Raw genomic sequence first — 114,374 nt, forward strand, 5'->3', positions numbered from 1 at the left:
CGTCCTGGCCGCCGCCGTGGCGGCGCCCCGGCCGATCCCGGCCCCCAGGAACTCAACCCGTGGGGCCACCCTGTCGACAAGCTGCGCTACGCCGTCACCAGCTGGCAGCGCGTCACGCTGCTGGAACGCATGCACATGCGGCGATGAGCGCTTGCGCGAAGAGCAGACAGAACAGATGAGCGCTTGACGCAGACGCACGAAACTCCAGGCAGCGGTTCTCCGCTGCCTGGAGCTTTTTCGTGGGAAGAGTGTCAGCAGCCCCGGCTGTAGCCGAGCTTGGTGGTGCCGTAGGGGCCGATCGACAGCGTGATCCCGAAAATGCACGTCGAGAAGTTCAAGCTCTGGGTGAACCAGCTGTAGAGCGGTCTGATCCAGTTCGGAATCAACGCCAACGGTGTGAAGGTGAAGAACGTGGTGGGGCCGTCCTCACCCGGGCCGGGGCCGTGGAACCACCACCACTGCTCGGGAACGGCCGCGGCGCCCAGCGCCGGTGCGGCCATGATCTCGGAGAGCGTCGGCGCCGACGGGGCGGACACCGTGACGATATCGGCCTGCGCGGCGACTGCCGGCGTCAGGACCGCGGCCCCCGCAATCGCGCATGCGGCGGCGCCCACCTGAACCTTGGTACCGACGGTCGAGAAAACTGCGGCAACAGTTGACATCGTCCTGCCCCCCACTTCCCTTTGTTCGGAATGTGCTCGAAGACTGGCACGCCTGTTCGGGGGTGTCAAAAGCAGGATTGTGACCCGCGTACCACACCCGCGCCGTGGGCATAAACCCGGCTCTAGCTGCACAAACAGAGGTCCACTGGCTCAGCGCGGTGCCCGCTGGAAGGCCCGCATCAAGCTTTCAGAAGCCAAATGTTAATGCGGAGAAACCAACATTTGATCTGCCGGGCGAACGAAGCGAAAGGGATATCCCAGCAATGCGTGGGCAAACCCGGAGACCATCGGGGTGTCGCGGCGGCGAGCGGTCTGTTGATCCCCCGATAGAGTCGCCACCATGATCTGCGTGATTCAGCGATGACCCGCGTCGTTCTCGCCTCGGCGTCCCAAGGCCGGCTCGGCGTGCTGCGCCAGGCCGGCATCGACCCGGAGGTGATCGTCTCCGACGTCGACGAGGACGCGCTCCTCGCGTCGCTGGACCCCGATCTGCCGCCGGAGGCGGTGGTGGCCAAGCTCGCCAACGCCAAGGCGCTCAGCGTGGCCGCGAAGCTGCCCGAGGAGTTGATGGCCGACTGTGTGGTGATCGGCTGTGACTCGATGCTGTTTCTCGACGGCGTGCTGCGCGGCAAGCCCGGCTCGGCGGATGCGGCTCGCGCGCAATGGGAATCGATGGCCGGCTCGGCGGGGCATCTGCTCACCGGGCACGCGCTGTTGCGCATCGCCGGCGGCGTCATCACCCACACCGAGGGCGACACCGGCAGCACCAAGGTCCATTTCGGTGAGCCCACCGACGCAGAAGTGGCCGCCTATGTCGGCAGCGGTGAACCGCTTTATGTCGCAGGGGCTTTCACGCTCGACGGGCTCGGCGGCTGGTTCATCGACCGCATCGAGGGCGATCCGTCGAACGTGATCGGGATCAGCCTGCCGCTGGTGCACCGGCTGGTGCGCCGTACCGGACTGTCCGTCGCCGATCTCTGGCGGCGCTGACGGAACCGGGTCAGCAGCCTCGGCTGAAACCGACCGACAGCGTGCCGTAGGGCCCGATCCGCGCATTCAGGCCGAGGAAGCAGGCGGTGAAGTTGATGTTCGCGAACCACGAGAACAGCGGCTGCAGGAATCCCGGCACCAGGGCCAGCGGCGAGAACGACGCCACCGAGGTGTAGGCGGGGCCGTCATCCTTGGTGCGGCCGAACCAGATCCACGACCCCTGCTCGACGATGCCGACCGACGAGATCATCGGCGCCGTCACGATGTCCGACATCGCCGGCGCGGCGGGCACCGGCACCGTGATGTCGGCCTGTGCGGCCACCGCCGGCGTCAACACGGCCGCGGCAGCCACCGCGCACGCGGCGGTTCCCACCTGGAATCTGGTACCGGCGTTCGACAATTTCTCAGCGATAGCGGACATGGCCCCCACTTCCTCCCGTTTCAGTTAGCTGTCACGATCCCACCGGTTGGGCGCGAAGTCAATCACCCCGGTGGCCGCAATGTGGCGAAATGCCATGTAAACAGCCTGTTTTAACGGTGGCGACAATCCTTGCGGAGGTATGCGGGCCCCCTTCGCCGGAGCGAAATCTCCCGGTTGCTGCGTTTGCTGAGTCAGCAGCCGCCACCCGTTGCTCGCGATCACGGTGATGCGGCGCCGCCCACCGGCATCGCCAGAATCAGCGGCCGCCGCGCTCCGTGCCGGACGGCGCTAGGAGCAACCGCGGCTACCGGGCCGCTTCACGTACAGGATGACCCGCTTCGTCTTCTGCGAAATCGTTCTGCCCGCACTGGGATTCTGGGCGCACACTTCCCAGTTCTGCTGGTTGATCACGTCGCGGACGTCTTTACGGTTGACGAACCGCAGGTCGAGATCGGCGTTACCGGTGGCGGCGTGCAGCGTGCGGACCGCGCGCTGCAGCACCATGGTCCGCAGCTCCGGCATGATCAACGCCGCACTCGCAGCCGGCACCGGCGTGGGTGCGACGTCGCTGGCGGCCCCGGCCAGGGGCGCGGACACCCCCGTCGTGACACAGAACGTCAGCCCCGCGGCGGCGATCGGAACAGCAATCTTCTTCAGCAACATCGTTTTCCCTCGGTCGAGTTCCCAGCAAGCCTAATGACCGGCTCACAGGAAACTCCCAGCTTGAGGTAACGATTCGCTCACGATGCCTACCGCCCGGCGGAAAGCCGCACCGCGGCAGGCGCTTTGACGAAGCGCCGGAACTAGCAGCCCGAGAAACGCCGCGCCAACGCGAAGGTCACCGTCCGCGGCTTCTCGCCGACCTTCACCGTGCTGCCGGCCGACGGCGACTGCCCGCACACCACCCAGTTGGTGTAGTTGTAGATCACCTGGTTCAGGTCTCGGTTGTACAGGTTGAAGCGGACGTTCTGTTCGCCCGCGGTGGCGATCACGTCGTCGATGGCGCGCTGCAGGACCTCATTCCGGTAGGTGCCCATCTGCCACGTGTCCCCCACGGCGGGCGCCGCCCCCGCGGTCGGCGCACCGATGCCGATACCCGACGCAAACATCCCGGCCGCCACCGCTGCGACTGCCATGCTTCGCCGCTGCCTCCTGAACCCCTTCAGCTCCATGCCGAGAAGCTTAGAGGTGCCTGGAAGCTCAACCCAAAGCGTTAGGTAACGATTTGCTCACGCCGGTTCCGCAGCCCGGTGGCGCAACCCCTCGTTACGCGCCGCAGGCCTTCCCGCCGGGCCGCTCGACCAGCAGCGTCACCGACTTCGTCTTCTCCTTCGACAGCGCGCTGCCCGCCTTCGGCGACTCACCGCACACCACCCAGTCCTCCAGGTTGTAGACGGCCTCGTGATTGGGCGCCAGGGTCTTGAACATCAACGGCATGTTGTCGACGACGCCCTCAACGTCCTGTTCGGCGCGGTAAAGCACCTCGTCCTTCAGGTCCGGCATCACCCACGCCGCGTTCGGCTCCTTGTACTGGATCTGCGCGTCGTCGGCGTGCGCTGACGCCGGCCCGGCACCCGCGACGGCGCCCGCCGCAACGGCACACATCGTCACGGTCGTCGCCACGATCACTCTGTTCATCACGGTCCCTTGCTGCCAATCGTCTTTCGCCCCAAGAGATCCGACGCCCCTTTGCTGGGAGTCTCGTGGAGACTGCCTGATCAGGCTAAGGCCGGCGGCACGCCAACGGCCCGATCTCAAGCACACCGGCAGGATCTCCCCAGGAAGCACGCAGCCACCGACAGTGGTCTCTCAGGCGTCGCGCGCGCATTTCCCGGCCGTGACGCCGAACACGTCGAGTTGCCAAAAGTCCCGGAACCGGAAAGATGGCGAAGAACTGTCGATGCTTGCCGGGGGGCACACATGGTGACAAGGCTCGATCAATGGCGTCAATCGGAAATTCGACGCCGCCGCCGCGCGGAACGAGCAAACCATCGACTGGACATTCAGGGATTGCGCGCCGTCGCGGTCGTGGCCGTGTTCGCGCATCATCTGTGGGGCGCGCCCAGCGGCGGCTTCGTCGGTATCGACGTCTTCTTCGTCATCACCGGATTCTTCGTCACTGAGAGTTTGCTGCGAGCCGCCGCCGACGGCGGCGCCCCGCCGCTGCGCCGCTACTACTGGGACCGCCTGCGCCGCATCGTCCCGGCCGCCACCGTCGTGCTCGTCGCGACCCTCGCCGCCGTCGTGTACGTGCTGCCGCCGCCGGCGCTGCGCACCACCGGCATCGACGCGCTGTTCGCGTTCTTCTTCGTCGCCAACTGGCATTTCGTCGGCACCGACGTGCTGGCGGCGACCGACACCGCGTCACCGCTGTTGCACTACTGGCCGCTGTCGATCGAGGAGCAGTTCCTGCTGGTCTGGCCGCTCGTGATCGTCGGGATCACCGTGGTGGCCGTGCGCGGCGCCTGGAGCCACAACCGCTGGCTGGCGCGGATCGCCGCGGCCACCGGCCTGCTCGTCCTCGCGTCGTTCGCCTGGGCGGTGTACGCCACCTCGGCGTCGCCGGCCGCGGCGTACCTCGACACCGCCGCGCGCGCCTGGGAGCTCGGCGTCGGCGCGCTGCTGGCCACCGCGGTCGGCGCGTTCGCCCGCCTGCCCGACCCGGTCCGCCCGCTGCTGTCCTGGGCCGGCGTCGCGCTGATCGGCGCGAGCATGTTCGTCATCGACGGATCCGCCGGGTTCCCCGCGCCGTGGGCGCTGCTGCCGGTGGCCGGCACTGCGCTGGTGATCGCCGCCGGAGTGGGGCACGAGCCCGCGCTGCAGGGTGTCCTGCGCAACCGGGCCATCACCTACGTCGGCGACGTGTCCTATGCGCTGTATCTGACGCACTGGCCGGTGATCGTGCTGCTGGCCGCGATCATGGAACCCGACGCGTACTTCTACGTCAGCGTGCTGACGCTGGCGTTCGGCCTGGCGCTGGCGCTGCATCACCTGGTCGAGAACCCGCTGCGCCACGCCGGCGTGGCCGCGTGGCGGCAGGCCCGCGAGGACATGCGGCATGGCCTCTACCACGCCGAGCTGCGCACCAAGATCGCCGTCGTCGCCGCGCTGATCCTGTGCACGCTCAGCGTCATCAGCTACGCCATGCGCCCCGACGCGCTGCAGGACGCGCCGGCACTGACCGAGACGAGCAGCATCGGCCCGTAAGCCCATACCCTTGTGGCCATGGGCATGGATCAGCGCCCCGCTCAACGTCCTGATGACTCCGCGAACCGGCAGGCGCATAAAGCCCGGGTCGCGAGGGCACTTCACCAAGTGCTGCGCTCGGAGTCCGGGCTTCTGGCCCGACTGAAGGACGCGTGAACTTCGCTGCGGCTCCCGATCCCCAGCGACCATGGCTGCAATCTCGTCCTCAGCTTCGAAAACTGGACACGCTGTCGCCCAAAACCGCGCCCCACCTCCCCGGTAGGCTCGAAGGCGTGCCGCTACCCGCTGATCCCAGTCCTGCTCTGCAGTCCTACGCCCACCCGGAACGGCTCGTCACCGCCGACTGGCTGTCGGGCAATCTCGGCCGGCCGGGCCTGGCCATCGTCGAGTCCGACGAGGACGTGCTGCTCTACGACACCGGCCACATCCCCGGCGCGGTGAAGATCGACTGGCACACCGACCTCAACGATCCCCACGTGCGCGACTACATCACCGGCGAGCAGTTCGCCGAGCTGATGGACCGCAAGGGCATCTCCCGTGACGACACCGTGGTGATCTACGGCGACAAGAGCAACTGGTGGGCCGCCTACGCGCTGTGGGTGTTCACGCTGTTCGGCCACCCCGACGTCCGCCTGCTCGACGGCGGCCGCAACCTGTGGATCTCCGACGGCCGCGACACCACCCTCGACGTGCCGACCAAACAGACCGCCGGCTACCCCGTCGTCGAGCGCAACGACGCCCCGATCCGCGCCTTCAAGGAGGACGTGCTGACCGTCCTGGGCGAGCAGCCGCTGATCGACGTGCGCTCCCCGCAGGAGTACACCGGCGAACGCACCCACATGCCCGACTACCCCGAAGAGGGCGCGCTGCGCGGCGGCCACATCCCGACCGCGGTGTCCATCCCGTGGGCCAAGGCCGCACTCGACAACGGCAAGTTCCGCAGCCGTGCCGAACTCGAAGAGCTCTACGCCGACTTCCTCGATCCCGAGAACAAGACGGTGGTGTACTGCCGCATCGGCGAACGCTCCAGCCACACCTGGTTCGTGCTGACCCATCTGCTCGGCCTGTCCGGCGTGCGCAACTACGACGGCTCCTGGACCGAGTGGGGCAACGCGGTGCGGGTGCCTGTGGCCGTGGGTGACGAGCCCGGCCAGGCGCCGTAAGCGACCTAGCGAGAAACGATGAACCGATGAGTATGCCCCCCGCACTGGCCGAGGTGGTCTCCGACTTCAAAGAGGTTGAGGGACAAGACAAGTTGGCCCTGCTGCTGGAGTTCGCCGGTGAATTGCCGCCGCTTCCCGACGAGCTCGAAGAGGCGGCGATGGAACCGGTGCCCGAATGCCAGTCACCGCTGTTCCTGCACGTCGACGCCGCCGACCGCGACAACGTGCGACTGTTCTTCAGCGCGCCCGCCGAGGCCCCGACCACCCGCGGGTTCGCCGCGATCCTGGCCACCGGCCTGGACGGGCAGTCCGCCGACGACATCCTGGCCGTGCCCGACGACTTCTACAGCGAGCTCGGCCTGGCCAAGCTGATCAGCCCGCTGCGACTGCGCGGCATGTCGGCGATGCTGGCCCGCATCAAGAACCGGTTGAAGTAACACTCCCCTCCCACCGGCGCGATAGCTCAGTGACCGGGCGCGACAACAGCATTCCCCCTGGGAGTGCGCAGGGAGGGTGTAGGCAATGGCGAAAACCACCAGGGGGAGCGACCGCGCACGCAAGCTCGTCGCGTGGACGGCGGTGTTCGCCGCACCGGCCGCGCTCGTCGCGCTCTCCAGCGCCACCGCGTCGGCCAAGGAGATCGGCGTCGACCGCACCGTCACCAGCCGTCAAGCCGGATCCGTCTCCGGCGACGCCACTTTCGGTGAAGTCCGCGGCCCCGACGGCGGCATGCTCGCCCAGGGTGAGATCAAAGAGTCCATCAAGGCCGTCCCCGACCGGATGGGCGGCACCCGCGCCCGGCCGTTCAACCCGAACTGGAAGCCGGGCCCCGGCATGGGCAACTGGTGAACTGACCCGCCAGTCGTTCGACACGCAAGCAGATTTGATCTTCTGTTCACTATCCGTTTTGGCGCCCGCTAGGCTCTAGCAAACCGCTCACACCGTCTGGACCACGGACCGGGGTGAGCGGTTGTGGGATCCGAGCGGGGGGTTTCGTGGGGGCGATCAGACGCTGGTGGCAGCAGCCGGATCAATACGACTGGCTGTCGAGCTACATGCATGCCCGCGGCTTCACCCGCCCGGCCCAGACCCTGATGGCGATCGTCGCCGGCTCCGGCGCGCTCGTTCCGCTCAACGCGATCTGGGGTCCGGCGCCAACCAACCGCGCCTTCCTGATCACCCTCGGCGCGGTCGCGGGCGTGGTCGGACTCGGCTACGCGGCGCTCTGGCTCACCCGCTGGCCCACCCGCGGCCAGTCCATCGGTTTCGCGCTGTTCCTCTGTGCGTGCGTCGGGCTCGGCAGCTGGACCGCCGCCCAGCCTGAGATCGGCTTGATGGCGTGTGCGGCGCTCGCGGTGTCCGGCGGCTATCTGGCCTTCTTCCACTCAGCCCAGCTGGTGGCCGTCAATCTGTTCGTCGCGCTCAGCGTGGCGTCGATGCACGTGATGCATCTGGTCGCCGACGGCGAAGCGGTGCTGGCGCTGACGATGTTTTTCCTCGTCCTCGAACTCAACGCCGGTGTCCCGCTGGCGATCCAGATCATGGTGCACGCGCTGGGCCTCGACCTGATCCAGTCCGACCGTGATCCGCTGACCGGGCTGCTCAACCGTCGCTCGTTCGAACGCACCGTCGTCGCCGCGGTGCTCGACGGCAAGCGCAGCGGCAGCTACCTGGCCTTCGCGATGATCGACCTTGACCGGTTCAAAATGCTCAACGACACCCTCGGCCACAGCGCCGGCGATGACGCGCTCGTCGCCGTCGGCCGGGAACTGTGCGCGCACCTGCCGGATACGGCGATCGTCGGCCGCGTCGGCGGCGAGGAGTTCCTGGTCGCCGACATCATCTCCAGCCCCCTGGCCGACGCCCTCGGCGAACGGGCCCGCGAAGCCGTCACCGCCACGCCCTACGAGCTGACCGGCAGTGTCGGCACCGCCACCGTCGCGGTCGGCACCCTCGACACCGGCACCATCGTCGACTCGCTGCACTGGCTCACCGTCCAGGCCGACGTGGCGATGTACAGCGCCAAGCGCGCCGGCGGAAACCGCGTCCGCCACCACGGGGTGTCCCTCCGGTGTGATCAGGACAGCCCTAGGGAAGGGGCACAGCGAGGGCCCTGACCCGATGCGCCGACCGGTCGGCCGAACCTACTCGGCGGTAACCGGCACCGCTTGGCGGGGGCACGGCAGCGGCGCTTAAACTGCCCGATAGATTCTTAAAGACGTTTCTTAGAGATGGCCGTTTTCGGCCAACAGAACCACGCCATCAGGAGGCGCCAGTGGCCAGTCACGCCAGCTCGAAGATCTCCAAGGTGCTTGTCGCCAACCGCGGAGAGATTGCCGTCCGAGTCATCCGTGCAGCAAGAGACGCCGGACTGGCCAGCGTGGCCGTGTACGCCGAGCCCGACGCCGACGCCCCGCACGTGCGGCTGGCCGACGAGGCGTTCGCCCTGGGCGGGCAGACCTCGGCCGAGTCGTATCTGGTGTTCGAGAAGCTGCTCGACGCCGCCGCCAAGTCCGGCGCCAACGCCATCCACCCCGGCTACGGATTCCTGTCCGAGAACGCCGATTTCGCCCAGGCCGTGCTCGATGCCGGGCTGATCTGGATCGGGCCCAGCCCGCAGTCGATCCGCGACCTCGGCGACAAGGTCACCGCCCGCCACATCGCCGCCCGCGCCAACGCCCCGCTGGTGCCCGGCACCTCCGAACCGGTCAAGGACGCCGACGAGGTCGTCGCCTTCGCCAAGGAGTACGGCGTGCCGGTGGCCATCAAGGCCGCCTTCGGCGGCGGCGGGCGCGGCATGAAGGTCGCCCGCACCATCGAAGAGATCCCCGAGCTCTACGACTCGGCCGTCCGTGAGGCCGTCGCGGCGTTCGGCCGCGGCGAGTGCTTCGTCGAGCGCTACCTGGACAAGCCCCGCCACGTCGAGGCCCAGGTCATCGCCGACACCCACGGCAACGTCGTGGTCGCCGGCACCCGCGACTGCTCACTGCAGCGCCGCTTCCAGAAGCTCGTCGAAGAAGCCCCCGCGCCGTTCCTGACCGACGCCCAGCGCAAAGAGATCCACGAGTCGGCCAAGCGGATCTGCAAAGAGGCCGGCTACTACGGCGCGGGCACCGTCGAGTACCTGGTCGGCCAGGACGGGCTGATCTCCTTCCTCGAGGTCAACACCCGCCTGCAGGTCGAGCACCCGGTCACCGAGGAGACCTCCGGCATCGACCTGGTGCTGCAGCAGTTCAAGATCGCCAACGGCGAGGCCCTCGACATCACCGAGGACCCCACCCCGCGTGGGCACTCCATCGAGTTCCGCATCAACGGCGAGGACGCCGGCCGCGGCTTCCTGCCCGCCCCCGGCCCGGTCACCAAGTTCGTCGCCCCCACCGGTCCCGGTGTGCGCATGGACTCCGGTGTGGAGAGCGGCTCGGTCATCGGCGGCCAGTTCGACTCGATGCTGGCCAAGCTGATCGTCAGCGGCGCCACCCGCGAGGAGGCGCTGGCCCGCTCGCGGCGCGCCCTTGACGAGTTCACCGTCGAAGGCCTGGCGACGGTCATCCCGTTCCACCGCGCCGTGGTGTCCGACCCCGCGTTCATCGGCGACGGCACCAAGTTCGACGTCCACACCCGCTGGATCGAAACCGAGTGGAACAACACTGTCGAACCCTTCACCGGCGGCGACCCCATCGATGAAGAGGACACCATCCCGCGGCAGACCGTCGTCGTCGAGGTCGGTGGCCGCCGCCTCGAGGTGTCGCTGCCCGGCGATCTCGCGATCGGCAACGGCGGCGCCCCGGCGCACGGCGCGATCCGTAAGAAGCCCAAGCCGCGCAAGCGTGGCGGTGGCGGCAGCGCCGCGGCCTCGGGTGACGCCGTGACCGCCCCGATGCAGGGCACCGTGGTCAAGGTCGCCGTCGAGGAAGGTCAAACCGTGGCGGCCGGTGACCTGGTGGTGGTGCTGGAGGCCATGAAGATGGAGAACCCCGTCACCGCCCACAAGGACGGCGTGGTCACCGGGCTGTCCGTCGAGCCCGGCGCGGCCATCACCCAGGGCACCGTGATCGCGGAGCTCAAGAGCGCCGAATAGGTCTCACTTACTCGAAGAACGGGGCGCCATCGTCTGATGGCGCCCCGTTTTCAGGTTTTTGTGTCTTCACCGAAATTTGCTTGTTTTCACCAAAGAAACGCTGCGGTGACCCCGGTGGCGTTATGGTTTGCCCCAGAGTGGGTTCGTCGGGTTGCTGCACACAGGCAGTCAGGAGAGCCGAGGGGTGGGAACGGCCCCGCTGCCACGGCAGCGGGGCCGAGCCTCGTTTCGGGACCATGGCAAGCTGTCGGGGTGGAGCCCGTCGAGATCAATGCCGGCGCCTGGTACCTGCGGGCGCTACGCGCCGATGACCGCGTCGACGACCGTCCCGCCCTCGCCGAGCTCGGCGAGCGCCGCGCTGACTACGTGGAAACCCTTGCCTCACAATGGTCTTCGGAGACCCTCTACTCCTGGGCGGTGTGTGAGCCGACGACCGGCGAACTGCTGGCCGAGGTGACCCTGGACCCGTCCACCCGCGAGATCTCGACGCGGGCCCGGCCCGGCCAGGACGACGCCGCCCGCACCGGCGCGCAGGCCGTGGCGCGGTTCGCCGCGGCGATGCTGGGCTGAGACATACGCTGCCGGCGCTGGTCAACGCTGGGCCCAACCGTGTGTTAGCGCGTGTCGATGTCGCGCCCGCTGCCCAGATCGGCACAGTCAACGGCGACGGCGTCATCACGGCTGTTCAGGAACGGTCCGGCGCCGACATCACCGGACAGCGTGTCCAGCAGGGCGGGCCAGTGCCTGCGCGCGATCGCCACCGGATGACCCGGTCGTCGGTCGTAGCGTGCCCGCGCCAACCCCGACTCCTGCGCCGCCGCCAGCACCCTTCGCACCGCCTCCGCACCGACACCCGGGGTGTCGACGGTGGTCAGCACAACGAAATCCGTCGTGCCCGCGGCCCGCACTCCGGCCCGCACCGAGGCACTCAATCCGACGCCCCAATCCTCGGCGACGACCGCGCGCGCGGGCGCGGGGACCTCGACGACCGCGGCGCCCAGCACCACCACCACGTCGTCGCAGCCGCCGCCGGCCAGCGCGGCGACGCTCGCCCGCAGCCAGGCGCCACCGTCGGCCAATACCTTCGGCATCCCGAAGCGTGTGCCCGCGCCCGCGGCGAGCACCACACCGGTAACCGAAATATTCTGTGCCACAGCTATTTACGACCTACCCGTGATCGTCATCGACTGTTCATGCCCTGCCCGTGATCGTCTGTACGCAGTGACGACGTTCTGCTGAGGATTTGCTTAAAGCTGGCATATTCGGGGTCCAAGATCACCGGATGAGCGTATGGTTCAAAGCAGGTTGATTTCCCAGCCTTTGAAAAGGTCATCGTCACCACACGGGGCTCCCAGGCTCCGTGGAGGCTTTGAGAACTAGGGCCCCACTTTGGCGTGAACCACCGCACTCGTGCTCCTGATCGGAGGCCATCGTGCATCACGTCCCAGAACACTCCCCTAATGAGGGCCGCGATAGCTTCGTCTGCCATACGGCGCTCTTCGAAATCAGTTGGCCGGAACCGTCCACCGCCGTCGTCGCGGGACACGGTGAACTCGACGCCGCCAACGGCAACGAATTCGTCAACTACGCGCTGCGTCACTCCGACAAGACACACTGGCTGGTCGTCGACCTGTCCGAACTGACGTTCTTCTCCACCGCCGGATTCTCGGCGCTGCACACCCTCAACGTGCAGTGCGTCAGCGGCGACATCCGGTGGGCGCTGGTGCCCGGTAACGCGGTCAACCGGGTACTGCGCATCTGCGACCCGGATTCGGCGCTGCCGATCTGCGAGGACGTTCCCGCCGCGCTTACTGAGGTGCGAGAAGACCCACCGCAGTCACTCAAGCTGGTCGCGGAGCCGCGCTAGCGACTTCGCGAGCAGCCGCGAGACGTGCATCTGTGAGATGCCGACCCGCTCGGCGATCTGCGTCTGCGTCATCGACTCGAAGAACCGCAGGACCAGCACCGTGCGCTCGCGCTCCGGCAGCTGTGCCAGCAGTGGTCGCAGCGCCTCGCGGTTCTCGATCTGGTCCAGCGTCAGGTCCACGTCGCCGAGCGTGTCGGCGATCGCGGGGGCGTCCTCGTTGCCGCTGCCGCCGCTGTCGATCGACAGCGTGTTGTAGGAGCTGCCCGCGACCAGACCCTCGATGACCTCGTCGCGGTCCATCTCCAGCTCGGCGGCCAGCTCGGTGGCCGTCGGGGCGCGGCCCAGCCGCTGCGACAGCTCAGCCGTCGCGGCGCCCAGCCGCAGATGCAGCTCCTTGAGCCGGCGCGGCACCTTCACCGACCAGCTGTTGTCGCGGAAGTGGCGGCGGACCTCGCCCATGATGGTCGGCACTGCGAACGACACGAAGTCCGAGCCGGCGTTGACGTCGAACCGGATCACGGCGTTGACCAGCCCGACCCGGGCCACCTGGACAAGATCGTCACGCGGCTCACCGCGGCCGTCGAACCGGCGCGCGATGTGGTCGGCCAGCGGGAGGCAGCGCTCGACGATGCGGTCACGCTGCCGTTGGAACGTCTTCGAGCCCTCTTCGAGCTCGGCGAGCGCGCGGAACATCTCGGCAACGTCCGCGTATTCAGAGCTCGACCGTGACGACGAACCCTGGGACGACGACCGGGTCACTGCAACGAACTCGCTCGCCTCGTCGTCATGGAGATGCCGAATACCTCGCTGTCACCGGAGGGCTGGCCGTCGGAGAACGTCGTGACCTCGTCGGTCAGCGAGCTCAGCACATGCCAGCTGAAGCTGCCCGGCGCGAGGATGTCCGTGTTGTCACAGGTCGTCGACGCGTGCACGACCAGTGCGTCGGGCTGGGGATCGACCACGACCAACAATGTCGAGTCGGGCAGGGCCGACCGGATCAGCCGGGTACAGGCCTCGTCGACGGCGAGCCGAAGGTCGGCGACCGCGTCGAAATCGAGGTCCTCGAAGGTGCCGATGGCGGCCACCAACGTGCGCAGCACAGCCAGGTTCTCCAGGGTGGCGTTCACGCGCAGCTCTACCGACTGCGCGCCGCGACCCTGTCCATTGATGTGGCTCGCAACATCGGCCATCTGACCTCCCAGAAACTTGCCAGCGAGATTACCCCAGGCTGCGTCGCCGTTATTCATGGGCGCACCGCGGGGCCGTTACCAGCCTCCCCGTCCCGGGTAACCCGAAAACATGAATCAGCACACCAACCCGCTGCGCCGGATCCTGGTGGCAGCCGGCATCGCCCTGGCGGTTCTGATCCTGACGTGCGTGGCGATCTATGCCGGCGCTTTCCTGATACTGGCGCCGATGATGCAGTAAAGCCTGCGGTGGGGAGCTTCTCATGGTGCCGCTTCCATACCCCGCTGTCCGTGCAGGCCAAACCCCTTTGTCGTGCGGGGTTTTTACGGTTGTGGCGCGACGCCGTCACCGGCAAACCCGTTGCCGCTGAGAGCGGTTCGCTGGAATGCGCTGAGAACGCTCTGCTGACATGCCGGCGAGAGCGGTTGCTGAGATGCCGCTGAGAGGGTCCCGTGAGACGCCGGTCACTCGTTTAGCGCCAGAGGGCTTCGGGAAGCCAGGGGGTGGCTCAATGACGGGGCGCTCCCGCCCCAACTCATCCATCCAGCGGAAGGCAGCCATGACTGAGAAGAACAGTGGTCCCGAAGAAGGCATCAAGGGCGTCGTCGAGGACGTGAAGGGCAAGGCCAAGGAAACCATCGGCACCGTCACCGGCCGCGACGACATGGTTCGCGAAGGCAAGGCCCAGCAGGACAAGGCAGACGCGCAGCAGGAAGTCGCCAAGAAGGAGGCCGAGGCCGAGTCGGCCCGCGCCGGCGCCAAAGCCGCCGAGAAGCGCCAGGAAGCCAACCAGTAGACGTCCAGACGTTGCCCCGACGGGCCCGACCGGGAGACCGGTTGGGCCCGTTGCGTCGTTCGGCCCTTTTTCGTGATGCTGTCCGTCCGGTCCTGTGGTGGCCAATCGTCGGCCCGGGGAGTGGCACGCCGCACCCCTCTTGCCCCTCTGGCGGGCGCTTCGATCACGCGGACCCACGCCAGATCATAGCCCGTTCGGGTTAGGAAATCGTGCAGTTGCGTTCCCGCGCAACGACATTCCGCGCTCTTGCCGAGCTGGAGAACCGCCATCCGCCCTCAGGTTGAGCACCAAGAGGAAGGCCGAAGATCGCGCCCCCTAGGCGCACGCCGGCGGGCTTGAGCACCGCCGGCCCGGGAGCGGTTTAATCCACCTTGGACCGGGTAGTGCACACGGGTGACGTACTCAATCATCGGCCGCGACGCCGACACCGGCGAAATGGGCGTCGCCACCCAATCACAGGCGTTCGCCGTCGGCAACAGCGTGCCGTTCGCCATGCCCGGTCACGGTGTGATCGCCACCCAGTCGATGGCCGAGCCCATGTACGGCGACGTCGGCCTCGACCTGCTGCGCAGTGGGTTCACCGCCGAGGAGTCGTTGACCGCCCTGCGCAGCGTCGATCCGCATCCGGAGCGGCGGCAGGTCGCCATCCTGGCGGTGACAGGAGAAATGGCCGTCTACACCGGCGATGGCTGCGTCGCTGAGGCTGGCCACCTTGTGGGCGAGGAATGCGCCGCTCTGGCGAACATGGTCGTCTCGCCCGACGTGTGGGAGGCCATGCGGAAGTCTTTCGAGTCGCACCCGGAACCACTCACCCAGCGGCTGCTGCGCGCCTTGCACGCCGCGGAGGACGCCGGGGGCGACTTCCGGGGGCGTCGGTCGGCCGCGGTCATGGTGGTTCGCGCCCACACCACGGGGCGACCCTGGCACGACCGGGTGGTGGACCTGCGCGTCGACGACTCCACCGACCCGGTCACCGAGCTCGACCGCCTGACCACCAAGTGGGAGCGCTATCAGCGGGTAGTCGCCGCCTTCCAGCTAGCGCTGAACGGGGATCCGGACACGGCCGACCGACAACTGGAGGAACTGCGCCCACAGGACCCCGAACTCGAGCCCGACCAGGCGCTTTGGCGGGCGGTCGTCGCGGCCCTAGCCGGACGGGAGGATGCCGCGCGGGAGATAGTCGAGCACCTCGGTGCCACCGCACCGCAGTTCGTGGAGGCGGCCCGTCGCTTCGCACCCGCGGGGCTGCTCCCCCGGGATGTGGTGGAACGAATACTGCCGCAGGCGCCCTGACTGCGGCCCGGCCGACCGGCACGGGCCCCGACAGTCCCCGTCCGCCACGGCACCTCGGCGGTGCTGTCTGGTCAGAAGACGGCGCCTCGGACAGCTGGTGCAAAAGCCGTCCGACCCGCGCGGGACTTGCCCGACGCATAGCGGCAGATGCTCAGCTGGTGGGGCGCTGCCTCGTGGTGCCGGGATGCTCGGCGTACCAGAGCTCCTCGAGGCGGCGGACGCGGTGATGTTCGAACATCAGCCAGCCGGCTCCGACCAGGAAGCCGGTGCCGGCGATCCCGGCGAGCACCAGACCAGAATCGTGATGCGACGTGGCGAAGGCCGCCAACGACGCGACGAAACTGACGAGGGCGAGACCGATCACCACAAGGCCCGGCATGATCTTGTTGTCCTTCATCGACTCACCCGCGTGCGTCCGCGTGGTGCGTGCATGGTCGACTGGATCGTTGGGACCCTTCATCGGAGACTCCTTAGAACTGCCCCCTCAGTGTGCTACCGACCGGGCAGAGAAGGAAGACTCACGACGGCACTGAGCACCATCAAAGCCAGCAGCGACCACCCGGCGCCCTGCCACGCCCACCGAGCATGCCCGTGCCGGACGCGGAAGCTGCGGACCAGCGACCACAGTCCGCCGACGAGCAGGATGGCCGGCGCGCCCAGCGCGAGCATCGTGCGCTGCGGGGCGCCGCAGCCGGCCGCCTCCGCGAGCGACCCGGTGCATGTCCCGATCCACACCATCGCCGCGAAGAGGAACGTCGCGCCCGCGGCGGCGAAACCGAACCCGGCCCGGACGGCGTCGCGCACACCCGGTTCGGCATAGCTCGCGCCAGGCCGCAACTCCCGGGTGTGGTGGGACAGGTCCGTCATCGTGTCTTCTCCCGGTCGCGCAGTCGGTGATTTGCGGGGAGTTCCCGGGCGTCGACGTGGATAAACGCGAGCTGTCGGTGCTGCTGCCTACGATTCGGCCGTGACGAGGCTCAGGTGGAAGCTCTGTGCGGCCCTCGGTGTCGCCGCCGGGGCCACCGCCCACCTGGCCGGCGCAGACCTCGGCCTCAGCGCCGCGGTGGCATTGCTGGCTCCGGGGGTTGCCGTCGCCGCACCGCATTTCCTGCGCGCCGTGATCGTCGGGGCGGCCACCCCCACTGCGCGCGAACATCCCGTCGACGCGGACATGTCGGGCACCGAGTTCGAGGACTACATCGCACGGATCGCGCGCAGCTGCGGCGTGCCCGTGATCATGACGCCGCTGACCGGCGACTGGGGCGTCGACCTCATCGTCGGGCATCGGCCGAACCGGCTGGCCGTGCAGTGCAAACGCCAGTCACGACCCGTGGGCGCCGGAGCCGTGCAGGAGGTGGTCGCCGGGGCGCCCATGCAGGACTGCACGCAGACCATGGTCGTCACGAACCACCAATTCACGCCTGCGGCACGCAAACTCGCCGAACTTCACGGCTGCGAGCTGGTGGGCGGGGCGGACCTGCCGCGGCTGCGGTCGACGATCCGCCGGCTCACATCGACCTGAGCACCGCGCGCACCGCGTCGACCGCCGAGTCGAGCTCGGCCGTCGACACCGTCAACGCCGGCCGGAACCGCACGCTGTCCGCGCCGGAGCCGAGCATGATCACCCCGCACTCCCAGAGTCCGGCGATCAGCGCGTCGCGCTGCGCCGGGCTCGGCACGCTGAACGCGCACATCAACCCGCGGCCACGCACGTCGCGCACCAGCCCGGGAAATTCGAGTGCCAACCCGTCGAGCCGGCCGAGTAGATGGCGTCCGCTGTCGGCGGCACGCTCGAACAAGCCGTCGACCTCGATGACCTCCAGGATCCGGCGGGCGCGCACCATGTCGACCAGGTTGCCGCCCCACGTCGAATTGATCCGGGAGCTGGTGTGGAAGACGTTGGCGGGTACCTCGTCCACCCTGGTCCTGAACTGCTGCCCGTGTGCGCGGCCGCCCGCCATGATGCCGCACACCTGGGTCTTCTTGCCGAACGCGACCACATCGGGTTGAACACCCAATTGCTGGTAGGCCCAAGCGGTTCCGGTGATCCCGCACCCGGTCTGCACCTCGTCGAAAATCAGCAGCGCGTCGAACTCGTCGCACAGCTCCCGCATGGCGGCGAAAAACTGCGGCCGGAAGTGGCGGTCGCCGCCCTCTCCCTGGATCGGTTCGGCGATGAAACAGGCGATGTCGTGCGGGTGAGCCTCGAAGGCCGCGCGGGCCTGCCGCAGGGATTCGGCTTCCACCGAGTCCATGTCGGCACCTGGCCGCAGGTACGGGGCCTCGATGCGCGGCCAGTCGAACTTCGGGAACCGCGCCACCTTGTTCGGGTCGGTGTTGGTCAGCGACATCGTGTAACCGCTGCGCCCGTGGAAGGCGCCCGTCAGATGCAGCACCTTGGTGCCGAGTTCGGCGCTGCGGCCGTGCGCCTCGTTGTGGCGGCTCTTCCAGTCGAACGCGACCTTGAGCGCGTTCTCGACGGCGAGCGCGCCGCCGTCGACGAAGAACAGATGCGGCAGCTGCGGGTCACCCAGCACACGGGCGAACGTGTCGACGAAACGCGCCATCGGCACGCTGTAGACATCGGAGTTGCTGGGCTTGTTCAGTGCGGCGGCGGCGAGTTCGTCGCGGAAATCGTCGTCGCCGGCGAGCCCCGGATGGTTCATGCCCAGCGCCGAGGACGCGAAGAACGTGAACATGTCGAGATAGCCGCGGCCGGTGCGGGCGTCGACCAGGTGAGAACCGTTCGAACCGTCGAGATCGAGGACCAGGTCCAGTCCGTCGGCCAGAATGCTGCGCGCCAGCACCGCGTGCACGTCGGCAGGTGCGATGGCGGCGGCCCCTGACCGGACTGCAGCGCTGATCGACGGAAAAGTAGCGGTCATGGATCCACTTTAACGCATTTTTTACGGCACTGATGCCTTCTAGGGCGAATTTCATCGAAGTTGCAGCGGCCAGTCCGCTCGTGTCGGCAGGCGCTGCGTGTTTTCCGGGCCTAAAATCGGGCATCCGGCGCGACGATGCGTGCGGCGACTCGAAGCGCGGCCCGGATCGGCCGATGGTCGCGAGCGAAACTGGTCTTACGGTGGTGGTCGAGGTGGCTCAGTCCGCGCAGGCACGAAGCGCATCGATGCCGCGCGAGACGACAGGCCGACCGTCATGAATCTGCTCGGATCTTCACTCAAGCTGGCCCAAATCGCCGCCGGGACAGCACTTTTGGCCGGCGATGCCGCTCTCGGCGCCGGACGCGCCATCGCCGGCGTGGTCACCGATGCCGCGACAGGCGCAGCATCGACCGCCCACGCCGCAGCCGAGGCGGTCCAGGACGCGGCGGCCGGCGCGCCGGCGGCGCTGCAGACCGCCGTCGCGATCACGACCGAGGCGCTGGGCGGCCACCCCGTCAAACGCACCAGCCGGCTGAACTCGCACCACTGGATCGAGGTCTGCGGTCTGAGCGGTCCCGACGCCGACGCGATCGCCGCCGAGGTGCTCGCCGCCGTGACCGCCGTCGACGGGGTCAAGCACGCCGAAATCAACCGGTCGGTGGCGCGCGTCATCGTCACCACCGAGCCGGAAGGACCCGCCGAAGACCTGGCCGAGGTGGTGCTCGCCGCCGAACGTCGCGTCCGCACCGCACCCTGCGGTGAGCGGCACCGACCCCTCACCCTGCCCGGCGACGACGCGCTGCTGGCGGCACGGACCATCGGCGCGGTGGCCGCCGCCGTCGGCTTCGGCCTGTCCGTGACCGGCAGGGCGCTGCACGGGCCGAAAGTGTCGGAGCTGCTGTCGGTGGTTCCGACCATGGCCGCCAACGTTCCTCAGCTGCGCCGCCAGCTCGAACACCGGCTCGGGCGCGACAGCACCGACCTGCTGTTGAGCCTGATGGAAGCCGCGACGTCCGCACTGACCGCCTCACCGGCGTCCGCGGCCGCCGACGCCGCGACGCGCGCCTTGCTTGCCGCCGAGGCGTGGGATGCCCGCCTCGCGTGGCGCCGCCACGAGCCCCGACTGGCTGCTTATCCCCCCGACGGCGGCTTCCCCGATCGCGGCACCCTGGAGTGGAACTACGGCCCCGGCGAGCGCTACTCCGAGCGGATCGGCGAGGCCGGCATGGCCGCCGCGACGCTCATCGGGGCGGTCACCGGAAACCCCACGATCGCAGGCACTGCCGCGTTGGTGACCGCCGCCAAGCCGTCGCGAGCGGCGCGTGAAGCGTTCGGCTGCGCGATGACCCGCGGACTGACCGGCCGGCACGACGTCGTCGTCGTCCGCCCGCGAGCGCTGAGGCACCTGGACCGGCTCAACGCGATCGTCATCGACCCCCGCGTGCTCTATACCGACAAGCTCACCGTGACTCGCGTTGTCGGAGTGGCGAATTCGGGGCGAGCCCCGGCCTGGGAGGCGGTCCGGACGGCACTGGACACCGACGGCCTGGCGGCCGGCTGGCACAAGCTGTCCACCATCCCGGGAGCGGGGCGGGCGGGCAAGGCGCTGGTGAGCCCGGTGCGCGACCCCCTCGCCAGCGCCGTGGTCACCGAGGCGCGGCGCACCAAACCGCGGGTGGTGTCGGTCGCCGACGACGGGCTGCGCTCGCTGGCCCAAGGTTTCGATCGGCTCTATCCCGTCGACGGTTCGATCGACGAGGCGCTGGCCTCGGCGCTCGCCGAACTGAAAGCCGACGGCGCCACCGTCGCGCTGATCACCACGCCGGACATGGCGATGAACCAGGACGCCGACCTGACGATCGGGCTGGAACGTCCCGACTGGCGGCCGCCGTGGGGCGCCGACGTGTTCGTGCCGGACCTGCTGTCGGTCTGGCGCATCCTGCACTCGCTACCGACCGCGCGCGCCGTCACCGCCCGCGGTATCCGGTTATCGGTATCGGCCACCACGCTCGGCGCGCTGATGTTGATACCGAGCGTGCCGGGCAGCGGTCCGGAATCGGTGAACGTCGGCGTGGTGGGCGCGCTGTGGTCGGGGTTCACCGCGGGAAGCAAAGTGTTCAACGACCCGCCGCCCGAACCGGAGGTCGCGCACGACTGGCACGCCATGCCGGCCGACGAGGTGCAGCGACTGTTGCCCCGTCCACCCGACGAAATACCCGATGAGACAACAGGTTTGGCCGACCTCCTCGCGTTACGCGTGCTCGCGCGTGCCGGCTCCTGGGCATGGCACCTGACCCGCGATTTCGTCGGCGAGATGCGGACGGACCTCTCCGATCCCATCACGCCGCTGCTGGCCACCGGGGCGGTGGCCAGCGCCCTGCTCGGCTCCCCGCTGGATGCCGCGCTGGTCGGGGGCGTGCTGCTGGCCAACGCCGCGCTGTCGGCCGAACAGCAGCTGCACGCCGAGCGGATCCTGCGGCGGCTCATGGCCGTCGAGGAGCCGCTGGCCCGCCGGCGGACCGGTCCGCTCGATCAGCACGGCCACGAGAAGGTGTCGGCGCGCCGCCTGCGACCCGGCGACATCATCGAGGTCCACGCCGACGAGGTGGTCCCCGCCGATGCGCGGCTGATCGAGGCCACCAACGTCGAGGTCGACGAGTCGACGCTGACCGGCGAGTCGCTGCCGGTGCCCAAACAGACCGATCCCACGCCAGGAGCTGCACTGGCCGAGCGGGCCTGCATGCTCTACGCGGGCAGCACGCTGGTGGCCGGCACCGCGGTCGCGGTCGTTACCGCGGTGGGGTCCCGCACCGAGATGCGCCGCGCGCTGGCGATGGCTCCCGAGAAATCCCGGGAGATCGGCCTGCAGCGCCAACTGAGCCGGGTCACCAAGCGCGCCTTGCCGTTCAGCATGGGCGGCGGCACTCTGGTCGGGTTGCTCAGCGTGGCCCGCGGCACCCCGCTGCGCGAGGCCGTCAGCAGTGCGGTCGCGCTGGCGGTGGCCGCCGTCCCCGAAGGACTTCCGCTGGTGGCCACGCTGGCGCAACTGGCCTCGGCCCGTCGGCTCACCGGCAAGTCGGTGCTGGTGCGCAACGCGCAGTCGATCGAGGCGCTGGCCCGCCTGCAGGTGGTGTGCTTCGACAAGACCGGCACGCTCAGCGAGAACCGGCTGAGGGTCAAGGCCGTGTCCCCGGTCGACGGCTTCACCGAGGACCAGGTGCTCGACTCGGCCCTGAGCACGATCTTCGTCCAGCCCGGTCACCGTGCCCACCACGCCACCGACGACGCGATCCGCCGCGCCGTCCACGGCGAGGAGAACGCCGCGGACACCACCGCGATCAAGCGCGACGCGTTCCTGCCGTTCCAGGCCGGCCGGCCGTTTGCGGCCGCGATCGTCGGCCATCGCCTGACCATCAAGGGTGCACCGGAGGTACTCGCGTCGGCGCTGACCCGGGCCAACGGTCCGGTGGTGGCCGCCATCGACGACATGGCCGCCAAGGGACTGCGGGTGATCGCTGTGGCCGAGCGTCAGCTCACCCCGGAGCAGGCCGCCGCCGCGGCCGCCGACGCCGCCGCGTTCGAGGCGTTGTGCCGTTCGGAGCTGACGCCCATCGGCTTGCTCGGCCTGGCCGACACCCCCCGGGCCAGCGCCCGCCAGGTCCTTGAGGGGCTCACCGACCGGGGTATCGGGGTCCGTCTGATCACCGGCGACCATCCGGTGACCGCGATGGTGATCGCCGGCGAGCTCGGCCTCGACGTCACCGCCGAACAGGTGATGACCGGCACCGAATGGGAGCATCTGTCCGCGGACGAACGCGCCGACGCGGTCTGCTCGCGACTCGTGTACGCCCGCATGTCGCCCGAGCACAAGATCGACGTGGTGCAGACGCTGGAGCGCATCGGCATGGTGACGGCCATGGTCGGCGACGGCGCCAACGACGCCGCAGCCATCCGGGCGGCCAGCGTCGGGGTCGGCGTGGCCGCCCGCGGCAGCGATCCGGCGCGCACCGCCGCGGACGTGGTGCTGCTGGACGGCCGGATCGAGGCCCTGCTGCCGGCCCTCGATGAAGGTAAGCAGCTGTGGCGCCGCGTGCAGTCGGCGGTGTCACTGCTGCTGGGTGGCAACACCGGTGAGATCGCGTTCGCGCTCCTGACCAGCCTGCTGACCGGGCGATCGGCGCTCAACGCCCGACAGATGCTGCTGGTCAACATGCTGACCGACGCACTGCCGGCCGCGGCGCTGGCGGTGAGCCGGCAGACCGACACGACGGGACAGGTCGACCTGGACGAGGCGGCGATGTGGCGGGCCATCGGCGTGCGCGGTGCGGCCACGACGGCCGGCGCAGGCGCGGCCTGGATGATGGCGCGCGTGACGGGCACCCCCCAGCGCGCGTCGACCGTCGCGCTGATCGGGCTCGTATCGACGCAGCTGGCCCAGACTCTGGTCGACTCGCGCAGCCCGCTGGTAGTGGTGACCGCGCTGGGCTCGTTCATGACGCTGGCGGGAATCGTCAGTGTCCCAGTGGTCAGCCAGGCCTTCGGCTGCACGCCGGTGGGCCCGCTCGGCTGGGGTCAGGCGTTGTCGGCCACGGCGGTCGCCACGCTGTTGTCGGCGACCGCCCCGGGACTGCTCAGCCGGGCCACCGGCGCAGTGCGCGACCGCGTCGCCGCCATGGTGGACGACGAGCAGGCCGCACAGAGCGGGGCGGTCGCGAGGAAGACAGCGGCGGAAAAGGCGGCACCCGCCAAGAAGGCCGCGGTCACGAAGACGACCGCCAAAAAGACACCGGCCAGGAAGGCATCGGCGAAGAACACCGCGGTCACGAAGACGACCGGCAAGAAGGCCGCGGTCACGATGACGACCGGTGCACAGAAGACACCTGCGAAGAATCCGCCCGCCAGGAAGTCAGCCGTGAAGAAGGCAGGCGGCAGCCCTGCGTCGTGACGGGGCCGACCGGGCGCAGCCGTGCATTTTGGCCCTCACCGCGCCATTGCCAGTAATTAGTCCGGTATGTAGCGCCTACCACTGTAAAATTTCTGTAAGATGACCGTGCTGCGCGTCTTCACGTCGGCTGCGGTGCGGATCTTCTGCAGCAGGCCTTCCAGGGCCCGTGCCGACTCGACGTGAACCAGCAGCAGATAGTTGTCTTCGCCGGCCACCGAGTAACACGCCTCGATTTCGGGGATGTGCTCCAGCCGTGCGGGTGCATCATCGGGTTGAGAGGGATCGAGAGGGGTGATGGCGACGAACGCCGACAGCTTGCTGCCGACGGCCTCCGGGTCGATGCGCGCCGTGTATCCGGTGACGATCCCCCGCGACTCCAGTCGCCGCACCCTCGACTGCACTGCCGACACCGACAACCCCGCCGTCGCCGCCAGATGCGCCAGCGTCGCCCGACCGTCGGCGACCAGCTCGCGGGCCAGCACGCGATCGATCTCGTCGAGCGGCTGCACGTCTGCGGGATCGGTCATGGGCGCACTGTATCGGAGCGCCCATGAGTAGCGTCGAAACCTGGCAGTTGCGCGCGCAATTCGCGGCAGGACTCTCGCAGCTGCACGGCGCCGAGGCGCCCGCCGGCCACACGCTGGTCGAGGTCAGCGCTGCGGTGAACGCCGCCTACGTCACCGAGAATCCCGACGCCCAGCGGCTGGGCTCGCTGGAGCGGGTCACCGCCGAGCGACACGGCGCGATCCGCGTCGGTTCGGCGGCCGAGCTGGCACAGGTGGCCGACCGGTTCCCGGCGTTCGGCATGCATCCCGTCGGCTTCGACGATTTACGCGAAGCTGCCTCCCCGGTGCCCGTGGTGTCCACAGCGTTCCGTCCGATTGATCCGGATGAGCTCGCGCGCAACCTCTTTCGAGGGCACCACGTGCACCACCCCTACGACCTCTACGAGAAAGTCGCATCCTCATGACCACCGTTCTGACCTCCCCGCTGCCCACCGCCGACGCGCTGCGCGCCCGCGTCCAAGACGCACTGACCGCGGTCGGCGCGACCGTCGACCTGCGCCCGGCCGGCGCGGGAGGAATGCCCGCCGGCACTCCGATCTCCGGTGACGTGCTGTTCACGGTGCCGGCCGCGTCGGCATCCGATGCCGATGCCGCGATATCCGCTGCTGCCGACGCATTTTCGACGTGGCGGACGACCCCGGCGCCGGTGCGGGGGGCGCTGGTGGCCCGGCTCGGTCAGCTGCTCGTCGAACACAAGACCGATCTGGCCACGCTGGTGACCATCGAGGCCGGCAAGATCACCTCCGAGGCGCTCGGCGAAGTGCAAGAGATGATCGACATCTGCGAGTTCGCCGTCGGGCTGTCGCGGCAGCTCTACGGCCGCACCATCGCGTCCGAGCGCCCGGGACACCGGCTGATGGAGAACTGGCATCCGCTCGGCGTGGTCGGGGTCATCACCGCGTTCAACTTCCCCGTCGCGGTGTGGGCGTGGAACACCGCGGTGGCCCTGGTGTGCGGCGACACCGTGGTGTGGAAGCCGTCCGAGCTCACGCCGCTGACCGCGGTGGCGTGCCAGGCCCTGCTGGAGCGGGCCTGCGCGGACGTCGGGGCGCCCGCCGCGGTGGGACGTCTGCTGCTGGGCGAGCGTGAGATCGGCGAGACCTTGGTCGACGACCCGCGGGTGGCGCTGGTGTCGGCGACCGGCTCGGTGCGGATGGGCCGCGAGGTCGGTCCGCGGGTGGCGCAGCGGTTCGGCCGCGCGCTGCTCGAGCTGGGCGGCAACAACGCCGCGATCGTGACCCCCTCGGCCGATCTGGATCTGGCGGTGCGCGGCATCGTGTTCTCGGCCGCGGGCACCGCCGGTCAGCGGTGCACCACGCTGCGGCGGCTGATCGTGCACTCGTCGATCGCCGACGAGCTGGTGTCGCGGATTGTGGCGGCCTACCGGCAGCTTCCGGTCGGCGACCCGCTGGCCGACGGCACGCTGGTGGGGCCGCTGATCCACACGGCCTCCTACCGGGACATGGTCCTGGCGCTGCAGCAGGCCGAGGCCGAGGGTGGCGAAGTGATCGGCGGCGAGCGCGTCGACGCCGGGGACGAGGGCGCGTTCTACGTGACACCGGCGGTGGTGCGGATGCCCGCGCAGACGGCCGTGGTGCACCGGGAGACGTTCGCCCCGATCCTCTACGTGCTGACCTACGAAAGCCTCGACGAGGCCATCGCGCTGAACAATGCGGTGCCGCAGGGTCTTTCGTCGTCGATCTTTACGCTGGACATGCGGGAGGCCGAGCGCTTCCTGGCCGCCGACGGATCGGATTGCGGGATCGCCAACGTCAACATCGGCACGTCGGGCGCGGAGATCGGCGGCGCGTTCGGCGGTGAGAAGGAGACCGGTGGCGGTCGCGAGTCCGGCTCGGACGCGTGGAAGGCCTACATGCGGCGCGCGACCAACACCGTCAACTACTCGGCGGAGCTGCCACTGGCCCAAGGCGTGCACTTCGGCTAGCCCCCCCTACATACGCGCGAACGTGCGTGTCTGCGGCCGACACGCCGCCCCAGAGACGGACTTCACGCACGCTCGCGGCAGACTCGTGCCATGGACCTCCACGGCAAGACTGCGATCGTCACCGGCGGCGCCTCGGGTATCGGGGCGGCGATCGCGAGCGAACTCGCCCGAAACGGCGTCAGCGTCGTCGTCGGCGACCTCGACGAGGCGGGCGCGCACGCGACCGCGTCGGCGATCCGGGATGCCGGCGGTGCCGCCGTCGCGCTGCGCGCCGACGCGGCCGACGTCGTCGACATCGAAGGCCTGATCACGCTGGCCGCCCGCGAGTTCACGCCCGTCGACATCTACGTCGCCAATGCCGGCATCATCGGAAAGACCGGTCTGGGAACCGAATCCGACTGGGACGCGATCCTGGACGTCAATCTTCGCGCGCACATCCGCGCGGCCCGCCTCGTGGTACCGCACTGGCAGTCCCGCGGGTCGGGGCACTTCGTGTCGGTGGCGTCGGCCGCCGGTCTACTGACCCAGCTGGGTGCGGCGGGTTACGCGGTCAGCAAGCACGCCGCGGTGGGCTTCGCCGAATGGCTGGCGATCACCTACGGCGACGACGGCATCGGGGTCAGCTGCGTGTGCCCGCTCGGTGTGGAAACGCCGCTGCTGCAAGCCGTGCGCAGCACCGAAGATCCGGACGCGCGGCTGGGCGCGTCGTCGATCGAGCACTCGGCAGGGGTGATCAGCGCCGCCGACGTCGCGTCGGTGACGGTCGGGGCCGTCCGGGACGGCCGGTTCCTGGTGCTGCCGCACGCCGAGCTGCTGGAGATGTACCGACACAAGGGCGGTGACTACGACCGCTGGATCAGCGGGATGCGCCGCTACCAGCGGAGCCTGCGCGCGCTCTGAGCCTTGTGGCGGATCAGCGCCGCCGCAGCGTGAGGTGGAAATCCTTGGGTATCAACGTCAGTCGTTGCGCGACCTGTAGCCGGTAGCCCGGATCGGGGATCAGCTCGTAGCGGCGCAACAGCACCGCCAGCAGCAGCACCGCCTCGTGCAGCGCGAACTGCCGGCCGATGCATGACCGTGGCCCGGTGCCGAACGGCTTGTACAACCCCGCCGGCCGCGCTCTCACCTTGTCCGGCGCGAAGCGGTCGGGATCGAAGGCTTCGGGGTCGTCGCCCCACCGCGGATCCCGGTGCAATCCCATGGTCAGCGCAAGCACCCAGTCGCCCTTGCGCATCGGATGCACCCCGGCCAGCACGGTGTCCTCGCGAGCGGCCCGGTAATGGCCGGGCACCGTCGGCTGCAGCCGCAACGCCTCATCGAAAATGCGCCTCACGTGGCGTAGTTTGGCGATCAGCTCGAAAGCCGGGCGTTCATCGTCACCCCACACCTCGGCGATCTCGGCGCGCGCCCGTTCGGCGGCTTCGGGGTGCCGCGACAGGAAGTACAGCGCGAAAGACAGTGCTCCTGAGGTGGTTTCGTGGCCGGCGACCAGGAAGTTGATCAACTGGTACCGGACGTTGGCCGCGTCCAGATCTGACACCAGCATCAGTTCGAGCAGGTCGTCGTGGCGCCCGAGCCCGCCGCGCACGCGTTCGGCGATGATCTCGTCGGCGAGCGTGTGCATCTGCGCGGCGTGGTGGCGAACCACGCGCTCGACCCTGCGCGCGAAGACCCGCGGCAGGAATGTCGCACGCAACACCCCGAGCCGGTCCGATCCCTGCAGCCCGGCGACCATGTGCTCGACGAACGGATGCGCGTCCTCGGAGTCGAAGCAGCCGAAGGGATAACCGGCAGCGCAGCGCCCGATCGTCTCCAGCGTCACCCGCGTCGTATCGGCGGGGACGTCGATCGGCTCGCCGGTGCCGGCCCGCGCGTCCCACCGCGCCAGCAATTCGCCGGCGACATCGAACATCACGGCGTGATACCGGTGCATCGCCTGCCTGCTGAATGCCGGCATCAGCACGTCGTGCGCCTTCTGCCAGTTCGGTTCGTGGTTGTAGGCGGTGAACAGGCCGTCGCCGCCCATGATCCGCAGCGCCTCGATGTCGGGACCGACGTGCTTGCAGAACCGGCTCTCGTCGCTGAGCTCGACCACCGCCTCCGCGCCCGCCGCCACGACGTATCGTGCGCCCAGAAAACGGAACTCGAACACCGGACCGGTAATCTGCGAGGACGGCTGGGTGAGAATGTCCTCGCTGAAGCCGAGCACGTCGCCGAGAACCGGGACGCGCCGCGGCGGGTGTGGCAGCTTCGGAAACGACACCCGGTCACCAACGAGGGCCATGGGCCCCAGCCTCCGCCGCTATTTTACATGTGTCAAGTAGTATCGGGCCATGACTGAAGGTCGCCGCAGGCTCTCACCCGAGGATCGTCGCAACGAGTTGCTGGCCCTCGGAGCCGAGGTGTTCGGCCGACGGCCGTACGACGAGGTCCGCATCGACGAGATCGCCGAACGCGCCGGCGTCTCGCGCGCGCTGATGTACCACTACTTCCCGGACAAGCGTGCGTTCTTCGCCGCGGTCGTCCGCGCGGAGGGCGAACGGATGTTCCAGGCCACCAACACCCCTCCCCTGCCCGGTCAGTCGCTGTTCGCTCAGGTCCGCACCGGCGTGCTCGCCTATCTGCGCTACGACGAGGAGCACCCGCACCGGGCCTGGGCGGCATACACGGGAACAGGGCGGTCCGATCCGGTGCTGCGCGGCATCGAAAACGTCGACAACGATCGTCAGGCCGACCGGATCATGGACCGCGTCACCGAAGCCGCCGGCCCGGTCGACGCGAAGGTGGAGCGCGATCTGCGCGCGACCGTCTACGGCTGGCTGGCGTTCACGTTCGAGATGTGCCGGCAGCGCCTGCTGGACGCCTCACTGGATGCAGACCTGATCGCCGATCTCTGTGCCCACGGCCTGATGGACGCGGTGGGCCGGGTGCCGGGCATCCCGGCCGTGCTCGTCGAGTCCGTCGCGCCGCACCAGCGCTGAGGTCAGCCCTGACAGCGGTTGCGGAAATCCACCAGCGGCTGCCGGATGTTCCGCAGGTCGGCGGCCACCTGCGGATTGGCATCCATGTACGCGGTCACCGCGGCCTTCTTCTCCTCGCGCGGCTTGTCCTTGAGCGTGGTGAAGAAGTCGTTGACCGGCGGGTGGGTGAACAGGTAGGCCGACGTGGCGGCGCTGACGCCGGTCATGACACCGGCGAGGTCGGCCGCCGTGCAGTTGGGCGCCGCCGGCTGGGCGTGAGCGGTGGCCGACGACAGGACGACGCCGGCCGCGCCGAGCGCCGCGGCGGTCATCCGCCGCACAGAGATCTTTCGCACCCAGCGATCGTAGGCTGCTCAGCCGCCGCAGCGTTTGCGAAAGTCCACCATGGGCTGCCGGATTGCCTGCAGCTCCGCCCGTACCTGCGGGTTGGCGTCCATGTAGGTCTGCAGCGCCGCGCGACGCGCTTCCGGCGGCTGCCCCTTGAGGCTGGTGAAGAAGTCGTTGACGGGCGGATGGGTGTACAGGTACGCCGACGTCGCCGCCATCACCCCGGTCATCGTCCCCGCCAGGTCTGCCGAAGAGCAGGTCGGCGGAGCCGGTGGCGGCGGCTGTGCGGCGGCGGACGCGGCGGTACCGAGCACGGCGGCGCAGCCGATCGCGGCCAGCACGGGTGCCAGGAAATGAGATGCCATGCGCTTCTCCTCGGTTCTCATCGTCCGCCGCGTCCGCCGCCGCCGCCGGGGCGGCCCCCGCCGCCGCCCGGCCGTCCCGGGTTGCCGATATCCGGACGACCGGGTCGTCCGATATCGGGCGGACGAGGATTGACATCGATATCGGCATCGAAATCGACGTTCCACCACTCGGTACAGTCGTAGTAATCCAGATCGCACGGGTAGGGCACGTACGGGCCTTCGCCCGGGCCGGCCCCGGTGTTGGAGCCGCGCACCTCGCCCTGCGAACAGATGGTCGTGCCGCCGGCACTGGTGCAATCGGCAACCGCGGGCGGCGCGATGGCGATACCGGTGCAACACACCACCGGTGCGACGAGCAGGTAAACCAACCGCATCTTGCACACTCCCTGCGTTGGTTCGCGCACAGCCTCATTGGCTCACGGATCGCTGCGTCAGCGTAGGCAGTGGCAAGCGCCCGCGACATCCCCCACAACGGGTGAAACAGACTGCTGCTCTGAGGAATTACCCAAGTCAAATACCCGGGCTTCTCAGAAGTGCACGACGCGGTTCCCACCCTCCCGTTCGACCCGAGAGTCTCTGCGTATCTTGCCGATCCCGCACCGATAGACCCGCCGGTCACCGGTGTCGGCACGCCCCGCGTGTACCGCGGGATCCGTCGGCGCTTCCCCCGTATCGGGGGAAGACAGCACCGCGGACGCGCCCTACGCTGCGCCACAGAGGCGATCGGAGGCTGACCGCGATGGTGGACGAACAAAGCTGGACACGACCGGCGGCCATGGCGATCCCACCGGAGGGCTACCACGAGCTGGAGCGCGGCCGCTACGGTCCGGTATATCCGCGCACCCCCGCCTGCTACGGGTTCTCGATCATCGCGAAGGTCAAGGAGGGCCGCGAAGAAGCCGTGCGTGCCTACGGCAAACAGATCGAGGACGCGATCGCCGGTAGTCCCGACGTCCTGGCACCGTTACGGCTGCACTACCTACGCTGGGTGCTGTTCGACGTCGGATCCGGCCTGCACTTCCAGTACCAGGGCATCTTCGACACCGACTTCGACAAGTACACCGAGGACGCCGTCCGCCTGTTCAGCGCCACCGGGATCACCACGGTGTTCACGAATCTTGAAGGCTTCCCAGAAGATTGGCAGAGCAACCCCGAGGCGTTCATCACATTCGTCCGCGAACACCAGTACCCGAGCTTTCTCGAATACGGCGAGTACCCATATGTGACCGCAGACGAGATCAAGAAGGCGTTGCGCCTGAAGGCGGCCTTCTCCGACATGCTCGACCAGATGCAGTGATGAGAGCCCGCGCGAAGACCCGACTGCAGTGACTCTTGAGCTCGACGACATCCAGCACATCTTGCTGACCCGCACCCCCGCCATGACCGGGCGGTACGAGTTTCTGACGTTCGACCACCCGGCCGGCGGAAGGGCATGGCTCACCGAACTTCTCGACGTCGTCCAGTCGGCTGCTGACGTCACCGCCACCATGGACGGTTCACAGCGCTGGGTGACGCTCGCGTTCACCTGGACCGGGCTGCGCGCACTCGGGGTCCCCGAGGCGGGCCTGGCCACCTTTCCCGACGAGTTCCGTGAAGGCATGGCGGCGCGCGCCGACATCCTCGGTGACACCGGAGCCAACGCACCGGAGCACTGGGTGGGTGGACTGGCCGGGGACGACCTGCACGCCATCGCGATCCTGTTCGCCCGCGATGACGACGAACACGCCCGCTGCGTCGGTGAACACGATGCGCTGGTGTCCCGCTGCGACGGTGTCCGCACGCTGTCCTTCCTGGACCTCAACGCCCACCCGCCCTTCAACTATGCCCACGATCATTTCGGATTCCGCGACCGGCTGTCCCAGCCCGTCATCAAAGGCTCGGGTGAGGAGCCGACCCCGGGTTCGGGCGCGGCGCTCGAACCCGGCGAGTTCATCCTCGGCTATCCCGACGAAGACGGCCCCGTCGCCGGTGTGCCGCACCCGGAGGCCCTGTCGCGCAACGGGAGCTATCTGGCCTACCGCCGGTTGCAGGAGCATGTCGGGGCGTTCCGCGCATATCTCGCCGACAACGCTGCGACACCGGACGAACAAGAGCTACTGGCGGCGAAGTTCATGGGACGTTGGCGCAGTGGGGCTCCCTTGGTTCTCGCGCCAGACGCCGATGACCCCGATCTCGGCGCGGACCCGATGCGCAACAACGACTTCAACTACAAAGAGATGGACCCGTTCGGCTACGCGTGCCCGCTGGGCTCGCACGCTCGGCGGCTCAACCCGCGAGACACCGCGCACTACATGAACCGCCGCAGGATGATCCGCCGAGGGGCGACGTACGGGCCCGCACTGCCCGACGGGGCGCCCGAGGACGGCGTCGATCGCGGGATCGCCGCATTCATCATCTGCGCCAGCCTGGTGCGACAGTTCGAGTTCGCCCAGAACGTGTGGATCAACGACAGGACTTTCCACGAACTCGGCAATGAGCACGACCCTATCTGCGGCGCCCAGGACGGCACGCTCGACTTCACCGTCCCCAGACGTCCGATCCGCAAGGTCCACAAGGGTATTCCAGCGTTCACCACGCTTCGGGGCGGCGCCTACTTCTTCCTGCCCGGGCTCAACGCCCTGCGATACCTCGCCACGCTCGGCGGTTAGGAGTGTCGATGGCCACACGACCAGCCCGAACCTACAACCAGGACCACCTGCCACGGCCCCGCGACGGCCGGCGGCGGGTGAGCATCTACTGGACGTGGAGTTATCCCTGGGAATCGCAACGTGATCCGGCGGCAATGAGCAACCGCTTCTCGACCATGACCGAGGTTCGCAACGTCGCCTACCCCGCCTACGAGACCCCGGAGTTCGACGCGGCCCACTTCCTGCAGGGCATCGCCGGAACACTCGAGCTCTTCCACCGGTCCACGCTCACATTCCAGGATCTGGTAGGCGAGGTGACCGGACACCCGGTCGCCGTCTTCCAGCGCGTCGACCAGGCCGGCTACTACCAACCCCTCGACGAGCGGATCCTGGCCGACGCCGACACGCTGATGGTGTTCGGCCTCGACCACCTGAACTCCGAACTCGAAGCGGAACGCGACGAAGTGGAAGCGCTGCGCGAGTGGCTGCACCGTGAGGACACCTGCCTGCTACTCGCCCCGCATCACGATGTCGGCTTCACCGACGATCTCGGCCAGCGGCAGGTCGAGTACCTTCACCACGGGGACCGCCTAGTCCCGCGCCAGCAGCGGTTCAGCAGGTACACCCGCTCATTGATGCGCGCGCTGGGGGTGCCGGTGCACAACATCTGGGGACTGCGCCCTGCCGTGCTGAGCGGAACGCGAGACCCGGTACCGCTCAACGCCTATCACGAGTTCGACGAGCGTGGACTGCTGACCGATGTGCCGACGCTGAGCTTTCATCAGCACCTGCCGCACTACGAACTGACCGCACCGGAAGGCGCGACTCTGCGCGTCCTGGCCCGCCAGCCTATCGACCTGAACCGTCCCCATCCGTTCACCGACGCCGGCAATTCCGCGTTCAACGCGGTGATCTGGATGCCGCCGGACGGGGACCGCGCCGGTGACATCGTGCTGATCGACTCAACCCATTTCACCACGCTGTTCGGTGGAACACAGAGCCTGCAGAACCTGTGGCGGAACCTGGCGGTGATGACCTGTGACTGAGACGCCCTTTGATGCGGTGCTGCGCTACGTGTCTGCCTTCAACGACGCCGACGTCGATGCGATGGCAGCCGCCTGCTCCGAGACCATGCACATCCTCGACGGTATGCCTCCGCACGTGTGGCACGGACCCGCGGCGGCCCGCACCTGGTGGCGCGACGTGATGTCCGAAAGTGAACACAGCGGCGCGTCGGACTACCACATCGTCCTCGGCGAGCCTCGGCACCTCGACGTCAACGGTGCGTTCGGTTATGTGGTGGTGCCGGCCTCCATGACCTTCTCCGTCAACGGCACGTCGCGCACCCAGGCCGGATCGACCTTCACCGTGGCTCTGCGCAAGATCGGCTCGGGGTGGGCCCTCACCGCGTGGAGTTGGTCCAAGGGCGGTGCCACCTCACTCGGCGATCAGGCCGACCCTTCTCGCCTCGCTGACGGCTTCAGCGCGTGACGACACCCCCAGCTTTCGATAGATCGAGGTCGCCTGGCTCTTGGCCGTCTCACGGCCGATCACCAACTCCTCGGCGATCCGCCGCAGTGACAGATGGCTGGCCAGGTGCGGCAGCAACCTCAGTTCGGCGGCGGTCAACGGGCGCGCACCCCCGGCCGCCATCGCCTTGACGCGGTCCACGCGCTGTATCAGCGCGGTCGCGTCGGGCTCGCGGTGACAGGTGCGCTCCGCGGCGGCCAGGTGCCGACTCAGCAGATCCGGATCCTGGATCACCGCCGCCGTCCACGCGAGCAGTCCATGCCCGAGAAGGGCCGTGCGCGCGGACAGATTACCCAGCCGGGCCAGCAAGGTCTCCGTCACCGTCACCGCATGCCCGACGTCCTCACCGACCCGTGCGGCCATGACCGCGCTGGAGGCGTACACGACGATCATCGGCACGACGTCGCACAGGTCGTACTTGTCGGCCAGCGTCCGGGCCGCCTCGCTGCGCTGCACCGCGGCTTCGTCGTCGCCGGCGGCGAGGTCGAGCAGCGCCAGGTGGGCCAGCGCCGCGGCATGGAAACCAGGTAGTTCGTCGATGACCGGCAGCGCGCCCTCCAGCAGACCGCGGGCGCGGGTGGCGTTCCCGCGCATGGCCTCGGCGGCGCCTTTCATCACGGTGGCCGCGCCCCACCACGGGTTCACCAGATTGTCCCCGGCCGCGCGGACGATGTCGGCCTGCCGTATCACGTCGTTGACCCCGTTCGCGCCCAGGAGCGAACTGATCAGCGCCACCGCCACTTTCACCGACGGCGTGCCGTCGGACAGCGGCTGTCCGTGATCGGCGCGCACCGCCAGCATCAGCGACCGCTGGATCAGCTCGGCGTCGGCTGTCGTCGCGCCCAGCCAGGCGCGCGCCACCGCGGCGTCGGGGTGCTCGGCGAACGTGCGCGCATCCAGCATCGCCAACCGGCGCGCCAGCACCCCGGCGCGTCCGTCGAATCCCAGCCGAACCGCCTCACGATTCACCAAAGCAGCCGCCCGCTGCCGGTTCCCCGCGTCGACGGCATGCACCAACGCACCGTCGATGTCGCCCTCCCGTTCCAGCAGATCAGCTGCACGCGTGGCCAACTCGCGAAATCGGGCCGGCGCGGTCAGACGCAGCCGAGCACGCAGCACATCAGCGAACAGGTGATGGTAGCGGTACCACATCCGTTGGGGGTCAATCGCGATGAGGAAGGGGTTGCCGGATCCCGTCAGCGCCGCCAGCACCCGCGCGGAGTCGTCACGGCCCAGCACGGTGTCGAGCTGTTCGGCGGTGAAGCGCTCGAGCACCGCCGACTCGACCAGGAACGTCGCGGTGTTCGCGTCGAGCCGGTCGATGACCTCTTCGACCACGTAGTCGACCACCAGGTTGTCGCGTCCGGCCAGCGTCTCGAGCGTGGTGCCGTCCCGCAACGCCATCGCGGTCAGGACCACGCCCGCCGGCCACCCCTCGCAGAGGTCGACGACGGTCGAGATCGTCGCATCGTCACATGCACCGCTGACGGAGGTGAGCACGCCGGCCGACTCCTGGGGGGAGAACCGCAGCACCTCCTCGTCGATCCGCACGACGGCGTGTTGCAGCCCGCGCCGCGCCAGGCCCAGCGGCAGCATGTACCGACCGACCAGCGCCGCGGTGATCGTCGCCGGCGCCTGGTCGAGCAGCAACTGCAGTGCCGTCACCGCTGCGGGGTCGGACAGCTTGTGTACGTCGTCGAGCACGAGCACGAGCGGTCCGGAACGCTCGAACAGCCGCACCACGGCGGGCACCAGATGGGTCACCGGGTCGCGCCCGGGGCCGCGCAGATAGCGCAGCACATCGCTGTCCCGGTCTGTGAGCCGCACCACGGCCGTCGCGATGTGCAGCAGCAGGTGCACCGGGTCGTCGTCGAGATGATCGATGCGGACCCAGGCGAACGGCCGCGCGTCCGCGGCGTCCCACAGCGCGGCCGCGGTGGTCTTGCCGTAGCCGGCGGGGGCGGACACGACGACGACGTCACCGCCGTCCGCCGCCGTCAGCCGCCGGAGCACCCCCGGGCGTCGGATGACGCGGTCAGCGATCCTCGGCCGGCCGATCGTCGCGGCCGGAATCCGGGGCCGCCAGTCCCCCGCCAGCACGTCAGAATCCTAAACCCGACCCACGGTGACGTGCTCGTTTTCGCTTTATGGACTGGTGCACAGATCGGATGTCGGTGCCCGAGGGCACCATGGAAGCCATGTCTGTCACCACCGATGCGCTGTCACGCTTCTCCGCGTTGACGCGCGAATGGTTCGCGGGCACCTTCGTCGAGCCCACACCGGCGCAGGCGCAGGCCTGGAATGCGATCGCCGACGGCGACAACACACTGGTCATCGCGCCGACCGGATCGGGCAAGACGCTCGCGGCGTTCTTGTGGGCGATCGACGGGCTGGCCCGTGATCCCGAGGCCACCCGCGGCACCCGGGTGTTGTACGTCTCTCCGCTGAAGGCGCTGGCCGTGGACGTCGAACGCAACCTACGCACTCCGCTGACCGGTATCTCGCGGATCGCCGAACGTACCGGTGAGCAACCACCGGCCATCAGCGTGGGGGTCCGTTCCGGCGACACCACGCCCAGTAAGCGCCGCGAGCTGATCAGCAAGCCGCCCGACATCCTGATCACCACGCCGGAATCGTTGTTCCTGATGCTGACCTCGGCGGCCCGCGAGACATTGGCCGACGTTCAAACGGTCATCGTCGACGAGGTGCACGCGGTGGCGGGCACCAAGCGGGGCGCCCACCTGGCGTTGTCCCTGGAGCGCCTCGACGCGATGCTGCCCCGGCCGGCCCAGCGGATCGGGCTGTCGGCCACCGTGCGTCCACCCGAGGAGGTGGCCCGATTCCTGTCCGGTGCGGCCCCGACCACCATCGTCGCACCGCCCGCGGCCAAGACATTCGATCTGACCGTGCAGGTTCCGGTGCCCGACATGGCCAACCTTGAGGGCAACTCGATCTGGCCCGAAGTGGAGCAGCGCATCGTCGACCTGATCGAGGCTCACAATTCCTCGATCGTGTTCGCCAACTCGCGGCGGCTGGCCGAGCGGTTGACCGCCCGGCTCAATGAGATCCACGCCGAGCGGGCGGGTATCGAGCTCGGCGCACACAACCCCGGGGTGGCCGGCGGCTCCCCAGCCCACCTGATGGGCAGCGGGCAGACCTACGGCGCGGAGCCGGTGCTGGCCCGCGCGCATCACGGTTCGGTCAGCAAGGAGGCCCGCGCGGACGTCGAGGAGGCACTCAAGAGCGGCCGGCTCAAGGCGGTCGTGGCCACGTCCAGCCTGGAGCTCGGCATCGACATGGGCTCGGTCGACCTGGTGATCCAGGTGGAGACGCCGCCGTCGGTGGCCAGCGGGCTGCAACGCATCGGCCGCGCCGGCCACCAGGTCGGCGAGATCAGCCAGGGCGTGCTGTTCCCCAAGCACCGCACCGACCTGATCGGCTGCGCGGTCAGTGTGCAGCGGATGCTGGCAGGCCAGATCGAGACGATGCGGGTGCCCGCCAACCCGCTGGACGTGCTCGCCCAGCACACCGTGGCGGCGTGCGCGCTGGAGCCGGTCAACGCCGAGGCCTGGTTCGACACCGTGCGCCGTAGCGCCCCCTTCGCGACACTGCCCCGCAGCGCGTACGAGGCGACGCTGGATCTGCTGTCGGGCAAGTACCCGTCGACGGAGTTCGCCGAACTGCGGCCGCGCATCGTCTACGACCGCGACAGCGGCACCCTGACGTCCCGGCCCGGCGCCCAGCGGCTGGCCGTCACCTCCGGCGGGGCCATCCCGGACCGCGGCATGTTCACCGTGTACCTGGCCACCAATGCGGACTCCGAAAAGCCTTCGCGCGTTGGCGAACTCGACGAGGAGATGGTCTACGAGTCCCGGCCCGGCGACGTCATCTCCTTGGGTGCGACCAGCTGGCGGATCACCGAGATCACCCATGACCGGGTGCTCGTCATCCCCGCCCCCGGCGAGCCCGCCCGGCTGCCGTTCTGGCGAGGCGACGGTGTGGGCCGGCCCGCGGAGCTCGGGGCGGCCATCGGTGCGTTCAACGGAGAGCTCGCCCGGCTGGACCGGGCGGCATTCGAATCTCGCTGCCAGGACGTGGGTTTCGACGCATTCGCCACCGACAACCTGTGGCAGCTGATCTCCGAACAGCGGGAGGCCACTTCAGCTGTGCCGTCGGACACCACGCTGGTGGTGGAACGGTTCCGCGACGAGCTCGGCGACTGGCGCATCATCCTGCATTCACCGTACGGGCTGCGGGTGCACGGGCCGCTGGCGTTGGCGGTCGGCAAACGGCTCTACGAGCGGTACGGCATCGATGAGAAGCCGACCGCGTCCGACGACGGCATCATCGTGCGGCTGCCCGACACCGACGACACCGCCCCCGGCGCAGACATCTTCGTGTTCGAGCCCGACGAGATCGAGCCCCTGGTGACCGCCGAGGTCAGCTCGTCGGCGTTGTTCGCGTCCCGGTTCCGGGAGTGCGCCGCCCGCGCTCTGCTGCTGCCGCGCCGGCACCCGGGCAAGCGCTCGCCGCTGTGGCATCAACGTCAGCGGGCCGCCCAGCTGCTCGACGTCGCGCGCGGCTATCCGGATTTCCCGATCGTGCTCGAAGCGGTCCGTGAATGCCTGCAGGACGTCTACGACGTCCCGATGCTGGTCGACCTGATGTCGCGCATCGCGCAGCGGCGGGTGCGGCTGCTCGAGGTCGAGACTCCGACCCCGTCGCCGTTCGCGGCGTCGCTGCTGTTCGGCTATGTCGGCGCGTTCATGTACGAAGGTGACAGCCCGCTGGCCGAACGCCGCGCCGCCGCACTGTCTCTGGAACCGACGCTGCTGGCCGAACTGCTCGGCCGCGTCGAGCTGCGCGAGCTGCTCGACGCCGACGTGGTCGCCACCACGGCGCGGCAGCTGCAGCACCTGACACCGGAACGGCTGGCCCGCGACGCCGAGGGGGTCGCCGATCTGCTGCGGCTACTCGGCCCGCTGACCACCGACGAGATCGTGGCGCGCTGTGAGCATTCCGAGATCGGCGGCTGGCTGGAAGGTCTGCTGAGTGCCAAACGGGTGCTGCAGGTGTCCTTCGCCGGGCAGTCCTGGTGGGCCGCCATCGAGGACATCGGCCGGCTGCGCGACGGTGTCGGTGTGGCGGTGCCGGTGGGTGTGCCGATGGCGTTCCTGGAGCAGGTGGTCGATCCGCTGGGCGAGTTGCTGTCGCGCTACGCGCGCACACGGGGCCCGTTCACCACCGCCGAGGCGGCCGCCCGTTTCGGGTTGGGGCTGCGCGTGGCCGCCGACGTGTTGGGCCGGCTGGCCGTCGACGGCAAGCTGGTGCGCGGCGAATTCACCGACGTGCCCACCGATTCCGGGGAGCAGTGGTGCGACACGGAGGTGCTGCGCATCCTGCGCCGGCGGTCGCTGGCAGCGCTGCGGGCCCAGATCGAGCCGGTCAGCACCGCGGCGTTCGGGCGCTTCCTGCCCTCGTGGCAGATGCTCGGCGGCGATACGGTCACCGGTGTCGACGGGCTGGCCGCGGTGATCGACCAGCTGGCGGGAGTGCCGATGCCGGCGTCGGCGGTCGAGCCGCTGATCTTCGGGCAGCGGGTGCGCGACTACCAGCCCGGCATGCTCGACGAACTGCTGGCCTCCGGGGAGGTGCTGTGGTCGGGTGCCGGTTCGCTGTCCACGGCCGACGGCTGGGTCGCGTTCCATCTGGCCGAGACCGCTCCGTTGTCGCTGGCGCCGCCCGGGGAACTCGACCTCACCGATGTGCACCATGCGGTGCTGGGCGCACTGGCCGGCGGCGGGGCGTACTTCTTCCGGCAGCTATCGGTCGACGGCGTCACCGCGGCGTCATTGAAAGAAGCGTTGTGGCAATTGATCTGGGCGGGATATGTCGGCGGTGACACGTTCGCTCCGGTGCGGGCGCTGCTGGCGGGCACTCGGGGCACCGGTCAGCGCCGGGCGGCGACGCCGTCGCACCGGCATCGCCGGGCTCCCCGGCTGAACCGCTACAGCTTGAGCACGTCGAACCTGAGCGCGCACCGCGACACCGACCCGACGGTGGCGGGTCGCTGGTCGGCGCTGCCGGTCGCCGAGGTCGACACCACCATGCGCGCGCACTATCAGGCCGAACAACTGCTGGCGCGGCACGGCGTGCTGACCAGGGGCGCCGTGGCCGGTGAGAACTTCCGGGGGAACGTGCCCGGCGGGTTCGCGTCGATGTACAAGGTGCTGACCACGATGGAAGAGGCCGGCCGGTGTCAGCGCGGCTATTTCGTGGAGTCCCTCGGCGGCGCGCAGTTCGCGACGGCCAGCACCGTCGACCGGTTGCGCAGCCACGCCGACAGCATCGACGACCAGCAGCAGAACCTGCGCGCGATCGCGATCGCGGCGACCGATCCGGCCAACCCGTACGGCGCCGCGCTGCCGTGGCCGTTACGCGACACCGACGGCGACAAGGCGCACCGTCCCGGACGCAAGGCCGGCGCGCTGGTGGTGCTGGTCGACGGAGAGTTGGCCTGGTTCGTCGAGCGGGGCGGCCGGTCGCTGCTGAGCTTCACCGCCGATGCCGGGATCAACAACGCCGCCGGTGCGGCGCTGGCGGAACTGGTGACGCGGCAACGGGTTCCGGGGCTGCTGGTGGAGCGCATCGACGGTGTGCCGGTGCTGGAGTCGCGAGACTCGGTGGTGGCCGAGGCGCTGACGACGGCCGGGTTCTCGCGCACCCCCCGCGGGCTGCGGTTGCGCTGATGCCCGAGGGAGACACCGTCTATCGGGCCGCATGGAAGCTCCGCGAGGCGCTGGAGGGACGTGAGCTGACCCGCTGCGATGTCCGCGTGCCCCGCTACGCGGCGGTGGATCTCAGCGGTCAGGTGGTCGATGAAGTGCTCAGCCGCGGCAAGCACCTGTTCATCCGGGTCGGGCAGGCCAGCATCCATTCGCATTTGAAGATGGAAGGGGCGTGGGTGATCGGCCGGGTCCGGGTGCCGGAGTACAAGATTCGGATCGTGCTGGAGACCGCGCAGTCTCGGGCGTCGGGTGTTGATCTGGGTGTACTGGAAGTGCTGGATCGCGCCACCGACATGGACGCCGTCGCCCACCTCGGCCCGGATCTGCTGGGCCCTGACTGGTCGGCGCCGGTGGCGGCAGCCAACCTGATGGCCGACCCGGACCGTCCGTTGGCCGAGGCGCTGCTCGATCAGCGGGTGCTGGCCGGCGTCGGCAATGTGTACGCCAACGAGATCTCTTTCGTGTTCGGGTTGCGTCCGGGCACCGCGGTCGGCGAACTGACCGACCCGTTGCGTGTCGTCAACCGGGCTCAACAGATGTTGTGGCTCAACAGAATCCGCCTCAACCGCACCACGACGGGTAATACCAGGCCGGGTCAGGATGTGTGGGTGTACGGCCGGGCTGGTCTGCCCTGCCGTCGCTGCGGCACGCTCATCGAGACGGACAAGGGCGGCGACCGGGTCACCTATTGGTGCCCCACCTGCCAGCGCTGACCGCCCCGCGGTCCGTGCCTCGCCGAAATCGCATTCCACGCGCCCACCTGTGCATAATTCCAGCGCCACACGCAATCTCGGCGAATCAGTCCGCGACGAAATCGCATTCCACGCGCCCACCTGTGCATAACTTCAGCGCTGCGTGCAATCTCGGCGAACCGTGTCAGGGGCTGGGTCAATCATTCGGCCATGAGACATGTCATCATCGGAACCGAGGCCGTCGCGACCGGCACCGTCACCAGTCACGAACTCAGACGCTGGTACCGCCCGATCTTCCCCAACGTGCACGCACCTGTGGACCGCGAACTCACACTGCGGGACCGGACCATCGGCGCGTGGCTATATTGCAGGCGCGAGGGCATCGTCACCGGGCTGGCCGCGGCCGCGTTACACGGTTCACTGTGGGTCGATGACGCCGTCGACATCGAATTGATTTTCAAGTGTTCACGTTCCCCAGCGGGGCTGGTCGCCCGCAACGAACGCATCGCACCGGACGAGTACCGGGACCTCGACGGTCTGCCGGTGGCAACGCCTGAGCGCACCGCGTTCGACCTGGGGCGATTCCGACCCGACTACGAAGCTCTGGCACGGTTGGACGCGCTCATGCGTGTCCGCCCCTTCGAGATTGACGACATCATGGTGCTCGCAGATCGATACAAGGGCGCACGCGGAGTTGCCCGGCTCAAGGCGCTGCTCCCCTACGTCGACGGTGGCGCCGAGTCACCGCGAGAATCGTGGTGGCGAAAGCTGCTCATCGACGCCGGCTTCCCCACGCCCGCCACCCAAATCCCGGTCGTCGACGAAGACGGCGTACACGTCCGCACTCTCGACCTGGGTTGGGAGGGTTTCAAAGTCGGCCTTGAATACGACGGCGACCAACATCAGTCCGACCGCCTGCAGTACCTCAAGGATCGGCGCGTCCTGCCTGAGCTTCGCCGCCTCAACTGGCATGTCACCTCAGTCGTCAAAGAAGACGATCCCGTCCTGGTGATCAACCGGCTGAACGCAGCCATGCGCTCGCGCGGCTGGCGAGGCGCGGTGCAGATCCCGTCGTACGCGTACGCCTACGCGCGCCGTCTCACCGAAATTGCGCACAGTGTGCCCGCTTCGGCGTAACGACCGCACGGAATGCGAGTTCGGCAGGCGGTGCTAAACCGTGCAGTCGACTCCCGCGACATCGGTGGCGATCACGCACGCCGACGAGTTGGACAGCTTCCACGCGCCGTCCTGATTCACCCAGTAGATGTTGTGGGTCTTGGTGCCGAAGATGGGAATGGTCACCGCGAGCTGCGCGTCGAGCTGGTCACCGTTGAGCACGGGGTTCTGCACCTGCCAGTTGACCATGCCGCCATAGGTGTTCAGGCGATTGGCGATATTGTCGGCGGTCGGCACGGCCGACTGCCCGCCGGCCAGCTTGGCGGCCCGTTCGCTCGCCGGCGCTCCGGTGTTGAGCACCTGCCGCAGCTCGGCGGTGAGCTGGCCGGCATCGGGCACCGACGGCTCGGCCGACGCCACCCCGACACCGCCCAACGCACCCGCAGCCACCACCGACATCGCCGCCAACGCAGCACGCATGAATTGCTTCCTTCCGCACAGAGGGTCCGACCCAGCCCACACCCCACCATGCAACCCTCCACGCCACAAGACCTACGTCCCCGGCGCCGAAACGCGCGTATCCACGCGGCCCCTCGCGTGGGGCCGCGTGGAATACGGTCTCAGGGGGGTCAGAACGGCAGGGCGAACTTCACGATCTTGCGCACCACCGTCGCGAACTGCCGCGGCAAAGGCCCGGTGTTGTAGGGCACGCCGTAGCGCTCACAGATCTCCCGCACCTTCGGCGCGATCTCGGCGTGCCGGAACGCCGGAATGTCCGGAAACAGGTGATGTTCGATCTGAAAGCTCAAGTTGCCGGACAAGATGTGAAACAGCTTCCCACCGGTCAGATTGGCCGAGCCGAGCACCTGCCGGAAATACCACTGTCCACGCGTCTCGGCTTTGGTCTCCTCGATGGAGAACTCCTGAACATCCTCGGGGAAATGCCCGCAGAAGATGATCATGTACGCCCACACGTTGCGCATCAGATTGGCGGTCAGGTTGCCGGTGAACACCCACGGCGCGAACGGACCGGCCAACAGCGGGAACGCGACATAGTCCTTGAGCGTCTGGCGCTTGGTCTTAGCCCAGATCCCGGAGAGGATCTCCTTCTTGTCCGTCAGCGTGATCTCGCCCGAGGCGATCTTCTCGCTCTCCATCTCGTGCAGCGCCACCCCGTACTGGAACAGCACCATCAGCAGGAACGCATACACCGGGTTGCCCAGGTAGTACGGACGCCACTTCTGGTCGGAGCTCATGCGCAGGATGCCGTAGCCGATGTCGCGGTCCAGGCCCACGATGTTGGTGTAGGTGTGGTGCATGTAGTTGTGCGAGTGCCGCCACTGGTCGGCCGGGCAGGCGGTGTCCCACTCGAAGCCACGGCTGGAGATCGCCGGGTCGCCCATCCAGTCGTACTGGCCGTGCATGACGTTGTGGCCGATCTCCATGTTGTCGATGATCTTGCTCAGCCCCAGCATCGCGGTTCCCGCCAGCCAGAACGGCGGGAAGATTCCGCCGAACAGCAGAGCGCGACCGCCGATCTCAAGTCCACGCTGCGCCTTGATCATTCGCCGGATGTAGGTGGCATCACGCTCACCGAGGTCGGCGATCACGCTCTCCTTGAGCGCGTCGAGTTCCCTACCGAATGCCTCGGCCTGCTCGGGGGTCAGGGTGACGGTCTTGCCGGCGACGGTCTTGGTGATGGTCTGTTGCGTCGGGGCGGCCGGGTTGGTGGTCGGGGTGGTCGGGGTTCCCAGGACTTCGGTCATGATCTCCCTCTCAGTTTGGTCAGTTCTCGGGCGGGCGCCGAGATCGCGTCCAGCGCGGCGATTCGTCCACTTGACGCGCGTGGAATGCGATTTCGGCGGTTATAGGTCGACGTCGACATCGCCGGCCGGCGCCGACACGCAGATCTGGATGTCCTCCTCCTCCGTCGACGACAATGCTCCAGTGATGACGTTGCGCACCGCACCGCTGGTCTTGCGACGAGTGCACGAGAAGCAGATGCCCATCCGGCATCCACTCTCCGGGGTCAGGCCCGCATCCTCGGCCTGGTCGAGCAGCGGACGGCCGTCATCGACGACGTCGAGTCCGCTGCCGGTGAATTGCACTCGGCCACCGCTGGATTCGCCGGTGAACACCGGTGGCACGAAGCTCTCCGCGACGGAATCGGGGTAGACGCCCCGGACCGCGTCGACGAGCGCGGGCGGTCCGCAGACGAACACCGCGTCGGCGTCGAACACGCGGTCGGTGAACCGCGGCGGTAGATCGGATCCGGTCGTGTCGCGGGTGTACCCGTGCAGGACGCGCACATTCGGCATCACCGCGGCGATCTCGGCGAGCTCGTCGCGGTAGCACGCCTCCGGTGCCGAACGCGCGTAGTGCACGAACGTGACCTCGCCGGCGTGCCGGCGGGCGCGTAGCGTTCGCAGCATCGACATCACCGGGGTGATGCCGCTGCCGCCGGAGACCAGCAGCAGGCGTCCCGGGGTGTCGGGCAGTGTGAACTCGCCGGCGACGGAGTCCAGACCGACAACCATGCCCGGCCGGGCGTGCTCGAACAGATAGGACGACACCAGTCCGCCGTCGTGGCGGCCGACGGTCAGCTCGATATGCCGATCGGTCTCGGCGTTGGCCGGCGAGTAGGGCCGGGTGCGGCGGCGGCCATCGATGTCGACGGAGACATTGATGTGCTGACCGGCCCGGAACCCCGTGAATGCTCGGTTGGGCGCCAGGGTCAGCGTCACACTGCGCGGCGTGCTGCGCCGCACGGCGACCACGCGGGCACGGGCGTGGCCCCGTGTCCATGTCGGGTCGACCAGCTCGGTGTAACGGTCGACGCCGTGCGGACCGGTCAGCAGGTCCAGCAGCGCGGACCTGCGCACCTTCGTGAGCGTTTCAGTGAACATATGTACACCGTGCGCGCCGAGGGCCGGGCAGGTCAAGAGATCGCTGCAGCGTGTGGTAGGTTTCACACAGTGAACAGTCGTACGCCCAGCTCACGATCGGGTCGGTCCCGGTCTCGCGAGAAGGAGACGCTGTCACGCGAGGAACGCAAGGAGGCCACCCGGCGGGCGATCGTCGCGGCGGCGCTGCGCCTGCTCGCCGAACGCAGCTTCAGTGGCCTGAGCCTGCGCGAGGTCACCCGAGAGGCCGGCATCGTTCCGGCAGCGTTCTACCGGCACTTCGAGTCGATGGAAGCGCTCGGCCTCGTGCTGATCGACGAGTCGTTCCGGGCGCTGCGCGAGATGCTGCGCGGCGCGCGGGCCGGCAGACTCGACCCGAACCGGGTGATCGAGTCCTCGGTGGACATCCTCATCGACAGCGTGCAGCAGCGCCGCGAGCACTGGCGCTTCATCGGCCGCGAGCGCTCAACCGGCGTCACGGTGCTGCGGTATGCGATTCGCACCGAAATACGGCTGATCACTTCGGAATTGGCGATCGACCTGGCGCGCTTCCCCAACCTGAACACTTGGAGCAGCGAGGACCTCAACATCCTCGCCAACGTGTTCGTCAACAGCATGATCGCCATCGCCGAATCCCTCGAAGACGCCACCGACCCGGCCAGCGTCGCCGAAATCCGCCGCATCGCGATCAAACAGCTGCGAATGATCACTGTCGGCGTGGCGGGCTGGCGCAGCGGTTAACGTGACGGGCATGTCGTCCGTCGTCGAAGTCACCCACCCCAGGCCCGAAATCTCCGTGGTCACCCTGAACCGGCCGGACAAGCTCAACGCGCTGTCCCATGAGCTGGTCGCGGGCCTGCACGCCGTGCTCGACGGCCTCGCCGCCGACAACACGTGCCGCGTGGTGGTCCTCACCGGCGCCGGACGCGGGTTCTGCGCCGGACTGGACCTCACCGCGCCCAACCCCGAGCAGACCGGCGGCGGCACCGAATTCCCCCGCTCGGGCATGCGGTGGCAGGAACGCATCGCCGACCTGACGGCGAAGATCCATCGGCTGCGGCAACCGGTGATCGCGGCGGTCAATGGAGTCGCTTACGGCGGCGGACTCGGGATCGCCGCGGCCTGTGACATTCGGGTGGCGTCGCCGACGGCGCGGTTCTGCACGCAGTTCATCAAGCTAGGACTCGGGGGGTGCGACATCGGCGTGAGCTACACGCTGCCCCGCATCGTCGGCGCCGGCCCTGCCTTCGACATGATCCTGACCGCGCGTGCGGTCGACGCCGACGAAGCGCTGCGGCTCGGTCTGGCCTCACGGGTGGCCGACCCGGCACTGGACGAGGCGCTGTCGATCGCCGAAACACTCTGCGGATACGGAAAATTCGGCGTCGAATCGACCAAGCAGGTGCTGTGGGCCAATCTCGAGGCGTCCAGCCTGGAGGCTGCGCTGCACCTGGAGAACCGCAGCCAGATCCTGGCCTCGACCAGCGGCGAGATGCGCGAGATGGCCGCCACGATTCTCCGCAAGTCCTGACCTCGTCCGCCAAGGGGGCTTAACCCGGCAGCCCGGCAGCCCGGCCCTGCCGAAATCGCATTCCACGTGGCCAATTTCGCCCTGGGGCCGCGTGGAATGCGATTTCGGCGGAAACCCGGCGGACAGGAGCCGGGTCAGGCGAGGGCGACGCCGAGCTCGCCGGCGAGCACCCGGATCATGTGCTGGACGCCGATCTCGTTGCGGCCGATCAGCATGTGATCGTGCTGACCGTGCCGCACCCCTTCCCCACACTGGGGCAGCATCACGAAGTCCTCGTCGCGGACGGCGGCGTGCACCTGGTTGTAGATCTCGTCGTAGAACGCGCGCTGCGCGTCGTCGGCGGCGGGATACCGGGCCATCCAGCTGTGCCGGACCGTGCAACGGGTCGGCTCGCCGGCGGGCAGGATGTCGATGATCTCCACCCCGACGGGGCTGTTGGCCAGGATCAGGTTCGGGTAGATCCAGTAGATGACGCCCATCCGGAGCACGGGATCCCAGTCCTGCGAGGGGTTGTCGTTCAGCTCGGCGATGTTGTTGAACGGGAAGCCGATCCGGTGATGGCGCCCCCACTCGTCATAGACGTGGGTGTTGGCCACCGTGTTGAGCCCGATCACGCTCTGCCCGTGCACATAGGGGAAGTGGTACCCCTCGGCGAAGGCCTCCAGGGCACCCTTCCAGCTGGTCTCGGACTCGAACTCGCGGTCGTCGTGGTACCCGTACGTGCGGTAGTTCCACTGCTCGAGTTCTGCGGCGAAGCCGCCCAGATGGGTGTCCAGGTCGATGTCGGCGCCGGCGGTCAGCACCGCCCACACAAACCCGAACCGCTCCTCGTTGGGTAGTTCGACCAACCCGTAACCCTCCGGGTCCACCTCGGCGAACCCGGCTTTGCCCGGGATACGCACCAACTTGCCCGCCGAGTCGTAATTCCAGGCGTGATAAGGGCATACGAAGCGACGGGAGTTCCCGCTGCCGCAGGCCGGCATCGCGCCGCGGTGGCGGCAGTAGTTCAGGAACACGTGCGCCACGCCGTCGGCGTCGCGGGTGACCAGCAGCGAGTCGCCGAGCACCGACCGCACCACGTAGTCGTGTCTGTTCGGAATCTGACTGCCCGGCACGATGGCCAGCGGGGTGCGCCGCAGGATCGCCGACTCTTCGATCTCGGTGATCTTCGGATCGCGGTAGTAGTGCAGCGGCACCCGCAGCACCGCGTCGGCCATGTCCGTCGTCTTTGCGTTGACCAGCGCCAGTCCGCGTTCGGTCAACGTCCGGTCGAGCGTCATGCCAGTGACCATACACCTACGACATTGCGTATGGCCACGATGCCGCCGAGATTGCGCCCGGTGCGGGAAAACGGGCCCGAGGGCCGCGTGGAATGCGATTTCGGCGGAGGGTCAGCGTGGGGTGCCTCCGCCGTCGGCGATGATCACCTGACCGGTGATGTAGCTGCCGGCGTCGGAGGTCAGAAGCAGTGCCGCGCCGACCATTTCGTCGGCGGTCGCCAAGCGACCCATCAGCGTGCCGCCAACCATCCCGTCGATGGCCTCCTGCGGGTTCTTGCGCATCATGTCGGTGTCCACCGGTCCGGGAGCCAGCGCGTTGACCCGGATGCCGTGATGTACGAACTCCGCGGCCATGGACCGGGTGAACGACATCATCGCGGCCTTCATCGACGCGTAGATCGACAGCATCGGCGCGAAGATGAACGCGCCCACCGACACCATGTTGAGCACCGCGGCATGCTCACTGGCCTTCAGGTGCGGCAACGCCTCCTGCACGAGCAGCACCGGCCCGCGCAGGTTGACCTCGAACGACTTGGTCAACGCGTCGACGGTCATGTGTCCGAACGGTTGCGCGAGCGGGTTGGCGGCATTGTTGACCAGCACGTCGACTCCGCCGAACTCGGACACGGTGCGCTCCACGAGCGTCCCGAGGTCGTCGACCTCGCCCAGGTGGGCAGGGATCCCGATCGCGGTGCCGCCCAAGCCACGCAGGTGTTGCGCGGCCTGCTCGCAGGCGTCGGCCTTGCGGCTGGCCACCACCACCCGCGCGCCCGCCAGCACATAGCCCTCGGCCAGCGCCAAGCCGATTCCGCGGGTGCCGCCGGTGACGATCACGGTCCGGTCTGTCATGTCGAACAGCCGGTCGAAGGAAGCGCGGTCCACTAGATGCATCCACCCACGCTGATGCGCCGGCCGACGTCGGCGCAGACGCTGACGTTGGGCGCAGGGACGTACACCGGCGGTGGCGGGGGCGGCGGCGGGGGCGCGCCCGGCGGCGGCGGTGGCGGGGGCGGCGGCGGGGGTGGCGGCGCCAGGGCCTCGTTGAGCTCAGAGAACGGATCGGCGCAACCGGTGATGTCGACGTGGACTCCGCCGACGGAACCACACACCGCCCCGTAGGCCGGAGCGGGGATCAGCACCGGGACCGACGCCCCGAGAAACAGCGACGCGGACGTGACCAGCCAGCTCTTGCGCAACTGCACTCCTTGTCGTCTCCGGTGCCCGTCACCGCAGACAGGCTGATTGTGACAGTCGGGCCGCCCACCCCGCGGCCGAACCCGCCCGATCCGCTCCCGCGGCCGCACCGACCGGGTCGGCACCGTGATTTGCCATCTGGGCGCGAATCAGAACGGATCTCGTATATCTGCACAGCATCTGGCCGGTTCTGGTATCCCGCCGCTCCGCGCGCCGACGTAGCCGACAGTGTCACCAGGTGCGCAAAGGCCCGTCAACAGGGGTCGCCAAGCACAATGCCTAGTCAGCGCCAAGATTGACGATGATGTCTAATCGCTCAGCGAACTGTTGACAGATGAAGTACATTTTTCCACTGTGCGTCGCTAAGGCGCCGGGCGACGCACGTGACACGGGAGCGGGAACGCTGCCGACGGTGTTCGTGTGCGCTCAGATCGCGATAGAGCGATCTTCGAGGGGAGTCGCGATCTGAGCGCACATTCAGATCGTCCGCCCGCTGGTGAACCGCTGTTGGACGCCCGTCACCGGGTCGGCGAACGTCAACGTATGCGCCAGGAGCTTCAGCGGGGTCGAGAAGTCCCCGGCCGCCACGTCGATCACCGAGGGGTACAGCGGGTCGCCATCGATCGGCAGTCCGAGTGAGTTCATGTGGACGCGCAACTGGTGGGTGCGCCCCGTGCGCGGGGTCAGCCGGTAGTGACCGTCACCGCAGCTCTGCACCAGAGTCTCGGCGTTCGGCTCTCCCGGCTCCTCCAATGCCTGTAATCGGCTGCGCTGCTTGACGATCCGGCTGCGAACCGTCACCGGAAACTCCCGCTGCGTGGGCGCCGACGACCGCGCGAGGTACGTCTTGGCCGCCTCGCCGCGCGCGAACATCGTCTGATAGGCGCCGCGGACCGCGCGATGGGTGGTGAAGACCAGCACCCCGGCGGTCAGCCGGTCCAGCCGGTGCGCGGGGCTGAGTTCGGGCTCGTCGAGTTCGCGGCGCAGCCGGACCAGCGCGGTTTGCGCGACATGCCCGCCGCGCGGCATGGTCGCGAGGAAGTGCGGTTTGTCGACGACGACGAGGTTGTCGTCCCGGTGCAGGATAGGCATGTCGAACGGCACCGGTACCTCGTCGGGTAGGTCACGGTACAGGTAGACCACCGAATTGGGTTGCAGCACAGTGGCTGCCGTCACGGTAGTGCCGTCAGCGGTGAACACCTCGCCGTCGAGCACCTTCTGCGCCGCTGCCTGACCGAACCGGTCGGCGAACTCCACCAGCACCGCACCGCCGCGCAGCCGCACCCGCGCCGGTCCGAGCCCGTCGCGCACCGGAAGCGGTGCGGGGCGGGGGCGCCTCAATTGAGCGGCACCGGCTCGAGGATCTCAGCGCGCGCCTCCGGGGCAGCGGCGCGCAACGCGTCGGCGGACTCGTCGTCGGGCTGCGTCTGCGAGAGCACCTCGGCCTCCACCCGCGCCAGGTAGGTGTCGACCTCCCGGTCGACGTCATCGGCACTCCAACCCAGCACGGGCGCAACGATTTCGGCGACCTCGCGGGCGGAGTCCACGCCCCGGTGCGGGTACTCGATCGAGATCCGCATCCGGCGCGCGAGGATGTCCTCGAGGTGCAGCGCTCCCTCCGCGGCCGCAGCGTAAGCGGCTTCCACCTTCAGATACACCGGCGCCTCGGTGATCGGCTCGAGCAACTCCGGCCGGTGGTCGGCCAGCGAGAGCACCTCGCCGATCAGCGACCCGTACCGGTCCAGCAGGTGCCGAACGCGATACGGATGCAGACCGTAATGCGCACCGACACTTTGGGTTTGGTTGATCATCGCGAAGTACCCGTCGGCGCCCAGCAGCGGCACCTTCTCGGTGATCGACGGCGCCACCCTGGTCGGGATGAACTCGGCGGCCGCGTCGATCGCGTCCTCCGCCATCACCCGGTAGGTGGTGTACTTGCCGCCGGCGATCGCGACCAGACCGGGGGCGGGCACCGCGACGGCGTGCTCGCGCGACAGCTTGGAGGTCTCCTCGCTCTCGCCGGCCAGCAGTGGCCGCAGTCCGGCGTACACCCCGTCGATGTCGTCGTGGGTCAGCGGTGTGGCCAGCACCTTGTTCACCTGTCCGAGGATGTAGTCGATGTCGGCCTTGGTCGCTGCCGGGTGGGCGAGGTCGAGGTTCCAGTCGGTGTCGGTGGTGCCGATGATCCAGTGCGTGCCCCACGGGATCACGAACAGCACCGACTTCTCGGTGCGCAGGATGATCGCGACCTCGCTGACGATGCGATCGCGGGGCACCACGATGTGCACGCCCTTGGATGCGCGCACCCGAAACCTGCCGCGCTGCTTGGACAGTGCCTGGATCTCGTCGGTCCATACCCCGGTGGCGTTGACCACGACGTGCCCGCGCACCTCGGTGACCGAACCGTCCTCGGAATCGCGCACCCGCACGCCGGTGACCCGGTCACCCTCCCGCAGCAGCGCGACCACCTGCGTCGACGTCCGCACCACCGCGCCGTAGTGCGCGGCCGTGCGCGCCACCGTCATCGTGTGGCGGGCATCGTCGACGACGGTGTCGTAATAGCGGATTCCACCGACCAGCGAGCTGCGCTTGAGTCCCGGCGACAGTCGCAGCGCACCCGAGCGGGTCAGATGCTTCTGCGCGGGAACGGATTTCGCGCCACCGAGCTGGTCATAGAGGAAGATACCGGCGGCGACGTAGGGCCGCTCCCACCACCGGTTGGTCAACGGGAACAGGAACGGCAACGGCTTCACCAGATGCGGCGCCAGCGTTGTCAGCGACAGTTCGCGTTCGTGCAGGGCTTCGCGCACCAGGCCGAACTCGAGCTGTTCGAGGTAGCGCAGCCCGCCGTGGAACATCTTGCTGCTGCGACTGGAGGTGCCCGAAGCGAAATCGCGGGCCTCCACCAGCGCGACCTTCAGGCCGCGGGTCGCCGCGTCCAGTGCCGCTCCGGCGCCGACGATGCCGCCGCCGATGACGATCACGTCGAACTGTTCGCTGCCGAGCCGTTCCCAGGCACGGACCCGCTGATCAGGGCTCAGGAAGGTCTGGCTGTTGCCCGGAGCGGGGATCGGGTCACCCACGTAAACCGGCTCCTCGTTACTCGTCAGTACGGGTTGTCGCCTCCCAGGCTAGCCGGACGACGATCAAGCGGCGAGGAACGAGCCGCGTGCTCAGTCCAGATCGTCGTGGGCCATCAGCCGGCGCGCGGCTTCCACGATCGACCCCGACAGCGACGGATACACCGACAGCGTCTGCGCCAGATCGGTCACCGAGATGCGGTTCTGCACGGCCAGCGCGATCGGCAGGATCAGCTCCGAGGCGATCGGAGCGACCACCACGCCGCCGATCACCACCCCGGTGGCGGGCCGGCAGAAGATCTTGACGAAGCCGTGCCGCAGCAGCGACATCTTCGCTCGGGCGTTGGTGCTCAGCGGCAGCATCAAGGTGCGGGCGGGCACACTGCCGTCGTCGATCGCCGACTGCGGGATGCCGACCGCGGCGATCTCCGGCCGGGTGAACGTCGCCGAGGCCACCGTGCGCAGCCGGATGGGCGACACGCCCTCACCGAGCGCGTGGTACATCGCGATGCGGCCCTGCATCGCGGCCACCGAGGCCAGTGGCAGCAGCCCGGTGCAGTCGCCCGCGGCGTAGATTCCGGCGGCCGGGGTCCGCGACACCCGGTCGACGGGGATGTAGCCGCCGGGTTTGAGATCGACGCCGACGCGTTCCAGGCCCAGCCCGGAGGTGTTGGGCACCGAGCCGACGGTCATCAGTGCGTGGCTGCCCTCGACGACGCGTCCGTCGGCCATGGCGACCCTGACGCCGGTGTCGGTGCGGGTCACCGAGTCGGCGCGGGCGTTCTTGACCAGCGTGACGCCGCGCTCGTTGAACACCTCCTCCAACGCGGCCGCGGCGTCGGAGTCCTCGTGGGGCAGGATCTGGTCACGGCTGGCCACCACCGTCACCGTCACGCCGAGCTCGGTGTAGGCGTTGCAGAACTCCGCGCCGGTCACCCCGGAGCCGACGATGATCAGGTGCTCCGGCAGCTCGGTCAGGTCGTACACCTGGCGCCATGTCAGGATCCGCTCGCCGTCGGGGATTGCGTTGGGCAGCACCCGCGGGCTCGCGCCGGTGGCGAGCAGCACGACGTCGGCTTTGAGTACGCCGACCTTGCCGTCGTTGGTGGTGACCTTCACCCGGTGGTGCGCCATGCCGGCGATGTCGTCGACGAGCTCTCCGCGGCCGCCGATGATCGTGACGCCCTGGTTGAGCAGTTGGCTGCCGATGTCGGCCGACTGCGACGCGGCCAGGGTCTTGACACGGTTGTTGATCTGCGGGAGCGAAATCCGGGCGTCGTCGATGCCGATGTCGTAGCCCAGGCCCTGGGCGCGTCGTAGCTCGGTGCGCACACCGGTCGAGGCGATGAACGTCTTCGACGGCACACAGTCATACAGCACGCACGCCCCGCCCAGACCGTCCTGGTCGACCACGGTCACCTGAGTGACGTCGCGTCCCCGCGCGGCCGCGACCAGAGCCGCCTCGTATCCCGCTGGTCCTCCGCCGATGATCACGATGCGCGTTACCACGTTCTCAACCTAGGGCACGGAGGTGGCCGAGGCGTTCAGACACATGCTCCGCCCGATGGCGGCCGGGCGTCTAAGCTTCTCGCGTGCCGATCTACGCCGCCTACGGATCGAATATGCATCCCGAACAGATGCTGGAGCGGGCTCCGCACTCCCCGATGGCCGGGACGGGCTGGTTGCACGGATGGCGGCTGACGTTCGGCGGCGCGGACATCGCCTGGGAGGGCGCGCTGGCCACGATCGTCGAGGACCCGAACTCGAAGGTATTCGTCGTGCTCTACGACGTGACCAAGGAGGACGAGGAGAACCTCGACCGTTGGGAGGGCTCCGAACTGGGCTTCCACAAGAAGATCCGGTGCCGGGTGGAACGCACCTCCTCAGACACCGACACCGATCCGGTGCTGGCGTGGCTGTATGTGCTCGACGCCTGGGAAGGTGGTATCCCGTCGGCGCGGTATCTTGGCGTGATGGCCGATGCGGCCGAGATCGCCGGGGCGCCAGCTGAATACGTGCACGATCTGCGCACGCGCCCCGCGGGGAACGTCGGCCCCGGCGCGTAGGCGTCCTTTCCCTGAACCGCGCGTCGACCGAACCCACGTGTCGGTGCCCGGCCCCGTCCGGGCCCCGGTTCCGCCGCGTCACCCGCAAGCTCTTCGGGGTCGCTCACCCGTCGTCCTGGTGAGCGTCGGATCGCAAACTCCGTGACTGTTGACGGCTGGCCGGGAGCCTCCGGGCGTTGTCAACCACGTGGCAAACGCACTGGTGTCATCCACACCACGGATGCCAGGTCGACGGCATCGGCGAAAGTCCACCGTCGCCGGCCCGCCGCGCGTGCGCAGGTTCCGCGCGTCACCGCTGTCCGGGCGACAACTCAGCCTGAAACCCATCGCTTTTGACGGCGCCCAGTCACATACTCGCCCGTTGGTGACCGCGATGGGGCCTTACCCGGACTCGAAGTCGCACGCGTACAACGCGGGTGCGGGGCCCGGGCGGAACATCGCGTCACTAAGTCCGCAGCGAATGCGACGTCGCTGTGCCTCAACGCTCGTCGATCCCCCGAAGTGGGGCCACAACTGAACGTCACAGTGGGGCCAGCTCACGTTGACATTGCCAGGTCCCTCTTCTCAGCTTTCATGGGCGCGAGGCTTGCCCATCGACCTGAGCATTTCCAGCATGCCGTGAAGGTGAGCGACCGCAGTCTCGATGTCGTAGTAGTTGCGTTGCCCTGCTCGGGACTCGGCCGCCAGAAGCCCGCAGCGATGAACGTCGTGGAAGTCGCCGTACGGAAACTTGTAACGGCCCTTACGGTTCTCGTCCTGCAGGTCGTCGATCCCCAAATACCATTTGGAGTACTCCGCGATCCCGCACTTTTCGATGAACTCGTTCTCCTGCCGGGCCGATGGCTGATGCTCGCTCCATGCATCGCGGTCGTCGATCACACAACTGCCCGCCTCTATCAACTCCTGCGCATGCTTGTATGCCCTGTCGTTCAGTTTGACCGTCATGAATACACATTCGCTGTCACGGCAGCTCCTACCTTCGTCCCGGCGCGCCAGAATTTGTCACGCATGGTTCTCCTAGCGGGGTGAAGCCGCCTGTCGGCAATCGATTCATCGCCTTACCGTGACCTTATTTTTCTCTTAGTTTTCTTAAAAAGGGTGTAAGGTGGCCCGCAAGCGTTCGTCGCAAGGGAAGGAACCCGCATGCTGCAATCACCTGAGCGGATCGTCCTCATCACCGGCGCGTCGCGCGGCGTCGGCGCCGCAGTCGCCCAGCGGGTCGCCGCCCCGAACACCCACGTCCTCGTCCAGCATCGCGGAAACGCCGAGCGTGCCGAGTCCGTGGCGCGGGCCGTCCGCGACGCGGGCGGGGATGCATCGACGATCGCCGCCGACATCTACGACGAATTCGCCGTCGCGGCGATGATCGACACCATCCGCGCACGCTTCGGCCGACTCGACGCCCTCATCCTCAACGCCTCCGGCGACCTGGAGATGGGGGCCGGACCGAGCCACGCCATGCGGGCCAATGGCGATGCCCAGCGCCTCCTCGCCACGCTGGCGATGCCGTTGATGCCTGCCGGCGCCCGGATCGTGTTCGTCACCAGCCATCAGGCGCACTTCTACCCGAACAAGGCGGTGCCGAAGGGCTACGCAGGCGTCGCCGCGAGCCAGCGGGCCGGCGAAACCGCGCTGTACGCACTGCGCTACGAGTTCGCGCACGCGGGAATCGGTTTCACCGTGGTCTCCGCCGAGATCACCCAAGACATCGTCATGGTGCCGGCCATCGCCGACGCGGCGACCGCCGCACGGCCGACCGGGATCGTGTACGTCGGCGGCACGGGTCACCTGATGACCGCCTGAGTCGCGGCCGTCGACCTACCCGCCGGTGGTGTCGGCGACGCGCGGTCGCGGTGCGGGCCACGGGGCCGGAACCGGGCGGTAGCGGATCCGCTGCGGCCACCAGAACCACCGGCCCAGCAGCGCCGCGATCGACGGCGTCATGAACGACCGGATCACCAACGTGTCGAAAATCAGGCCCATGCCGATCGTGGTGCCCACCTGACCGATGATCGTCAGATCGCTGACCGCCATCGTCATCATCGTCAGCGCGAAGACCATGCCGGCCGCGGTGACCACCGAGCCACTGCCGCCCATCGTGCGGATCAGACCGGTCTGCAGACCCGCGTGGATCTCCTCCTTGAGCCGGGCCACCACCAGCAGGTTGTAGTCCGCCCCCACCGCCAGCAGGATGATCACCGCCATCGGCAGCACCATCCAGTGCAATTCGATGCCGATGATGTGCTGCCACACCAGAACCGACAGCCCGAACGATGCGCCGAGCGACAGCACCACCGTGCCGACGATCACCGCGGCGGCGATGATCGCGCGAGTCAGGATCAGCATGATGATGAAAATCAGTCCGATGGCGGCGATTCCCGCGATCAGCAGGTCGTAGCGGGTGCCGTCGGCCATGTCCTTGAAGGTGGCCGCGGTGCCGCCGAGATAGATCTTCGACCCCTCCAGCGGCGTGCCCTTGATCGCCTCCTTGGCAGCCGTCTTGAGCGCGTCGATCTTTCCGATACCCGCCGGCGAGAGCGGATCACCCTCGTGGGCGATGATGAACCGCACCGCGTGGCCGTTCGGTGAAATGAATTGCTCAATGCCGCTTTGGAAGTCGGCGTTCTCGAAGGCCTCCGGCGGCAGATAGAACGAGTCGGCGTTCCAGGCGTCGTTGAACGCGTCGCCCATCGCACCGGCGTCGGCCTGCATTTCGGCACCAGCCTCCAGCTGGCTGTTCTGGGTCTGATACTGCGTCAGCATCATCTCCCGCTGCGACTTCATCGTCGCGATCTGCTGCGGCATCAGCGCGACCAGCTCAGGCATGATCGCGGCCATCCGCTCCAGGTCCGGGACCAGGTCCTGGACATTGTCGGTCAGCAGATTCGTGCCGTCGATCAGGTCGAACAGCGAGCGCATCGAGTGACACACCGGGATGTTGTAGCAGTGCGGTTCCCAGTAGAAGTAGTTGCGGATGGGCCGGATGAAGTCGTCGAGATCGGCGATGTGGTCCCGCAATTCGGTGATGTCGGCCGCCATGGTCTTGGTCTTGGCGACCATGCTCTGCGTGATCTCCGCCATCTGACCCATCAGGCTCTGCATCTTCTCCATCGTGTTGATGGTGGTCTGCAGCGACTCCGCCTGGACGAGCATGTCGTCCATGCGGTCGAGCATGTACTTCTCGTTGAGCTGCTGGGTAGTGCCCTGCCGGCTCATGGCGTACGGGATCGAGGTGCTCTTGATCGGTGTGCCGTCCGGGCGGGTGATGGTCTGCACCCGTCCGATGCCCTCGACGGCGAACAGCGCCTTGGCGATCTTCTCGATCACGATGAAATCGGCCGAATTACGGAGATCGCGATCGGTCTCGACCATCAGCATCTCGGGGTTGAGCCGCGCGGGCGAGAAGTGCCGTTCGGCCGCGGCGTACCCAACGTTGGATTGAATGTCGGCGGGCAGGTAATTGCGGTCGTTGTAACTGGTTTGGTAGCCGGGCAAGGCCAGCAGCCCGATCAGCGACACCGCGACGCTGGCCACCAGGATCGCGCCGGGCCACCGCACGGTGACGGCGCCGATCTTGCGCCAGCCGCGAACCCGCATGGCGCGTTTGGGTTCCAGCAGCCCGAACTTGCTCGCGATCGTCACCACCGCCGGCCCGAACGTCATCGCCACCGCGATCAGCACCAGCATGCCCAGCGCCAGCGGCACCCCGAGGCTCTGGAAGTACGGCAGCCGGGTGAAGCTCAGGCAGAACGTCGCGCCGGCGATGGTCAGACCGGAGCCGACGATCACATGCGCGGTGCCGCCGAACATCGTGTAGTAGGCCTCTTCGGCGGTCGCCCCCGAAGACTTGCCCTCCTGATAGCGGCCGACCAAGAAGATCGCGTAGTCCACCGCGATCGCGATGGCCAGCGTCACCAGCAGGCTGGTCGCGAACGTCGAAAGCCCGATGATGTCGTGGAACCCGAGGAACGCCACCACCCCCCGCACCGTCATCAGGCTCAGCCCGACCATCACCAGGATCAGCAGCGTGGTGACGATGGAGCGGAAGAACAGCACCAGCATGATCGTGATGACCAGGAAGGTCAGCGCCTCGACCATCCGCATGCTGCTGTGGCCGGCCTCCTCCTGCTCGGCGGCCAGCGCCGACGCGCCGGTGACGTAGGCCCGCACTCCGTCGGGGGGCTGACTGTCGTACACCAGGTCCTGGACCGCGCGCACCGACTCGTTGGCCAGCGCCTCGCCCTGGTTGCCGGCGAGATAGACCTGAAAGTAGGTGGACTTGCCGTCAGCGCTCTGGGCGCCGGCCGCGGTCAGCGGGTCGCTCCAAAGGTCCTGGACGTGCTCGACGTGGGTGGTGTCGGCTTCCAGCCCGCTGATCAGGTCGCTGTAGTACGCGCGGGTGTCGTCGCCGAGGGGCTGCTCCCCCTCCAGCACGATCATCACCGAGCTGTTGGACTCGTACTCCTCGAACACCTCGCCGATGTGTTCCATCGAGATGACCGCGGGGGCATCGTCGGGACTCATCGACACCGACCGGAGCTTGCCGACCTCTTCGAGCTGCGGCACCGAGATGTTGAGGAAGGCGGCCAGCGCCACCCAGATCAGGATGATCGGGATCGAGGATCGGCGGATGAACCGGGCGACGCCGTAGAAGTGTGGCTTGTGCTGACTCTCTTCGCGCAAGCGGCGGCTCATCGGCATCCGTCCACCGGCGACTCCTCCAGAGAGTTACTCGAAAGTCGTTACGGCACAGCCGCCTTCGACAGGAAGTTAGCGAACTACCGAGCTACACTAACCAATCGGCTAACTGGACACAAGCCGATCGGCTAACTAGTGGCATGGCACGGAATCGGTCCGCACTGTGACGTGGGATACAGTTCGGCCCGGTTCGTCCGTGCGGCGGAAGGGGGACGATGGCCAAACCGGTGGCGACCCGCGGCTTCGCACGCGAGCGGGTACTCGACGCGGCACTGGCGCTTTTCGCCGACCACGGGGTGAGCGGCACGTCCCTGCAGATGATCGCCGACCGCCTCGGCGTGACCAAGGCCGCGGTCTACTACCAGTTCCACTCCAAAGACGCGATAGCGCTGGCGGTCGTCAAACCGGTGTACGACGACATCGAACACTTGCTGCGGATCGCCGAGACCTTGCCCTCGGCGGCGGCGCGGCGCAGCGTGTCGATGGCCGGCCTGGTGGAGTTGATCATCCGGCACCGTCGCATCTCGAGCGTGTTCTACGGCGACCCGACGGTGCATCGATTGCTCGAGGATTACGACGACTTCCGCCGCGTCGGCGAGCGGCTCGCCGCGGTGCTGCTCGGTCCAGACCCCGACAACGCGACGCGGGTGGCGATCTCGATGCTCAGCGCCGGGGTACACGGCTGCGTCACCGACCCGACGATCGCCGACCTCGCCGACGCCGAGCTTCAGCAGGTGCTGCTGGACCTGACGAAGAAGTTCCTCGACGTGTGCGTGCCGACGGACTGACCCGGCCCGCGAGCGTGCGCAAACTTCGGAATTTCCCCGGCGTGGCGCCCGCAGACACGCACGCTCGCGCGGAATAGCGGAATAAGGGACTAGGGGGCGGCGGCGCTGCGCTCGACCAGGTTGACCATCAGCCGCACCCCGACTCCGAGGGCGCGCTCGTCGAGGTCGAACGTCGGCTGATGCAGATCCAGCTGTGGCCCCTGTCCGCTCCACACCCCCAGCCGAGCCATCGCGCCGGGCACCTCCTCCAGGTACCAGGAGAAGTCCTCGCCGCCGCCGGATTGCAGGGTGTCGGCGAGCACGTCGGGGCCGATCGCCTCGATCGCGTGGGTCATGATGCGCGTGGAGATCTCCTCGTTGACCACCGGCGGCACCCCGCGGCGGTACTGCACCACGTGCTCGATGCCCAGCGGCGTGAGTAGCGACGAGATCGATTCGTGCACAATGTCTTCCAGCGTCAGCCAGGTTTCCCGGCTCGCGGTGCGGATGGTGCCGGTCAGCGTGCCGGTCTGCGGGATCGCGTTGGCGGCCATCCCGGCGTGCACCGCACCCCACACCATCACCGTGCAGTGGCGCGGATCCATGCGCCGCGACAGCACACCCGGCACCCCGGTGATCAGCGTGCCGAGACCGTAGACCAGGTCGCCGGTCAGGTGCGGGCGCGAGGTGTGCCCGCCCGGCGAGTGCAGGGTCACCTCGACGTGGTCGGCGGCCGAGGTGATCGGCCCTGCCTTCACTGCGACCCGCCCGACGGGCAGATGCGGATCGCAGTGCAACGCGAAGATCCGGGACACCCCGGTCAATGCGCCGGCGGCGATCGCGTCGATCGCGCCTCCGGGCATCAACTCCTCGGCGGCCTGGAAGATCAGCCGCACCCCGATCGGCAGCTCGGTCTCCGAGGCCATGGCCAACCCCGCGCCCAGCAGCACGGCGGTGTGCCCGTCGTGGCCGCACGCGTGAGCGACGTTGGGCACCTCCGACGAGAACGGCAGGCCGGTGCGTTCAGCCATCGGCAGCGCGTCCATGTCGGCGCGCAGCGCCACCCGCGGCGCGTCGTCGGGCCCGAAGTCACACGTCAGGCCGGTCCCCCCGGGCAGCACCTTCGGGTTGAGGCCGGCGTCGGCCAGCAGCGACGCGACGAACTGCGTCGTCGCGAACTCCTGGCGCCCCAGCTCGGGGTGCCGGTGCAGGTGCCTGCGCCAGCCGACGAGGTCGTCGTAATGCTCGCTGAGCCACCGCGCGGCGGCGTGCTTCAACACGCTCATGACGCGCGCCTCTCCCACAGCTCGAGCACCCGGCCCCGTTCGGTGTTCGACTCGGCCAGCGCAACCACGGTGCGCGCCAACATGATCGACCCCTCGATCACCGCGGTGTCGGCGCTGGCGTTGACCGCCGCCGCGGCGAACTCGGGCTGGTGGATCGACGCGCCTCCGGCGTCGATGCCGACGACCGGATGAATCCCGGGCATCACCTGCGTGACGTTGCCCATGTCGGTACTGCCCAGCGGCACCGACGCCTCCAGCTCGGTCGGCAGCGGGGTGCGACCGACCCGGGTCATCTCGGCGCGGAACGTCTCGGCCAGCCACGGATCGGGGGCCAGTTCGGCGTAGGCCGGCGCCGTGTCGGTGACGATGTGCTCGCACCCGGTGGCCACCGCGCCCGCCGCGAAGCACCCGGCCATCCGGGATTCCAACGCGCGCAACGATTCCGAGTTGGTCGCCCGCATCGTGTAGCGCATCTCGGTGTGTCCGGGGATGACGTTGGAAGCCTGCCCGCCGTCGGTGACGATGCCGTGCACCATCTGGCCGGGCGCCAGCTGCTGCCGCAGCAGTCCGATCGCCACCTGCGCCACGGTCACCGCGTCGCCGGCGTTGAGCCCGAGATACGGGGCGACCGCGGCGTGAGACTCGCGACCGGCGTAGCCGATCGTCATCTCTGACAGCGCCAGCGACCGGGCGGCCGCGATGTCGACGGGCCCGGGGTGCAGCATCACCGTCGCGGCGATGTCGTCGAACACCCCCGCGTCGAGCATCAGGGCCTTCCCGCCGCCCAGTTCCTCGGCCGGGGTGCCGAGCAGCACCACCGTCAGACCGAGCGCATCGGCGACCTCGGCCAGCGCCAGCGCGGTGCCCACCGCTGACGCCGCGATGATGTTGTGCCCACAGGCGTGCCCGATGTCGGGCAGCGCGTCGTACTCGGCGCAGACACCGACGACCAGCGGCCCGCTGCCGAAGACGGCGCGGAAGGCGGTGTCCAGGCCGGCGACGCCGGCGGAGATCTCGAACCCGCGCTCGGCGACCAGGGCCTGGGTCTTGGCGCAGCTACGGTGCTCCTCGAACGCCAGCTCGGGTTCGGCGTGGATGGCGTGCGACAGCTCGACCAGGTCGACGCGGCGGCGGTGCACTGCGTCTTCGACGCAGGTCGACGCGGCGGCGGTGGGCATGCAGGCAAGTATCTCACTGCACGAACACCCCAATTAAGCTGCCGCCTGTGGAAGACCCGTCAGCAGAGGCCACGCGGGCCGCCGATGCGCTGCGCACCCGCACCGGTGTCGACGGCTTCGACGTCGCCGTCGTGCTGGGCTCGGGATGGGCGCCGGCCGCCGCGCAACTCGGCGATCCCGGCGCGGTCGTCCCGATGGCCGAGCTGCCCGGCTTCACACCGCCCAGCGCGCAGGGTCACGGGGGCCAGGTGTTGTCGCTGCGGGTCGGCACGCACCGGGTGCTGGTGCTGCTCGGCCGCATTCACGCCTATGAGGGCCACGACCTGCGTCACGTCGTGCATCCGGTGCGCACCGCCTGCGCGGCCGGGGTGCGCACCGTGGTGCTGACCAACGCCGCCGGCGGGCTGCGCGAGGACTTCTCGGTGGGTCAGCCCGTGCTGATCAGCGACCACCTCAATCTGACGGCGCGCTCACCGCTGGTAGGCGCCCAGTTCGTGGATCTGGTCGACGCGTACTCGCCGCGGTTGCGCGCGCTGGCCCGCGACATCGAGCCCGGGTTGCCCGACGGCATCTATGCCGGGTTGCCCGGCCCGCACTACGAGACCCCCGCGGAGATCCGGATGTTGCGCACGCTGGGCGCCGACCTGGTCGGCATGTCGACGGTGCACGAGACGATCGCCGCGCGGGCGGCCGGCGCCGAGGTGCTGGGGGTCTCGCTGGTCACCAATCTCGCGGCCGGGATGACGGGCCAGCCGCTGAGCCATGCCGAGGTGCTGGAGGCGGGCCGTCAGTCGGCGACGCGGATGGGCTCCCTGTTGTCGGCGGTGATCTCCCGGCTCTGATCGGGCGTGCTCAGCCTCCGACTCATCCACAAAACCGCGCGCGCCATGACCGGCGCGGCGAACAGCATCAGCAGGATCCGGACCACCTGCGCGGCGATCACGAACGTCACGTTGGAGCCGGTCTCCACCGCGGTGGCGAGCACCGCGTACACCCCGCCGGGACTGGTCGCCAGGTACCCCTCCAGCGGGGTCAGGCCCGCGACGTGAGCAAGCACGATGCCCAGCCCCGCCGTCGCCACGCCGATGAACACGATCAGCCCCACCGCCACGGGCAGAAGCCGGCCGACCGAGCGCAGCGAGTCCCGGGTGAACGCCAGCCCGGCCTGCCAACCGATCAGCATGTAACCGGCCTGCACCAGCAACACCGGCACCGACAGCCCGAACGACAACCCGCTGACTTCCAGCGCGACCGTCAACGCCAGCGGCCCGAGCAGCCCGGCGCCTGGCAACCGGATCAGCCGGCCGCCGGTCCCACCGACCAGCACCAGGGCGATCATCATTGCCACGCTCAGATACCAAGGCGCCGAAGGGGTTCGGGTGGCGTCGACCGCGTTATGGGAACGGTCAGCGTGATAGATCAGCGTGACGACCACCGGCATCGACGCGGTCACCAGCGCCACCCGCAGGTACTGCACCACGGCAACCACGCGGTCGTCGCCGCCGAGTTCACGGGCGATGGCGACCAGCCCGGATGCCCCGCCGGCGACCAGGGCCAGTGATCCGGTCAACGGGGTCACGTCGCGGCGCAGCCCCAGCAGCGCGCCGGCGATCACGCTGAGCGCCAGCGTGCCGGCCGCGACGGCCAGCACGATCGCCCAGTCGTCCTTGAGTGTGTTCAGCGCGTCCTGCTGGACCATGGTGCCGATGTAGACGCCGAGCACCCCTTGGGCCGCGATGCCCAGCTTGCGCGGGACGCGCTCGGGGCCGCGGGAGGTCAGCGCCACCGCGATACCGACGACCAGCGCGGCGAACAGCGCCGCGGACGGCACTCCGACCAGCGTCAGCGGGACGGTGACCGCGACGGTCAGCGCAAGAAGGACCGCCCAACCGGGTATTTGCCGCCAAACCGCTTTCACCGTCATCGATGCCAAGTATGCTCTTGCCATGCCAAGATCTCAACAAGGAGTGATGCTGAGTGACGAACTGTAGTTACCAAGTTTTGACTTGGGAATGACGAGGCAGCCCGACCGGGCATTCACCGCGGCGACCGAATTGCGTGAGTCGCTGATGGCGGTGGCGCGGCAGCTGCGGCGGCATCGTCCGGACAACGGACTCACGTTGAGCCAGATGCAGCTGCTCGGTGAGATCAGCCGCACCGGAGTGACCACGCCCGCCGAACTCGGCGTGCGGATGCACGTCCGGGTGCAGTCGCTGACCGACTCGCTCAACGAGCTGGAGTCCCGCGGGCTGGTGAGCCGGCGGCCCGATGAGAACGACCGCCGCCGCCAGCTCGTGGAGATCACCGATGACGGGCTGGCGCTGCTGGAAGCCGACCGCGCCGAGCGCGACGCCTGGCTTCACCAGACCATGCGCGACACGCTGTCCGAGCTGGAGTTCGACCTGCTGATGCTGGTGGCGCCCATCCTGCGCAAGCTCGCCGAATCCGACGCCGGCATGCGCCAGGGCTGACGGGCGTGCCGTCAGGGCACAATGACGGGGTGACCTCGCCGTTGCGAACTGCTGTGCAGGAGTGGCTGTCTCACGACCCTGATCCGGCCTCGGCCGCCGAGCTCGCCGCCTGCACGGACGACGAGCTGGCCGAGCGTTTCACCGGGTCGCTGACATTCGGCACCGCAGGCCTGCGCGGGCCGCTGCGGGCGGGCCCCAACGGCATGAACCTCGCGGTGGTGCTGCGGGCGACGTGGGCGGTGGCCCGGGTGCTGACCGACCGCGCACTCGACGGATCGCGCGTCGTGGTGGGTTACGACGCCCGGCACCGCTCCGCCGAGTTCGGCCGCGCCGCTGCCGAAGTTCTTTCCGCGCAGGGCTTTTCGGTGACACTGATGCCGTGCGCGGTGCCGACGCCGGCCGTGGCGTTCGCCGTCCGCACCACCGGCGCCGCGGCCGGGGTGCAGATCACCGCATCGCACAATCCACCGCAGGACAACGGGTACAAGGTGTACTTCGCCGGCGGGCTGCAGATCGTCTCCCCCACCGACCGCGACATCGAGCACGCCATCGCGTCGGCGCCGCCGGCAGACGAGATCCCGCGCCGTCCTGTCGACACGTCGGGCATCGACCTGCTGCGCGCCTATGCCGAACGCGCCGCCACGGTGCGCCGCACCACCGGCACGGCGCGGATCGCATTGACCCCGATGCACGGGGTGGGCGGTGAATTCGCACTCGACGCACTGGCGTTGGCCGGATTCGACGACGTACACGTCGTCGAGCGTCAGTTCGCTCCCGACCCGGACTTCCCGACCGTGGCCTTCCCGAACCCCGAAGAACCCGGCGCGTCAGACCAGCTGACCGCCCTGGCCGCCGCCGTGGACGCCGACATCGCAATCGCGCTGGATCCCGACGCCGACCGCTGCGCGATCGGGGTGCCCACCCCGCACGGCTGGCGGATGCTCTCGGGTGACGAAACCGGTTGGCTGCTGGGCGATTACCTGCTCTCGCAGGGCGACAACACCCACGCCGTAGTGGCCAGCACCGTGGTGTCGTCGCGGATGCTGGCCGCCATCGCCGCCGAACGCGGGGCCCGCCACGTCGAGACGCTGACCGGGTTCAAATGGCTGGCCCGCGCCGACGACGGCATGGAAGACGCGGCCCTGCTGTACGCCTACGAGGAAGCGATCGGGCATTGCGTGGACCCCGAGGCCGTGCGCGACAAGGACGGCATCAGCGCGGCCGTGCTGGCCGCTGATCTGGTTGTTGCACTGCGCAACCGGGGCCTGACAGTGCTCGACGCGCTCGACGACCTGGCCCGCCGCCACGGCGTGCACAGCACCTCGGCCGTCACCCGGCGGGTGGATTCACTGCAGGAGGCGGCGGCGCTGATGGAACGGCTGCGTGCCGCGCCGCCGGCGCAGATCGCCGGATTCCCGGTCACAGTCGCCGATCTGGCAGCGACCGATCTGGCGGCGCGCACCGACGCCCTGGTGTTCACCGGCGGTGACGACACGACCTCGGTGCGGGTGGTGACCCGCCCGTCCGGCACCGAGCCGAAGCTGAAGAGTTACATCGAGATCCGGTGTTCCGGGGAGTTGGCCGCCGCTCAGGCCCGGGCCGCCCGGGTGCAGGACACGGTGGCCGCCGCGGTGCGCGCCTGGCCATGATTCGCCGAAATCGCATTCCACGCGGAATTTTCGCGACTTGACGCGCGTGGAATGCGATTTCGGGGGGTGTCAGCGGGGGCCGAACTGGCGGTCGCCGGCGTCGCCGAGGCCCGGCACGATGTAGGCGTAGTCGTTGAGGCCCGAGTCGATGGTCGCGGTGAACAACCGTAGCTCGGGAGCCACCTTCTCCAGCGCTCGCAGACCTTCGGGTGCGACGACCACGCAGATCGCGGTCACATCCACCACATCACGCGCGTAAAGCAGTTCCAGCGTGTGAGCCATCGACCCGCCGGTGGCCAGCATCGGGTCCAGCACGATCACCGGCTGGTGACTCAGATCGTCGGGCAGCGATTCCAGATACGGGGTGGGCTGGTGGGTCTCCTCGTTGCGCGCCACTCCGACGAAGCCGACGCGGGCCTCGGGGATGAGAGCGTGCGCCTGGTCGACCATGCCCAGGCCCGCGCGCAGCACCGGCACCAGCAGCGGCGGGGCGGCCAGCCGCGTGCCGGCGGTCTCACACAGTGGGGTGCGCACCGGCACGGTGTCGACGGCCAGTTCCCGGGTGGCCTCGTAGACGAGCATCAGCGTCAGGTCGCGCAACGCGGCGCGGAAACCGGCGTTGTCGGTGCGCTCGTCGCGCAGGGTGGTCAGCCGCGCCGCGGCCAAGGGGTGGTCGACAACGCGCACATCCATGGGTCCAGACCTTAACGGGAACCGCGCCGAGCTTCCCGGCGTCCTATCCATATGCCCGCCCCGCTGTCCGTGGACACCGACTCGATCCGCGAGTACGGCGCCGCCTGCTCCGTGCACGCCGCCCACCTCGATACGGCGGCGGCCCGGCTCACCGCGGCCGCCGGCGCGGCCGCACCGCTGCTGGGTCCTGTCGGCGCCCGCTTCCTGGCCGCACTGGCGCGGGCCGCCGAGGATCAGGCCCTGCTGCTGACAACGGTCAGCAGGTCGTTGGAGGCGGGCGACGCCGCAGCGTCAGAGGCGGCGCACGCCTACGCCGGCTCCGACGACGCCGCCGCGTCCCGGATCACCGGCGGCCGGTGATGCCCAGTTCGACGGTCGCCGCACTCACAGCGCCGATCCGCCGGGTGCAGCAGCTCGTCGGGCCGGGATGGTCCGGTGCGGCCGATCCGGCGGCGACGCTCGACGGGCTCCGCGCGACGCTGACCGAGATCGCCGACGCGGCGGGCCAGGCCTGGCTGCGCGCCCACGCCAACTGGTCGGGTGCCGGGGCCGACGCCGCCGCGGAGGTCGCGACGTCGACTGTGGCGGCGATCGACGCCGCCGCCGAGCGCACCGGCGGGCTGGGCGCCGCGGCGGCCGACGCGGCCTCGCTAGTGGCACGAGCCCATCGTCGCCTGCAGCACATCGTCGACGAATTCGAATCCAAGGCAAGCGCTTTGGAGCCCCATCTGGACTCACCGGGGGTGGCACGGGAGCTGCTGGCCGAGGCGCGAGAGGCGCTGGCCCGTGCCATCGCGGTGGTCGAGGAACTCTCGGTCGAGCTGGACGGGCAGGCCGCGGCGTTGGGGGCTCCGGCCGCTTCCCACGTTCCAGCCGCTCCCGAGGCCTCGGCGGCGACAGCACCGGCCGCATACCACTCCGGCGCGCCGAGTGTGGGCGCGCCGGGCCCCGGCACCGGATGGAACGGCGGGCTGGGCTCGGGCTTCGGTTCGGGTGCACCGGGCTCGGGCGCCCTCGGTGACTTCGCCGCGTTCACCCGACCCGACGACGCCGGGACACCGGACGCGGCGTCATTCGGCGAGGGCGTGGCAGTCCGGTTGCCCGACGGCACGATCGTGACGGCCCCCAACGCGGTGGCCGCCGGCGCCGTCCGGCACGCGCTGACCCAGCTCGGAGTGCCCTACCTGTGGGGCGGGACGACGCCCGGGGTCGGATTGGACTGCAGCGGACTGACCCAGTGGGCTTACCGCGAAGCGGGCCTGGACATCCCACGGCTGGCGCAGGAGCAGGACATCGGCGGCGCGGTCGCGGGGTCATCGGTGCTGCCCGGCGATCTCGCGGTGTGGGACGGACACGTCGCGATGATCGTCGGTGGCGGTCTGATGGTCGAGGCCGGCGATCCCGTGCAGTTGTCGCCGATCCGCACCGCCAACGCCGGCCAGGGATTCCAGGGGTTCTGGCGGCCGACGGCCTGATTACGCGCCGGGCCGCTCAGCCCAGGATGGGCAGCCGGCGTTGACGTGCCAGTTGGGCCAGGCCGTGCTGCATCACCGCACGGACGTGCGCGTCGACCCTGGCCACGCCGGGCTCGTCTCCGAACTCGCAGCGATCTCGATCGGCGGCAGCACCCGCGTGAGGATTTTGGTGGGCAGCGGCAGATTGACCGGCGCCGGGAGACCGGTTGGGCCCGTCGTCGTTCAGCCCGAGGTCGGCCACCAGCGCTTGTGCCGAAGCTGAACGCGAGATTGCTCTGACGGCCGTGATCTACTCACCACGACCCTGAGTGCAAACTCGCGTTCAGCCGCGCGTCAGGTACTAGCACTCGGACCGCCGGCCACCACACTCAAGCCGAACGGAAAGCCGATCGACACCGGCAGGATGTCTGTCCGAAAGAGTTTGCGTTCCAAGGCCGGTGTCGAACCACTCCGGCGGCCTGATGAACTTCGGCCTGTCGGTGTTCGCCGTCGACTACTACCAGAAGTGCGGCTACGAACGGCCGCTCTATGTGCTCGCTCACGACAGCTTCTTCCGCAGCCCGGATGGGTCAATCCCCTAGTCGCCGTAGTAGCCCAGCCTCAGCAGCGCCGTGATTTCCTCGACCAGCGGCATCCGGGGGTTGGTGCGATTGCTCAGGTCCTCGAACGCCGTCATTGCGAGTTCTGGAAGCACGGCAAGGAATTCGTCCTCCGGCACCCCGTACTCCTTCAACGAGCGTGGCATGTCGAGCCGGTCCAGGAGATCTTCGACGGCGGCGAAGAGCCGCTGCATGCTGTCCTCCGGCTCGTGACCGCCGAACACCAATTGACCGATCTGGGCATACTTTTCGGGCACCACGTACGCCGAGTAGCCGGGCGCGGGCATGAACTTGCTCGGCAGGCTCGAGTTGTAGCGCATCACATGGGGCAGGAAGATCCCGTTGGCCCGCCCGTGCGCGATGCCGAATCGGGCACCGACGGCGTGGGCCAGCGCATGGTTGGTGCCGACGAAAGCGTTCGAGAACGCCAGACCGGCAAGCGTTGCGGCGTTGGACATGTCGGTCCGCGCCGCCAGATCACCGGGATCGTCGTAGGCCCGCGGCAGCGCGCCGAAGATCAGCCGCACCGCCTGCGCGCACAGCGCGTCGGTGTAGCTGGACGCGAAGATCGAGATCACCGCTTCCAGCGCGTGGGTCAGCGCGTCGATGCCCGTGTCGGCCGTGAGCGCCGGGGGCATCGATGACGTCAGGACCGGGTCGACGATCGCAAGGTCGGGCACCAGGCTGTAATCGACGAGCGTCTCCTTCCGCCCCTGCACCGTCAGCACCGCCGCCGGCGACACCTCAGACCCGGTGCCCGACGTCGTCGGGATGGCCACCAGCTGGATGCGGTGCCGATCCTTCGGGAAGTCCGCCACCCGCTTGCGGGGATCGAGGAACGGCATCGTCAGCTCGTCGAGATCCATCTCGGGATGTTCGTAGAACAACCGCATCGCCTTTGCCGCGTCGAGCACCGAACCGCCGCCCACGGCGATCACCACATCGGGCTCGGACCGCTGCAGGAACGCGACACCGCGGCGGATCGACGCCTCGTCCGGTTCGGGTGTCACCTCGGTGAACACCTGCACGTGATGGGTACGCAGCTTGCCGCGCACCTGGTCCACCACGCCGCGTTGCTCACTCAGCGCGTCGGTGACCACCACGGCGGTCTCGCAGTCGAGGTCGCGCAGGTTGTCCAGCGCGCCCTCGTTGAAGTAGGTGTTCGACGGCACCCGAAACCACTGCGGCGGGGTCCGCCGGTGCGCCAGCGTCTTGATGTTGAGCAGCTGCCGGTAGTTGACGTTCTCGGTGGTGCTCGAGCCGCCCCCGGTTCCGCAACCCAGCGAGAAGGTGGGCGTCAGGTTGTTGTAGATGCCTCCGAGCGCGCCGACCGCCGTGGGCGCGTTCACCAGGATGCGCCCGGTGCGGACGGCCAGACCGTACCGTTCGACGACGTCGTCGTCGGCCGCGTAGATCGCCGACGTGTGCCCCAGTCCGCCGTGCTCGGTGACCAGCACCGCGGCGTCGATGGCGTGCTGCACACTGCGCGCGCGCACCACCCCCAGCACCGGCATCAGCTTCTCGGACACCAGCGGATGTGCGTCGAGCTCCGCGAGATCCGACGGTAATTGCGCCAGAAGAACTTTCACGGTCGGGGGCACGGTGAACCCGGCGCGGGCCGCCAGCTCCGACGCCTTCTGCCCGACAGCCTCCAGCGAGATCTTGTCGCCGCAGCCGAACGCGAAGTCGGCCACCTTTGCGGTCTCGTCGTCGGTGAGCAGGCGAGCACCCATCCGCTCGAACTCGGCGATGGTGTCGTCATAGACGGCGTCGTCGATGATGCAGGTCTGCTCGGCGGGGCAGATCACCGACGAGTCAAAGGTTTTCGAGATCAGGATGTCGACGACGGCGCCCTTGACGTCAGCCGTCTCGTGAATGTAGATGGGCGCGTTGCCGGGTCCGACGCTGAGGCCCGGCTTGCCGGAGGCGTTGGCGAGCGCGACGATCTTCGGTCCGCCGGTCCCCAGACGAAGTCCACCTTCGGATGTTCGAACAGGTGGTGCGTCACCTCGTGCGCGGCATCCGGGATCACCTGCAGCGCCCCGCGCGGCATTCCGGCGGCCTCAGCGGCCTCACGCAGGATCTCGACGCTGCGTTCGCAGCAGCGCGTCGCGTACGGCGACGGACGGAACAGCACCGCGTTGCGGGTCTTGGCCGCGACGATCGCCTTGAACAACACGGTCGACGTCGGGTTGGTCACCGGGGTGATCGCCAGCACCACACCGATGGGTTCGGCGATGTAGCGGATGTTGTTCTCCACGTCTTCGTCGATGACGCCGACCGACTTCTTGTCCCGCAGGTAGTCGTGCAGGAACTCGGTCGCCACGTAGTTCTTGACGACCTTGTCCTCGAAGACACCGAACCCGGTCTCCTCGATCGCCAGCGCGGCCAGTTCGGCGGCGGCCCGCAGTCCGGCGCGCACCATCGCCTCGACGATCGCGTCGACCTGCTTCTGATCGAGCGTGCGGTACTGGCGGGCGGCGGCAGCGGCGACATCGACGACGGTGTCGACCTCGGCGATCCGGTGGGCGTCAGGCGCGCCCGCGCCGCTCGGCCGGCGGTCCGAGACCGCAGCGGCGCCCGTCTGCGTCCCGGTCATCGGGGTGCGCCGCTGCGTCGATGCGCGTCGTCGGCCACGACGCCGGGCGGTTGGGCCGGGACGACGCGCAGCGCCAGCGCGCCGAGCGCCGCCACCGACACCGCGGGGGTGAGGAACAGCAGGATCGCCCACACCAGCCCCACCCCTGATCCGCTGAGCGCCTTGACCAAGGTGAACACCGCGACCAGCCAGCTCACCGCGCCGGCGATCACCGTCACCGCCAGCGCGACCGCGACCGCGCGGCCGCGCCCGTAGTGCCGATACCCGCTCGCGGCCAACAGCGCCGCCGTCGGGACGACGATCACCACCGCGCCCAGCCACGGCCGGTCGGCGCCGAGACGCAGGCCCGGGACCAGCAGCAGCGCAGCCAGCACGGCGGCACCCAGGATGCCGGCGACCGCCACACCCCGGCCATCCGTCGGCTTCGGCATCGACATGGCACACCCCTGTTCACAGCTGACGACACGCCCGCACGGCCGTGCCCAGATCCTCGCGCAGGGCCGGTGCTCTCCACAGAGGAAAAGGTCCCGACTCTCGGCGCAGCCGTCGGTGAAGCGACCGCGTCCCGGTTCTCCCGAAGTGACCTTGTGCTCTGGCCTCGAGGCGGGCCGCGTTCTGACAATTGACCGCGCCGGCCCAGACGGCAGTTCCCGTCGGGGCCCGTGAGGGAAAGGGGATCGGCGATGATCGGAGCGCTGCTCGGGACGACGTCGTCGGTCCCGTTTTCCGTGTGGCGCAAGATCGCCATGGCCACGTGGCGGCCCCGGACGGACCCGATCATCTCGGCCACGATGGACGTCGAAGCGACCCGGCTCGAGGAGTACATCGGCGAGGTCCGCGCCGCCACGGGCGAGCACATCACCCCGATGCACCTGGTCGGCCGGGCCGCCGCCAAGGTGTTCGTGGCGCTGCCGGGACTCAACGGCCGGGTGGCATTCGGCAGCTTCCTGCCGTCGCCGACCATCGACTGCTTCTTCGTCGTGTCCCTGCGCTCCGATCCGGTCGCGGGAGTCGAGGCGTCCGCGACCGACCTGTCGGGGGCGGTGGTGCGGCGGATCGACGAGAAGCCCCCGTGGACCGTCGCCCGCGAACTCGCCGACCGCGCTGCGCGGATCCGGCACGGTGACGATCCCCAGTTCAAGCGGGCGAAGACGATCGCCCAGCTGGTGCCGCCGCTGGCCCTGCGCCGGATGATGGACGGCATCGGCTTCGTCACCGAGACCTTGCAGTTACCCCTACCCCTGCTCGGGCTGGAGGCGCGCCCCTACGGCTCCGTCCTGGTCAGCAATGTCGGCACCTACGGTCTGGAGACCGCCGCCGCGCCGGTGCCGACGTTCTGCCACGTGCCGTTCGTGATCGTGGTGGGCGGCGTGATCGACAAGGTGGTGGCCCGCGACGGTCAGCCCGTGGTCCGCCAGGTGCTGCCGATGACGATGACGCTCGACCACCGATTCGTCGACGGCTACCAGGCGGCCACCATGGCACGGGTCTTCCGCGAGTACATGGAGGATCCGGCCGCGTTTGACCCGGTGCCCGCAGCCACGGCGCGACCGCGGCCGGCATCGCCGAAACTCCAGTCCACGCGGTCCTGACCCGACCCTTCTCCGACAGACGCGATCTGGGCGCGCGCTCAGGTGCGTACCCGCATCCATCTGCCGGCCAGCTCGGAGATCCAGGCCTCCGCGGCGATCGGGTCCGCGGGCGGGCCGGCCACCAGGACCAACTCGTCGATGCCCGCGTCGGCCAGCCGGCCCGCGTCGGCAGGCACCGGATCCCGCAGGGCGACCGCCACCTTCAGATCGGTCGGGTCACGGCCCATCTCTCGGCAGAGCGCGCGCAGCTTCGACACCCGTGACGCCGCCTCCTCGACGTCGGCGAGGTTGAAGCCGTACCAACCGTCGCCCCACTCGGCGACCCGACGCAGCGTCGCATCGGAGTTGCCGCCCAGCATGATCGGGATCGACCGGCCGTGCGGCTTGGGGTTGACGCACACCCGGTCGAAGGCCACATACCGTCCGGAGAAGGACGCGACGTCGTCGCGCCACAGGGTGCGCATTGCCGCGACGTACTCTGCCAACCGGTCCGCCCGGCCCTCGAACGGCACCCCGAGCGCGTCGTACTCGGCTTTCGACCGCCCGATCCCGACGCCCAGCGACAGCCGCCCACCGGTCATGCGGTCCAGCGACGCGGCCTGCTTGGCGGTGATCACCGGGTTGTGCTCCGGCAGCAGGAGCACCCCGGTCGCCAACTCGATCCGGTTGGTCGCCGCCGCGGCGAAGCTGAGGGCGACCATCGGGTCCAGCCAGTCGGTCTGCGGGGCCAGTTCGATCGCCCCGTCGTCGCGGTAGGGGCGCTGTGACCGCGGATCCCCGGGCATCACCACCCGCTGCCCCACCCACAGCGTCGCGAATCCCGACCGCTCGGCCGCGGCCGCCACCGCATCGATCACGGTGCGCTGCGCACCGGCGCCGATGCCGAGGCCGTGTAGGCCCAGTCTGATCACCCGGCGATCATGGCAGGCTTGACCAACATCCCAAGCGACGAACGGGTTGCGGTACGGCAACGGTGGGCCACGCCCGGGGTTAAGCACGGCCATGCCCACGATGCCTCCGGGCCAGGTCGTTAGGCTGTGCCGCATGGCTGCTGACATCGTGCCGATCGGACTGACGTTGACCAAGGGCGACGTGTACACGCTGTGGGCGCCGCGGTGGCGTGCCGACGGCGACGAGTGGGAGGCCTTCCTCGGTAAAGACGAGGACCTCTATGTCCTGGAATCAGTGGCCGACCTGGCGGCTTTCGTGCGTACCAGCACCGACAACGACCTCGTCGACCACCCGGCGTGGCAGAAGCTGACCGAGGCCAACGCCCACCGGCTAGCGCCGACCGATGAGAACACCCACGACCTGGTGGTCCTGGAGGAACTGCTCTCCAAGAAGCCGACCGAGGACAGCGTGCGCGCATTGCACGGCGCGCTCGCGGTGGTGTCGTCGATGGGTTCGGTGTGTGAACTGCCCGCGGTGACGAAGTTCTTCAACGGCAACCCCGTGCTGGGCACCGTCGGCGGCGGCGTGGAGGCGTTCGCGGGCCGTGCCGGCCGCAAGCGCTGGGCGGAGATCGAGAAGATCATCGCCAAGAGCTGGGACAACGTGATCGAGGCGCTCGACGCGATCATCACGATCCCCGAGGTGGACAGCGCCGCCGTGGCGAAGGCCCAGGCCGAACTCGACGAGCCGGCTCCGGAGCCCGACGAGGACGACCTCGTCATCGACGATGTGGTCGACACCGACGAGGAGGCCGACTCGCTGGCCGCCGAGGCCGCGACCAAGGTGCTCGGCAGCGACAAGGATTTCTGGTCGCGGGTCGGTATCGATCCGGTCCGGATCATGACCAGCCGCGGCACGTTCTTCACGCTGCGCTGCTATCTGAACGACCACCCGATCTTCCTCGGCCGCAACGGCCGCATCAGCGTGTTCCCGTCCGAGCGGACACTGGCCCGCTACCTGGCCGACGAACACGACCACGACCTGTCCGACTTGGCCACCTACGACGACATCCGCACCGCGGCCACCGACGGTTCGCTGCGGGTCGACGTCACCGATGACAACATCTACGTCCTGACCGGGATCGTCGACGACCTGGCCGAGGGTCCCGACGCGCTCGACCACGATCAGCTCGAGCTCGCCGTCGAACTGCTGCGCGACATCGGCGACTACTCCGAAGACACCAGCGTCCAGACCAAGCTCTCCACCGACACCGCGCTGGGCCGGGTGATCGCCCACGTGCTCGACCCGAAGACGGTCCGGCCGGGCGGACCGTACGCCGACGCGGTGGCGCAGTGGGAGTCGCTGGAGTCGTTCGCGGAGTCCCGCCTGCGCGAGGAGTGAGTTCGGCTTACCCCACCAGGACGGCGTAGCGCGGCTTGATCACCTCGTCGATGATCGCCAGCCGCTGGTCGAACGGGATGAACGCCGACTTCATCGCGTTGATGGTGAAGCGCTCCAGGTCGCTCCAGCCGTAGCCGAACGTCTCGACCAGCCGCAGCATCTCCAGGCTCATCGAGGTGTCGCTGATCAACCGGTTGTCGGTGTTGACCGTGACCCGGAAGCGCAGCCGCGCCAGCCGGTCGAAGGGGTGCTCGGCGATGCTCTTGACGGCACCGGTCTGCACATTCGAACTCGGGCACATCTCGAACGGAATCCGCTTGTCCCGCAGCAGCGATGCGAGCCGGCCCAGCCTCGCGGTGCCGTCGGCGTCGATCTCGATGTCGTCGACGATGCGCACACCGTGGCCCAGCCGATCGGCCCCGCAGAACGCGATCGCCTCGTGGATCGACGGCAAACCGAACGCCTCGCCGGCGTGAATCGTGAAGCGCGCGTTGTTGCTTCGCATGTACTCGAAGGCGTCCAGGTGCCGGGTGGGAGGATATCCGGCCTCCGCCCCGGCGATGTCGAAGCCGACGACACCCTTGTCCCGGAACCGGATCGCGAGCTCGGCGATCTCCCGAGAGCGGGCCGCATGACGCATCGCGGTCACCAGGCAGCGCACCGTGATCGTCCGTCCGTCGGCGGCGGCGGCCTTCTCGCCGTCGGCGAAGCCGGCCAGCACCGCGTCGACGACGGCGTCCAGGGACAGCCCGGCCTCGATGTGCAGTTCGGGGGCGAACCGGACCTCGGCGTAGACGACGTTGTCGGCCGCGAGGTCCTCGACGCATTCGCGGGCGACGCGCTGCAGCGCGTCCGGGGTCTGCATGACGCCGACGGTGTGGGCGAACGGCTCCAGGTAGCGCACCAGCGAGCCGCTGTGCGCGGCGGTGTGGAAGAACGTGGCGAGGCTGTCGACGTCGGTGGCGGGTAGGTCCTCGTAGCCGTACTGCTCGGCCAGCTCCAACACCGTCGACGGACGCAGACCGCCGTCGAGGTGGTCGTGCAACAGCGCCTTGGGTGCGCGCCGGATGTGGTCGAGCGTCAACGGTGTCGTCACGGCAGAACCTCCTACATGGTGATCCGATCGATGATGAGCGGGCGCGCGGGCGGCGGCTGATCGCCGACACTCCACGCCCCGTCGAGCTCGGCCAGCGCGCCGGCGAGCCGCTCGGGAGTGTCGGTGTACAAGGTGAACAAAGGTGCGCCGGCGGCGACGGACTCACCCGGCTTGCGGTGGATGCGCATGCCGGCGCCGAACTGCACCCGTTCACCGGGCGCCGAGCGGCCCGCCCCGAGCCGCCACACCGCCAGTCCCACCGCCATCGCGTCGATGTCTCCCATGGTGCCACCGCCCGGCGCGCTGACGGTCTCGGTATGCGCACCCAAGGGCAACGCCGCATCGGGGTCCCCGCCCTGGGCGGCCACCAACTCTCGGAACCGGTCCATCGCGGTGCCGTCGCGCAGGGTCTGCTCGGGGTCGACCGCGTCCAGGCCGGCGGCGTCGCACATCTCGCGGGCCAGGGCCAGGGTCAGTTCGACGACGTCGCCGGGTCCGCCGCCGGCGAGTACCTCCAGGGATTCGACGACCTCGACGGCGTTGCCGACGGCGCGTCCCAGCGGTGCGTTCATGTCGGTCAACAGCGCGCGGGTCAGCACACCGTGCTCGGCCCCAAGCTCGACCATGGTGCGGGCCAGCTCCCGCGACTCGGCCTCGGTGCCCAGGAACGCCCCCGACCCGACCTTCGAGTCGAGCACCAGCGCGCGGGTGCCCTCGGCGATCTTCTTGCTCATCACCGAGCTCGCGATCAGCGGCAGCGACTCGGTGGTCGCGGTGACGTCGCGCAGTGCGTAGATCTTGCGATCGGCCGGCGCCAGCTCCCCGGCGGCGAAGATGGCCGCCCCGATGTCGCAGAGTTGTTGGCGGATCCGGCCTTTGGAGATCTCGGCGGTGAAACCGGGGATGGACTCCAATTTGTCGAGGGTGCCCCCGGTGTGGCCGAGCCCGCGCCCGGCGGCCTGGGGCACCGCGCCTCCACACGCCATCACCACGGGCACCAACGGGATGGTGATCTTGTCCCCGACACCGCCGGTGGAGTGTTTGTCCACCAGCTTCAGCGCCCGGCCGTCACGCCGCAGATCGCCGAAGTCCAACCGCTCCCCGGAGGCGATCATCGCGGCGGTCCAGCGCGCGATCTCGGCGTTGGTCATGCCGCGCAGGAAGATCGCCATCAGCAGCGCCGACATCTGCGCATCGGCGATCCGGTCGTGGGTGTACGCGTCGATCACCCAGTCGATCGCCGCGTCGGACAGGACGCCGCCGTCACGTTTGGTCCGGATGACGCTGGGCGCGTCGAATGTGAGGCCGGTCACGGTGTTTCCTCGGCGGGCACGCGATTTCGGGCCAGATCGTCGGGGCCGAACGCGTCGGGCAACAACTCGCGCAGCGGGCGCGGGCCGAGCGGATGGTCGATGAGCATGTCGGGGCCGCCGTGCTCGAGCAGCACCTGCCGGCAGCGTCCGCACGGCATCAGCACCTCACCGTCGGGCCCTACGCAGGACAGTGCGACCAGCCGTCCGCCACCGCTGGAATGTAGGGCGCAGACCACTGCGCACTCGGCACAGAGACCTAGGCCATATGAGACATTTTCCACATTGCATCCGGCCACCATCCGGTGATCGTCGACGAGGGCGGCCGCTCCCACGCGAAATCGCGAATAGGGCGCGTAGGCATACTCAGAGGCATCAATTGCTTTACAGCGCAATAACTTCCAGTCGATCTCTGCCGTCACGTCACGCCGCCCGATCCGACTCTGAATCAATTCCGAACACCCCGTCCCGCGACCCGAAGTCCCAGATAGGCGACCCTAACTTCTACCCTGGAAGCAGGGCATACGCCCCCACGCTAGTTCGTTTGACAGTACGTAGGGGATTAGAGTCGCCCCGAGGTTTGGGGCTCCGGCAAGCAGGACCGAGCTTCGAACGTCCACCGATGGCGTTGGAGGGTCACATGAGTACGGCGACACCAGCCGATACCGACATACCGGCACCGCGATCACAGCCGATGCGTCGCCGCACTTTCTACCGTGGTGACCCGGGCATGTGGTCCTGGGTTCTGCACCGCATCTCCGGTGCCACCATCTTCTTCTTCCTCTTCGTGCACGTGCTCGACACCGCGTTGGTGCGGGTCAGCCCGCAGGCCTACAACGAGATCATCGAGACCTACAAGACCCCGATCATCGGGCTCATGGAGATCGGCCTCGTCGCTGCCGTGCTGTACCACGCGCTCAACGGCATCCGGATCATCCTCATCGATTTCTGGTCGGAGGGTCCGCGGCACCAGCGCAAGATGCTGTGGGTGGTCGCCGGCGTCTTCATCGCCGTGTTCATCGCGTCGGTCGGAGTGATAGGTATGCACATGGCGGAGAGGTTCCTGTGAGTACAGGAAAGAAGATGGCCGAGAACCCGTACGACCACATCACCGAGCGCGGCGGCCCGGCTCCCGTCATGCAGCGCAGCTTCGACCGCCCCGCGGGCCTGGACAACCCGCGCGCGGCGCGGCGCGGCGGCGGAATGCCCAACTTCGAGAAATACACCTGGCTGTTCATGCGGTTCTCGGGTGTGGTGCTCGTCTTCCTGGCCCTCGGCCACCTGTTCATCATGCTGATGTGGGAAGACGGCGTATACCGCATCGACTTCAACTACGTCGCCGAGCGCTGGTCGTCGCCGTTCTGGCAGACCTGGGACCTGCTGCTGCTGTGGCTGGCCCAGCTGCACGGCGGCAACGGGATGCGCACGATCATCGCCGACTACACCCGCAAGGACTCCACCAAGTTCTGGCTCAATACCTTGCTGGCGCTGTCGATGGCATTCACGCTGGTCCTGGGGACCTACGTGCTGCTGACGTTCGACGCGACGATTTCCTGACTGGGAGCGACACATGATTGTTGAACACCGCTACGACGTCGTCATCGTCGGCGCCGGCGGCGCAGGCATGCGGGCGGCCGTGGAAGCCGGCCCCCGGGTCCGGACCGCCGTGCTGACCAAGCTCTACCCGACCCGCTCGCACACCGGTGCGGCGCAGGGCGGCATGTGCGCCGCCCTGGCCAACGTCGAGGAAGACAACTGGGAGTGGCATACCTTCGACACCGTCAAGGGCGGCGACTACCTGGCCGACCAGGACGCGGTCGAGATCATGGCCAAAGAGGCCATCGACGCCGTGCTGGACCTGGAGAAGATGGGGATGCCGTTCAACCGCACCCCCGAGGGCCGGATCGACCAGCGCCGCTTCGGCGGGCACACCCGCGATCACGGCAAGGCCCCGGTGCGCCGCGCGTGTTACGCCGCCGACCGCACCGGCCACATGATCCTTCAGACGCTGTACCAGAACTGCGTCAAGCACGACGTCGAGTTCTTCAACGAGTTCTACGCCCTCGACATCACGCTGACCGAGACGGCCTCGGGCCCGGTGGCCACCGGTGTGGTGGCCTACGAGCTCGCCACCGGTGACATCCACGTCTTCCACGCCAAGGCGATCGTGTTCGCCACCGGCGGGTCGGGCCGGATGTACAAGACCACGTCGAACGCGCACACGCTGACCGGCGACGGGCTGGGCATCATCTTCCGCAAGGGACTTCCCTTGGAGGACATGGAGTTCCACCAGTTCCATCCGACCGGCCTGGCCGGGCTGGGCATCCTGATCTCCGAGGCCGTGCGCGGCGAGGGCGGCCGGTTGCTCAACGGCGAGGGTGAGCGCTTCATGGAGCGTTACGCGCCGACGATCGTCGACCTGGCACCGCGCGACATCGTCGCCCGCTCCATGGTGCTGGAGGTGCTCGAAGGCCGCGGTGCCGGACCGAACAAGGACTACGTCTACATCGACGTGCGCCACCTCGGCGAGGACGTATTGGAAGCCAAGCTGCCCGACATCACCGAGTTCGCGCGCACCTACCTGGGCGTGGATCCGGTCAAGGAGCTGGTGCCGGTCTACCCGACCTGCCACTACGTCATGGGCGGCATCCCGACGACGGTCAACGGCCAGGTGCTCTCGGACAACACCACGATCGTGCCGGGTCTGTACGCCGCCGGCGAGTGCGCGTGCGTGTCGGTGCACGGCGCCAACCGTCTGGGCACCAACTCGCTGCTGGACATCAACGTGTTCGGCCGGCGCGCCGGGATCGCCGCGGCGAACTACGCCCTGGGTCACGACTTCGTCGACCTGCCCGACAAGCCGGCCGAGATGGTGGTCGGCTGGGTCGGCGACATCTTGAGCGAGCACGGCAACGAGCGCGTCGCCGACATCCGCGGCGCGCTGCAGCAGTCGATGGACAACAACGCCGCGGTGTTCCGCACCGAAGAGACGCTCAAGCAGGCGCTGACCGACATCCACGCGCTCAAGGAGCGCTACTCGCGGATCACGGTGCAGGACAAGGGTAAGCGCTACAACAGCGATCTGCTGGAGGCCATCGAGCTCGGCTTCCTGCTCGAGCTGGCCGAGGTCACCGTCGTCGGGGCGTTGAACCGCAAGGAATCTCGCGGCGGCCACGCCCGCGAGGACTACCCCAACCGCGACGACACGAACTACATGCGGCACACGATGGCTTACAAGGAGGGTTCGGACCTTCTGAGTGACATCCGCCTGGACTACAAGCCCGTCGTCATGACGCGGTACGAGCCGATGGAACGGAAGTACTGATGAGCGCGCCTGTTCTGGACAAGCAAGACACTCCCCCCGTGCCCGAGGGCGCGGTGATGGTGACTCTGAAGATCGCCCGGTTCAACCCGGAGTCCCCCGATGACGCCGGCTGGCAGAGCTTCCGCGTGCCGTGCCTGCCCAGCGACCGGCTGCTGAACCTGCTGCACTACGTGAAGTGGTATCTGGACGGCACGTTGACGTTCCGCCGGTCCTGCGCGCACGGGGTGTGCGGCTCGGACGCGATGCGCATCAACGGCGTGAACCGGTTGGCGTGCAAGGTGCTGATGCGCGACATGCTGCCGAAGAACCCGAAGAAACAGCTCACCATCACGATCGAGCCGATCCGCGGACTGCCCGTGGAGAAGGACCTCGTCGTCGACATGGAGCCGTTCTTCGACGCCTACAAGGCGATCAAGCCGTACCTGATCACCTCGGGCAATCAGCCGACGCGCGAGCGAATCCAGAGCCAGACCGACCGCGCCCGCTACGACGACACCACCAAGTGCATCCTGTGCGCGTGCTGCACCACTTCGTGCCCCGTCTATTGGAGCGAAGGGTCCTACTTCGGACCGGCCGCGATCGTCAACGCACACCGCTTCATCTTCGATTCGCGTGACGAGGCCGCCGCCGAGCGGCTCGACATCCTCAACGACGTCGACGGAGTGTGGCGCTGCCGCACCACGTTCAACTGCACCGAGGCCTGCCCACGCGGCATCGAGGTGACCAAGGCGATCCAGGAGGTCAAGCGCGCGTTGATGTTCGCGCGCTGACCCCGATCGCTCAGCGGCGTTCCTGCCCAGCGGCGAAATCGCATTCCGCGCGGTGTTCTCACGAATTCGCGCGCGTGGAATGCGATTTCGGCGGCTCGTCGGCGTCGTCCGGCTCGGCGGTGACATCGTCTGGCTCACGGTCGGGCGCAGGCCGGTCCTCCCCCGTGGCCGCGGCCACCTGCTCGTCGTAGTACCGCAGCACCACCGCGACCGCCGCGGCCACCGGGACGGCCAGGAACGCGCCGATCACACCGAACGTCGAGGCGCCCAGCGTGACCGCCAGCAGCACGATCGCCGCGTGCAGCTTCATCGACTTCGCCTGCAGCCACGGCTGCAGCACGTTGCCCTCGAGTTGCTGCACCGCCAGGATGATGCCGAGCACGATCAGCGCATTCACCGGGCCGTTGGCGACCAGCGCGACCAGCACCGCCAGACCGCCGGCGACGAACGCGCCGACGATCGGCACGAAGCCGCCGATGAACGTGATGATCGCCAACGCGTAGGCCAGCGGCACGCCGAGGATCACCAGCCCGATACCGATCAGGACCGCGTCGACCAGGCTGACCAGCGCCTGAGTCCGGATGAACCCGCCGAGGGTGGACCACACCCGCTCCAGCACCGTGGCCAGGTGCGGCGCAGCCGGCATTCCGACCGTGCGGCGCAGCCACGGGATGAACGCCGGACCGTCCTTGAGCACGAAGAACGTGACCACCACCGTCGTGAACAGCGTGACGAGCGCCGACGTCGCCGCGCCCACGCCGGTGAACAGCCCCGACGCGATCTGCGCGCTGCTGTTGTTCAGCGTGTCGTTGATGGCCTCGACCGCCGAATTCAGCTGGGCTTCACTGATGTTCAGCGGTGGGCCGTCGAGCCAGTCGCGCACCTGCACCACACCGGCGGTGGCCTGTTCGGCCAGCTCGGTGGCCTGGTCGATGATCGCCGGCGCCACCGCCGCGATCACGGCCACGATCACGCCGAGAGCAACCAGCAGCGCGAGCAGCACCGCCGCGGCCGCGGGCACGCCCCTCCCGCGCAGCCACCGCACCGGCGGCCACAGCACGGTCGACAGGATCAGCGCCAGCAGCACCGGCAGCAGGATCACCCAGGTCTTGCCAACCACCCAGGACAGCACCCACAGGGCCGCGGACACCGCGAGGAACCACAGCGCAACGGTGGCGCAGGCCCGGAGATGGCTTCGGTAGATCGATCCGCGGCTGGGGGTCGCCGGCGTCGTAGCGTTCACCCGCCTCTTCTACCCCACCCCGGCACGCTTCAACTGGTGTTTGCGGGGTGAGAATGATCGCCCGGTGGCGACGGGCGCTCCGGGATCACGGCAGCCGGCGGGCCAGGAAGTCGCGGATCAGCGCGATCGCCTGGGTCAGGGCGCTCTCCAGCAGGAAGTGGCCGCCGTCGAGCAGGTGGATCTCGGGGTCGACGGCGTCGTCGGCGAACGCGCGGGCACCGTCGGGCCCGAAGAACGGATCCTTGTCACCCCACACGGCGAGCAGCGGCACCGCGCTGGTGCGCAGGTAGTCGTGCAGCGCGGGATAGATCTTCGGGTTCGTCGCGTAGTCGAGGAACAGCTTGAGCTGGATCGCGTCGTTGCCGGGGCGCGACAGCAACGCGTAGTCGTGGTGCCAGGTGTCCGGGCTGACGACGGACTCGTCGGGCACGCCGGCCAGGTACTGCCTCCTGGTCGCCTCGAAGGTCAGCATCTCGCGCAGCGCCGCCGCGGTCTCGGGGGTCTGTTCGCGCTGGTAGTCCCACACGGGCACCCAGCCGTCGACCACGAAGCCGGCGTCGTAGCCGTTGCCGTTCTGGGTGACGATCGCGGTGATGGCCTCCGGGTCGCGCAGGGCCAGCCGCCAGCCGACCGGCGCGCCGTAGTCCTGGACGTAGATCGCGTACCGGTCGACGCCAAGTTGGCTGAGAAGGCCGGCCACGGAGTCGGTCAATGCGTCGAAGGTGTAGTCGAATTCCTCGACCGGGGGTGCGTCGGAGTAGCCGAAGCCGAGGTAGTCGGGCGCGATCACGTGGTAGCGGTCGGCGAGCTCGGGGATCAGGTTGCGGAACATGAACGAGCTCGTCGGGAAGCCGTGCAGCAGCACGATCACCGGGTTCCCGGGCGTCCCGGCCTCGCGGTAGAACAGCCGGCGGCCGTCCACGGTGGCGTAGCGGTGATGCACATCGATCATGGCTAACTCCTTAAATGGTTTTACCGGTTAGGTGCATTCAACGCCCGATCCTGTAACCTGTCAACAAGCTTTTGGAGGTTAGTGATGGATGTGTACGCGACCACGCCGGAGGACGAGGCGTTCCTGCTGGCGTTGCTCAACACCACCCCGGTCGTCGACGGCGTGCCGACCGACGCGCTGCCCGATCTCGCGGCCGCGTCGTCGTGGATGCGTGACCACGGCGTCCCCGCCACCGGGGCCGAGTGGACCCAGCTGACCGACGCCCGCGCCCACCTGCAGGCGGTGGTCCGCGGCGAGCGGACCCCGATGGTGCTGCAGCGGTTCCTCGCCGACGCCCGCCTGGTCCCGACGGCGGACCGCTCCGGCGTGCACTGGCGACTTGACGGCGGCGACGCCTCCGGTGCGGTGCGCGCGGTGCTGGCCTGGGACGGGTTGCGGCAGCACGGCCCCGGGCGGTTGCGCCCATGCGCGAACACCGAGTGCCGGTTGTTCCTGATCGACCGCAGCAAGCCCAACACCGCGCGCTGGTGTTCGATGGCGATCTGCGGCAACCGGATGAAGGCCCGCAGGCACTATCAGCGCACCCGCAGCGAGTGACCCGTCACACCGGGACCGCGTGCGCCTCCACGATGTCGGCGCCGCGGCGCATCCCACCCGTCGCGGTGAAGCCGGCGGCGACCTCGGCGGCCCCGTCGGACATGGCCATCGCAGCCTTCACCGCGGCGCGCAGCCGAGGCGCGCTGAGTCGACGCGCGGGCAACCGGATCCCGCACCGTGCCACCTCTATACGGCGGGCCACCTCGAACTGGTCACGACCGAAAGGCACTGCGCACACCGGTATCCCGCGGCTGAGAGCCTTCATCGTGACGCCCATGCCGCCGTGGGTGACCACGCACACCGCGCGGTCGAGCACCGGCGAATGTGGGACGAACCGGGTCAGCGTGACCCCGCGATCGCGGCGCAGCAGGCCCCCGCCGCCTTCGGCAGGCAGGCTCGCCACCACGTGCACGGGATCATCCTCGAAAGCGTGTATCGCCGCGGCGATCAGGGCGCGGTCAGCCTGCCCCACCGACGACGTCGTCACCAGCACGATCGGCTCGTCGATGTCGTCGAGCCACTCCGGAGTGTCGGCGGGCGGATCGAAGATCGCGGGGCCGATCAGATCCACCGTGGGGCCCCAGTCGGTGTGCCGGTACTCGAACGGTCTGGCGGTGGGCACCAGCACCCGCGGCGCGCGGCGCAGCAGTTCGTCGGCGGAGCGCACCTCGGGCAACCCCAATGCCGCACGCACCGGCCGCATTCCGGCGCGGAAGGGGCGGTCGAACACGAAGCGGGTGACAGCACCCACACCGAGATTGCGCACGGCGCCCAGCGGGCCGGGCCACGGGCGGGCACCTGCCCCGAACGGCGGCGACCCCGGTGAACGCAGATACGGGATGAACGGCGAGAACACCAACCACGGACGCGATTGGGTCTCGGCGGCCGACATCGCGCCCCAGCAGTTCGCGTCGACCAGGATCACGTCGGGGTCCACCTCGCGCACCGCGTCGGTGACATCGTCGACCTCGTGGGCTGCCCGTTCGGTGAGCACCCGCACGGTGTCCTGGGCCGACCGAAGCACGCCCCGCGTGGTCTCGGCGCTCTGCAGCGCCTCGATGCGCGGGTCGACCGGGGCGGCCTTGAACCCCTGCCCCAGGCACAGATCCATCCCGGAAGCCATGGTGCGGACGTGGATCTCGTGCCCGCGGGCCGACATCTCCTGCAGCAGCGCCGAGAACGGGAACAGGTGACCGATCGCCGGGGCGGTGTAGGCCAGCACTACCGCCATCGCGACCCCCGACCGATCCGCGCCCGCGCCGGCGCCGAATCACTGCTATGCACACCCTCGACACCGCCGAGCTGGTGGTCCTTCTCGACGACGACGGCCAGAGCATCGGCACAGCGCCCAAGTCGCAGGTCCACCACGCGTCCACCCCGCTCCATCTGGCGTTCTCCTGTTACCTGTTCGACGGCGCCGGCCGCGTGCTGCTCACGCGGCGGGCACTGCACAAGCGCACGTTCCCGGGCATCTGGACCAACGCCTGCTGCGGGCACCCCGCCCCCGGCGAATCGCTGACCGACGCGGTGACCCGCCGCGTGGGCGAGGAGCTCGGGCTGCACATCGCCGACCTGCGGTGCGTGCTGCCCGATTTCCGCTATTACGCGGTGGCCGCCGACGGCGTGGTGGAGAACGAAGTGTGCCCGGTGTTCTGCGGCCGCGCGGTGGGTCCGGTGCGCCCGGCTCCTGACGAGGTCGCCGACCACGTGTGGGTGCCGTGGGCGCAGCTGCGGGCGGCTGCCGAGTTCGGGTGGGCGATCAGCCCGTGGGCCACCGAACAGGTTCCGTTGCTGGACAAGGCGGGAATCGGACACGGCGGCTACGACCTCAACTCGTAGAGCCGTTCGGCGTAGGCCAGGTCGTCGCGCCACAACCGGGTGGCGGCCTGGCGCATCAACGGCCGGATCAATGGCGCCGCGACCAGCCCGACGCCGAAGTTCGGCCGGTCGGAGTGGGCGATGACGGCTTCGATCACCGCGGTGCGGGGCCGACCGTCCGGTCCGGGGCCCAGCGGGGTGGCATGGGTCTCGACGACGCTGCCGCGGCCCTCGCCCTCGACGATGCGCATGACCACCGTCCGCGGTCCGGGTGTGGTGAACTCGGCGATGACGGGCACGCCCAACCGGCCGATGCGGAACGTGACCTCGACCAGGAACCGGTCGTCGTCGTCGGTGAGTTCGTCGTCGACGGCGGGTGCGCTGATCACCCGCAGCTGGGTGAACGAGTACGGGTGAAACCACGCGCCGTGCCAGGGGTCCAGACGGTTGGCGACGATGTCGCGCGGCTCGCAGACGCCCTCCAACCGGGTGACCGCGGCCAGCGCCGGTTCCCCGGGCCGAGCTGGGACGACGGGCGCCTCGGTCGGGCCCGAGAGCCGGCTGTCCGCGTCATCGGGATCGGGGTCCAGGCGCACCCAGCACAGCACACCGTCGTCGTGCGCGGGATAGGGCTTCCAGGTCCCGTGCCGGCGCTCGCCCAGCCGCAGCCCGTGCCATGGGCACACCAGGGTGCCGCAGTCCACCGGCGCGGTCGCCAGGTCGGCGCCCAGGTGCGGGCAGGCGCGCGGCGCCACCAGCAGGCCGCCGTCGCTGCCGCGCCAGGCCACCAGCGCCCGGCCGGCCACCGAGGTGCCGAAAGCCTTGGTGGTGATGTCCGAGCTCGCCGCGATCACGAACCAGTTGCCGCCGGGGCGGCGCAACGCCCGCTGCAGCGCCGCGTTGATCAGCGCCGGGCTGGCGTCCTGGTAGGTGGGGGTCTGGGCCGACCACGACGTCGACGGGACCACCTCGAACGGCCACGCCTTCGCCACTGCGGCCCGAAGACCCGACAGCGCGCTCATCGCACACTCCCGGCCGAGGTCGCCAGCCGGCGCAGCACCGTCGAGCGGCCTTGGTTCGGCACGGTGTGCAGGGTGTGTCCGGTCAGGCCGAAGCCGGCCAGCAACTCGTTGGCCGCCGTCCAGCCCGTTGTCGCCGCGCGTTCCATCAACGCCACCGGCAGGTCGATGCGGATGCCGTCGCCGGCGAGCACCAGCCGCGGATCGGGCGTCGACACCGTGGGCCGGTCCGCGAAATCCCCCGGCGCGAAACGGGGGCAGTCGGCGCGACGCAGCATCCGCTCCGCCACGATCGATGCCGCGGCGGTCTCGGGATAGAGCTCGTGCATGCGCGCGATCAGGGTGCCGCGCACGTCGTCATCACCTTCGGTGACCGAGTAGGCGTGCAGCTCCACCACCGAACCTCCTGTGCGCGCGGCCCATTCGGCGGCCTCGCGCTCGTAGCGTTCCAGCACGCTGATGTTGTCCAGCGGCTCGCGGCCCCCGGTGGCGACGAACGCGGCGCGGTCGCCGCGCACCGGGCGGTCCAGCCACAGCCGCAGCACCACGAACGGCGGCGCGGTGCCCATCGCGGCGACCTTGCGGCGCCATCCCGGATCGCCGACATCCGGCGAGGCAGCCACCAGCCGTTGCAGCGCACCGACATCGGTGGCCAGCACCGCCGCGTCCCCGGACCACACCCGGCCGTCCGGGCCCGCCACCGTCACCCCGTCACCGACGGTGACCGTCTGCACCTCGGCGCCGGTGTGGAACGCCACCCCACGGCCCTCCAGGTAGCGGCGCAGCGGATTCCACAGCGCGACATCGAAATTCGCGTTAGCGACGTCGAAGATCAACCCCTCGCTGGAGCCGAGGAAGTAGATGTGGAACATGGTGACCAGCTCGCCCGCCGACAACGTCTCCGGACGTGCGAAGAAGCTGCGGGCGAACACCTCGAACGCCAGATGCCGGGCCGCCTCCGGGAAATTGATGTCACGCAGAAAGGTGGCCGCGTCCTGTTCGTCGAGCAGTTCGTAGGTCTCGGGCACCGACACCGCGGCCAGCGGGGCGGCGGCCTTGGCGTCCAACCGCACCAGGTCACGCAACCGGAACGTCGGGCTGCGCAACGCGAACGCCAGCGCGTTCAGCGGCGGCGTCTGCGGCAGCCCGCGGAAGGTGTCCTGCCGGCCGGCACCGTCGATCAGCGGGTAGTCCTCGACCGCGGTGAGCGCCGACAGCCCGGGATCGCTGCGTCGCAGCAGCGCGCGCAGGTTGTAGTACTGGCGGAAGAACGCGTGGAATCCGCGGTTCATCGCGACGGGCGTGCCGTCCTCCAGCGCGTCCGACCAGCCGCCCACCCGGCCTCCGAGGTAATCCTGCTTTTCGACCACCTCGACCGCGACACCGCGCTCGACCAGTCCGGTGGCCGCGGCCAGGCCCGCGATGCCGCCGCCCACGACGACGACGCGGGGCCGCGCTTCGCCCGACGCGCTTCGGCCCGGGTGGGCGGGCCAGGTCTGGCGTCGACGATCAAAGCCGTTCCGGCTCAAGACTTATCCTCCTTCGGGCGGGCAGGCTAGCGCGAGCGCAGAACATGGCACCGGGATGTGGGCACGTGGCGCCACCGCTGCCCCTCACACTCTCCTGAGTCGCATTCGGTTCACCCACGCCTTACCGATGCCCGCTACGGCGACGGCCAATCGTCGTGGCTTGCCCACCGTCGCACGCCGACCGAAGATTTCGAAGTCGATCGCCTCGATGCGCGACAAGATGTCGGAGTACAGCGTCAGCGCGGCCGAGACGCACGGACGCGACGGCGGCGCCAGCGTGGCTATCCCGGGCCGGGCCTGGTCGTACACCTGCCGGGCGATGGCGTGCTGTTCGGCCAGCGCGGCGCGCACCCGCCCGTCAGTGCGCCGGTTGGCCTGGCACCACAGCAGCAGGTCGCGGTCCACACCGTGCGCGGCCAGTTCGTCGGCCGGCAGATACACCCGGCCTCGGGTGAGGTCCTCGTCGACGTCGCGCAGGAAGTTGGTCAGCTGGAACGCCTTGCCGAGTGCGGCGGCATACGGCGCGGACTCCTCGCGCGGGACCACGGTGCCGAGCACCGGCAACATCTGCAGACCGATCACCTCAGCCGAGCCGTACATGTAGCGCTCCAGGGCCGCCCGGTCGGGATAATCGGTCACCGTGAGGTCCATCCGCATCGACGCCAGGAAATCGTCGAACAGGTCCCAGCCGATGTCGTAGTTGCGCGCGGTGTGCACCACCGCCGTCAGCACCGGATCGCCGTCACAGGACTTCTCGTCGACCAGGCAGTGGAACAGCCGGGTCGACAGCTGCTGCAGCCGCTCGGCGCGCTGTTCGATGGTCTCCGTGCCGGCCAGGTCGTCGAGGATGTCGTCGGCGACGCGGGCGAATCCGTACAGCGCGTGCACCGCGGGACGCTGCTTGGGCGCCAGCAGGCGGGTCGCCAGGTAGAACGTCTTGCCGTGCTGAGCGTTGATGGTGCGGCACTGCCGATAGGCGTCGCGCAATTCGGGGTCGCGCACACCTGCGGCGTCGAGCTCGGTCTTGATCATCAGCGGTTGACCTCCGAGGTGAGATGGCGGGCGGGGATACCGGTGATCCGGTCGGCGGCGAGGCGGCCGGACAGGATCGCGGTCGGAACCCCGACACCGGGAACGGTGGAGGAACCGGCCAGCACGACGTTGTCGATGCCGCGCACGGTGTTGGCCGGCCGGAACGGCCCGGTCTGAGAGAAGGTGTGCGCCAACGCGAACGGAGTTCCCGCGGCCATCCCCTGCCGGCGCCAGTCGGCCGGGGTCACGACGTGCAACAGCTCGGCGTCGTCTCCGACCCCGGGCATCCGCTCACGCACCGCCGACAACATCTGTTCGACGTAACCGGCTCCCGCGGTGTCCCAGTCGAGAGTGCCGATGTCGGTGTTAGGCGCGGGGGCCAGCACGTAGAGCAGGTCGCGGCCGGCCGGGGCCAGCGACGGATCGCCCGCGGTGGGCCGGGTGACCAGCAGCGACGGATCCCCCATCACACGCCCGTCGTCGATGATGTCGCGGAAGGTCTGCGTCCATGCATCGCCGAACAGGATCGTGTGGTGACCGGCGCGATCGCCGACGGCCTTGCAGCCGACGTGGGCGACCACGGCCGACGGCGCGGGACGCAGCCGCAGCGGCCGCCGCGGTGTGCGGCCGATCAACCGGTAGGTGTCGGGCAGCTCGGTGGTCAGCACGACCGCGTCGGCCGGCACCCGCTCACCACCTGACGTGCGCACCGCGCTCGCGCGGGACCCGGTGAACTCCAGGTCGGAAACCGTTGCGCCGTAGACGAAGTCAACCCCGGCGCGGGTGGCGGCGGTGGCCATGGCGTCGGGCAGCGCCCGCATGCCGCCGCGCGGGAAGTACACCCCGGCGACGGTGTCCATGTAGGCGATCACCGCGTAGACGGCCAGCGCGCTCTGCGGCGGAACACCGGCGTAGAGGGCCTGGAAGGTGAACACCCGCAGCAGGCGTTCGTCGTGCAGGAACCGGCGCACCACCGATTCCCAGCGGCGGAACCCTCCGAGCGCGACCAGACGTGCCAGGGACGGGGTCAGCAGAGACAGCGGCGAGTCGAAGTTGTTGGCGATGAAGCCGTCGAATTCGGTGCGGTACAGCCGGGTCAGCCAGTCCCGCAGCCGCAGATAGCCGTCGGCTTCGGCACGACCGGCGAACCGTTCGACCTCCGTGGCCATCGCGGCGGCGTCGGTGTGCACCTGCAGCGCGCTGCCGTCGGCGAACTTGGCGTGATAGGCCGGGTGCACGGGGTCCATCGGCAGGCAGTCGGCCAACGACTCGCCGACGGCGGCGAACGCCTCGTCGATGATGTCGGGCATGGTCAGCACGGTCGGTCCGGTGTCGAGCCGGTACCCGAGGACGTCGGCCCGGCCCACCCGTCCGCCGGGGTGTTCACCGCGTTCCAGCACGGTGACTCGGCGGCCGCGGCCGGCCAGCTGCAGTGCCGCCGACAATCCGGACAGTCCGGCGCCGACCACGACGATGTGATCGGTCTTCCCGCTGAGCGCCCGCATCAGGCGGCCCGCTGGGTGCAGGCGACGGCCATCTCGGCCAGCGCGGCGCGCGGGGTGTCGGGGATCGCGACACCGTCGAGGAAGCGCAGCGCCGCGTCGTGGCGCTGGGCGATCTGCTCCTCGATCCACTGGACGGCGCCGCTGGCCACGATCAGGGTGCGCCACCGCTCCACGTCCGCGGCGTCGACCTGCGGGCTGCTCATCAGCTCGGCGAGCTGATGTCGCAACCTCGGACCGGCCAGTTCGTAGGCCGCGACGATGACACTGGTGGCCTTGCCCTCCTCCATGTCACTGCGCGCGGGTTTTCCTGTCAGGGAAGGGGTTCCGAATACGCCGAGGATGTCGTCACGCAACTGGAACGCCTCCCCGATCGCCGCGCCGTAGCGGGACAGCGCATCGGACACCTCGGCGTCGCAGCCGGCCATCGCGGCGCCGAGCTCGAGCGGACGGCGCACGGTGTAGTTGCCGGACTTGCGGCGGAGCACGTCGAGCACCTCCGGAAGGGTCGGGAAGGTCTGGCAGCTGTTGAGCAGATCGGACAGTTGACCGACGGCGAGCTCGGTGCGCATGTCGTCGTAGCGCGGCAGCACCCGGGCCAGCGCGTCGGCGCCGATCCCGCTGCGCCGCAACATCTCCTCGGCCCACACCAGACACAGATCGCCGAGCAGGATCGCTGCGGACTCGCCGAACCGGCTCGCCGAACCGGCCAGCCCGCGGTCGCGGTGCCAGCGGCCGAACACCACGTGCGCGGTGGGCCGGGCCCGCCGCAGCGTGGAGTTGTCCATCACGTCGTCCTGGATCAGCGCGAAGGTGTGCAGCAACTCCAGGCTGGCCGACGCGCGCAGCGCCGCGTCGTCCTCACCGGCGCCGCACAACCAACCCAGGTACATGAACGTCGAACGCACATACTTGCCGCCGTCGAGGAACCCGCACAACAGGTCACCGGCGACGTCGACACCGGCCCCGTCCAGCCGGCCCACACATTCGCCGCGCACGAACGTCTCCAGATGTTCGCGCACCGCGGTACGGACGTTGTCACGCCAGACCCTCAGGCCCGGCTCCGCCAGCTGCACGCCGGCACTCTCTGCCCTGCTCAAGCCCGACCCCTCCTCATCTCGACCCACGCCTGCCTTCCATTCGAAGCCGCCACCGAGGCGGATGGGTCGGATTCGTCATTTATTTCGGCACCGTCTATTCCGCCACCGCCGACCGGCGCCCCACCTGCCCCATCGCGTGCCGACCGGCAGGACGGCGACCTGCCGTGACACGCCCGTGCCACCGGGCCAGCGGCTCGGGCGACCACCAGTTCCAGCGGCCCATCAGATGCATCAGCGCCGGCAGCAGCACCATCCGCACCAGCGTCGCGTCGATCAGCACCGCGACCATCAGACCGAGGCCGAACATCCGCATGAACGACACCTGGGCCGCGATGAGTGCGCCGAACGAGATCGACATGATCAGCGCCGCGGCGGTGACCACCCGACCGGTATGCGCCAGACCGAGCGCCACGCTTTCGTCATTGTCCTCGCGCGTGCGTCCGCTGGCGAGCCAGAACTCCCGGATGCGTGCGATCAGAAAGACCTCGTAGTCCATGGACAGGCCGAACGCGATGCAGAACAACAGCACCGGCATGTTGACCACGAGCGTTCCCGTCGGCGTCGTGCCGAGGGCGCCGAGGTGGCCGTCCTGGAAGATCCACACCATCGCGCCGAAGGCCGCCGACAGCGACAGCGCGTTGAGCACCAGTGCCTTGACCGGCAGCACGACGCTTCCGGTCAGCAGGAACAGCAATACGAACGTGATCGCCGCGATGGCGCCCAGCACGATCGGCAACCGCGCGGTGATGGACGCGACGCTGTCGGAGTTGATCGCCGCGAGGCCGGTCATGTCGACGGCGCGGCCACCGGGCCCGCCGAGGGCGCGCAGCGCGTCGAGCTGCCGTTCGGACTGCGCCGAGAACGACGGTGCGGTGCTGCCGACGGTCAGAAACGCCGCGCCGTTGCGCTCTCCGGCCGCGCCGGTGGGCGGACCGACCCTGCGGCCGTCGGCGTAGGTGCCCGTCGGCGCGCTGACCAGGGACACGTCCGCGATCGCCGACGCCGCCACGGCGTAGCGGTCGAAGTCCTGCGGCGCCAGCCCCGCCGTTTCGGGCACGACCACCGTCACCGCGGCCTCCGAATTGTCGCTGAACTGGGTGCGCAGCATGTCCCCGACCTGATGCGCCGACGCCGACGCGGGCAGCACGCGGTCATCGGCCAGACCCCACGACACCCCGAGGAACGGCAGTCCCAGACTGATCAGCAGTGCAGCACCGGCCAGCCCCACCGGCACCGCCCGCGCGATGACGAACTTCGTCGAGCGGTACCAGAACTTCTGCTGCGGCGGGCCGTCGTACGCCGGGGCCCGCCGGACCAGACGGCGCACGTCGAACGCGTCGAGCCGGTCGCCGGCGAGCATGATCGCGGCCGGGGTGACCAGAATGGCGGCGGCGGCGCACAGAGCGACGGTCGCGACGCCGGCGTAGGCGAACGACTTCAGGAAGTACATCGGGAACACCACAAGGGTCGCCATCGACAGCGCGACCGTCAGCGCGGAGAACAAAACCGTGCGCCCGGCCGTGGTCATCGTCGTGACGAGCGCCGTCTCCCGGGAAGCCCCGGCGGCCACCTCGTCGCGGAAGCGGCTGACGATGAGCAGCGTGTAGTCGATGGCCAGCGCCAGGCCCAGCGCGGTGGCCAGGTTCAGCGCGAAGATCGACACGTCGGTGCCCATCGCGGTGAGGCGCAGCACCGACATCGTCGCGACGATTGCCAGGCCTCCGACCGCCACCGGCAGCGCCGCGGCCAGCAGACCCTTGAACACCCAGACCAGCACCAGGAAACTGAGCGGGATCGCGATTGCCTCCATCACCAGCACGTCACGCTGGGTCTGGGCGTTGATCTGCGCGTAGACGATCGTCGATCCGCCGGCGAGGATCGTGACGCCCTGGTGGCGGGGCGCCACCGTTGCGTTCACCTCGTCGACGAGCGCCTGCGCGCGGCGGGGCGCGACGTTCTCGTCGCCGCGCAGTTCGGCGATCACCAGTCCGGTGCGGCCGTCCTCGGAGGTCAGCGCGCCCGCCTGCCCGGGCGGCGCCGTCCACGGGGAGGTCACCGCGATGACGGCGGGGTCGGCGCGGAGGCGCTCGGCGATGTCCTCTCCGGTGGCGCGGGCCGCGGGGGCGTCGGCGCCCTGCGGATCGGTGACGGTGAACAGCAGCTGCATCTCGCCGCGGCCGAAGGTCTCGACGAGGGTGCGGGTCGCGCGCGCGGACTCCGTCGTCGGATCCTGGAAGCCGCCGGCGGTCAGGCTTCCGGCGACCGGCACGCCGAAGACCGCCGCGGCCACCATGACCAGGCCTGCGACGGCCACGATGCGGCGAGGTGCCGCAATGGCCCACAGGGCGATTCGGTGCAGCAGACGGCGCCTTCTCTCGATCACCGCCGGCTCCCGCGCCGGCCTTTGACCCCAGCGTCTTCCCTGACGGCATCGCAGGGAAACACGCCGGGACGAAACGTCCGTCTTCTGTCACACATCGGACCCGCACGTCGTCTGACAGGTATGACCGCACGTATCGAACCCCTGCCCCCCGGCCGTGCCTCGCTGCTGACGAGGTTGATGTGGCGCTACGCGAGACGCCGCTTCGGCGAGGTGCCCGAACCGTTCGCGATCTACGCCCACCACCCGCGCCTGTTGCTGGCCGGCGCGGTGCACGAGGGGATGCTTGAGCGTGCGTCCTCGACGCTGCCCGCCGCGGTGCGCGAACTGGCCGTGTACTGGACCGCCCGGCAGATCGGCTGCTCATGGTGTGTCGACTTCGGCGCGATGCTGATGCGCCTCGACGGCCTGGACATGGCACGGCTGACCGAGATCGACGACTACGCGACCTCGCCGCGGTTCACCGATGACGAGCGCGCGGCCATCGGCTACGCCGCGGCGATGACCGGCGACCCGCACACCGTCAGCGACGAGCAGATGGCCGATCTGCGTCGCCGGTTCGGCGCCGACGGGGTGATCGAGCTGACCTACCAGATCGGCGTGGAGAACATGCGGGCCCGGATGAACGCCGCCCTGGGGATCACCGAGCAGGGCTTCAGCTCCGGCGATGCGTGCCGCGTGCCGTGGACGGGTTCGGCCTAGCCGCGGCTACCTCAGCGGTGAGGCGGTGAACTTATCGGGATTGGCGATGTCGTAGATCGCCACCACCCGCCCGTCGTGGACGGTGAGCGCCTGGATGCGCGGCGCGATCGCGGGACCGTCGTCGGTGGCGTCGGCGCCGGGTGAGTACAGCCCGAGTTCACCGTTGACCAGTCCGAGCACACCGCGCTCGAGCAGGCGCTGCGCGCCGTAGCGCCGCTGCAGGCCGAGCAGGAAACGTGCGACCTTCTCACTGCCGTGGATCACCCGTGCCGCGGTGGGCGCCCTGCGGTTGGAGTCGCCGGTGAACGTGACATCTGGATGCAACAGCTCCACCACCTGGTTCAGGTCACCAGATGTCATGGCCGCCAACAGCTTTCCGACCACCTCGGCATGTTCGGCGGCAGGCGGCGGTGCGGCCGACACCGCGCGGCGGGCGCGGGAGGCGAGCTGGCGCGCCGATCCCGCTGACGACCCCAGCACCTCGGCGATCTCGGTGAACGGCACATCGAAACCATCGTGCAGCACGAACGCGACCCGCTGATCCGGGGTCAGGTTCTCCAGCATCACCATCGCCGCGAACCGGGCGTCCTCGGCGGCTACCACCGAGGCCAGCGGGTCGGCGCCGTCGAGTCCGGTCACCACCGGCTCGGGCAGCCACTCTCCGATGTAGGTCTCACGACGGTGCGCCGCCGAGCGCAACCGGTCCAGTGCGAGCCGGCTGACCACCGTCGTCAGCCAGGCCTTGAGGTCCTCGATCGCCGTCGCACGGTGGGCATCCCAGCGCAACCACGCGTCCTGCACGATGTCTTCGGCATCGGCCAGCGTGCCGGTCAACCGGTACGCCACCGCGAGCAGCTGCGGCCGTAGCCGCTCGAACTCCCCGGCCCGCGCGCTGACGGTCATGGCACGAGTCTAGAACCGGCGCCGTCGGCGGCAAAGACCAGCGGCGGCAATGAATTTGCCGTACCAGAAGTGTGGCGTGCACCCGAACCGTATATTGCGCCAATGGCTATCAAGGAGCAGCCGCCGACCCCTGCGGTGGGCGGCAAAGGCCTGCAGGCCGGGGCACTCGGACTGGTCGGCAACGTCGTCATCGGATTGGCGGCTGTCGCGCCGGCCTACAGCCTGGCAGCCACGCTCGGATACGTCGTGCTGGCCGTCGGCGAGAAGGCGCCGGCGATGTTCTTGCTGGCGTTCATCCCGATGCTGCTGGTCGCATTCGCCTACAAGGAACTGAGCCAGGACACCCCGGACTGCGGCACCACATTCACCTGGGGCACCAAGGCTTTCGGACCGTGGATCGGCTGGATCGGCGGCTGGGGGCTGGCGGTCTCGGCGATCATCGTGCTGGCCAACGTCGCCGAGATCGCGGCGATCTACCTATTCAATTTCCTCGGCCTCGATGACCTCGCCGAGAACGTGTTCGCGAAAGTCACTCTCGGATCGTTCTTCATCATCGCGATGACGTTGTTGTCGGCACGCGGCATCGTGGTCAGCGAGCGGGTGCAGAACGTGTTGATCGCGATCCAATTCGGTGTGCTGATCGTGGTCAGCGTCATAGCGCTGGTCCGGGTGTTCTCCGGCACCGCCGGGGCGCAGGCCATCACCCCGCAGCTGTCGTGGCTGTGGCCCGCCGGGCTGGACATGTCGTCGATCGCTGCCGCGGTGATCCTGTGCATCTTCATCTATTGGGGTTGGGACGCATGCCTGGCCGTCGGCGAGGAGACCAAGGATCCCGGCCGCACCCCCGGGATCGCCGCGTTGATCACGACGGTGATCTTGGTGTGCACCTATGTTCTGGTGGCGTTCGCGATCCAGTCGTTCGCCGGGTTCAGCGAAGTGGGCATCGGGCTGAACAACCCGAACAACACCGACGACGTGCTCACCGTGCTCGGTGAACCGGTCGCAGGCACCATCGCGGCGTCGGCGCTGCTGCTCACGGTGTCGGTGTCGGCGCTCTCGTCGACCCAGACCACGATCCTGCCGACCGCCCGCGGAACGCTGTCGATGGCGGTCTATGAAGCGATTCCGAAGCGGTTCGCCTCGGTGCACCCGCGGTACATGACACCGGCGTTCGGCACCATGGTGATGGGCGCTTCGGCCCTGTTCTTCTATCTGCTCCTGACATTCCTGTCGGAGAACGCACTGGCCGACTCGGTGGCGTCCCTGGGCCTGGCCGTCGCGTTCTACTACGGCATCACCGCCTACGCCTGCGTATGGTACTTCCGTCGCTCGGTGTTCAGTTCGACGCGAAACCTGTTCTTCCACGGGGTTTTTCCGCTCCTCGGGGCGCTGGCGATGACGCGGGCGTTCTTCCAGAGCGCCTATGACATGATCCAGCCCGACTACGGCTACACCGCGTTCGGCCCGCTGGGCGGGGTGTTCGTGCTCGGGGTCGGGATGCTGGTGCTGGGCATCCCGTTGATGCTGGCGTGTTTCGCCTTCGGCACCAAGCGGTTCTTCCGCGGTGAGACGCTCAATGCGAGCACCGAGGTCAAGGTTCTTGATATCTACTAAAAGACAGGTCTTGCAATGCATTTGACAGTGGGATACCTCGCGACACCGACCGGTGACGACGGCATCGCACTGGCCAGCGCACTGGCCAGGACCTTCAGCGCCGAGGTCGACGTGGTGGTCGTGGTGCGGGAGGAGCTGCCCGACGGGCACCCGGGGCGGCTGGAGTATCAGCGACTGCTCGTCGAGCGCGGTGAACAGTGGGTCGCGAAAGCGGTGGCGGCGCTGGCCGCCGACGGGGTCACCGCGGGGTCGTCGGTGATCGTCGGAGAATCGTTCGCGCAGACGCTCGTCGAGTTCGCCGAGCAGAAGTCCTCGGATCTGATCGTCGTCGGTGGCGCCCGCGACGGGTTCTTCGGCAGGCACACCATCGGCCCGGTGACCGGGGCGTTGCTGCACTCGTCGTCGATCCCGGTGGCGCTGGCACCGCGCGGGTACGCCGAGGACCCCGACGACAGGTTCTTGAAGCTGACGGTCGCGGTGCCCACCCGGCCCGGCGACGACAACCCGCTACCGTTCGCGATCGCGCTGGCCTCGGCGGGTGAGTTGCGGATCCGGATGCTGTCGCTGGTGTCGGCGGAGAACCTCGCCGAGGCCGGCAGCGCGCGTGAGGTGCGGGCGCTGCAGCGCGAGGCCGCCGAGGAGAACCTGGCGCTCGCCGCCCGCGCCCTGCCCGACGCGCCGGACATCGAGTCGCTGGTCGCCGACGGCATGACGCTGGAGTCGGCGTTGAAGAAATTGCGCTGGGATGACGGCGATCTGCTGGTTGTGGGGTCGAGCCGGTTCGCCGCACCGCGCCGGATCTTCCTGGGGTCGACGGCCGCGCGGATCTTGGCCGGTGTCGACGTGCCGGTGATCGTGGTGCCGCGCGAGGACGGCTAGGAGACTGCTGAATTAAGGGTGTTTTGGGGCAGGGTGCCTCAGAGCGCTTTGTGGCGCGTGGTTTGAAGTCAGACCCGAAGGGCGACAGATTCGAGGGTCACCCCGCCGTAGTTGAGCCTGGCACGCGGTCCTCGGTGAGGCAAGGCCCTGAAATCCCGGGTCAGGCGATGGCCCAGGTCGTTCCGTCGTGGGTCAGGCCCAGCGTAATCAGGCGGCGCAGGTTCAGTGCGGCAGCGCGATTGTGCAGCCAGTGGTTGTTCTTGGTGACGCCGCGGTAGCGGACTTTGCGGTTGCCACGGGTCAGCCAGGCGATCGAGCGTTCCACCATCGGGCGATGCTGTCGGTACTCGTTGATCCACTTCGCTTTTCGGGACTGCGTGCGTGCGGTGTGTTGCAGTTGGTAGTGCGGTGAGATCCTCGCGGTCTTGCCTTTCACGGCGGTCGTGCACTGAGCCCGTAGTGCACAGTCGCGGCACGCGACACCGAACACGGCGTTGCCGGCCGCGGTGATCGTGCGAGTCAGCCCGGCCGGGCAGATCACGGTGCGTTCAGTGAGGTTGACGGTGAAGTCCTCGATGGTGAACCCACCCGGTACAGCCGGACGCAGCGGGATCGGTTTGATCACCGCGACATGCTTGAGATCGGCCAGCCCCGCGCGCATCTCGTTGGTGCCGTACGCCGAATCACCGAGCACCCGCACCCTGCGGGTCTCCCCGGCCAACAACCCCAACCCGATGACACCCTCATGATTGTCTGAACCGCTGGCTTTGGTCAGAGCGCAGTCGGTGATGATCCCGGTATCGGGTTCAACCGCGATATGGGCCTTGAACCCATCCTGGCGCCGATGCACTGTCTTGTGGGCATGGCGGGCCTCAGGGTCGACAGTGGAAATCACCCGATCACCGGCCACCTGCTGGGCGATCTGCCAGTGCCCGTCGGTGCCATCAGAGCCCTCCACGGGTTCGACGTCCTGGCCGGCAATCAACGCCAACAACGCGACCGCCTCAGCGGCACGCGGACCCAGATCTTGGTCGGGCAGATACCCCAGTAGCCGGTGGGCATCACCGACCAGGGCGTCGATGAGCTGGTCGCGGGCAGTCTTGTCGTTCCACGCGATGACCGGTTTGCCTGGGTCTGTGTAGTCATGGGCGCCGCACCGGGCGGCGATCACCTCACCGGCGCCGGGCACCTCGCGGCCCACACGGCGGATCGCGGCGATCAGCTGGGTCACGGTGTCCTGGGTGGCCACCGCATCATCGAGCACGGTGGAATCCAACGCCCGCCGTGTTTTCTTGGCCAGCACCCCGGTCTGCGCGACGACGGCTTTGACCGCCTCAAAGATGCGATCGGGTCGGTCCGAGCCGGCCAGTCGGCGCCGCCAATAGGTCAACGTGGTGGAGTGAAACGCCGTCGCGGTCACCGGCAGCCCGCACGCGGCTTTCCAGCGCAGATCGAAGGTGACCGCGTCCACGGTCTCGTTGTCAGACAGGCCGTGCAGGGCCTGCAGGGTGATCACCGAGGCCATCACCTCAGCCGGCACGCTCGGACGACCCCGACCTGAGGGAAACAGATCGGCGAACATCGCTTCGGGGAACAGCTCGTCACGGTGGGCGGCCAGGAAGGCAAACATGCTGTCGGACTTCAGAAGATGCCCGGCCACCGACTCGGCATCCAACAACTCCCGCTGATCATCAGAGCGTCCCTGCATGCCTCAATCATCTCGAGAGCACAGCCACAAGCCCCGCCGCCACGCCCGATTAATTCAGCACTCTCCTAGGGGCAGAACTCCTCACAAACATCCACCCGTGGGGTAGCTCGCGCGCGCGACTACTACCGGAGGTACACGTTCGCGGTGCAACCGCACTGTCTTGCGGACTTTACGGCAGGCGCACGCCAATACGTCCAGGATAGACTTTCTAGCTAATTTGCTTAGGTCTCGCGATCCAGAATTGTCGTAACCGTAGAGCTACTGTTCAGTCGTAACTCCCTCCGCTGACCGACTCGTCATACAGGGTCAGTTTCGTTTGCTCAGCTACTGCGTCGTCTGCAGTCAAATTCGGGATCTCGGGGGAAATTTATGCCTAAGGCGATGGATGTCGTTCGGGTCGGTGCTGCGGCGGCGGTGTTGGGACTGGGCGGTGCGGTGGTTGCTGCACCGACTGCGTGGGCCGACGAGGACGCGTCGAGCACGAACGAACCATCGTCGCGGTCGGATTCGCCGGACTCCGCCGCAGCCGACGGCGCAACCGCGGCCGATTCGGACGACGCCGACGACACCACCGACGCCACCGACGCCGCGGAGGAGGACAGGGAGGAACCGGACGACGTCGACACATCGGAGGACGATCAGGACCCGCCGGATCGGGACGACGCCTCGTCCGACGACACCGACGAGGCCGACGACGCCTCGTCCGACGACACCGACGAGGCCATCGCCGAACCGGAGGCCGCAGAAGAGAACGCAATCGCGAGGCCGGTACCCACCGTCACCCCCGAACCCAAAGCCGGCGGCGGCGCCACGCATGACGCCCGCCCCGTTCGCGACGTCCCCTCCGGCACGGTGGCACTGTTCGACGTCAAGACCACTCCTGAACCGCGTACGCTCAATACCATTCTGCTGCAGGGACTCTGGGCGTTCTATCGCCGTACCGAGTCACCCGTCGTCAGTCAGCGATCACACATCACCTTCACGGGCTACAACGCTGCCGCCGACGATGACGAGGTGGTGCGCCGGCTGTTCGGAAACGGCACCGCCGACAACCCCGACGGCGGCTGGCTGATCGGCAACGGATACTCCTGGACTGCCGAGACCTGCAACGCGGGCCTGGCCTGCAATGGTGGCAACGGCGGCCTGTTCGGCAACGGCGGCAACGGATTCAACGGCGGCATTGGCGGCGACGCCGGCTTCTTCGGCAACGGCGGCAACGGCGGTCACGGAGTCGCCACGGTCAACAACGGCCGAGGCGGCAACGGCGGACGTGGCGGCCTACTCGCCGGTGACGGCGGCAGCGGCGGCGACGGAGCAGAGGCCGCGATCCCGGGCGGCCGAGGCGGTGACGGAGGACGCGGCGGCGACGTCGGCGAGCAGTCGATCACCGGCGACGGCGGCGCAGGAGGCATCGGCGGGGCCGGAGCCGACGCCGGAGAAGCGGGTGACGGCGGTGCGGGTGGTCTCGGCGGAGACGGTGGCGACGGCGGCGGCACCGGCGGCGCAGGCGGACGGGGCGGAAACGGCGGCACTCTTATCGGCAACGGCGGCACTGGCGGCAACGGCGGCAACGGCGGCGACGCGGCCGGTGATTCGGAAGCCGGTCTCGGCGGGGCAGGCGGCTCCGGCGGTAACGCCGGCGAGCTCGGCGACGGCGGGGCGGGTGGTGCCGGTGGCCGTGGCGGCACCGGGCTCGATGGCGACGACGCCGACGATGCCGGAGAAGACGCAGCCTCCGGCGAGATAGGCGGAGGTGGTGGCGCCGGCGGCGCGGGCGGGCTCGGCGGTACGGCCGCCGGCAACGGCGGGCGCGGCGGTGCGGGTGGCACGGGCGGATATGGTGGCAATGGCGGAAATGCCCGCGCCGCAATGCGTCCCGGCAGCGCCGGCGGTCGCGGCGGCAACGGCGCAACCGGTGGTGCGGGCGGAACGGGAGGTGCCGCCGGAACAGCGCTGGGCGCGGGCATCAGCGGCGCCCACGGCGACGGCGGACAAGGCGGCAACGGCGGCCAGGGCGGTGCCGGCGGCGACAGCGCCGACGCCCGCACCCTCGGCGGCGATGGTATCGCCGGCGGCACAGGAGGCAACGGAGGTAATGCCGGAACCGGCGGCGCTGCAGGCGGCCTCGGCGCCGCCGCCGGCAACGCCGGAACGGGAGGAACGGGTGGCGCCGGCGGCGCCGGTGGCGACGCGGCTGATGGCCGCCCCGTCGGCAAGGGTCGTGACGGCAACACCGGATTCATCGGCGGCGCAGGAGGTTCCGGAGGTAACGGCGGCAATGCCGGAACCGGCGGCGTCAACGGCAACGGCGGACAGGGCGGCGAGGGCGGCCGGGGGGGCGACGGCAGCCGTGCCGGCACGCACGCCGGCGCGACCGGTTTTCGAGGTGGTGACGGAGGCGCAGGGGGTGCCGCAGGAGCCGGCGGTAACGCCGGAAGTGGCTTCGGCGCAACCGGACTCGTCGGAAACGCGGGCAACGGGGGTAACGGCGGAAACGGCGGCGCCGGAAGCGGCGGCGACAACGGGGACTGGATTGCCGCAGGCAAGGACGGCAACCCCGGATACGCCGGCGGCGCAGGCGGAAACGGCGGGGCCGGCGGCGAAGCGGGAATCGGAGGCACCAACGGTCATGGAGGCGAAGGCGGCACCGGGGGCACGGGCGGCAACGGCAGCAATGCCGGCTACCACATCGGTGGCGCAGGCTTCAACGGCGGCGACGGAGGTGCAGGAGGTGCCGCAGGAGCGGGAGGCAGCGCCGGAACCGGCTCCGGCGCAACGGGACTGACCGGAAACGCGGGCACCGGTGGAACCGGCGGCAACGGCGGTAACGGCAGCTACGGCGCGAATGCCATCCCGGCAAGGATCGGGAACAACGGATTCGCCGGTGGCACAGGTGGAAACGGCGGCACCGGCGGCGCAGCGGGGGTGGGCGGTGTCAACGGCGACGGCGGCCGTGGTGGCAACGGCGGCTACGGCGGCAGTGGTGGCCGAGCGGGCACGCACATGGGCGGAGCCGGCCTCAACGGTGGCTCCGGCGGCGACGGCGGTGACGCCGGCGACGGCGGGAAGGCTGGTGCTGGCGCGGGCGCCGCGGGGCTCACCGGCAACTCCGGTAACGGCGGTGATGGCGGCGGCGGCGCCGACGGCAGTGACGGCGCGGACGGCGCCGCCGTCGGCAACGGACAGGCCGGGAGTAACGGATTCGCCGGTGGCGCAGGTGGAAACGGCGGCAACGGCGGAAAGGCCGGTGTGGGGGGCGTCAACGGGCGAGGCGGCGCAGCCGCCAGCGGCGGCGACGGCGGTAAGGGCAGCCGCGCAGGCAGCAACACCGGTGGCGCAGGCTTCAACGGCGGCGCAGGTGGAAACGGCGGCAACGCAGGCACCGGCGGCAACGCAGGTACCGGTGCCGGCGCTGCAAGCACGGCCGGAAATGCCGGCCGCGGCGGCAGAGGAGGTGACGGCGGTTCCGGAAGCGCAGGCGCGAACGGCACACAGAACAGCGGCGCGGTCAGTGGCTCGGGCTTCGCCGGAGGTGCCGGAGGGGCGGGCGGTGCGGGCGGCAACAGTGCAGCCGGCGGCCGGAACGGTAACGGCGGCAAGGGCGGAGCCGGTGGCAACGGCGGCAATGGAGGAGACGGCCGCTCCGGTATCTACCCCGCCGCCGTCGCCGGCCTCCAGTTCGTCTCCGGCAGCGGCGGCGCGGGCGGTGACGGCGGTGTGGGCGGAAAGGGCGGCGCTGCCGGCAGCGGCGGTACCGGCGGCGCAGGCGGCCTCGGTGCGGTCGGCGGGTCAGGCGGTAAAGGGGGCTCGGGCGCCGACGCCGACCGGGCGATCGGCGGCATTACCAGCTACGACGCCGGAATCGGCGCCCATGGCGGCCGCGGAGGCGCCGGCGGCGACGGCGGGGCCGCCTACAACGGAGGCACCGCAGGTAACGCCGGCGCCGGCGGTAGCGGGGGCGCAGCCGGAGAGGGGGGCGACGCACAGCGAGATTTGGGGCCGGTAGCGCCATACACAAGCGCCGCAGGCAACGGGGGACATGGCGGTGACGGCGGCCGAGGAGGCGACGGCGGGGCCGCGTCCGGCGGCGGCATCGCGGGCCACGGCGGCGACGGCGGAAAGAGCGGGGCCGGAGGTAATGCCGGATCCGCGTCTTCGGACTCAGACATCTCCGGCCGTTCAGGCAACGGCGGCGCGGCGGGCGATGGCGGCAATGGCGGCAACGGCGGTGCCTCGTTCGCCGGTGGCGTCGCAGGCAAGGGTGGCACCGGCGGGGACGCCGCCAACGGGGGCGCTGCCGGAATTCCGGGATTCAACGTCAGGAACATCCCCGGAATCGGCGGATCCGGGGGTCGCGGCGGCAACGGCGGGAACGGTGGGAGCGCCCCCGACGGCGGTGTCGGCGGCGACGCAGGTGCCGGTGGTCGCGGCGGAGCCGGAGGCGCCAGACCCGCGGACAGCTTGTTCAGCATCGGCGATGCTGACGGCGGAGATGGCGGAAACGGCGGGCGGGGCGGCTCTGCCGGCTCCACCGAGAACCTTGCGGGTGGTACCGCCGGCAAGGGCGGCGACGGGGGCGCCGGTGGTGCCGGCGCAAGTGCCGGCCGATGGGGGTGGGGCGGACGCGCCGGAAGAGGTGGTGCCGGTGGCGCCGGCGGTAACGGCGGCAACCTCTTCGGTGACGGCCACTCCGGCAACGGCGGTGCCGGCGGCGCGGGCGCGTCCGGTGGTGACGGCGGCGGGGGACGACGCGACGAGACCAACGGCGCAGGCGGCAACGGCGGCGCAGGCGGCAACGGCGGGGTCGCCGGAACCGCGCTGGGCGGCGGCACCTCCGGCACATCCGGCGCCGGCGGCGCGGGCGGCACAGGCGGGGCCGGGGGCAGCTACAAGGGTGGCGCCCAGGATGCCCGACGCGGTGGCGTGGGTGGCCGAGGCGGCGACGGTGGCGCCGCGGCTCCCGACGGCATCGCCGGCAAGGGCGGCGCCGGAGGTAACGGCGGTAACGGCGGCACAAAGAGCCTTCGCGACCTGAACGACTTCGACGGCGGGCCCGGTGGCGCAGGCGGCGCGGGCGGAGTCGGCGGCGCTGCGCTCGCCGGCGGACGAGCCGGCGACGGCGGCACCGGCGGGAAGGGCGGCAACGGAGGGGAAGGCGAGTTCTCCCCTATCAACGCGAGTGACGGCGCCGCGGGCGGCGCGGGAGGGGCCGGCGGCTCCGGCGGCGCCGCGCTGGGCGATGCGCACGCTGGAAATGGCGGGGGCGGCGGGGCAGGCGGTACTGGCGGTCCCGGCGGCTCCGCCTCGTTGTACGGACCCGGCGCAGGCGGCGCCGGCGGAAACGGCGGCAACGGAGGCGACGGGGGCAGCGCGTCCATCGACACAAACGCCGGCACAGGCGGCGCCGGGGGCGCCGGCGGTGAAGGCGGGGCACGCGGCAGGGGCTACTTCAGCAGCGGTACCCCGGGCCCCAGCGGCGCTCCCGGCGCCGCGGGCGCCAACGGCTGAGCCGCCGCGGAATAGCATTCCTGGCTGCGATCCGGCCTTCGCCAGCGACCAGGAATGCTATTCCGCGGGGCCTAGCGCTTGGTGAAAATCGTTCGGTGCCAATCCTTGTCGGCCACGCCGGTGATGTCGCTCATCACGTGCTTGATCGACAGGTATTCCTCGAGCGAGTACTGGCTCATGTCCTTGCCGAAGCCCGACGCACCGAATCCGCCATGCGGCATCTCCGAGATGATCGGGATGTGGTCGTTGATCCACACGCAGCCGGCATGGATCTCGCGTGACGCCCGCTGCGCGCGGTACACATCACGCGTCCACGCCGACGCCGCCAGGCCATAGGCCGTGTCATTGGCCTGCCGAAGAGCGTCGTCGTCGTCGGTGAACGAACGCACCGCCAGCACCGGCCCGAAGATCTCGTCGCGCCACACCTCGGACGACTCCGACACGTCGGCGATCAGCGTCGGCCGGTAGAACGACCCGGGGCCGTCCGGGGCCACCCCGCCCGTCACGATCCGTCCGCCCTCCCCGGGCGCCCGCTCGACCATGCCGGCGACCTTCGCCCGGTGCGCGAGCGTGATCAGCGGCCCCAGGTCGGTGTCGGGGTCGTGGGGATCACCGACCACCACCTTGCCCATCACCTCGGCCACCCCGGCGACGAAGTCGTCGTACAGCGGCTGCGCGACGATTGCCCGCGTCGCGGCCGTGCAGTCCTGGCCGGTGTTGATCAGCGCACCCGCGACCGCACCCTGGATCGCGGCGTCCAGATCGGCATCGTCGAACACCACGAACGGGGCCTTGCCACCCAGCTCCAGCTGTGTGCGATGGCCGTGTGCGGCCGCCGCCACCATGACCTTGCGTCCCACCGGCGTCGAACCGGTGAACGTCACCATGTCGACGCCCGCATGCCCCGCCAGCGCGGTGCCGACGTCGGCTCCGGACCCGGTCACGACGTTGAACACCCCCGGCGGCAGTCCCGCCTCGACCGCCAGCCGGGCCAGCGTCAGCGTGGTGAGCGGGGTGATCTCGGCGGGCTTGATCACCACGGAGCAGCCCGCGGCCAGCGCCGGCAGCACTTTCCACACCGCCATCTGCAGCGGGTAGTTCCACGGGGTGATGGTGGCGACCACGCCGACGGCCTCGCGCCGGATCGAGGAGGTGTGATCACCTGAGTACTCCGCGGAGGCCTTGCCTTCGAGGTGGCGGGCCGCCCCGGCGAAGAAGTCGATGTTGTCGACGCTGCCGGGCACGTCGAATTCGGTGGCCAGCCGCACGGGTTTGCCGGTTTGGCTGACCTCCTCGGCGACCAGGTCCGCGGTGGCCTCGTCGGCCAGTTTGGCGAGCCTGGCCAGCACGGCCGACCGCTCGGCCGGGGTGGCTGTGGACCAGCCGCGCAGCGCGGCGCGCGCCGAGGCGACGGCGGCGTCGACGTCGCCGGGCTGAGCCAACGCGTATTCGGCCACGGGCGCGCCGGTCGCGGGGTTGATCACGTGATGAGCCGGTCCCCGCGTATTGACGGGGGCTCCGTCGATCCAGCTGCCTGCCAGGACGGGCGGGGAGGAAACTGTGGTCATGGCGTCAACGCTATCGCGCCCGCCGCGTCGAAGCTACGCATTACTGCATCGTGAGCGGCTTGATACGCGTGATTTCATGGTGATGGTTGCCTGTGACGACGGATTCCGTGCACAATCACTGGCATGGCTAACCTGGGGATACCGCATGCCGTCGGCCCTGTCTCGTTCCGCGTGAACGAGTCTCGCCCGGGTGCCGCCTTCCAGCTCGACGAACTGTCCAAGGCGATCATCGAGAAGCTGCAGCAGGACGGCCGCCGTTCGTACGCCGGGATCGGGAAGGCCGTCGGCCTGTCCGAGGCCGCGGTGCGTCAGCGGGTGCAGCGCATGGTCGACGCCGGGGTGATGCAGATCGTCGCCGTCACCGATCCCATGCAACTGGGATTCGCCCGACAGGCGATGATCGGTATCAAGTGCACCGGGGACACCACCAAGATCGCCGAGAAGCTCGCCACGATGGAATCGGTCGACTACGTCGTGCTGACCGCCGGCTCGTTCGACGCCATCGCCGAGGTCGTCTGCGAAGACGACGACCATTTACTGGAACTGCTGAACACGCAGATCCGCGCCATACCGGGAGTGATATCCACCGAAACCCTTGTTTATCTGAAACTTGTTAAGCAGCAATACAATTGGGGTACACGATGACGATCATTTCTGAAACCGAACAGAAGGCGGGCACCGAGCTGGCCGCCAAGGCCAACCGCCACCTGTGGGGTCACTTCGCCCGCCACGGCGCAGGTATCACCCCTCCGATCATCACCCGCGGCGAGGGTGTGCACATCTTCGACGACAAGGGCCGCAAGTACATCGACGGCCTTTCGGGCCTGTTTGTGGTCCAGGTCGGCCACGGTCGCAAGGAGCTCGCCGAGGCCGCCGCCAAGCAGGCCGAGCAGTTGGCGTTCTTTCCGCTGTGGTCTTACGCCACCCCCACCGCGGTCGAATTGGCCGAACGGCTGGCGGGTTATGCGCCCGGGGACCTGAACCGGGTGTTCTTCACCACCGGTGGCGGCGAGGCCGTCGAGAGCGCGTGGAAGCTGGCCAAGCAGTACTTCAAGCTGACCGGCAAGCCGGGCAAGCACAAGGTGGTGTCCCGCTCGATCGCGTATCACGGCACCCCGCAGGGCGCCCTGTCCATCACCGGCATCCCCGCGTTCAAGGCGCCGTTCGAGCCGTTGGTGCCCGGCGGGTTTCGCGCGCCGAACACGAACTTCTACCGTGCGCCCGCCGAATATGCGCACGACGAAAAGGTTTTCGGCCGCTACTGCGCCGACCGGATCGCCGAGGCCATCGAATTCGAGGGGCCAGACACCGTCGCCGCCGTCTTCCTCGAGCCGGTGCAGAACGCGGGCGGCTGCTTCCCGCCTCCGCCCGGGTACTTCGAGCGGGTCCGCGAGATCTGCGACGAGTACGACGTCTTGCTGGTCTCCGACGAGGTGATCTGCGCCTACGGGCGCATCGGTTCGATGTTCGCGTGCAACGACTTCAACTACGTACCGGACATCATCACCTGCGCCAAGGGCTTGACGTCGGGCTACTCCCCGATCGGCGCGATGATCGCCAGCGACCGGCTGTTCGAACCGTTCAACGACGGCCAGACCGTGTTCGGGCACGGCTACACCTTCGGCGGGCACCCGGTGTCCTCGGCGGTGGCGTTGGCCAACCTCGACATCTTCGAGCGTGAAGGGCTCAACGACCGCGTCAAGCAGAACGCACCGGCGTTCCGCGCGACGCTGGAGCAGCTGCTGGACCTGCCGATCGTGGGCGACGTCCGCGGCGAGGGCTACTTCTACGGCATCGAGCTGGTCAAGGACAAGGCCACCAAGGAGACGTTCAACGACGAGGAGTCCGAGCGGCTGCTGCGTGGCTTCCTCACCCCGGCGCTGTGGGAGGCCGGCCTGTACTGCCGTGCCGACGACCGCGGCGACCCAGTGGTGCAGCTGGCCCCGCCGCTGATCTCCGGGCAGGCCGAGTTCGACGCGATCTACGACGTGCTGCGCGGCGTGCTCGGCGAGGCGTCGGCCCGTATGTAAACCGCCGCGCCGAAATCGCATTCCACGCGGCACATCCCGAGGAGGAACCGCGTGGAATGCGATTTCGGCCGAGGTTCTCGCTGCGCACCTTTCCAGGTCCGGACGCTAAGGTCGGCATGATGCAGACGCCGAAGCCGTCGATCGACCCGGTGCGGTGGCAGCCGCCGCCGGTACAACCGCTGCCGGAGTTCGGGCCCGCCGATCTCACGCTGGTGCCGGTGCCGGGCGGCGAACCGGAGGACGTCGTCGTCGACGCCGACGGCAATCTGTGGACCGGCGCGCTGGACGGCGGCATCGTGGCGCTGCGGCCCGACGGAACCTCACCCGAGGTGGTCTCGAACACCGGTGGCCGCCCGCTGGGACTGGCGTTCGGCGGCGACGGACGATAGCTGGTGGCCGACAGCCCGCGCGGACTGCTGGCCGTCGACACCATGAGCGGGCCCGTCGAGACACTGGTGGATTCGATCGACGGACGTCGGCTCATCTTCTGCTCGAACGTCACTGAAACAGCCGACGGCACAGTTTATTTCACGGAGTCCACATCGGCCTTCACCGTGGGTGACTACCTCGGGGCGATCCTGGAGGCCCGCGGCCGTGGGGCGCTGCACCGACTCGACCCCGACGGCACGGTCACCACGCTCGTCGACGGGCTGTACTTCGCGAACGGGTTGACGCCGACCGCCGACGGCTCGGCATTGGTGTTCGCCGAGACCCAGGGCCGCCGGCTGTCGAAGTACTGGCTGACCGGGCCGAAAGCCGGCACTGTGACACCGTTGGCGGTGAATCTGCCGGCGATGCCGGACAATCTGTCCACCGGCGCGAACGGCCGCATCTGGTGTGCGATGGTGACCCCGGCCAACCCGTTGGCCGACCGGCTCGCGGCCGGCCCGCCCATCCTCCGAAAGGCGCTGTGGCGGTTACCCTCCCGATTGCAACCCAAGCCGAAGGCTGTGGTGTGGGTGGTGGCGTTCGATCCCGACAGCGGGCAGGCCGTCGCGGGCATGCGCACCACCCATCCCCGATTCAGCATGGTGACCGGCCTGGTCGAGGGCGGCGGCCGGTTGTGGATGGGCAGCATCGGCTCCCCCAACCTCGGCTGGATCGCCCTCTGACTCCCGCCGAAATCGCATTCCACGTGGCTGAATCGCGACTTGACGCGCGTGGAATGCGATTTCGGCGGGGGGTCAGGGGATCAGGCGTAGCCGCCGTGCCTTCGACACCGCTTCGTAGCGGGTGCGGGTGCCCAGTTTGGTGGCCGCACTGCGCAAATAGCTCTTCACAGTCTCGGGTTTGAGCGAAAGACGCTGCGCTGCCTCGGCGTTGGTACACCCGAGGGCGACCTGTGCCAGCACGTCGAGCTCGCGCGGGGTGAGCGGTGCGGCGCCGGTCTCGTCAGCCTCGCCGGACAGCTTCTCGGCCAGCTCGCGCAGCCTGTCCTGCAGCTCTGCGGGCGCGTCGACGGCCAGCCGCCGCAGCTCGGCGTGTACCTCGCGGATCCGCTCGGCTCCGACCAGACCGTCACCGAGGTTGGCCGCGTGCGCGTCACGCAACCGCAGCCTGCGGTCCACCTCGTCGCGGATCCGGAACTCCTCGCTCAGCCGCCGCGCGGCGTCCACCACCATGTCGGCCACCCTGCCGCCGACCGGCGCGCCGGTGCGGTACGCGCCGTACAGCATCGCCCGGGTCCGCCCGTCGACCAGCACCGGTACGGCCAGCACCGACTGGATGCCCTCCGTCAGCACCGGTCCGTCGTAGTCGTGGGTGATGCTGGACGCGTTGCGGTAGTCGGCCACCGCCAGCGGACGGCCGGCAACCATGCTGGCCCCGCCCAGCCCCGAGTTCGACCGCACCGCCAGTCCGCGCAGCCCGCCGGTGCGCACTCCGTGGTACTCGGTGATCAGCAGGGTGTCGCCGTGCACCTCGCCGCCGAACAGCACCGGGACGTCACCGAGCACCGCGATACGGCGCAACTCCGCGCGCACCGCGTCGGCGTCACGGGGTCGCAGCAATGACGACGGGACGGGCACTGGGCTCTACCCTCTTTCGGGGGTGGTGGACGGACGACTGTGACCTAGATCCTATTAGGCATGGCGAGCAACACCGATCTCTTCCGTAGCGCACGCGACCGCCTCGTCGACGTCATGGCCGATTACGACAAGGCCGTGGAGACCTTCGAGTGGCCGCGGATCACCGGTACGTTCAACTGGGCCACCGACTGGTTCGACGAGATCGCGCGCGGTAACGACCGCGTCGCCCTGTGGATCGTCGACGAGGACGGCGCCGAGCGCCAGGTCACGTTCGACACGATGGCGCGCCGGTCCGACCAGGTGGCGTCGTGGCTGCGCAAGCTCGGCGTGAGCAGGGGCGACCGCGTCATCCTGATGCTGGGCAACCAGGTCGAACTGTGGGAATCGATGCTGGCGGTGGCCAAGCTGGGCGCGGTCATCATGCCCACCACGGGCGCGCTGGGACCAGCGGACCTCGCCGACCGCATCACCCGCGGCGGGGCCGGCTTCGTGATCGCCAATGCCGCCGACTCGGGCAAGTTCGCCGACGTGCCGGGCGATTACGTGAGGATCGTCGTCGGCGACGCGGTGCCGGGCTGGCAGTCCTATGCCGACGCCGCCGCCGTCGAGCCTGCCGGGCCGCACGACCCGCAGACCGCCGCCGAAGACCCGCTGCTGGTGTATTTCACCTCCGGCACCACCAGCAGGCCCAAACTCGTCGAGCACTCCCAGATCAGCTATCCCGTCGGGCACCTGACCACGATGGCCTGGATCGGCGTGCGCCCCGGCGACGTCCACCTGGCGATCAGCTCGCCGGGCTGGGCCAAACACGCGTGGAGTTGCTTCTTCGCGCCATGGATCGCCGAGGCCACGATCTTCGTCTACAACTACCGCCGCTTCGACGCCTCGGCGCTGCTGCACCAGATGCGCCGGGCCGGCGTCAACACGTTCTGCGCGCCGCCGACGGTGTGGCGGATGCTGATCCAGGCCGACCTGGGTGAGTGCCCGCCCGGGCTGCGCGAGGTGCTCGGCGCCGGGGAACCACTGAATCCCGAGGTGATCAGCGCCGTGGAGCGGGCCTGGGGCCTGACCATCCGCGACGGGTTCGGCCAGACCGAGACCACGCTGCAGATCGGCAACACCCCGGGCCAGCCGGTCAAGGCCGGGTCCATGGGCCGCCCGATGCCCGGTGTGCCGGTCGTGCTGGTGGACCCGCTGACCGGTGAGCTCGCCGAGGAAGGCGAGATCTGCCTGGACCTCGGCCAGACCCCACTGAACCTGATGACCGGATATCTCGGCGACGACGACCGCAACGCGCTGGTGATGCGGGACGGCTACTACCACACCGGCGACGTCGCCTGCCGCGACGCCGACGGCTACATCACCTACATCGGCCGCACCGACGACGTGTTCAAGTCGTCGGACTACAAGGTGTCGCCATTCGAGTTGGAGAGCGTGCTCATCGAGCACCCGGCGGTCGTCGAAGCCGCCGTGGTCCCGCAGCCCGACGACACCCGGCTGGCCGTGCCCAAGGCCTACGTCAGCCTGGCCGAGGGCTGGACCGCCGACGCCGACACGGCCAGGTCGATCCTGGAGTACTCCCGCGATCACCTCGCCCCGTACCTGAAGGTGCGCCGGGTCGAGTTCTTCGAGCTGCCCAAGACGATCTCCGGCAAGATCCGCCGCGTCGAGCTGCGTCGCCGCGAGGAGGACGCGCACGGCGCAGGCCGGCCGATCGCCACCGAATACCGCTACGAGGATCTGGTGCAGTGATGAGTGTGGCCTACGACGCCGGCCCGACCGACACCCCGATCCTGGAGGAGACGATCGGCGCGAACTTCGAGCGGATCGCCGCGGCGTATCCCGACCTCGAGGCGCTGGTCGACGTCGCCGGCGGCCGACGCTGGACCTACGCCGAGCTGGACCGCGAGATCGACACGGTGGCAAAGGGTTTGATGTCTCTCGGTGTCGACGTCGGGGACCGGGTCGGCATCTGGG

General features: G+C 69.0%; 101 protein-coding genes and 4 pseudogenes (1 of these 105 running past the window's edge). 53 read left to right on the forward strand and 52 right to left on the reverse strand.

All coding sequences use genetic code 11. The features are described 5' to 3' along the window. Positions 1-251 precede the first annotated feature (251 nt). Entirely contained in the window at positions 252-662 is a 411-nt protein-coding gene (locus ACXMYJ_RS07750) for a hypothetical protein (protein ID WP_460355147.1), read from the reverse strand. 360 nt (positions 663-1,022) lie between these two features. On the opposite strand from ACXMYJ_RS07750, the gene ACXMYJ_RS07755 reads away from it, so the two are divergent. Next, on the forward strand, positions 1,023-1,652 hold the full coding sequence (locus ACXMYJ_RS07755) for a Maf family protein (protein WP_460355149.1): 630 nt from the start codon (positions 1,023-1,025) through the stop codon (positions 1,650-1,652). 10 nt (positions 1,653-1,662) lie between these two features. Here the strand turns inward: ACXMYJ_RS07755 and ACXMYJ_RS07760 are convergent, their stop codons facing one another. The 4 genes from ACXMYJ_RS07760 to ACXMYJ_RS07775 all read right to left on the reverse strand — a co-directional run bounded on the left by ACXMYJ_RS07760 (position 1,663) and on the right by ACXMYJ_RS07775 (position 3,711). Continuing rightward, positions 1,663-2,073: a hypothetical protein gene (locus tag ACXMYJ_RS07760; protein WP_460355151.1), complete on the reverse strand. Its 411-nt coding sequence runs from the start codon at positions 2,071-2,073 to the stop codon at positions 1,663-1,665. A 288-nt stretch (positions 2,074-2,361) separates the two neighbouring features. Continuing rightward, positions 2,362-2,736 carry a hypothetical protein gene (locus ACXMYJ_RS07765; protein WP_460355153.1) on the reverse strand — a complete coding sequence of 125 codons (375 nt, stop codon included), beginning with the start codon at positions 2,734-2,736 and terminating at the stop codon, positions 2,362-2,364. Between the two features lie 140 nt (positions 2,737-2,876). Next, positions 2,877-3,209 carry a hypothetical protein gene (locus tag ACXMYJ_RS07770; RefSeq protein WP_460355156.1) on the reverse strand — a complete coding sequence of 111 codons (333 nt, stop codon included), beginning with the start codon at positions 3,207-3,209 and terminating at the stop codon, positions 2,877-2,879. Between the two features lie 130 nt (positions 3,210-3,339). Beyond that, entirely contained in the window at positions 3,340-3,711 is a 372-nt protein-coding gene (locus ACXMYJ_RS07775) for a hypothetical protein (protein ID WP_460355158.1), read from the reverse strand. Between the two features lie 372 nt (positions 3,712-4,083). On the opposite strand from ACXMYJ_RS07775, the gene ACXMYJ_RS07780 reads away from it, so the two are divergent. The 7 genes from ACXMYJ_RS07780 (at position 4,084) to ACXMYJ_RS07810 (ending at position 11,091) form a co-directional block, all read left to right on the forward strand. Further along, positions 4,084-5,280, forward strand: a complete 1,197-nt coding sequence (locus ACXMYJ_RS07780) for an acyltransferase family protein (protein WP_460355160.1) — start codon at positions 4,084-4,086, stop codon at positions 5,278-5,280. 272 nt (positions 5,281-5,552) lie between these two features. After that, a complete protein-coding gene (locus ACXMYJ_RS07785) occupies positions 5,553-6,443 on the forward strand; it encodes a sulfurtransferase (RefSeq protein WP_460355163.1) in 891 nt (296 codons plus the stop codon). Between the two features lie 26 nt (positions 6,444-6,469). Further along, the gene (locus tag ACXMYJ_RS07790; RefSeq protein ID WP_460355166.1) at positions 6,470-6,880 is read left to right on the forward strand and encodes a SufE family protein; all 411 of its coding nucleotides are present in this window, start codon (positions 6,470-6,472) and stop codon (positions 6,878-6,880) included. Positions 6,881-6,965: 85 nt separating this feature from the next. Then, positions 6,966-7,292: a hypothetical protein gene (locus ACXMYJ_RS07795; protein ID WP_460355169.1), complete on the forward strand. Its 327-nt coding sequence runs from the start codon at positions 6,966-6,968 to the stop codon at positions 7,290-7,292. A gap of 146 nt (positions 7,293-7,438) precedes the next feature. Beyond that, positions 7,439-8,560: a GGDEF domain-containing protein gene (locus tag ACXMYJ_RS07800; RefSeq protein ID WP_460355172.1), complete on the forward strand. Its 1,122-nt coding sequence runs from the start codon at positions 7,439-7,441 to the stop codon at positions 8,558-8,560. Positions 8,561-8,718: 158 nt separating this feature from the next. Next, positions 8,719-10,521, forward strand: a complete 1,803-nt coding sequence (locus tag ACXMYJ_RS07805; protein WP_443187657.1) for an acetyl/propionyl/methylcrotonyl-CoA carboxylase subunit alpha — start codon at positions 8,719-8,721, stop codon at positions 10,519-10,521. Between the two features lie 252 nt (positions 10,522-10,773). Further along, positions 10,774-11,091, forward strand: coding sequence for a hypothetical protein (locus ACXMYJ_RS07810; protein ID WP_443187656.1), 318 nt, complete (start codon positions 10,774-10,776; stop codon positions 11,089-11,091). Positions 11,092-11,135: 44 nt separating this feature from the next. Here ACXMYJ_RS07810 and ACXMYJ_RS07815 read toward each other — a convergent pair whose 3' ends face one another. Then, positions 11,136-11,675: a nucleotidyltransferase family protein gene (locus tag ACXMYJ_RS07815; protein WP_443187655.1), complete on the reverse strand. Its 540-nt coding sequence runs from the start codon at positions 11,673-11,675 to the stop codon at positions 11,136-11,138. A 278-nt stretch (positions 11,676-11,953) separates the two neighbouring features. Here ACXMYJ_RS07815 and ACXMYJ_RS07820 point away from each other — a divergent pair, with 278 nt between their 5' ends. Then, positions 11,954-12,388, forward strand: a complete 435-nt coding sequence (locus ACXMYJ_RS07820; RefSeq protein ID WP_460355176.1) for an STAS domain-containing protein — start codon at positions 11,954-11,956, stop codon at positions 12,386-12,388. Here the strand turns inward: ACXMYJ_RS07820 and ACXMYJ_RS07825 are convergent. Both ACXMYJ_RS07825 and ACXMYJ_RS07830 read right to left on the reverse strand, forming a co-directional pair. Then, on the reverse strand, positions 12,359-13,081 hold the full coding sequence (locus ACXMYJ_RS07825) for an RNA polymerase sigma factor SigF (protein WP_460355178.1): 723 nt from the start codon (positions 13,079-13,081) through the stop codon (positions 12,359-12,361). The genes ACXMYJ_RS07820 and ACXMYJ_RS07825 overlap by 30 nt on opposite strands. 62 nt (positions 13,082-13,143) lie before the next feature. Further along, positions 13,144-13,578: an ATP-binding protein gene (locus tag ACXMYJ_RS07830; RefSeq protein ID WP_460355180.1), complete on the reverse strand. Its 435-nt coding sequence runs from the start codon at positions 13,576-13,578 to the stop codon at positions 13,144-13,146. Positions 13,579-13,687: 109 nt separating this feature from the next. Here ACXMYJ_RS07830 and ACXMYJ_RS07835 point away from each other — a divergent pair, with 109 nt between their 5' ends. From ACXMYJ_RS07835 to ACXMYJ_RS07845, 3 genes are all read left to right on the forward strand, one after another. Further along, positions 13,688-13,816, forward strand: a complete 129-nt coding sequence (locus ACXMYJ_RS07835) for a hypothetical protein (RefSeq protein WP_460355183.1) — start codon at positions 13,688-13,690, stop codon at positions 13,814-13,816. Between the two features lie 319 nt (positions 13,817-14,135). Next, the gene (gene mbp1, locus ACXMYJ_RS07840; protein WP_260757641.1) at positions 14,136-14,372 is read left to right on the forward strand and encodes a microaggregate-binding protein 1; all 237 of its coding nucleotides are present in this window, start codon (positions 14,136-14,138) and stop codon (positions 14,370-14,372) included. Positions 14,373-14,765: 393 nt separating this feature from the next. Next, positions 14,766-15,665, forward strand: a complete 900-nt coding sequence (locus ACXMYJ_RS07845; RefSeq protein ID WP_260757640.1) for a DUF1028 domain-containing protein — start codon at positions 14,766-14,768, stop codon at positions 15,663-15,665. A gap of 151 nt (positions 15,666-15,816) precedes the next feature. Here the strand turns inward: ACXMYJ_RS07845 and usfY are convergent, their stop codons facing one another. Further along, the gene (gene usfY / locus ACXMYJ_RS07850) at positions 15,817-16,125 is read right to left on the reverse strand and encodes a protein UsfY (RefSeq protein WP_260757639.1); all 309 of its coding nucleotides are present in this window, start codon (positions 16,123-16,125) and stop codon (positions 15,817-15,819) included. Positions 16,126-16,157: 32 nt separating this feature from the next. Continuing rightward, positions 16,158-16,532, reverse strand: coding sequence for a hypothetical protein (locus tag ACXMYJ_RS07855; protein ID WP_460355187.1), 375 nt, complete (start codon positions 16,530-16,532; stop codon positions 16,158-16,160). 100 nt (positions 16,533-16,632) lie between these two features. On the opposite strand from ACXMYJ_RS07855, the gene ACXMYJ_RS07860 reads away from it, so the two are divergent. Beyond that, complete coding sequence (locus ACXMYJ_RS07860; protein WP_260757637.1) at positions 16,633-17,187, forward strand: restriction endonuclease; 555 nt, start codon at positions 16,633-16,635, stop codon at positions 17,185-17,187. On the opposite strand, the gene lat is transcribed toward ACXMYJ_RS07860, so the two are convergent. Beyond that, positions 17,174-18,529, reverse strand: coding sequence for an L-lysine 6-transaminase (gene lat / locus ACXMYJ_RS07865; protein WP_396885414.1), 1,356 nt, complete (start codon positions 18,527-18,529; stop codon positions 17,174-17,176). The genes ACXMYJ_RS07860 and lat overlap by 14 nt on opposite strands. A 295-nt stretch (positions 18,530-18,824) precedes the next feature. Here lat and ACXMYJ_RS07870 point away from each other — a divergent pair, with 295 nt between their 5' ends. Continuing rightward, on the forward strand, positions 18,825-23,495 hold the full coding sequence (locus ACXMYJ_RS07870; protein WP_460355191.1) for a cation-translocating P-type ATPase: 4,671 nt from the start codon (positions 18,825-18,827) through the stop codon (positions 23,493-23,495). A 56-nt stretch (positions 23,496-23,551) separates the two neighbouring features. Here the strand turns inward: ACXMYJ_RS07870 and ACXMYJ_RS07875 are convergent, their stop codons facing one another. After that, entirely contained in the window at positions 23,552-24,022 is a 471-nt protein-coding gene (locus ACXMYJ_RS07875) for an Lrp/AsnC family transcriptional regulator (protein WP_443187650.1), read from the reverse strand. Positions 24,023-24,045: 23 nt separating this feature from the next. Here ACXMYJ_RS07875 and ACXMYJ_RS07880 point away from each other — a divergent pair. From ACXMYJ_RS07880 to ACXMYJ_RS07890, 3 genes and pseudogenes are all read left to right on the forward strand, one after another. After that, positions 24,046-24,411, forward strand: a pseudogene (locus ACXMYJ_RS07880) (2-oxoadipate dioxygenase/decarboxylase family protein); the annotation flags it as partial. Positions 24,412-24,461: 50 nt separating this feature from the next. Further along, positions 24,462-26,006: an L-piperidine-6-carboxylate dehydrogenase gene (amaB, locus tag ACXMYJ_RS07885; protein WP_443187649.1), complete on the forward strand. Its 1,545-nt coding sequence runs from the start codon at positions 24,462-24,464 to the stop codon at positions 26,004-26,006. Between the two features lie 90 nt (positions 26,007-26,096). Continuing rightward, positions 26,097-26,906, forward strand: a complete 810-nt coding sequence (locus ACXMYJ_RS07890) for an SDR family NAD(P)-dependent oxidoreductase (protein ID WP_460355194.1) — start codon at positions 26,097-26,099, stop codon at positions 26,904-26,906. A 13-nt stretch (positions 26,907-26,919) separates the two neighbouring features. Here ACXMYJ_RS07890 and ACXMYJ_RS07895 read toward each other — a convergent pair whose 3' ends face one another. After that, positions 26,920-28,290, reverse strand: a complete 1,371-nt coding sequence (locus ACXMYJ_RS07895) for a cytochrome P450 (RefSeq protein WP_460355197.1) — start codon at positions 28,288-28,290, stop codon at positions 26,920-26,922. 49 nt (positions 28,291-28,339) lie between these two features. Between ACXMYJ_RS07895 and ACXMYJ_RS07900 the strand changes: the two genes are divergently transcribed. After that, positions 28,340-28,987 carry a TetR/AcrR family transcriptional regulator gene (locus tag ACXMYJ_RS07900; RefSeq protein ID WP_443187646.1) on the forward strand — a complete coding sequence of 216 codons (648 nt, stop codon included), beginning with the start codon at positions 28,340-28,342 and terminating at the stop codon, positions 28,985-28,987. Positions 28,988-28,989: 2 nt separating this feature from the next. On the opposite strand, the gene ACXMYJ_RS07905 is transcribed toward ACXMYJ_RS07900, so the two are convergent. Genes ACXMYJ_RS07905 through ACXMYJ_RS07915 form a run of 3 tightly spaced genes read right to left on the reverse strand, consistent with a single transcriptional unit; the run spans position 28,990 to position 30,053 of the window. Beyond that, on the reverse strand, positions 28,990-29,298 hold the full coding sequence (locus ACXMYJ_RS07905) for a heme-binding protein (protein ID WP_260757980.1): 309 nt from the start codon (positions 29,296-29,298) through the stop codon (positions 28,990-28,992). Positions 29,299-29,340: 42 nt separating this feature from the next. Beyond that, positions 29,341-29,679, reverse strand: a complete 339-nt coding sequence (locus tag ACXMYJ_RS07910) for a heme-binding protein (protein WP_260757625.1) — start codon at positions 29,677-29,679, stop codon at positions 29,341-29,343. 17 nt (positions 29,680-29,696) lie between these two features. Next, on the reverse strand, positions 29,697-30,053 hold the full coding sequence (locus ACXMYJ_RS07915) for a hypothetical protein (protein ID WP_460355200.1): 357 nt from the start codon (positions 30,051-30,053) through the stop codon (positions 29,697-29,699). A gap of 365 nt (positions 30,054-30,418) precedes the next feature. Between ACXMYJ_RS07915 and ACXMYJ_RS07920 the strand changes: the two genes are divergently transcribed. Genes ACXMYJ_RS07920 through ACXMYJ_RS07935 form a run of 4 tightly spaced genes read left to right on the forward strand, consistent with a single transcriptional unit; the run spans position 30,419 to position 33,797 of the window. After that, positions 30,419-30,976, forward strand: a complete 558-nt coding sequence (locus tag ACXMYJ_RS07920; protein WP_260757623.1) for a hypothetical protein — start codon at positions 30,419-30,421, stop codon at positions 30,974-30,976. A gap of 28 nt (positions 30,977-31,004) precedes the next feature. Continuing rightward, complete coding sequence (locus ACXMYJ_RS07925) at positions 31,005-32,327, forward strand: Dyp-type peroxidase (RefSeq protein ID WP_460355203.1); 1,323 nt, start codon at positions 31,005-31,007, stop codon at positions 32,325-32,327. Between the two features lie 8 nt (positions 32,328-32,335). Then, on the forward strand, positions 32,336-33,352 hold the full coding sequence (locus ACXMYJ_RS07930) for a hypothetical protein (protein WP_460355206.1): 1,017 nt from the start codon (positions 32,336-32,338) through the stop codon (positions 33,350-33,352). Beyond that, entirely contained in the window at positions 33,345-33,797 is a 453-nt protein-coding gene (locus tag ACXMYJ_RS07935) for a nuclear transport factor 2 family protein (protein ID WP_460355208.1), read from the forward strand. Before ACXMYJ_RS07930 ends, ACXMYJ_RS07935 begins: the two co-directional genes overlap by 8 nt. Here ACXMYJ_RS07935 and ACXMYJ_RS07940 read toward each other — a convergent pair. After that, positions 33,744-35,936, reverse strand: a complete 2,193-nt coding sequence (locus ACXMYJ_RS07940) for an AAA family ATPase (RefSeq protein WP_460355211.1) — start codon at positions 35,934-35,936, stop codon at positions 33,744-33,746. The two genes, ACXMYJ_RS07935 and ACXMYJ_RS07940, sit on opposite strands and share 54 nt — an antisense overlap. A gap of 98 nt (positions 35,937-36,034) precedes the next feature. Here ACXMYJ_RS07940 and ACXMYJ_RS07945 point away from each other — a divergent pair, with 98 nt between their 5' ends. The 3 genes from ACXMYJ_RS07945 to ACXMYJ_RS07955 all read left to right on the forward strand — a co-directional run bounded on the left by ACXMYJ_RS07945 (position 36,035) and on the right by ACXMYJ_RS07955 (position 42,453). Then, positions 36,035-40,585, forward strand: a complete 4,551-nt coding sequence (locus tag ACXMYJ_RS07945) for an ATP-dependent helicase (protein ID WP_460355214.1) — start codon at positions 36,035-36,037, stop codon at positions 40,583-40,585. Continuing rightward, positions 40,585-41,337 (forward strand): endonuclease VIII Nei2, encoded by a 753-nt coding sequence (gene nei2, locus ACXMYJ_RS07950; RefSeq protein ID WP_460355217.1) that lies wholly within the window; start codon positions 40,585-40,587, stop codon positions 41,335-41,337. The genes ACXMYJ_RS07945 and nei2 overlap by 1 nt, the downstream gene beginning before the upstream one ends. A 189-nt stretch (positions 41,338-41,526) precedes the next feature. After that, the gene (locus ACXMYJ_RS07955; RefSeq protein ID WP_260757614.1) at positions 41,527-42,453 is read left to right on the forward strand and encodes a hypothetical protein; all 927 of its coding nucleotides are present in this window, start codon (positions 41,527-41,529) and stop codon (positions 42,451-42,453) included. 33 nt (positions 42,454-42,486) lie between these two features. Here the strand turns inward: ACXMYJ_RS07955 and ACXMYJ_RS07960 are convergent, their stop codons facing one another. From ACXMYJ_RS07960 to ACXMYJ_RS07970, 3 genes are all read right to left on the reverse strand, one after another. Further along, a complete protein-coding gene (locus ACXMYJ_RS07960) occupies positions 42,487-42,912 on the reverse strand; it encodes a hypothetical protein (RefSeq protein WP_460355221.1) in 426 nt (141 codons plus the stop codon). A gap of 149 nt (positions 42,913-43,061) precedes the next feature. After that, the gene (locus tag ACXMYJ_RS07965; RefSeq protein ID WP_460355225.1) at positions 43,062-44,198 is read right to left on the reverse strand and encodes a fatty acid desaturase family protein; all 1,137 of its coding nucleotides are present in this window, start codon (positions 44,196-44,198) and stop codon (positions 43,062-43,064) included. 99 nt (positions 44,199-44,297) lie between these two features. Beyond that, entirely contained in the window at positions 44,298-45,338 is a 1,041-nt protein-coding gene (locus tag ACXMYJ_RS07970; protein WP_260757608.1) for a ferredoxin reductase, read from the reverse strand. A gap of 69 nt (positions 45,339-45,407) precedes the next feature. On the opposite strand from ACXMYJ_RS07970, the gene ACXMYJ_RS07975 reads away from it, so the two are divergent. Together ACXMYJ_RS07975 and ACXMYJ_RS07980 are read left to right on the forward strand one after the other, a co-directional pair. Continuing rightward, positions 45,408-46,076 carry a TetR family transcriptional regulator gene (locus ACXMYJ_RS07975; RefSeq protein ID WP_443187635.1) on the forward strand — a complete coding sequence of 223 codons (669 nt, stop codon included), beginning with the start codon at positions 45,408-45,410 and terminating at the stop codon, positions 46,074-46,076. A gap of 10 nt (positions 46,077-46,086) precedes the next feature. Further along, the gene (locus ACXMYJ_RS07980) at positions 46,087-46,866 is read left to right on the forward strand and encodes an enoyl-CoA hydratase/isomerase family protein (protein ID WP_460355229.1); all 780 of its coding nucleotides are present in this window, start codon (positions 46,087-46,089) and stop codon (positions 46,864-46,866) included. Between the two features lie 134 nt (positions 46,867-47,000). On the opposite strand, the gene ACXMYJ_RS07985 is transcribed toward ACXMYJ_RS07980, so the two are convergent. The 6 genes from ACXMYJ_RS07985 to ACXMYJ_RS08010 form a co-directional block, all read right to left on the reverse strand. Then, a complete protein-coding gene (locus tag ACXMYJ_RS07985) occupies positions 47,001-48,146 on the reverse strand; it encodes an aromatic ring-hydroxylating oxygenase subunit alpha (protein ID WP_260757604.1) in 1,146 nt (381 codons plus the stop codon). A 111-nt stretch (positions 48,147-48,257) separates the two neighbouring features. Beyond that, positions 48,258-49,028, reverse strand: a complete 771-nt coding sequence (locus ACXMYJ_RS07990; protein ID WP_443187674.1) for an SDR family NAD(P)-dependent oxidoreductase — start codon at positions 49,026-49,028, stop codon at positions 48,258-48,260. Continuing rightward, complete coding sequence (locus ACXMYJ_RS07995) at positions 49,028-49,342, reverse strand: RNA-binding protein (RefSeq protein ID WP_443187632.1); 315 nt, start codon at positions 49,340-49,342, stop codon at positions 49,028-49,030. The genes ACXMYJ_RS07990 and ACXMYJ_RS07995 overlap by 1 nt, the downstream gene beginning before the upstream one ends. Before the next feature lie 475 nt (positions 49,343-49,817). Further along, complete coding sequence (locus ACXMYJ_RS08000; protein ID WP_443187631.1) at positions 49,818-50,681, reverse strand: pseudouridine synthase; 864 nt, start codon at positions 50,679-50,681, stop codon at positions 49,818-49,820. Next, the gene (gene glpD, locus ACXMYJ_RS08005) at positions 50,678-52,423 is read right to left on the reverse strand and encodes a glycerol-3-phosphate dehydrogenase (RefSeq protein ID WP_443187630.1); all 1,746 of its coding nucleotides are present in this window, start codon (positions 52,421-52,423) and stop codon (positions 50,678-50,680) included. The genes ACXMYJ_RS08000 and glpD overlap by 4 nt, the downstream gene beginning before the upstream one ends. Before the next feature lie 90 nt (positions 52,424-52,513). Continuing rightward, complete coding sequence (locus ACXMYJ_RS08010; RefSeq protein WP_460355232.1) at positions 52,514-53,929, reverse strand: NAD(P)H-quinone dehydrogenase; 1,416 nt, start codon at positions 53,927-53,929, stop codon at positions 52,514-52,516. Positions 53,930-54,012: 83 nt separating this feature from the next. Here ACXMYJ_RS08010 and ACXMYJ_RS08015 point away from each other — a divergent pair, with 83 nt between their 5' ends. Further along, a complete protein-coding gene (locus tag ACXMYJ_RS08015; RefSeq protein ID WP_260757599.1) occupies positions 54,013-54,486 on the forward strand; it encodes a gamma-glutamylcyclotransferase in 474 nt (157 codons plus the stop codon). Positions 54,487-55,050: 564 nt separating this feature from the next. Here ACXMYJ_RS08015 and ACXMYJ_RS08020 read toward each other — a convergent pair. Further along, a complete protein-coding gene (locus ACXMYJ_RS08020; protein WP_460355235.1) occupies positions 55,051-55,431 on the reverse strand; it encodes a hypothetical protein in 381 nt (126 codons plus the stop codon). A 198-nt stretch (positions 55,432-55,629) separates the two neighbouring features. Between ACXMYJ_RS08020 and ACXMYJ_RS08025 the strand changes: the two genes are divergently transcribed. Next, positions 55,630-56,289, forward strand: a complete 660-nt coding sequence (locus ACXMYJ_RS08025) for an SDR family oxidoreductase (RefSeq protein ID WP_460355237.1) — start codon at positions 55,630-55,632, stop codon at positions 56,287-56,289. A gap of 15 nt (positions 56,290-56,304) precedes the next feature. Here ACXMYJ_RS08025 and ACXMYJ_RS08030 read toward each other — a convergent pair whose 3' ends face one another. Further along, positions 56,305-59,181, reverse strand: a complete 2,877-nt coding sequence (locus tag ACXMYJ_RS08030) for an MMPL/RND family transporter (protein WP_460355239.1) — start codon at positions 59,179-59,181, stop codon at positions 56,305-56,307. A 218-nt stretch (positions 59,182-59,399) separates the two neighbouring features. Here ACXMYJ_RS08030 and ACXMYJ_RS08035 point away from each other — a divergent pair, with 218 nt between their 5' ends. Further along, positions 59,400-59,972: a TetR/AcrR family transcriptional regulator gene (locus ACXMYJ_RS08035; RefSeq protein ID WP_460355242.1), complete on the forward strand. Its 573-nt coding sequence runs from the start codon at positions 59,400-59,402 to the stop codon at positions 59,970-59,972. Positions 59,973-60,061: 89 nt separating this feature from the next. On the opposite strand, the gene ACXMYJ_RS08040 is transcribed toward ACXMYJ_RS08035, so the two are convergent. Both ACXMYJ_RS08040 and ACXMYJ_RS08045 read right to left on the reverse strand, forming a co-directional pair. Next, positions 60,062-61,237 (reverse strand): M20 family metallopeptidase, encoded by a 1,176-nt coding sequence (locus ACXMYJ_RS08040; protein WP_460355245.1) that lies wholly within the window; start codon positions 61,235-61,237, stop codon positions 60,062-60,064. Then, complete coding sequence (locus tag ACXMYJ_RS08045) at positions 61,234-62,415, reverse strand: M20 family metallopeptidase (protein ID WP_460355248.1); 1,182 nt, start codon at positions 62,413-62,415, stop codon at positions 61,234-61,236. The genes ACXMYJ_RS08040 and ACXMYJ_RS08045 overlap by 4 nt, the downstream gene beginning before the upstream one ends. 38 nt (positions 62,416-62,453) lie before the next feature. Between ACXMYJ_RS08045 and ACXMYJ_RS08050 the strand changes: the two genes are divergently transcribed. Next, a complete protein-coding gene (locus tag ACXMYJ_RS08050; protein ID WP_460355334.1) occupies positions 62,454-63,257 on the forward strand; it encodes a purine-nucleoside phosphorylase in 804 nt (267 codons plus the stop codon). Here ACXMYJ_RS08050 and ACXMYJ_RS08055 read toward each other — a convergent pair. Beyond that, positions 63,203-64,339, reverse strand: coding sequence for an AbrB family transcriptional regulator (locus tag ACXMYJ_RS08055; protein WP_460355251.1), 1,137 nt, complete (start codon positions 64,337-64,339; stop codon positions 63,203-63,205). The genes ACXMYJ_RS08050 and ACXMYJ_RS08055 overlap by 55 nt on opposite strands. An 88-nt stretch (positions 64,340-64,427) precedes the next feature. On the opposite strand from ACXMYJ_RS08055, the gene ACXMYJ_RS08060 reads away from it, so the two are divergent. Beyond that, positions 64,428-64,886, forward strand: a complete 459-nt coding sequence (locus ACXMYJ_RS08060) for a MarR family winged helix-turn-helix transcriptional regulator (RefSeq protein WP_460355253.1) — start codon at positions 64,428-64,430, stop codon at positions 64,884-64,886. Positions 64,887-64,915: 29 nt separating this feature from the next. Next, complete coding sequence (locus ACXMYJ_RS08065) at positions 64,916-66,535, forward strand: phospho-sugar mutase (RefSeq protein WP_460355255.1); 1,620 nt, start codon at positions 64,916-64,918, stop codon at positions 66,533-66,535. A 69-nt stretch (positions 66,536-66,604) separates the two neighbouring features. Here the strand turns inward: ACXMYJ_RS08065 and upp are convergent, their stop codons facing one another. Next, positions 66,605-67,228, reverse strand: coding sequence for a uracil phosphoribosyltransferase (gene upp, locus ACXMYJ_RS08070; protein WP_460355258.1), 624 nt, complete (start codon positions 67,226-67,228; stop codon positions 66,605-66,607). Positions 67,229-67,279: 51 nt separating this feature from the next. On the opposite strand from upp, the gene ACXMYJ_RS08075 reads away from it, so the two are divergent. Together ACXMYJ_RS08075 and ACXMYJ_RS08080 are read left to right on the forward strand one after the other, a co-directional pair. Next, a complete protein-coding gene (locus ACXMYJ_RS08075; RefSeq protein WP_460355260.1) occupies positions 67,280-67,588 on the forward strand; it encodes a type VII secretion target in 309 nt (102 codons plus the stop codon). Beyond that, positions 67,588-68,703 (forward strand): C40 family peptidase, encoded by a 1,116-nt coding sequence (locus ACXMYJ_RS08080; protein WP_460355263.1) that lies wholly within the window; start codon positions 67,588-67,590, stop codon positions 68,701-68,703. Before ACXMYJ_RS08075 ends, ACXMYJ_RS08080 begins: the two co-directional genes overlap by 1 nt. Before the next feature lie 16 nt (positions 68,704-68,719). Here the strand turns inward: ACXMYJ_RS08080 and ACXMYJ_RS08085 are convergent. Beyond that, a pseudogene (locus ACXMYJ_RS08085) lies at positions 68,720-68,913 on the reverse strand (glycerol acyltransferase); the annotation flags it as partial. A 227-nt stretch (positions 68,914-69,140) separates the two neighbouring features. On the opposite strand from ACXMYJ_RS08085, the gene ACXMYJ_RS08090 reads away from it, so the two are divergent. Then, positions 69,141-69,284: a hypothetical protein gene (locus tag ACXMYJ_RS08090; RefSeq protein ID WP_460355265.1), complete on the forward strand. Its 144-nt coding sequence runs from the start codon at positions 69,141-69,143 to the stop codon at positions 69,282-69,284. On the opposite strand, the pseudogene adhE reads toward ACXMYJ_RS08090, so the two are convergent. Beyond that, a pseudogene (gene adhE / locus ACXMYJ_RS08095) lies at positions 69,281-71,901 on the reverse strand (bifunctional acetaldehyde-CoA/alcohol dehydrogenase). The gene ACXMYJ_RS08090 and the pseudogene adhE sit on opposite strands and share 4 nt — an antisense overlap. Beyond that, a complete protein-coding gene (locus ACXMYJ_RS08100) occupies positions 71,898-72,338 on the reverse strand; it encodes a hypothetical protein (protein ID WP_460355268.1) in 441 nt (146 codons plus the stop codon). Before ACXMYJ_RS08100 ends, adhE begins: the two are co-directional and overlap by 4 nt. Positions 72,339-72,584: 246 nt before the next feature. Between ACXMYJ_RS08100 and ACXMYJ_RS08105 the strand changes: the two genes are divergently transcribed. Further along, complete coding sequence (locus ACXMYJ_RS08105) at positions 72,585-73,493, forward strand: 2-oxo acid dehydrogenase subunit E2 (protein ID WP_460355270.1); 909 nt, start codon at positions 72,585-72,587, stop codon at positions 73,491-73,493. 38 nt (positions 73,494-73,531) lie between these two features. On the opposite strand, the gene ACXMYJ_RS08110 is transcribed toward ACXMYJ_RS08105, so the two are convergent. Then, positions 73,532-74,401 (reverse strand): LLM class F420-dependent oxidoreductase, encoded by an 870-nt coding sequence (locus ACXMYJ_RS08110; protein ID WP_460355337.1) that lies wholly within the window; start codon positions 74,399-74,401, stop codon positions 73,532-73,534. A 136-nt stretch (positions 74,402-74,537) separates the two neighbouring features. On the opposite strand from ACXMYJ_RS08110, the gene satS reads away from it, so the two are divergent. Next, positions 74,538-75,785: a protein export chaperone SatS gene (gene satS / locus ACXMYJ_RS08115; protein WP_260757573.1), complete on the forward strand. Its 1,248-nt coding sequence runs from the start codon at positions 74,538-74,540 to the stop codon at positions 75,783-75,785. A 7-nt stretch (positions 75,786-75,792) separates the two neighbouring features. On the opposite strand, the gene ACXMYJ_RS08120 is transcribed toward satS, so the two are convergent. The 3 genes from ACXMYJ_RS08120 to ACXMYJ_RS08130 are packed head-to-tail and all read right to left on the reverse strand — an operon-like array spanning position 75,793 to position 78,613. Further along, the gene (locus ACXMYJ_RS08120; RefSeq protein ID WP_260757572.1) at positions 75,793-76,881 is read right to left on the reverse strand and encodes an adenosine deaminase; all 1,089 of its coding nucleotides are present in this window, start codon (positions 76,879-76,881) and stop codon (positions 75,793-75,795) included. 11 nt (positions 76,882-76,892) lie between these two features. Next, complete coding sequence (locus ACXMYJ_RS08125; RefSeq protein WP_460355274.1) at positions 76,893-78,194, reverse strand: thymidine phosphorylase; 1,302 nt, start codon at positions 78,192-78,194, stop codon at positions 76,893-76,895. After that, the gene (locus tag ACXMYJ_RS08130; protein ID WP_460355276.1) at positions 78,191-78,613 is read right to left on the reverse strand and encodes a cytidine deaminase; all 423 of its coding nucleotides are present in this window, start codon (positions 78,611-78,613) and stop codon (positions 78,191-78,193) included. The genes ACXMYJ_RS08125 and ACXMYJ_RS08130 overlap by 4 nt, the downstream gene beginning before the upstream one ends. Before the next feature lie 218 nt (positions 78,614-78,831). On the opposite strand from ACXMYJ_RS08130, the gene sdhC reads away from it, so the two are divergent. The 4 genes from sdhC to ACXMYJ_RS08150 are packed head-to-tail and all read left to right on the forward strand — an operon-like array spanning position 78,832 to position 82,286. Continuing rightward, the gene (gene sdhC / locus ACXMYJ_RS08135; protein ID WP_260757568.1) at positions 78,832-79,260 is read left to right on the forward strand and encodes a succinate dehydrogenase, cytochrome b556 subunit; all 429 of its coding nucleotides are present in this window, start codon (positions 78,832-78,834) and stop codon (positions 79,258-79,260) included. A 14-nt stretch (positions 79,261-79,274) separates the two neighbouring features. Further along, positions 79,275-79,748: a succinate dehydrogenase hydrophobic membrane anchor subunit gene (locus tag ACXMYJ_RS08140; RefSeq protein ID WP_260757976.1), complete on the forward strand. Its 474-nt coding sequence runs from the start codon at positions 79,275-79,277 to the stop codon at positions 79,746-79,748. 13 nt (positions 79,749-79,761) lie between these two features. Then, a complete protein-coding gene (gene sdhA / locus ACXMYJ_RS08145) occupies positions 79,762-81,516 on the forward strand; it encodes a succinate dehydrogenase flavoprotein subunit (protein ID WP_260757567.1) in 1,755 nt (584 codons plus the stop codon). Then, positions 81,516-82,286, forward strand: a complete 771-nt coding sequence (locus ACXMYJ_RS08150) for a succinate dehydrogenase iron-sulfur subunit (protein ID WP_260757566.1) — start codon at positions 81,516-81,518, stop codon at positions 82,284-82,286. Before sdhA ends, ACXMYJ_RS08150 begins: the two co-directional genes overlap by 1 nt. A 58-nt stretch (positions 82,287-82,344) precedes the next feature. Here ACXMYJ_RS08150 and ACXMYJ_RS08155 read toward each other — a convergent pair whose 3' ends face one another. After that, positions 82,345-83,529: an AI-2E family transporter gene (locus tag ACXMYJ_RS08155; protein WP_460355280.1), complete on the reverse strand. Its 1,185-nt coding sequence runs from the start codon at positions 83,527-83,529 to the stop codon at positions 82,345-82,347. Positions 83,530-83,614: 85 nt separating this feature from the next. Further along, positions 83,615-84,481, reverse strand: coding sequence for an alpha/beta fold hydrolase (locus ACXMYJ_RS08160; RefSeq protein WP_460355283.1), 867 nt, complete (start codon positions 84,479-84,481; stop codon positions 83,615-83,617). Positions 84,482-84,565: 84 nt separating this feature from the next. On the opposite strand from ACXMYJ_RS08160, the gene ACXMYJ_RS08165 reads away from it, so the two are divergent. Continuing rightward, positions 84,566-85,078, forward strand: a complete 513-nt coding sequence (locus ACXMYJ_RS08165; RefSeq protein ID WP_460355286.1) for a CGNR zinc finger domain-containing protein — start codon at positions 84,566-84,568, stop codon at positions 85,076-85,078. A gap of 4 nt (positions 85,079-85,082) precedes the next feature. Here the strand turns inward: ACXMYJ_RS08165 and ACXMYJ_RS08170 are convergent, their stop codons facing one another. Next, positions 85,083-86,309 (reverse strand): glycosyltransferase, encoded by a 1,227-nt coding sequence (locus ACXMYJ_RS08170; protein ID WP_460355289.1) that lies wholly within the window; start codon positions 86,307-86,309, stop codon positions 85,083-85,085. Positions 86,310-86,356: 47 nt separating this feature from the next. Here ACXMYJ_RS08170 and idi point away from each other — a divergent pair, with 47 nt between their 5' ends. Continuing rightward, positions 86,357-86,917 (forward strand): isopentenyl-diphosphate Delta-isomerase, encoded by a 561-nt coding sequence (idi, locus tag ACXMYJ_RS08175; RefSeq protein WP_260757561.1) that lies wholly within the window; start codon positions 86,357-86,359, stop codon positions 86,915-86,917. Here the strand turns inward: idi and ACXMYJ_RS08180 are convergent. From ACXMYJ_RS08180 to ACXMYJ_RS08205, 6 genes are all read right to left on the reverse strand, one after another. Then, positions 86,899-87,918: a Rieske (2Fe-2S) protein gene (locus ACXMYJ_RS08180; protein WP_260757560.1), complete on the reverse strand. Its 1,020-nt coding sequence runs from the start codon at positions 87,916-87,918 to the stop codon at positions 86,899-86,901. The two genes, idi and ACXMYJ_RS08180, sit on opposite strands and share 19 nt — an antisense overlap. Continuing rightward, on the reverse strand, positions 87,915-89,444 hold the full coding sequence (locus ACXMYJ_RS08185) for an FAD-dependent oxidoreductase (RefSeq protein ID WP_460355293.1): 1,530 nt from the start codon (positions 89,442-89,444) through the stop codon (positions 87,915-87,917). The genes ACXMYJ_RS08180 and ACXMYJ_RS08185 overlap by 4 nt, the downstream gene beginning before the upstream one ends. Positions 89,445-89,528: 84 nt before the next feature. Next, entirely contained in the window at positions 89,529-90,476 is a 948-nt protein-coding gene (locus tag ACXMYJ_RS08190; RefSeq protein WP_260757558.1) for a phytoene/squalene synthase family protein, read from the reverse strand. After that, a complete protein-coding gene (gene crtI, locus ACXMYJ_RS08195) occupies positions 90,476-91,981 on the reverse strand; it encodes a phytoene desaturase family protein (protein WP_260757557.1) in 1,506 nt (501 codons plus the stop codon). Before crtI ends, ACXMYJ_RS08190 begins: the two co-directional genes overlap by 1 nt. Next, positions 91,981-93,078, reverse strand: coding sequence for a polyprenyl synthetase family protein (locus ACXMYJ_RS08200; RefSeq protein WP_396885244.1), 1,098 nt, complete (start codon positions 93,076-93,078; stop codon positions 91,981-91,983). The genes crtI and ACXMYJ_RS08200 overlap by 1 nt, the downstream gene beginning before the upstream one ends. Positions 93,079-93,172: 94 nt before the next feature. Continuing rightward, positions 93,173-95,440 carry an MMPL family transporter gene (locus ACXMYJ_RS08205; protein ID WP_460355340.1) on the reverse strand — a complete coding sequence of 756 codons (2,268 nt, stop codon included), beginning with the start codon at positions 95,438-95,440 and terminating at the stop codon, positions 93,173-93,175. A gap of 141 nt (positions 95,441-95,581) precedes the next feature. Between ACXMYJ_RS08205 and ACXMYJ_RS08210 the strand changes: the two genes are divergently transcribed. After that, positions 95,582-96,160: a carboxymuconolactone decarboxylase family protein gene (locus ACXMYJ_RS08210; RefSeq protein WP_460355298.1), complete on the forward strand. Its 579-nt coding sequence runs from the start codon at positions 95,582-95,584 to the stop codon at positions 96,158-96,160. A gap of 6 nt (positions 96,161-96,166) precedes the next feature. Here ACXMYJ_RS08210 and ACXMYJ_RS08215 read toward each other — a convergent pair whose 3' ends face one another. Beyond that, the gene (locus tag ACXMYJ_RS08215) at positions 96,167-97,063 is read right to left on the reverse strand and encodes a sigma-70 family RNA polymerase sigma factor (protein ID WP_443187620.1); all 897 of its coding nucleotides are present in this window, start codon (positions 97,061-97,063) and stop codon (positions 96,167-96,169) included. Positions 97,064-97,165: 102 nt separating this feature from the next. Here ACXMYJ_RS08215 and ACXMYJ_RS08220 point away from each other — a divergent pair, with 102 nt between their 5' ends. Both ACXMYJ_RS08220 and ACXMYJ_RS08225 read left to right on the forward strand, forming a co-directional pair. Then, complete coding sequence (locus tag ACXMYJ_RS08220; protein ID WP_460355300.1) at positions 97,166-98,677, forward strand: APC family permease; 1,512 nt, start codon at positions 97,166-97,168, stop codon at positions 98,675-98,677. Positions 98,678-98,692: 15 nt separating this feature from the next. Beyond that, positions 98,693-99,556 (forward strand): universal stress protein, encoded by an 864-nt coding sequence (locus tag ACXMYJ_RS08225; protein ID WP_260757552.1) that lies wholly within the window; start codon positions 98,693-98,695, stop codon positions 99,554-99,556. Positions 99,557-99,716: 160 nt separating this feature from the next. On the opposite strand, the gene ACXMYJ_RS08230 is transcribed toward ACXMYJ_RS08225, so the two are convergent. Next, positions 99,717-101,264, reverse strand: a complete 1,548-nt coding sequence (locus ACXMYJ_RS08230) for an IS1182 family transposase (RefSeq protein WP_460355303.1) — start codon at positions 101,262-101,264, stop codon at positions 99,717-99,719. A gap of 381 nt (positions 101,265-101,645) precedes the next feature. Here ACXMYJ_RS08230 and ACXMYJ_RS08235 point away from each other — a divergent pair, with 381 nt between their 5' ends. After that, positions 101,646-106,772 (forward strand): PE family protein, encoded by a 5,127-nt coding sequence (locus ACXMYJ_RS08235; RefSeq protein WP_460355306.1) that lies wholly within the window; start codon positions 101,646-101,648, stop codon positions 106,770-106,772. Positions 106,773-106,843: 71 nt separating this feature from the next. Here ACXMYJ_RS08235 and ACXMYJ_RS08240 read toward each other — a convergent pair whose 3' ends face one another. Continuing rightward, positions 106,844-108,340 carry a gamma-aminobutyraldehyde dehydrogenase gene (locus tag ACXMYJ_RS08240; protein WP_260757550.1) on the reverse strand — a complete coding sequence of 499 codons (1,497 nt, stop codon included), beginning with the start codon at positions 108,338-108,340 and terminating at the stop codon, positions 106,844-106,846. A gap of 123 nt (positions 108,341-108,463) precedes the next feature. Here ACXMYJ_RS08240 and ACXMYJ_RS08245 point away from each other — a divergent pair, with 123 nt between their 5' ends. The 3 genes and pseudogenes from ACXMYJ_RS08245 to ACXMYJ_RS08255 all read left to right on the forward strand — a co-directional run bounded on the left by ACXMYJ_RS08245 (position 108,464) and on the right by ACXMYJ_RS08255 (position 111,482). Further along, entirely contained in the window at positions 108,464-108,985 is a 522-nt protein-coding gene (locus tag ACXMYJ_RS08245) for an Lrp/AsnC family transcriptional regulator (RefSeq protein ID WP_260757549.1), read from the forward strand. After that, the gene (locus ACXMYJ_RS08250) at positions 108,982-110,370 is read left to right on the forward strand and encodes an aspartate aminotransferase family protein (protein ID WP_260757548.1); all 1,389 of its coding nucleotides are present in this window, start codon (positions 108,982-108,984) and stop codon (positions 110,368-110,370) included. The genes ACXMYJ_RS08245 and ACXMYJ_RS08250 overlap by 4 nt, the downstream gene beginning before the upstream one ends. Positions 110,371-110,486: 116 nt before the next feature. After that, a pseudogene (locus ACXMYJ_RS08255) lies at positions 110,487-111,482 on the forward strand (SMP-30/gluconolactonase/LRE family protein). 72 nt (positions 111,483-111,554) lie between these two features. Here the strand turns inward: ACXMYJ_RS08255 and ACXMYJ_RS08260 are convergent. Next, a complete protein-coding gene (locus ACXMYJ_RS08260; RefSeq protein WP_260757546.1) occupies positions 111,555-112,397 on the reverse strand; it encodes a helix-turn-helix transcriptional regulator in 843 nt (280 codons plus the stop codon). Between the two features lie 60 nt (positions 112,398-112,457). Between ACXMYJ_RS08260 and ACXMYJ_RS08265 the strand changes: the two genes are divergently transcribed. After that, positions 112,458-114,149 carry an AMP-binding protein gene (locus ACXMYJ_RS08265; protein ID WP_260757544.1) on the forward strand — a complete coding sequence of 564 codons (1,692 nt, stop codon included), beginning with the start codon at positions 112,458-112,460 and terminating at the stop codon, positions 114,147-114,149. Beyond that, positions 114,149-114,374 carry the 5' end (the start) of an AMP-binding protein gene (locus ACXMYJ_RS08270; protein WP_260757543.1) on the forward strand. The gene runs 1,391 nt beyond the window's last position, so 226 of the gene's 1,617 nt are visible here — the first part of the coding sequence; the start codon lies at positions 114,149-114,151; its stop codon lies beyond the right edge, outside the window. The genes ACXMYJ_RS08265 and ACXMYJ_RS08270 overlap by 1 nt, the downstream gene beginning before the upstream one ends.

The sequence above is a fragment of the Mycobacterium sp. ZZG genome (assembly GCF_054786995.1).

Bases quoted from the DNA above. Each gene is read 5' to 3' on its own strand.
- sdhA (WP_260757567.1), top strand. From the start codon at position 79,762: ATGATTGTTGAACACCGCTACGACGTCGTCATCGTCGGCGCCGGCGGC.
- ACXMYJ_RS08035 (WP_460355242.1), top strand. From the start codon at position 59,400: ATGGCCAAACCGGTGGCGACCCGCGGCTTCGCACGCGAGCGGGTACTC.
- ACXMYJ_RS07910 (WP_260757625.1), bottom strand. From the start codon at position 29,679: ATGGCATCTCATTTCCTGGCACCCGTGCTGGCCGCGATCGGCTGCGCC.
- ACXMYJ_RS07870 (WP_460355191.1), top strand. From the start codon at position 18,825: ATGAATCTGCTCGGATCTTCACTCAAGCTGGCCCAAATCGCCGCCGGG.
- ACXMYJ_RS08170 (WP_460355289.1), bottom strand. From the start codon at position 86,309: ATGGCGGTAGTGCTGGCCTACACCGCCCCGGCGATCGGTCACCTGTTC.
- ACXMYJ_RS07895 (WP_460355197.1), bottom strand. From the start codon at position 28,290: ATGGCCCTCGTTGGTGACCGGGTGTCGTTTCCGAAGCTGCCACACCCG.
- ACXMYJ_RS07755 (WP_460355149.1), top strand. From the start codon at position 1,023: ATGACCCGCGTCGTTCTCGCCTCGGCGTCCCAAGGCCGGCTCGGCGTG.
- ACXMYJ_RS08025 (WP_460355237.1), top strand. From the start codon at position 55,630: ATGCTGCAATCACCTGAGCGGATCGTCCTCATCACCGGCGCGTCGCGC.
- ACXMYJ_RS07930 (WP_460355206.1), top strand. From the start codon at position 32,336: ATGGCCACACGACCAGCCCGAACCTACAACCAGGACCACCTGCCACGG.
- ACXMYJ_RS07960 (WP_460355221.1), bottom strand. From the start codon at position 42,912: ATGCGTGCTGCGTTGGCGGCGATGTCGGTGGTGGCTGCGGGTGCGTTG.
- ACXMYJ_RS08190 (WP_260757558.1), bottom strand. From the start codon at position 90,476: ATGATCAAGACCGAGCTCGACGCCGCAGGTGTGCGCGACCCCGAATTG.
- satS (WP_260757573.1), top strand. From the start codon at position 74,538: ATGGCTGCTGACATCGTGCCGATCGGACTGACGTTGACCAAGGGCGAC.
- ACXMYJ_RS08080 (WP_460355263.1), top strand. From the start codon at position 67,588: ATGCCCAGTTCGACGGTCGCCGCACTCACAGCGCCGATCCGCCGGGTG.
- mbp1 (WP_260757641.1), top strand. From the start codon at position 14,136: ATGACTGAGAAGAACAGTGGTCCCGAAGAAGGCATCAAGGGCGTCGTC.
- ACXMYJ_RS07750 (WP_460355147.1), bottom strand. From the start codon at position 662: ATGTCAACTGTTGCCGCAGTTTTCTCGACCGTCGGTACCAAGGTTCAG.
- ACXMYJ_RS08235 (WP_460355306.1), top strand. From the start codon at position 101,646: ATGGATGTCGTTCGGGTCGGTGCTGCGGCGGCGGTGTTGGGACTGGGC.
- ACXMYJ_RS07775 (WP_460355158.1), bottom strand. From the start codon at position 3,711: ATGAACAGAGTGATCGTGGCGACGACCGTGACGATGTGTGCCGTTGCG.
- ACXMYJ_RS08250 (WP_260757548.1), top strand. From the start codon at position 108,982: ATGACGATCATTTCTGAAACCGAACAGAAGGCGGGCACCGAGCTGGCC.
- nei2 (WP_460355217.1), top strand. From the start codon at position 40,585: ATGCCCGAGGGAGACACCGTCTATCGGGCCGCATGGAAGCTCCGCGAG.
- ACXMYJ_RS07765 (WP_460355153.1), bottom strand. From the start codon at position 2,736: ATGTTGCTGAAGAAGATTGCTGTTCCGATCGCCGCCGCGGGGCTGACG.
- ACXMYJ_RS08060 (WP_460355253.1), top strand. From the start codon at position 64,428: ATGACGAGGCAGCCCGACCGGGCATTCACCGCGGCGACCGAATTGCGT.
- ACXMYJ_RS08225 (WP_260757552.1), top strand. From the start codon at position 98,693: ATGCATTTGACAGTGGGATACCTCGCGACACCGACCGGTGACGACGGC.
- ACXMYJ_RS08210 (WP_460355298.1), top strand. From the start codon at position 95,582: ATGACCGCACGTATCGAACCCCTGCCCCCCGGCCGTGCCTCGCTGCTG.
- ACXMYJ_RS07985 (WP_260757604.1), bottom strand. From the start codon at position 48,146: ATGACGCTCGACCGGACGTTGACCGAACGCGGACTGGCGCTGGTCAAC.
- ACXMYJ_RS08040 (WP_460355245.1), bottom strand. From the start codon at position 61,237: ATGAGCGTGTTGAAGCACGCCGCCGCGCGGTGGCTCAGCGAGCATTAC.
- crtI (WP_260757557.1), bottom strand. From the start codon at position 91,981: ATGCGGGCGCTCAGCGGGAAGACCGATCACATCGTCGTGGTCGGCGCC.
- ACXMYJ_RS08105 (WP_460355270.1), top strand. From the start codon at position 72,585: ATGATCGGAGCGCTGCTCGGGACGACGTCGTCGGTCCCGTTTTCCGTG.
- ACXMYJ_RS08075 (WP_460355260.1), top strand. From the start codon at position 67,280: ATGCCCGCCCCGCTGTCCGTGGACACCGACTCGATCCGCGAGTACGGC.
- ACXMYJ_RS08150 (WP_260757566.1), top strand. From the start codon at position 81,516: ATGAGCGCGCCTGTTCTGGACAAGCAAGACACTCCCCCCGTGCCCGAG.
- ACXMYJ_RS07875 (WP_443187650.1), bottom strand. From the start codon at position 24,022: ATGACCGATCCCGCAGACGTGCAGCCGCTCGACGAGATCGATCGCGTG.
- ACXMYJ_RS07970 (WP_260757608.1), bottom strand. From the start codon at position 45,338: ATGTTCACTGAAACGCTCACGAAGGTGCGCAGGTCCGCGCTGCTGGAC.
- ACXMYJ_RS08215 (WP_443187620.1), bottom strand. From the start codon at position 97,063: ATGACCGTCAGCGCGCGGGCCGGGGAGTTCGAGCGGCTACGGCCGCAG.
- ACXMYJ_RS07965 (WP_460355225.1), bottom strand. From the start codon at position 44,198: ATGACCGAAGTCCTGGGAACCCCGACCACCCCGACCACCAACCCGGCC.
- ACXMYJ_RS08055 (WP_460355251.1), bottom strand. From the start codon at position 64,339: ATGACGGTGAAAGCGGTTTGGCGGCAAATACCCGGTTGGGCGGTCCTT.
- ACXMYJ_RS08160 (WP_460355283.1), bottom strand. From the start codon at position 84,481: ATGATCGATGTGCATCACCGCTACGCCACCGTGGACGGCCGCCGGCTG.
- ACXMYJ_RS08030 (WP_460355239.1), bottom strand. From the start codon at position 59,181: ATGAGCCGCCGCTTGCGCGAAGAGAGTCAGCACAAGCCACACTTCTAC.
- ACXMYJ_RS08245 (WP_260757549.1), top strand. From the start codon at position 108,464: ATGGCTAACCTGGGGATACCGCATGCCGTCGGCCCTGTCTCGTTCCGC.
- ACXMYJ_RS07790 (WP_460355166.1), top strand. From the start codon at position 6,470: ATGAGTATGCCCCCCGCACTGGCCGAGGTGGTCTCCGACTTCAAAGAG.
- ACXMYJ_RS07890 (WP_460355194.1), top strand. From the start codon at position 26,097: ATGGACCTCCACGGCAAGACTGCGATCGTCACCGGCGGCGCCTCGGGT.
- ACXMYJ_RS07770 (WP_460355156.1), bottom strand. From the start codon at position 3,209: ATGGCAGTCGCAGCGGTGGCGGCCGGGATGTTTGCGTCGGGTATCGGC.
- ACXMYJ_RS07955 (WP_260757614.1), top strand. From the start codon at position 41,527: ATGAGACATGTCATCATCGGAACCGAGGCCGTCGCGACCGGCACCGTC.
- ACXMYJ_RS07905 (WP_260757980.1), bottom strand. From the start codon at position 29,298: ATGACCGCCGCGGCGCTCGGCGCGGCCGGCGTCGTCCTGTCGTCGGCC.
- ACXMYJ_RS07760 (WP_460355151.1), bottom strand. From the start codon at position 2,073: ATGTCCGCTATCGCTGAGAAATTGTCGAACGCCGGTACCAGATTCCAG.
- ACXMYJ_RS07915 (WP_460355200.1), bottom strand. From the start codon at position 30,053: ATGCGGTTGGTTTACCTGCTCGTCGCACCGGTGGTGTGTTGCACCGGT.
- usfY (WP_260757639.1), bottom strand. From the start codon at position 16,125: ATGAAGGGTCCCAACGATCCAGTCGACCATGCACGCACCACGCGGACG.
- idi (WP_260757561.1), top strand. From the start codon at position 86,357: ATGCACACCCTCGACACCGCCGAGCTGGTGGTCCTTCTCGACGACGAC.
- ACXMYJ_RS07795 (WP_460355169.1), top strand. From the start codon at position 6,966: ATGGCGAAAACCACCAGGGGGAGCGACCGCGCACGCAAGCTCGTCGCG.
- ACXMYJ_RS08220 (WP_460355300.1), top strand. From the start codon at position 97,166: ATGGCTATCAAGGAGCAGCCGCCGACCCCTGCGGTGGGCGGCAAAGGC.
- ACXMYJ_RS08230 (WP_460355303.1), bottom strand. From the start codon at position 101,264: ATGCAGGGACGCTCTGATGATCAGCGGGAGTTGTTGGATGCCGAGTCG.
- sdhC (WP_260757568.1), top strand. From the start codon at position 78,832: ATGAGTACGGCGACACCAGCCGATACCGACATACCGGCACCGCGATCA.
- ACXMYJ_RS07920 (WP_260757623.1), top strand. From the start codon at position 30,419: ATGGTGGACGAACAAAGCTGGACACGACCGGCGGCCATGGCGATCCCA.
- ACXMYJ_RS08265 (WP_260757544.1), top strand. From the start codon at position 112,458: ATGGCGAGCAACACCGATCTCTTCCGTAGCGCACGCGACCGCCTCGTC.
- ACXMYJ_RS08165 (WP_460355286.1), top strand. From the start codon at position 84,566: ATGGATGTGTACGCGACCACGCCGGAGGACGAGGCGTTCCTGCTGGCG.
- ACXMYJ_RS07855 (WP_460355187.1), bottom strand. From the start codon at position 16,532: ATGACGGACCTGTCCCACCACACCCGGGAGTTGCGGCCTGGCGCGAGC.
- ACXMYJ_RS08180 (WP_260757560.1), bottom strand. From the start codon at position 87,918: ATGAGCGCGCTGTCGGGTCTTCGGGCCGCAGTGGCGAAGGCGTGGCCG.
- ACXMYJ_RS07945 (WP_460355214.1), top strand. From the start codon at position 36,035: ATGTCTGTCACCACCGATGCGCTGTCACGCTTCTCCGCGTTGACGCGC.
- upp (WP_460355258.1), bottom strand. From the start codon at position 67,228: ATGGATGTGCGCGTTGTCGACCACCCCTTGGCCGCGGCGCGGCTGACC.
- amaB (WP_443187649.1), top strand. From the start codon at position 24,462: ATGACCACCGTTCTGACCTCCCCGCTGCCCACCGCCGACGCGCTGCGC.
- ACXMYJ_RS07825 (WP_460355178.1), bottom strand. From the start codon at position 13,081: ATGTTCCGCGCGCTCGCCGAGCTCGAAGAGGGCTCGAAGACGTTCCAA.
- ACXMYJ_RS08020 (WP_460355235.1), bottom strand. From the start codon at position 55,431: ATGACGGTCAAACTGAACGACAGGGCATACAAGCATGCGCAGGAGTTG.
- ACXMYJ_RS08100 (WP_460355268.1), bottom strand. From the start codon at position 72,338: ATGTCGATGCCGAAGCCGACGGATGGCCGGGGTGTGGCGGTCGCCGGC.
- ACXMYJ_RS07980 (WP_460355229.1), top strand. From the start codon at position 46,087: ATGTCGTCCGTCGTCGAAGTCACCCACCCCAGGCCCGAAATCTCCGTG.
- ACXMYJ_RS08140 (WP_260757976.1), top strand. From the start codon at position 79,275: ATGGCCGAGAACCCGTACGACCACATCACCGAGCGCGGCGGCCCGGCT.
- ACXMYJ_RS08045 (WP_460355248.1), bottom strand. From the start codon at position 62,415: ATGCCCACCGCCGCCGCGTCGACCTGCGTCGAAGACGCAGTGCACCGC.
- ACXMYJ_RS08240 (WP_260757550.1), bottom strand. From the start codon at position 108,340: ATGACCACAGTTTCCTCCCCGCCCGTCCTGGCAGGCAGCTGGATCGAC.
- ACXMYJ_RS07830 (WP_460355180.1), bottom strand. From the start codon at position 13,578: ATGGCCGATGTTGCGAGCCACATCAATGGACAGGGTCGCGGCGCGCAG.
- ACXMYJ_RS07900 (WP_443187646.1), top strand. From the start codon at position 28,340: ATGACTGAAGGTCGCCGCAGGCTCTCACCCGAGGATCGTCGCAACGAG.
- ACXMYJ_RS07835 (WP_460355183.1), top strand. From the start codon at position 13,688: ATGAATCAGCACACCAACCCGCTGCGCCGGATCCTGGTGGCAGCCGGC.